General features: G+C 60.6%; 107 protein-coding genes (1 of these 107 cut by a window edge). 62 read left to right on the forward strand and 45 right to left on the reverse strand.

Translation table 11 applies throughout. The features are described 5' to 3' along the window. The first annotated feature begins 107 nt into the window (after positions 1-107). Positions 108-797, forward strand: a complete 690-nt coding sequence (locus ACJ8PI_RS18415; RefSeq protein ID WP_033653941.1) for a FadR/GntR family transcriptional regulator — start codon at positions 108-110, stop codon at positions 795-797. Positions 798-864: 67 nt separating this feature from the next. Continuing rightward, on the forward strand, positions 865-2,280 hold the full coding sequence (gene mdtD, locus ACJ8PI_RS18420; RefSeq protein WP_025160302.1) for a multidrug transporter subunit MdtD: 1,416 nt from the start codon (positions 865-867) through the stop codon (positions 2,278-2,280). Here mdtD and rbsR read toward each other — a convergent pair. The 7 genes from rbsR to kup all read right to left on the reverse strand — a co-directional run bounded on the left by rbsR (position 2,277) and on the right by kup (position 10,131). Continuing rightward, on the reverse strand, positions 2,277-3,278 hold the full coding sequence (gene rbsR / locus ACJ8PI_RS18425) for a ribose operon transcriptional repressor RbsR (protein ID WP_025160301.1): 1,002 nt from the start codon (positions 3,276-3,278) through the stop codon (positions 2,277-2,279). The two genes, mdtD and rbsR, sit on opposite strands and share 4 nt — an antisense overlap. Positions 3,279-3,282: 4 nt before the next feature. Next, entirely contained in the window at positions 3,283-4,209 is a 927-nt protein-coding gene (rbsK, locus tag ACJ8PI_RS18430; RefSeq protein ID WP_033653942.1) for a ribokinase, read from the reverse strand. Between the two features lie 61 nt (positions 4,210-4,270). Next, entirely contained in the window at positions 4,271-5,158 is an 888-nt protein-coding gene (gene rbsB, locus ACJ8PI_RS18435) for a ribose ABC transporter substrate-binding protein RbsB (protein ID WP_060453010.1), read from the reverse strand. Between the two features lie 24 nt (positions 5,159-5,182). After that, positions 5,183-6,151 carry a ribose ABC transporter permease gene (gene rbsC, locus ACJ8PI_RS18440; protein WP_019455467.1) on the reverse strand — a complete coding sequence of 323 codons (969 nt, stop codon included), beginning with the start codon at positions 6,149-6,151 and terminating at the stop codon, positions 5,183-5,185. A gap of 6 nt (positions 6,152-6,157) precedes the next feature. Continuing rightward, complete coding sequence (gene rbsA, locus ACJ8PI_RS18445) at positions 6,158-7,663, reverse strand: ribose ABC transporter ATP-binding protein RbsA (protein ID WP_164134543.1); 1,506 nt, start codon at positions 7,661-7,663, stop codon at positions 6,158-6,160. A gap of 7 nt (positions 7,664-7,670) precedes the next feature. Then, positions 7,671-8,090, reverse strand: coding sequence for a D-ribose pyranase (gene rbsD, locus ACJ8PI_RS18450; protein WP_033649571.1), 420 nt, complete (start codon positions 8,088-8,090; stop codon positions 7,671-7,673). Between the two features lie 172 nt (positions 8,091-8,262). Then, entirely contained in the window at positions 8,263-10,131 is a 1,869-nt protein-coding gene (gene kup / locus ACJ8PI_RS18455; RefSeq protein WP_033636508.1) for a low affinity potassium transporter Kup, read from the reverse strand. Positions 10,132-10,414: 283 nt separating this feature from the next. On the opposite strand from kup, the gene ravA reads away from it, so the two are divergent. Beyond that, positions 10,415-11,923 (forward strand): ATPase RavA, encoded by a 1,509-nt coding sequence (gene ravA / locus ACJ8PI_RS18460; protein WP_086556989.1) that lies wholly within the window; start codon positions 10,415-10,417, stop codon positions 11,921-11,923. A 2-nt stretch (positions 11,924-11,925) separates the two neighbouring features. After that, positions 11,926-13,389 carry an ATPase RavA stimulator ViaA gene (gene viaA, locus ACJ8PI_RS18465; RefSeq protein WP_049235240.1) on the forward strand — a complete coding sequence of 488 codons (1,464 nt, stop codon included), beginning with the start codon at positions 11,926-11,928 and terminating at the stop codon, positions 13,387-13,389. Between the two features lie 6 nt (positions 13,390-13,395). Here viaA and asnA read toward each other — a convergent pair whose 3' ends face one another. Then, positions 13,396-14,388, reverse strand: coding sequence for an aspartate--ammonia ligase (gene asnA, locus ACJ8PI_RS18470; protein WP_033636511.1), 993 nt, complete (start codon positions 14,386-14,388; stop codon positions 13,396-13,398). 155 nt (positions 14,389-14,543) lie between these two features. Between asnA and asnC the strand changes: the two genes are divergently transcribed. The 23 genes from asnC (at position 14,544) to ACJ8PI_RS18585 (ending at position 37,173) form a co-directional block, all read left to right on the forward strand. Continuing rightward, positions 14,544-15,005, forward strand: coding sequence for a transcriptional regulator AsnC (gene asnC / locus ACJ8PI_RS18475; protein WP_004933786.1), 462 nt, complete (start codon positions 14,544-14,546; stop codon positions 15,003-15,005). A 100-nt stretch (positions 15,006-15,105) separates the two neighbouring features. Continuing rightward, positions 15,106-15,546: an FMN-binding protein MioC gene (gene mioC / locus ACJ8PI_RS18480; RefSeq protein WP_033649568.1), complete on the forward strand. Its 441-nt coding sequence runs from the start codon at positions 15,106-15,108 to the stop codon at positions 15,544-15,546. Between the two features lie 381 nt (positions 15,547-15,927). Next, positions 15,928-17,817 (forward strand): tRNA uridine-5-carboxymethylaminomethyl(34) synthesis enzyme MnmG, encoded by a 1,890-nt coding sequence (mnmG, locus tag ACJ8PI_RS18485; RefSeq protein ID WP_033649567.1) that lies wholly within the window; start codon positions 15,928-15,930, stop codon positions 17,815-17,817. A 138-nt stretch (positions 17,818-17,955) separates the two neighbouring features. Beyond that, positions 17,956-18,576 (forward strand): 16S rRNA (guanine(527)-N(7))-methyltransferase RsmG, encoded by a 621-nt coding sequence (gene rsmG, locus ACJ8PI_RS18490; protein ID WP_033649566.1) that lies wholly within the window; start codon positions 17,956-17,958, stop codon positions 18,574-18,576. A gap of 639 nt (positions 18,577-19,215) precedes the next feature. After that, complete coding sequence (gene atpI, locus ACJ8PI_RS18495) at positions 19,216-19,599, forward strand: F0F1 ATP synthase subunit I (RefSeq protein WP_004933796.1); 384 nt, start codon at positions 19,216-19,218, stop codon at positions 19,597-19,599. A 22-nt stretch (positions 19,600-19,621) separates the two neighbouring features. Beyond that, on the forward strand, positions 19,622-20,401 hold the full coding sequence (gene atpB / locus ACJ8PI_RS18500; protein WP_025160299.1) for a F0F1 ATP synthase subunit A: 780 nt from the start codon (positions 19,622-19,624) through the stop codon (positions 20,399-20,401). A 49-nt stretch (positions 20,402-20,450) separates the two neighbouring features. Next, positions 20,451-20,690, forward strand: coding sequence for a F0F1 ATP synthase subunit C (gene atpE / locus ACJ8PI_RS18505; RefSeq protein WP_004093904.1), 240 nt, complete (start codon positions 20,451-20,453; stop codon positions 20,688-20,690). Between the two features lie 57 nt (positions 20,691-20,747). Beyond that, a complete protein-coding gene (atpF, locus tag ACJ8PI_RS18510; protein ID WP_004933804.1) occupies positions 20,748-21,218 on the forward strand; it encodes a F0F1 ATP synthase subunit B in 471 nt (156 codons plus the stop codon). Positions 21,219-21,232: 14 nt separating this feature from the next. Further along, positions 21,233-21,766, forward strand: a complete 534-nt coding sequence (gene atpH, locus ACJ8PI_RS18515) for a F0F1 ATP synthase subunit delta (protein WP_025160298.1) — start codon at positions 21,233-21,235, stop codon at positions 21,764-21,766. A 12-nt stretch (positions 21,767-21,778) separates the two neighbouring features. Continuing rightward, positions 21,779-23,320, forward strand: a complete 1,542-nt coding sequence (gene atpA / locus ACJ8PI_RS18520) for a F0F1 ATP synthase subunit alpha (protein ID WP_033636516.1) — start codon at positions 21,779-21,781, stop codon at positions 23,318-23,320. Between the two features lie 59 nt (positions 23,321-23,379). Further along, the gene (gene atpG, locus ACJ8PI_RS18525) at positions 23,380-24,243 is read left to right on the forward strand and encodes a F0F1 ATP synthase subunit gamma (RefSeq protein ID WP_004933811.1); all 864 of its coding nucleotides are present in this window, start codon (positions 23,380-23,382) and stop codon (positions 24,241-24,243) included. Positions 24,244-24,275: 32 nt separating this feature from the next. After that, the gene (atpD, locus tag ACJ8PI_RS18530; protein ID WP_004933813.1) at positions 24,276-25,658 is read left to right on the forward strand and encodes a F0F1 ATP synthase subunit beta; all 1,383 of its coding nucleotides are present in this window, start codon (positions 24,276-24,278) and stop codon (positions 25,656-25,658) included. Positions 25,659-25,678: 20 nt separating this feature from the next. After that, positions 25,679-26,098, forward strand: a complete 420-nt coding sequence (locus ACJ8PI_RS18535; protein ID WP_004933814.1) for a F0F1 ATP synthase subunit epsilon — start codon at positions 25,679-25,681, stop codon at positions 26,096-26,098. A 290-nt stretch (positions 26,099-26,388) separates the two neighbouring features. Beyond that, entirely contained in the window at positions 26,389-27,762 is a 1,374-nt protein-coding gene (glmU, locus tag ACJ8PI_RS18540) for a bifunctional UDP-N-acetylglucosamine diphosphorylase/glucosamine-1-phosphate N-acetyltransferase GlmU (protein WP_033649564.1), read from the forward strand. Positions 27,763-27,911: 149 nt separating this feature from the next. Further along, a complete protein-coding gene (gene glmS, locus ACJ8PI_RS18545; protein WP_033649563.1) occupies positions 27,912-29,741 on the forward strand; it encodes a glutamine--fructose-6-phosphate transaminase (isomerizing) in 1,830 nt (609 codons plus the stop codon). Between the two features lie 335 nt (positions 29,742-30,076). Next, positions 30,077-31,117, forward strand: a complete 1,041-nt coding sequence (gene pstS / locus ACJ8PI_RS18550) for a phosphate ABC transporter substrate-binding protein PstS (RefSeq protein WP_033636519.1) — start codon at positions 30,077-30,079, stop codon at positions 31,115-31,117. A 91-nt stretch (positions 31,118-31,208) separates the two neighbouring features. Then, positions 31,209-32,165, forward strand: coding sequence for a phosphate ABC transporter permease PstC (gene pstC, locus ACJ8PI_RS18555; protein ID WP_004933822.1), 957 nt, complete (start codon positions 31,209-31,211; stop codon positions 32,163-32,165). A 1-nt stretch (position 32,166) separates the two neighbouring features. Next, on the forward strand, positions 32,167-33,057 hold the full coding sequence (gene pstA / locus ACJ8PI_RS18560; RefSeq protein ID WP_033636520.1) for a phosphate ABC transporter permease PstA: 891 nt from the start codon (positions 32,167-32,169) through the stop codon (positions 33,055-33,057). A gap of 54 nt (positions 33,058-33,111) precedes the next feature. Further along, a complete protein-coding gene (gene pstB, locus ACJ8PI_RS18565) occupies positions 33,112-33,882 on the forward strand; it encodes a phosphate ABC transporter ATP-binding protein PstB (protein WP_016929614.1) in 771 nt (256 codons plus the stop codon). Positions 33,883-33,893: 11 nt separating this feature from the next. After that, on the forward strand, positions 33,894-34,628 hold the full coding sequence (gene phoU, locus ACJ8PI_RS18570; RefSeq protein WP_033636521.1) for a phosphate signaling complex protein PhoU: 735 nt from the start codon (positions 33,894-33,896) through the stop codon (positions 34,626-34,628). 168 nt (positions 34,629-34,796) lie between these two features. Beyond that, positions 34,797-35,636, forward strand: a complete 840-nt coding sequence (locus ACJ8PI_RS18575; protein WP_019455482.1) for an ABC transporter substrate-binding protein — start codon at positions 34,797-34,799, stop codon at positions 35,634-35,636. Positions 35,637-35,717: 81 nt separating this feature from the next. Further along, positions 35,718-36,431, forward strand: a complete 714-nt coding sequence (locus ACJ8PI_RS18580; protein ID WP_025304748.1) for an amino acid ABC transporter permease — start codon at positions 35,718-35,720, stop codon at positions 36,429-36,431. A gap of 1 nt (position 36,432) precedes the next feature. Further along, a complete protein-coding gene (locus tag ACJ8PI_RS18585) occupies positions 36,433-37,173 on the forward strand; it encodes an amino acid ABC transporter permease (RefSeq protein WP_004933841.1) in 741 nt (246 codons plus the stop codon). Here the strand turns inward: ACJ8PI_RS18585 and yieH are convergent. Together yieH and ACJ8PI_RS18595 are read right to left on the reverse strand one after the other, a co-directional pair. Next, on the reverse strand, positions 37,170-37,838 hold the full coding sequence (gene yieH, locus ACJ8PI_RS18590) for a 6-phosphogluconate phosphatase (RefSeq protein WP_041037333.1): 669 nt from the start codon (positions 37,836-37,838) through the stop codon (positions 37,170-37,172). The two genes, ACJ8PI_RS18585 and yieH, sit on opposite strands and share 4 nt — an antisense overlap. Positions 37,839-37,884: 46 nt before the next feature. Then, positions 37,885-38,289 carry an NUDIX hydrolase gene (locus ACJ8PI_RS18595; protein WP_033636523.1) on the reverse strand — a complete coding sequence of 135 codons (405 nt, stop codon included), beginning with the start codon at positions 38,287-38,289 and terminating at the stop codon, positions 37,885-37,887. Between the two features lie 234 nt (positions 38,290-38,523). Here ACJ8PI_RS18595 and ACJ8PI_RS18600 point away from each other — a divergent pair, with 234 nt between their 5' ends. Then, positions 38,524-39,861, forward strand: coding sequence for an NCS2 family permease (locus ACJ8PI_RS18600; protein ID WP_063989176.1), 1,338 nt, complete (start codon positions 38,524-38,526; stop codon positions 39,859-39,861). Positions 39,862-39,896: 35 nt separating this feature from the next. Here ACJ8PI_RS18600 and ACJ8PI_RS18605 read toward each other — a convergent pair whose 3' ends face one another. From ACJ8PI_RS18605 to rpmH, 9 genes are all read right to left on the reverse strand, one after another. Beyond that, positions 39,897-40,949, reverse strand: coding sequence for a hypothetical protein (locus ACJ8PI_RS18605; RefSeq protein WP_033649559.1), 1,053 nt, complete (start codon positions 40,947-40,949; stop codon positions 39,897-39,899). 77 nt (positions 40,950-41,026) lie between these two features. After that, complete coding sequence (locus tag ACJ8PI_RS18610; protein WP_025304752.1) at positions 41,027-41,593, reverse strand: NADPH-dependent FMN reductase; 567 nt, start codon at positions 41,591-41,593, stop codon at positions 41,027-41,029. A 167-nt stretch (positions 41,594-41,760) separates the two neighbouring features. Then, complete coding sequence (locus ACJ8PI_RS18615; RefSeq protein WP_039568288.1) at positions 41,761-42,486, reverse strand: 4'-phosphopantetheinyl transferase family protein; 726 nt, start codon at positions 42,484-42,486, stop codon at positions 41,761-41,763. A gap of 95 nt (positions 42,487-42,581) precedes the next feature. Continuing rightward, the gene (locus tag ACJ8PI_RS18620; protein WP_164134544.1) at positions 42,582-43,895 is read right to left on the reverse strand and encodes a lysine N(6)-hydroxylase/L-ornithine N(5)-oxygenase family protein; all 1,314 of its coding nucleotides are present in this window, start codon (positions 43,893-43,895) and stop codon (positions 42,582-42,584) included. Positions 43,896-44,002: 107 nt separating this feature from the next. Further along, positions 44,003-45,367 (reverse strand): tRNA uridine-5-carboxymethylaminomethyl(34) synthesis GTPase MnmE, encoded by a 1,365-nt coding sequence (gene mnmE, locus ACJ8PI_RS18625; protein WP_164134545.1) that lies wholly within the window; start codon positions 45,365-45,367, stop codon positions 44,003-44,005. A gap of 96 nt (positions 45,368-45,463) precedes the next feature. Further along, positions 45,464-47,101: a membrane protein insertase YidC gene (gene yidC / locus ACJ8PI_RS18630; protein ID WP_164134546.1), complete on the reverse strand. Its 1,638-nt coding sequence runs from the start codon at positions 47,099-47,101 to the stop codon at positions 45,464-45,466. Between the two features lie 2 nt (positions 47,102-47,103). Then, a complete protein-coding gene (gene yidD / locus ACJ8PI_RS18635) occupies positions 47,104-47,361 on the reverse strand; it encodes a membrane protein insertion efficiency factor YidD (RefSeq protein ID WP_004933881.1) in 258 nt (85 codons plus the stop codon). Beyond that, positions 47,325-47,684 carry a ribonuclease P protein component gene (rnpA, locus tag ACJ8PI_RS18640; RefSeq protein WP_004933883.1) on the reverse strand — a complete coding sequence of 120 codons (360 nt, stop codon included), beginning with the start codon at positions 47,682-47,684 and terminating at the stop codon, positions 47,325-47,327. Before rnpA ends, yidD begins: the two co-directional genes overlap by 37 nt. 17 nt (positions 47,685-47,701) lie before the next feature. Then, complete coding sequence (rpmH, locus tag ACJ8PI_RS18645; RefSeq protein ID WP_000831330.1) at positions 47,702-47,842, reverse strand: 50S ribosomal protein L34; 141 nt, start codon at positions 47,840-47,842, stop codon at positions 47,702-47,704. A gap of 682 nt (positions 47,843-48,524) precedes the next feature. Between rpmH and dnaA the strand changes: the two genes are divergently transcribed. The 5 genes from dnaA to yidA all read left to right on the forward strand — a co-directional run bounded on the left by dnaA (position 48,525) and on the right by yidA (position 55,529). After that, positions 48,525-49,919: a chromosomal replication initiator protein DnaA gene (dnaA, locus tag ACJ8PI_RS18650; protein WP_049235245.1), complete on the forward strand. Its 1,395-nt coding sequence runs from the start codon at positions 48,525-48,527 to the stop codon at positions 49,917-49,919. Positions 49,920-49,923: 4 nt separating this feature from the next. Then, positions 49,924-51,024 (forward strand): DNA polymerase III subunit beta, encoded by a 1,101-nt coding sequence (gene dnaN / locus ACJ8PI_RS18655; protein WP_004933892.1) that lies wholly within the window; start codon positions 49,924-49,926, stop codon positions 51,022-51,024. 45 nt (positions 51,025-51,069) lie between these two features. After that, positions 51,070-52,155: a DNA replication/repair protein RecF gene (gene recF / locus ACJ8PI_RS18660; protein WP_033653950.1), complete on the forward strand. Its 1,086-nt coding sequence runs from the start codon at positions 51,070-51,072 to the stop codon at positions 52,153-52,155. An 18-nt stretch (positions 52,156-52,173) separates the two neighbouring features. Continuing rightward, positions 52,174-54,588 (forward strand): DNA topoisomerase (ATP-hydrolyzing) subunit B, encoded by a 2,415-nt coding sequence (gyrB, locus tag ACJ8PI_RS18665; RefSeq protein WP_033636532.1) that lies wholly within the window; start codon positions 52,174-52,176, stop codon positions 54,586-54,588. Positions 54,589-54,713: 125 nt separating this feature from the next. Continuing rightward, positions 54,714-55,529, forward strand: a complete 816-nt coding sequence (yidA, locus tag ACJ8PI_RS18670) for a sugar-phosphatase (RefSeq protein ID WP_033649554.1) — start codon at positions 54,714-54,716, stop codon at positions 55,527-55,529. A gap of 25 nt (positions 55,530-55,554) precedes the next feature. On the opposite strand, the gene ACJ8PI_RS18675 is transcribed toward yidA, so the two are convergent. Next, positions 55,555-56,496, reverse strand: coding sequence for an ornithine cyclodeaminase family protein (locus tag ACJ8PI_RS18675; protein WP_060423507.1), 942 nt, complete (start codon positions 56,494-56,496; stop codon positions 55,555-55,557). After that, entirely contained in the window at positions 56,483-57,451 is a 969-nt protein-coding gene (locus ACJ8PI_RS18680; RefSeq protein ID WP_039568273.1) for a threonine/serine dehydratase, read from the reverse strand. Before ACJ8PI_RS18680 ends, ACJ8PI_RS18675 begins: the two co-directional genes overlap by 14 nt. Positions 57,452-57,668: 217 nt before the next feature. Here ACJ8PI_RS18680 and ACJ8PI_RS18685 point away from each other — a divergent pair, with 217 nt between their 5' ends. Both ACJ8PI_RS18685 and ACJ8PI_RS18690 read left to right on the forward strand, forming a co-directional pair. Continuing rightward, positions 57,669-58,403 (forward strand): acid phosphatase, encoded by a 735-nt coding sequence (locus ACJ8PI_RS18685; RefSeq protein WP_033636536.1) that lies wholly within the window; start codon positions 57,669-57,671, stop codon positions 58,401-58,403. Positions 58,404-58,493: 90 nt separating this feature from the next. Next, the gene (locus ACJ8PI_RS18690) at positions 58,494-59,774 is read left to right on the forward strand and encodes a DUF3748 domain-containing protein (RefSeq protein ID WP_041037321.1); all 1,281 of its coding nucleotides are present in this window, start codon (positions 58,494-58,496) and stop codon (positions 59,772-59,774) included. 30 nt (positions 59,775-59,804) lie between these two features. Here the strand turns inward: ACJ8PI_RS18690 and ACJ8PI_RS18695 are convergent, their stop codons facing one another. After that, complete coding sequence (locus tag ACJ8PI_RS18695) at positions 59,805-60,152, reverse strand: YceK/YidQ family lipoprotein (RefSeq protein ID WP_033636538.1); 348 nt, start codon at positions 60,150-60,152, stop codon at positions 59,805-59,807. Between the two features lie 310 nt (positions 60,153-60,462). On the opposite strand from ACJ8PI_RS18695, the gene ibpA reads away from it, so the two are divergent. The 3 genes from ibpA (at position 60,463) to ACJ8PI_RS18710 (ending at position 63,230) form a co-directional block, all read left to right on the forward strand. Beyond that, positions 60,463-60,876, forward strand: coding sequence for a small heat shock chaperone IbpA (gene ibpA / locus ACJ8PI_RS18700; protein WP_164134547.1), 414 nt, complete (start codon positions 60,463-60,465; stop codon positions 60,874-60,876). A gap of 100 nt (positions 60,877-60,976) precedes the next feature. Beyond that, a complete protein-coding gene (gene ibpB / locus ACJ8PI_RS18705; protein ID WP_004933922.1) occupies positions 60,977-61,405 on the forward strand; it encodes a small heat shock chaperone IbpB in 429 nt (142 codons plus the stop codon). 166 nt (positions 61,406-61,571) lie between these two features. Then, a complete protein-coding gene (locus ACJ8PI_RS18710; protein WP_033649549.1) occupies positions 61,572-63,230 on the forward strand; it encodes a putative transporter in 1,659 nt (552 codons plus the stop codon). A gap of 10 nt (positions 63,231-63,240) precedes the next feature. Here the strand turns inward: ACJ8PI_RS18710 and ACJ8PI_RS18715 are convergent, their stop codons facing one another. From ACJ8PI_RS18715 to ACJ8PI_RS18730, 4 genes are all read right to left on the reverse strand, one after another. Next, complete coding sequence (locus ACJ8PI_RS18715; RefSeq protein WP_033649548.1) at positions 63,241-63,621, reverse strand: type II toxin-antitoxin system VapC family toxin; 381 nt, start codon at positions 63,619-63,621, stop codon at positions 63,241-63,243. Next, positions 63,621-63,842, reverse strand: coding sequence for a ribbon-helix-helix domain-containing protein (locus ACJ8PI_RS18720; protein ID WP_004933932.1), 222 nt, complete (start codon positions 63,840-63,842; stop codon positions 63,621-63,623). The genes ACJ8PI_RS18715 and ACJ8PI_RS18720 overlap by 1 nt, the downstream gene beginning before the upstream one ends. 74 nt (positions 63,843-63,916) lie before the next feature. Beyond that, positions 63,917-65,167 (reverse strand): valine--pyruvate transaminase, encoded by a 1,251-nt coding sequence (locus ACJ8PI_RS18725; RefSeq protein WP_101427591.1) that lies wholly within the window; start codon positions 65,165-65,167, stop codon positions 63,917-63,919. Positions 65,168-65,302: 135 nt separating this feature from the next. After that, positions 65,303-67,366: an alpha-amylase gene (locus ACJ8PI_RS18730; protein ID WP_164134548.1), complete on the reverse strand. Its 2,064-nt coding sequence runs from the start codon at positions 67,364-67,366 to the stop codon at positions 65,303-65,305. 196 nt (positions 67,367-67,562) lie between these two features. Here ACJ8PI_RS18730 and ACJ8PI_RS18735 point away from each other — a divergent pair, with 196 nt between their 5' ends. After that, positions 67,563-67,715 (forward strand): hypothetical protein, encoded by a 153-nt coding sequence (locus tag ACJ8PI_RS18735; RefSeq protein WP_019455508.1) that lies wholly within the window; start codon positions 67,563-67,565, stop codon positions 67,713-67,715. Between the two features lies 1 nt (position 67,716). Here the strand turns inward: ACJ8PI_RS18735 and ghrB are convergent, their stop codons facing one another. From ghrB to ACJ8PI_RS18775, 8 genes are all read right to left on the reverse strand, one after another. Beyond that, the gene (gene ghrB, locus ACJ8PI_RS18740) at positions 67,717-68,694 is read right to left on the reverse strand and encodes a glyoxylate/hydroxypyruvate reductase GhrB (protein ID WP_085286590.1); all 978 of its coding nucleotides are present in this window, start codon (positions 68,692-68,694) and stop codon (positions 67,717-67,719) included. A 72-nt stretch (positions 68,695-68,766) separates the two neighbouring features. Continuing rightward, positions 68,767-70,035 (reverse strand): MFS transporter, encoded by a 1,269-nt coding sequence (locus ACJ8PI_RS18745; RefSeq protein WP_033636543.1) that lies wholly within the window; start codon positions 70,033-70,035, stop codon positions 68,767-68,769. 139 nt (positions 70,036-70,174) lie between these two features. Next, on the reverse strand, positions 70,175-71,140 hold the full coding sequence (locus ACJ8PI_RS18750; RefSeq protein ID WP_033649579.1) for a sugar kinase: 966 nt from the start codon (positions 71,138-71,140) through the stop codon (positions 70,175-70,177). A 7-nt stretch (positions 71,141-71,147) separates the two neighbouring features. Then, positions 71,148-71,900: a sugar phosphate isomerase/epimerase family protein gene (locus tag ACJ8PI_RS18755; protein WP_033636544.1), complete on the reverse strand. Its 753-nt coding sequence runs from the start codon at positions 71,898-71,900 to the stop codon at positions 71,148-71,150. 166 nt (positions 71,901-72,066) lie between these two features. After that, positions 72,067-73,101: a LacI family DNA-binding transcriptional regulator gene (locus ACJ8PI_RS18760; protein ID WP_103799268.1), complete on the reverse strand. Its 1,035-nt coding sequence runs from the start codon at positions 73,099-73,101 to the stop codon at positions 72,067-72,069. 126 nt (positions 73,102-73,227) lie between these two features. Continuing rightward, the gene (locus tag ACJ8PI_RS18765) at positions 73,228-73,890 is read right to left on the reverse strand and encodes an OmpA family lipoprotein (protein ID WP_033631402.1); all 663 of its coding nucleotides are present in this window, start codon (positions 73,888-73,890) and stop codon (positions 73,228-73,230) included. 249 nt (positions 73,891-74,139) lie between these two features. Further along, the gene (locus ACJ8PI_RS18770) at positions 74,140-74,592 is read right to left on the reverse strand and encodes an N-acetyltransferase (protein WP_060423498.1); all 453 of its coding nucleotides are present in this window, start codon (positions 74,590-74,592) and stop codon (positions 74,140-74,142) included. Further along, entirely contained in the window at positions 74,589-75,155 is a 567-nt protein-coding gene (locus ACJ8PI_RS18775) for a DNA-3-methyladenine glycosylase I (RefSeq protein ID WP_033636547.1), read from the reverse strand. Before ACJ8PI_RS18775 ends, ACJ8PI_RS18770 begins: the two co-directional genes overlap by 4 nt. 196 nt (positions 75,156-75,351) lie before the next feature. Here ACJ8PI_RS18775 and ACJ8PI_RS18780 point away from each other — a divergent pair, with 196 nt between their 5' ends. The 7 genes from ACJ8PI_RS18780 to ACJ8PI_RS18810 all read left to right on the forward strand — a co-directional run bounded on the left by ACJ8PI_RS18780 (position 75,352) and on the right by ACJ8PI_RS18810 (position 86,427). Continuing rightward, positions 75,352-77,340, forward strand: coding sequence for an autotransporter outer membrane beta-barrel domain-containing protein (locus ACJ8PI_RS18780; protein ID WP_164134549.1), 1,989 nt, complete (start codon positions 75,352-75,354; stop codon positions 77,338-77,340). A gap of 737 nt (positions 77,341-78,077) precedes the next feature. Further along, complete coding sequence (glyQ, locus tag ACJ8PI_RS18785) at positions 78,078-78,995, forward strand: glycine--tRNA ligase subunit alpha (RefSeq protein WP_004933966.1); 918 nt, start codon at positions 78,078-78,080, stop codon at positions 78,993-78,995. Between the two features lie 9 nt (positions 78,996-79,004). Beyond that, complete coding sequence (glyS, locus tag ACJ8PI_RS18790) at positions 79,005-81,074, forward strand: glycine--tRNA ligase subunit beta (RefSeq protein ID WP_164134550.1); 2,070 nt, start codon at positions 79,005-79,007, stop codon at positions 81,072-81,074. Between the two features lie 321 nt (positions 81,075-81,395). Beyond that, a complete protein-coding gene (locus ACJ8PI_RS18795; RefSeq protein WP_033636551.1) occupies positions 81,396-82,115 on the forward strand; it encodes a DUF3053 domain-containing protein in 720 nt (239 codons plus the stop codon). 542 nt (positions 82,116-82,657) lie between these two features. Continuing rightward, positions 82,658-84,577, forward strand: a complete 1,920-nt coding sequence (locus ACJ8PI_RS18800; protein WP_033636552.1) for a PTS mannitol transporter subunit IICBA — start codon at positions 82,658-82,660, stop codon at positions 84,575-84,577. Positions 84,578-84,635: 58 nt separating this feature from the next. Next, positions 84,636-85,781, forward strand: a complete 1,146-nt coding sequence (mtlD, locus tag ACJ8PI_RS18805) for a mannitol-1-phosphate 5-dehydrogenase (protein WP_033653964.1) — start codon at positions 84,636-84,638, stop codon at positions 85,779-85,781. 91 nt (positions 85,782-85,872) lie between these two features. Beyond that, complete coding sequence (locus ACJ8PI_RS18810; protein WP_033638634.1) at positions 85,873-86,427, forward strand: MltR family transcriptional regulator; 555 nt, start codon at positions 85,873-85,875, stop codon at positions 86,425-86,427. Here the strand turns inward: ACJ8PI_RS18810 and ACJ8PI_RS18815 are convergent. Then, complete coding sequence (locus ACJ8PI_RS18815) at positions 86,424-87,032, reverse strand: LysE family translocator (RefSeq protein ID WP_033649537.1); 609 nt, start codon at positions 87,030-87,032, stop codon at positions 86,424-86,426. The two genes, ACJ8PI_RS18810 and ACJ8PI_RS18815, sit on opposite strands and share 4 nt — an antisense overlap. Positions 87,033-87,174: 142 nt before the next feature. Between ACJ8PI_RS18815 and ACJ8PI_RS18820 the strand changes: the two genes are divergently transcribed. Next, positions 87,175-88,641: an aminotransferase-like domain-containing protein gene (locus ACJ8PI_RS18820; RefSeq protein WP_164134551.1), complete on the forward strand. Its 1,467-nt coding sequence runs from the start codon at positions 87,175-87,177 to the stop codon at positions 88,639-88,641. 73 nt (positions 88,642-88,714) lie between these two features. Beyond that, positions 88,715-89,077, forward strand: coding sequence for a YibL family ribosome-associated protein (locus ACJ8PI_RS18825; protein ID WP_004933989.1), 363 nt, complete (start codon positions 88,715-88,717; stop codon positions 89,075-89,077). A gap of 11 nt (positions 89,078-89,088) precedes the next feature. On the opposite strand, the gene ACJ8PI_RS18830 is transcribed toward ACJ8PI_RS18825, so the two are convergent. The 4 genes from ACJ8PI_RS18830 to sodA form a co-directional block, all read right to left on the reverse strand. Further along, complete coding sequence (locus tag ACJ8PI_RS18830) at positions 89,089-89,868, reverse strand: class I SAM-dependent methyltransferase (protein ID WP_103799271.1); 780 nt, start codon at positions 89,866-89,868, stop codon at positions 89,089-89,091. 101 nt (positions 89,869-89,969) lie between these two features. Continuing rightward, entirely contained in the window at positions 89,970-90,641 is a 672-nt protein-coding gene (gene yiiM / locus ACJ8PI_RS18835; protein WP_033649535.1) for a 6-hydroxyaminopurine reductase, read from the reverse strand. Between the two features lie 99 nt (positions 90,642-90,740). Next, entirely contained in the window at positions 90,741-92,669 is a 1,929-nt protein-coding gene (locus ACJ8PI_RS18840; RefSeq protein WP_164134552.1) for a methyl-accepting chemotaxis protein, read from the reverse strand. 126 nt (positions 92,670-92,795) lie between these two features. Continuing rightward, complete coding sequence (gene sodA, locus ACJ8PI_RS18845; protein ID WP_004934003.1) at positions 92,796-93,416, reverse strand: superoxide dismutase [Mn]; 621 nt, start codon at positions 93,414-93,416, stop codon at positions 92,796-92,798. Positions 93,417-93,831: 415 nt separating this feature from the next. Here sodA and fdnG point away from each other — a divergent pair, with 415 nt between their 5' ends. The 10 genes from fdnG (at position 93,832) to ACJ8PI_RS18895 (ending at position 104,686) form a co-directional block, all read left to right on the forward strand. Further along, a complete protein-coding gene (gene fdnG, locus ACJ8PI_RS18850; RefSeq protein WP_164134553.1) occupies positions 93,832-96,879 on the forward strand; it encodes a formate dehydrogenase-N subunit alpha in 3,048 nt (1,015 codons plus the stop codon). Between the two features lie 12 nt (positions 96,880-96,891). Beyond that, positions 96,892-97,794 (forward strand): formate dehydrogenase subunit beta, encoded by a 903-nt coding sequence (gene fdxH / locus ACJ8PI_RS18855; RefSeq protein WP_033649532.1) that lies wholly within the window; start codon positions 96,892-96,894, stop codon positions 97,792-97,794. Further along, positions 97,791-98,426 carry a formate dehydrogenase cytochrome b556 subunit gene (gene fdoI, locus ACJ8PI_RS18860; RefSeq protein ID WP_164134554.1) on the forward strand — a complete coding sequence of 212 codons (636 nt, stop codon included), beginning with the start codon at positions 97,791-97,793 and terminating at the stop codon, positions 98,424-98,426. The genes fdxH and fdoI overlap by 4 nt, the downstream gene beginning before the upstream one ends. Next, positions 98,426-99,355, forward strand: a complete 930-nt coding sequence (gene fdhE / locus ACJ8PI_RS18865; RefSeq protein WP_164134555.1) for a formate dehydrogenase accessory protein FdhE — start codon at positions 98,426-98,428, stop codon at positions 99,353-99,355. The genes fdoI and fdhE overlap by 1 nt, the downstream gene beginning before the upstream one ends. Before the next feature lie 114 nt (positions 99,356-99,469). Then, a complete protein-coding gene (locus tag ACJ8PI_RS18870) occupies positions 99,470-100,120 on the forward strand; it encodes a DcrB-related protein (protein ID WP_033636562.1) in 651 nt (216 codons plus the stop codon). A 40-nt stretch (positions 100,121-100,160) separates the two neighbouring features. After that, entirely contained in the window at positions 100,161-100,766 is a 606-nt protein-coding gene (locus tag ACJ8PI_RS18875) for a glutathione S-transferase (protein ID WP_164134556.1), read from the forward strand. 69 nt (positions 100,767-100,835) lie between these two features. Then, positions 100,836-102,230, forward strand: a complete 1,395-nt coding sequence (selA, locus tag ACJ8PI_RS18880) for an L-seryl-tRNA(Sec) selenium transferase (protein ID WP_164134557.1) — start codon at positions 100,836-100,838, stop codon at positions 102,228-102,230. Beyond that, positions 102,227-104,068, forward strand: coding sequence for a selenocysteine-specific translation elongation factor (gene selB / locus ACJ8PI_RS18885; protein WP_164134558.1), 1,842 nt, complete (start codon positions 102,227-102,229; stop codon positions 104,066-104,068). The genes selA and selB overlap by 4 nt, the downstream gene beginning before the upstream one ends. 82 nt (positions 104,069-104,150) lie before the next feature. After that, positions 104,151-104,411 carry a CopG family ribbon-helix-helix protein gene (locus ACJ8PI_RS18890; protein ID WP_033649526.1) on the forward strand — a complete coding sequence of 87 codons (261 nt, stop codon included), beginning with the start codon at positions 104,151-104,153 and terminating at the stop codon, positions 104,409-104,411. Beyond that, the gene (locus ACJ8PI_RS18895; protein WP_043148289.1) at positions 104,411-104,686 is read left to right on the forward strand and encodes a type II toxin-antitoxin system RelE/ParE family toxin; all 276 of its coding nucleotides are present in this window, start codon (positions 104,411-104,413) and stop codon (positions 104,684-104,686) included. The genes ACJ8PI_RS18890 and ACJ8PI_RS18895 overlap by 1 nt, the downstream gene beginning before the upstream one ends. Positions 104,687-104,697: 11 nt before the next feature. On the opposite strand, the gene ACJ8PI_RS18900 is transcribed toward ACJ8PI_RS18895, so the two are convergent. Then, positions 104,698-105,609, reverse strand: a complete 912-nt coding sequence (locus tag ACJ8PI_RS18900; protein WP_164134559.1) for a LysR family transcriptional regulator — start codon at positions 105,607-105,609, stop codon at positions 104,698-104,700. A 121-nt stretch (positions 105,610-105,730) separates the two neighbouring features. Between ACJ8PI_RS18900 and ACJ8PI_RS18905 the strand changes: the two genes are divergently transcribed. Beyond that, a complete protein-coding gene (locus ACJ8PI_RS18905; protein WP_041037277.1) occupies positions 105,731-106,357 on the forward strand; it encodes a LysE family translocator in 627 nt (208 codons plus the stop codon). A 53-nt stretch (positions 106,358-106,410) separates the two neighbouring features. Here the strand turns inward: ACJ8PI_RS18905 and ACJ8PI_RS18910 are convergent, their stop codons facing one another. Beyond that, positions 106,411-107,658 (reverse strand): MFS transporter, encoded by a 1,248-nt coding sequence (locus ACJ8PI_RS18910; protein WP_033638635.1) that lies wholly within the window; start codon positions 107,656-107,658, stop codon positions 106,411-106,413. A 217-nt stretch (positions 107,659-107,875) separates the two neighbouring features. Between ACJ8PI_RS18910 and ACJ8PI_RS18915 the strand changes: the two genes are divergently transcribed. Then, positions 107,876-108,868 (forward strand): acyltransferase, encoded by a 993-nt coding sequence (locus tag ACJ8PI_RS18915; RefSeq protein ID WP_060439315.1) that lies wholly within the window; start codon positions 107,876-107,878, stop codon positions 108,866-108,868. Here the strand turns inward: ACJ8PI_RS18915 and ACJ8PI_RS18920 are convergent. The 3 genes from ACJ8PI_RS18920 to ACJ8PI_RS18930 form a co-directional block, all read right to left on the reverse strand. Beyond that, positions 108,863-109,786: a GlxA family transcriptional regulator gene (locus tag ACJ8PI_RS18920; RefSeq protein ID WP_049202579.1), complete on the reverse strand. Its 924-nt coding sequence runs from the start codon at positions 109,784-109,786 to the stop codon at positions 108,863-108,865. The two genes, ACJ8PI_RS18915 and ACJ8PI_RS18920, sit on opposite strands and share 6 nt — an antisense overlap. A gap of 2 nt (positions 109,787-109,788) precedes the next feature. After that, a complete protein-coding gene (locus ACJ8PI_RS18925; RefSeq protein ID WP_033653973.1) occupies positions 109,789-110,340 on the reverse strand; it encodes an isochorismatase family protein in 552 nt (183 codons plus the stop codon). Positions 110,341-110,440: 100 nt separating this feature from the next. Next, positions 110,441-111,829 (reverse strand): amidohydrolase family protein, encoded by a 1,389-nt coding sequence (locus ACJ8PI_RS18930; protein WP_164134560.1) that lies wholly within the window; start codon positions 111,827-111,829, stop codon positions 110,441-110,443. 206 nt (positions 111,830-112,035) lie between these two features. Here ACJ8PI_RS18930 and ACJ8PI_RS18935 point away from each other — a divergent pair, with 206 nt between their 5' ends. Both ACJ8PI_RS18935 and ACJ8PI_RS18940 read left to right on the forward strand, forming a co-directional pair. Next, positions 112,036-112,656 (forward strand): nucleotidyltransferase domain-containing protein, encoded by a 621-nt coding sequence (locus tag ACJ8PI_RS18935; RefSeq protein WP_164134584.1) that lies wholly within the window; start codon positions 112,036-112,038, stop codon positions 112,654-112,656. After that, positions 112,607-113,047, forward strand: coding sequence for a DNA-binding protein (locus tag ACJ8PI_RS18940; RefSeq protein ID WP_164134561.1), 441 nt, complete (start codon positions 112,607-112,609; stop codon positions 113,045-113,047). Before ACJ8PI_RS18935 ends, ACJ8PI_RS18940 begins: the two co-directional genes overlap by 50 nt. A gap of 6 nt (positions 113,048-113,053) precedes the next feature. Here the strand turns inward: ACJ8PI_RS18940 and ACJ8PI_RS18945 are convergent, their stop codons facing one another. Then, a protein-coding gene (locus ACJ8PI_RS18945) for a LysR family transcriptional regulator (protein WP_033649519.1) crosses the window boundary here: on the reverse strand, positions 113,054-113,578 show its 3' portion. 330 nt of this gene lie beyond the right edge of the window; the window shows 525 of its 855 coding nt (coding positions 331-855); its start codon lies beyond the right edge, outside the window; it ends in the stop codon at positions 113,054-113,056.

Below are 113,578 nucleotides of genomic sequence, written 5' to 3' on the forward strand. Positions count from 1 at the left end.
GGGCGAAAAAACGACGAATTTATGTCACTTTTTCAGGCAAACAGCCATAAAAGCTGGCGATCACTGGAGTAAAATAGAAATAACGATGTCAGTAAGGACCCGCAGCCATGCCGTTAAATGCACAACAACAGGCCGCCCAACGCAATCTTTCTTATCTGCTTGCAGAGAAACTTGGCCAACAAATTCTGGCGGGCGATTATCAGGCCGGCAGCATCCTGCCCGGTGAAATGGAACTGGGCGAGCAATTCGGCGTCAGCCGCACCGCAGTACGCGAAGCGGTAAAGATGTTAGCCGCCAAAGGCATGTTGCTACCGCGCCCGCGCATCGGCACCCGCGTGATGCCGCAGAGCCAATGGAATTTCCTCGATCAGGATTTACTGACCTGGTGGATGACGCGGGAAAACTTCGATCAGGTGATGCAACACTTCCTTATCCTGCGTACCTCGCTGGAGCCGCAGGCCTGCGCGTTGGCGGCAAACCACGCCAGCCCGCAGCAAACCAAGCTGCTGGCGGAGCTGATGGCGGAAATGCGCGCGCTGCATACCCAGTTTGATCGCGAGCGTTGGATCCAGGTCGATACCCAATTCCACCAGCTCATCTATGAGGCCAGCGGCAACCCGTTCCTGACCTCGTTCGCCAACCTGTTCAGCTCGGTTTACCAAAGCTACTTCCGCGCCATCACCGGCAATGAAGTGATCAAGCTGCGCCATCATCAGGCTATCGTCGATGCGATACTCGCCGGAGACAGCGCCGGCGCGCTCGTCGCCTGCCAGATACTGCTGAAAGAGAAAGACTAGACACGCTCCCCGCTTATATATAGAAGAAAGAGACGAGGGACAGACGACCATTTAACCAGGACCGACCATGACCCAATCCGCGCGCAGTATGGCAGGACTTCCGTGGATCGCCGCAATGGCGTTCTTTATGCAGGCGCTGGACGCCACTATCCTCAATACCGCGCTGCCGGCGATCGCCCAAAGTCTGGGGCGTTCGCCGCTGGCGATGCAATCGGCCGTCATCAGCTACACGCTGACGGTGGCGATGCTGATCCCGGTCAGCGGCTGGCTGGCGGACCGCTTCGGCACACGGCGCGTGTTCATCTTCGCCGTCACGTTATTCACCCTCGGCTCGCTGCTGTGCGCTCTGTCCCCTACGCTGAGCGCGCTGGTCGCCTCTCGCGTGCTGCAGGGCATCGGCGGCGCGATGATGATGCCGGTCGCGCGATTGGCGCTGCTGCGAGCCTACCCGCGCAGCGAACTGCTGCCGGTGCTGAACTTCGTCACCATGCCCGGCCTGGTCGGGCCGATTCTGGGGCCGCTGCTGGGCGGCTGGCTGGTCACCTACGCCACCTGGCACTGGATTTTCCTGATCAATATCCCTATCGGCCTGCTCGGCATCTTCTATGCGCGTAAATACATGCCGGACTTCACCACGCCCAAGCGCCGCTTCGACTTCCTTGGCTTTATGCTGTTCGGCCTGAGCCTGGTGCTGATCTCTACCGGGCTGGAACTGTTTGGCGAGCGGGTGCTGGCGAGCTACGTTTCGCTGGGCATTCTGCTCAGCGGCTTCGTGATGCTGTTCGGCTACATCGCGCACGCCCGCCGTCATCCTCAGCCGCTGATCGGTCTCGACCTGTTCAAAACCCGCACTTTCTCGGTCGGCATCGCCGGCAACGTCGCCTCCAGGCTGGGCACCGGCTGCGTGCCGTTTTTAATGCCGCTCATGCTGCAGGTGGGATTCGGCTACACGGCGATCGTCGCCGGCTGCATGATGGCACCGACCGCCATCGGTTCGCTGATGGCGAAATCCACCGTCACTCAGGTGCTGCGCTGGTTCGGCTACCGTAAAACGCTGGTCGGCATCACCGTCATCATCGGGGTGCTGATCGCCCAGTTCGCCCTGCAAAGCCCGGGCATGCCGCTGTGGCTGATGATCCTGCCGCTGTTCGTGCTGGGCATGGCGATGTCCACCCAGTTCACCGCCATGAACACCATCAGCCTGGCGGATTTGAACGACGCCAACGCCAGCGCCGGCAACAGCGTCCTGGCGGTCACCCAGCAGCTGTCCATCAGCTTCGGCGTGGCGATCAGCGCGGCGGTGCTGCGTTTTTACGAATCCCTGTCGTTAGGCACCATGATCGACCACTTCCATTACACCTTTATCACCATGGGGATCGTCACCGTGGCATCGGCGCTGGTGTTTATGTTGCTGAGAAGGAAGGATGGCCGCAATTTGATCAGCGGCCAGGAAAGCAAGAAAGAAGCGAAGGCGGCGAGTTAACGGCGGCCCACCGAGGCGCGTTCCACCAGCTCGGGCGTCAGCACCAGCACCTGGGGGGCGCGCTCCGGGTTTTGCAGGCGGTTGATCAGCGCATCGATCGCCAGTTCGCCCAGCGAATCCTTCGGCTGATGAATGGTGCTCAGCGGCGGCGCCAGATAGCGCGCCAACTCAATGTCATCGTAGCCCATCACCGCCATATCCTGCGGCACGGAAAGCCCGGCCTGATACAGCGCCTGATAAACGCCTACCGCCACCGCATCGTTGCCGGCAAACACCGCATGCGGCGGCTCGTCCAGCGCCAGCAGTTGGCGCATGGCGTTCACGCCGCCCTCAAACTCAAAGTCGCAATGCACTTCATACCCTGGCGGAACCGGCAATCCGGCGCGCCGCATCGCATTGCGATAGCCTTCCAGCCGGTGACGGGCGGTGGTTTTATCCTGCGGGCCGGCGATGCAGGCGATCTTGCGGTAGCCGCGGGCGATCAGATGATCGGTCGCCATCTCGCCACCCAGCAGCGAGTTATCCTGAATAATGTCGTTGGCGCCCTCGAACGGCGCCCAGTCCATCATCACGATCGGCAGTGACGGGTAGCGGCTCAGGGCATCCTGCGACGGCCGGTGGTTTTCAGTGCACATCAACAGCAAACCGTCGACGCGCTTTTGCAGCAGCGTCTCCATGCTGCGGTTCATGCGCGCGGCGTCTTCTTCGGTATTGCACAGGATTAAACTGTAGCCGCGTTCATAGCAGCTGCGCTCCACGCCGCGCACCACTTCGGCATAAAACGGGTTGTTGCTGGCGGTCACCAGCATGCCGATGGTGCGCGTCTGATTGAGCTTCAGGCTGCGCGCCAGCGCGGAAGGCGCATAGTTCAGCTGTTCTACGGCCGCCATGACCTTGTCGCGCACGCTGTCGCTGACAAAGCGATTGTTGTTGACCACATGCGAAACTGTAGAGGTTGAAACGCCCGCCAGGCGGGCGACATCTTTCATGGTGGCCAAAGGATCACCCCTGCTGCTGCAAGAAGGCGTCGATATCTTCACGCCACGGCACCGAAGGCTGCGCGCCAGGGCGGGTCACGGCGATCGCCGCCGCCGCATGGGCGAAACGCACCGCGTCGGCCATGGCCTTGCCTTCCAACAGGGCAGTGACCAGCGCACCGTTAAAGGTATCGCCGGCGGCGATGGTATCCACCGCTTGCACCTTGAAGCCGGGCACCCGTTTGCCGTTGCCGTTTTCGCTCAGCCACACGCCGCGGCTGCCGAGGGTGATAATCACCGTCGCGATGCCTTTGTCGTGCAGCGCCTGCGCCGCGCGCGCCGCATCGGCGTCGTTGTCCACGGCGATGCCGGTCAGGCGCTGGGCTTCGGTTTCATTCGGGGTAATCATATCGATCATGCCCAGCAGCTCCTCCGGCAGCTCACGCGCCGGGGCCGGGTTGAGGATCACCTGCGTGTGATGCTGCTTCGCCAGGCGGGCGGCGGCGATCACCGTCTCCAGCGGCGACTCCAGCTGCATCAGCAGGGCATCGGCGTCGATCACTTTTTGTTGGTAGCGTGCCAGGTAATCCGGCGTCACCGCCGCGTTGGCGCCGGCATCGATGCCAATCACGTTCTCGCCTTCGGCGTTGACGAAGATCAGCGCCACGCCGGTGGTGCTGTCGGCGATGGCTTCAATCGGTTGAGTATCAATGCGATCGCTCGCCAGCTGCCGGCGGACACGTTCACCGATGTCGTCGGCGCCCACGCAGGCGATAAAGGCGATCTCCGCCCCGCTGCGCCCGGCCGCCACCGCCTGATTCGCGCCCTTGCCGCCAAACGCCACCTTATACTGTTTCCCGATCACCGTTTCGCCCGGGTGGGGGAAGTGTTCAATATTGAGGATATGGTCGGCATTGATGCTGCCAAGAACCACCAGCTTACCTGTTTCCATCGCATTGATTCCTGAATTGCGCGCCATCGTAAACGCCCCGTTCCGATGGCGCTGGTATGACTTATTTAGTGACCAGTTTCAAATCGACCGGGATGGTCGCCGGCACTTTTTCGCCTTTCAGCACTTTATCGGCGGTTTCCACACCGATCACGCCGATCTGATCGGGACGCTGCGCCACGGTCGCCGCCAGCTTGCCGCCTTCAACCGCTTTCACGCCGTCGGCGGTGCCGTCGAAGCCTACCACGATCACGTCGGTTTTACCGGCGGTTTGCAGCGCGCGCAGCGCACCCAGCGCCATTTCATCGTTCTGGGCGAACACCGCCTGCACGTCCGGGTGCGCGGTCAGCAGGTTCTGCATCACGTTCAGGCCCTTGGTGCGATCGAAATCGGCCGGCTGGCTGGCCAACAGTTTGAATTTATTCTGATCCAGCGACTGCTTGAAGCCTTCACCGCGTTCACGCGCGGCGGAAGTGCCGGCGATGCCTTCCAGCTGAATCACCTTGGCATCGGCGCCCACCTTCTTGGCGATGAAGTCGCCGGCCATTTTGCCGCCCACGCGGTTATCCGAAGCGATGTGGCTCACCACGTCACCCTTGCTCGCCACGCGGTCCAGCGTGATGACCGGGATCTTAGCCTGGTTGGCCATCTTGATCGCGTTGCCCACCGCATCGGAGTCGGTCGGGTTGATCAGCAGCAGCTTGGGCGCGCGCACCATCAGATCCTGCACGTTGGCCAGCTCTTTCGCCGGGTTGTTCTGGGAATCCAGCACCACCAGGTTGTAGCCCAACTTGTTGGCCTCTTGCTGCGCGCCATCCTTCATCGAGACGAAGAACGGGTTGTTGAGGGTGGATACAACCAGCGCGATGGTGTCTTTGGCCATGGCATTGGCGCTCAGGGTGGCGCTCAGCGCGATGGCGGAGGCTAAGGTTGCCAGTTTTTTCATTTTCATCATCGTGATTCCTGTAGGGGGAGGTTACTTGTTGCTTTTGTTATCTACCAGAACCGCCAGCAGTATCACCACTGCCTTCACGATCATTTGGTAGTAGGAAGAAACACCCAATAAATTCAGGCCGTTGTTCAGGAAGCCGAGGATCAGCGCCCCGATCAGCGTGCCGACGATGCGGCCCTTGCCGCCGGCCAGGCTGGTGCCGCCCAGCACCACGGCGGCGATGGCGTCCAGCTCATAGCCGGTGCCAGCGGTCGGCTGCGCCGACGACAGGCGCGCCACTTCGATCACCCCGGCCAGCGCCGCCAGCAGGCCGCACAGCGAGTAGACGATAATCTTCACTTTATCGACGCTGATGCCGGACAGGCGGGTTGCCGCTTCGTTGCCGCCCAGGGCATAAATATAGCGGCCCAGGCGCGTGTGGTGCAGCATATACCAGGCGGCGATGAACACGATCGCCATGATCCAGATCGGCGTAGGCACGCCCAGCGGGCGGCCGATGCCGAACCAGCCGAAGGTATCGGCCACGTCGGTGAAACCGGTGTTGACCGGGCTGCCGTTGGTGTACACCATGGTGACGCCGCGCAGCAGCAGCATCATCACCAGCGTGGCGATAAAGGCCTGCACTTTGCCTTTGGCGACGATCACCCCGGTGCAGGCGCCAACCGCGGCGCCCAGCGCCAATGCCGCCGCCACCGCCACCAGCGCGTTGACCTCAAAGCCGACGATCGACGCCGCCACCGCGCCGGTCAGCGCCAGCAGCGATCCCACCGACAGGTCGATGCCGGACGTAAGGATCACCAGCGTCATCCCCACCGCCATGATGGCGTTCACCGAGGTTTGCTGCAGAATATTGAACAGATTGTTCAGGGTGAAGAAGTTCGGGCTCATGGAAGAGACCACGGCGATCAGCACCAGCAGCGCAATCAACGACTTCTGCTCTAACAGCCACTCTTTACTGAACCAGCGCTTGGCTGCGATAGTCTGGGAACTCATATCTGATTACTCCTGCTTTACGCCGTATTGCTTGCCGACGGCTGCCGCCATCAACGCTTCCTGGGTGGCCTGTTCAATCGGGAACTCGCCGCTGAGATGCCCTTCGTGCATCACCAGAATGCGATCGCTCATGCCCATCACCTCCGGCATTTCCGAAGACACCAGAATGATGCTCAGCCCTTCCTGCTTGAACTGGTTGATTAACTGATAGATCTCTTTTTTGGCGCCGACGTCGACGCCGCGCGTCGGCTCATCGAGGATCAGCACCTTCGGCCGAGTCATCAGGCCGCGGGCGATCGCCACTTTTTGCTGATTGCCGCCGGAAAGCAGACCGATCGGCTGCTCCATCGACGGCGTTTTGATATTGAACAGCCGGATGAAATCCCCCACCGCCTGCCGCTCGTCGGCCTGTTTCAGGCTGCCGTCGGCGCGGCTGAAGTAGCGCAGCGCGGTCAGCGACATGTTTTCCTTCACCGACATGCCCAGCACCAGGCCGTCGCGCTTGCGGTCTTCCGAGATATAGACGATGCCGTTCGCCAACCCGTCCTGCGGCGAATGGGTGACCACCTCGCGGCCATTCAGGCTGACGGTGCCGGCCTTGCGCGGCGCGGCGCCGTACAGGATCTTCATCAGTTCGGTGCGCCCGGCGCCCATCAGCCCGGCCACGCCGAGGATCTCGCCGCGATACAGCGTAAAACTGACGTCCTCAACGCCGGGGCCGGAAAGGTGGCTGACGTCCAACCGTTTTTCCCCGCGCGGTAAATCAAGGCGCGGGTATTGCTCTTCCAGCTTGCGGCCGACCATCATCTCAATCAGCGAATCTTCCTGCAGCTCGCTCACCGGCCGCTCGGCGATAAACTGCCCGTCGCGGAACACGGTCACGTCGTCGCAGATTTCAAAGATCTCTTTCAGGCGGTGCGAGATATAGACGATGCCGCGCCCTTCGGCCTTCAGCTCGTTGATCACTTTGAACAGCGAGGCGGTTTCGGTGTCGGTCAGCGCGTCGGTCGGTTCGTCCATGATGATCACTTTCGATTCGAAGCTCAGCACCTTGGCAATCTCCACCATCTGCTGATCGCCGATCGACAGCTCGCCCACCAGCCGGTGGCTGCTGTAGCGCAGGTTGAGGCGCGCCAACAGGCGATCGGCCTCGGCGTACATACGCTTCCAGTCAATGCGGCCGAAACGGTTGACGAACTCGCGGCCGAGGAAGATGTTTTCCGCAATCGTCAGCTGCGGGATCAGATTCAGCTCCTGATGGATAATGCCGATGCCCGCTTCCTGCGAATCTTTAGGCCCGTTGAACGCCACCTCGTTACCGAGAAAATACTGGCTGCCAGCGTCTTTCTGATAGATGCCGGTCAGCACTCTCATCATGGTGGACTTCCCGGCGCCGTTTTCCCCCACCAGCGCCATCACCTTGCCGGGATAAACGCTGAGGGCGGCGCCGGAAAGCGCCTTCACGCCGGGAAAGGCTTTATCAATCCCTTTCAGTTGCAGTAAAGGTTGCATAAACGCCTCAGAAAGTTACGCCGGCGCACAGGATCAGGTTCGCGTAAGGCGAACACTCCCCGCTGCGGATCACCGCCCGGCTGTGCTCGGTTTGCGCTTTAAACGCCTGATGGCTGATATAACGCACGCTGATGGTATTGCCCTGGCGTTGGCCCAGTGCGGTCAGTTCAGCCAACAGTGCCTCGTGGAGCGACGGATTCTGTTTCACGATCTCTTCCGCCAGGATGGCGCTTTCTACCTGCATCTCTTGCGTGACCGCCGCGAACACCTGCATGAAGGTCGGCACGCCCTGCGTCAGCGCCAGATCGATGCGCTGCGTCGCCGCCGGTATCGGCAGGCCCGCGTCGCACAGGGTGAGCTGGTCGGTATGCCCCAGCCGGGCAATCACGGCAGACACGTCGGAATTCAGTAATACGCCTTTTTTCATCTTCTCACTCCGCTAGCGAAACGTTTCGCTCTCTGGGGGAGTTTAAAAAAACGGCAGGGGAAGGCAACCGGGACAATGCAGAACTGTGATCGCTATCGAAACGTTTCGTTCACGCACGGACAATGCGCAAACAAAAGGGGCTCAGTTCAATGCTGAGCCCCTGTCAGGCGGGTTAGATCTCGACCTGCGTGCCGAGCTCGATGACCCGGTTCGGCGGGATCTCAAACTGATCCGGCGCGCGCAGCGCGTTGCGGCTCAGGGCGACGAACAGCTTGCCGCGCAGGTAGAGGTACCACGGCCGCTTGGTGAGGATCAGCGATTCATGGGACATGAAGAACGAGGTCTCCGACATGCGGCACGGCAACCCTTCCAGCCCGCAGCGGTGGAATACCTCCTCGACGTTCGGCGTTTCCCGCCAGCCGTAGCTGGCCACTACCCGCCAGAAGGTCGGCGACAGCTGTTCGATGGTCACCCGACGCACGTTGTGCACGTAAGGCGCATCCTCGGTGCGCAGCGTCAGCAGCACCACGCGCTCATGCAGCACCTTGTTGTGCTTCAGGTTGTGCAGCAGCGCAAAAGGAATGACGTTGGTGGCGCGCGACAGGAACACCGCGGTACCCGGCACCCGCACCGGCGGCGATTTCTCCAGCGAGGCGATCATCGCCTCCAGCGAGTTGCCGTGTTCATGCAGGCGGCGCAGCAGGCGGAAGCGCTCGCTCTTCCAGGTGGTCATAATGATAAACATCACCAGCGCCAAGGTCAGCGGCAACCAGCCGCCGGAGAACAGCTTCAGGGCGTTGGCGGAGAACATCGGCACGTCGATGATCAGCAAGATGGCAGCGATGCCGAGCGCCAGGAAGCGATTCCAGTGCCAGTTGTTGATCGCCACCGAGGTGACCAGAATGCTGGTCAGCACCATGGTGCCGGTGACGGCGATGCCGTACGCCGCCGCCAGGTTGCTGGAGTGTTCGAAACCGACAATCACCAGCACCACCGAGATGTACAGCGTCCAGTTGATCACTGGAATGTAGATCTGGCCGGATTCCATTTCCGAGGTGTGAATAATGCGCATCGGCGACAGATAGCCCAGGCGCACCGCCTGGCGGGTCAGCGAGAAGACGCCGGAAATCACCGCCTGCGAAGCGATAACCGTCGCCAGGGTCGCCAGAATCAGCAGCGGGATCAGCGCCCAGTCGGGTGCCAGCAGGAAGAACGGGTTTTTGATCGCCTCAGGGTTTTTCAGCAGCAGCGCGCCCTGGCCGAAGTAGTTGAGCACCAGCGAAGGCAGCACCACGGTGAACCAGGCCAGGCGGATCGGGAACTTGCCGAAGTGCCCCATATCGGCATACAGCGCCTCGACGCCGGTGATCGACAGCACCACCGCCCCCAGCGCAAAGAACGACACCTTCTTATATTCCATGAAGAAGTTGAGCGCCCATTTGGGGTTCAGCGCCTGCAGCACTTCCGGGTTCGAAATGATGCTGCGCGCGCCCAGCACCGCCAACACGATGAACCACAGCAGCATCACCGGGGCGAATAGCTTGCCGACGCTGCCGGTACCGTGCTTTTGGATAACGAACAGCAGCGTCAGCACCAGAATGGAGAGCGGCACGATATAGGCATCGAGCGCAGGCGCGGCGATTTCCAGCCCCTCTATCGCCGACATCACCGAGATAGCCGGGGTGATCACCACCTCGCCATAGAAGAAGCTGCCGCCGATCAGGCCCAGTATCACCAGCACCGCGGTGGTGCGCGCCGAAGTGTTGCGCCCGGCCAGCGACATCAGCGTCAGAATACCGCCTTCTCCGGCGTTGTCCGCGCGCATCACGTAGGTGAGATATTTGAGGGAAACGATCACGATCAGCATCCAGAAAATCAGCGACAGGAAGCCGAAAACCACGTCTGGACGAACATCGAAGCCGTAATGGCCGGAGAAACACTCTCTCAACGTATAGAGAGGGCTGGTGCCGATATCACCGTAGACCACGCCGATGGCCGCCAGGGTTACCGCCGATAAGGACTGCTTATGCTCTGCGCTCATAATTCGTTTCTTTATCAGAACATCCGTTAGCGATGCATCCGCATCAGGCAAAATACGGGCTCAAAGATCCGTCACGCCCACCAGAAAGCCGCACAGTATGCACCATTTATACGGCTTGCCTACCCTTATATCAGAGCCGAAAAATAAACAAAATGTGAACCGGATATCCGGCTCAACTTAGAAAAATATTACTAATCAACAAGCTATACCACTAAAAATAATGGTGGTTTATCATCGGATTATCGACCAAGATTGGCTAACTCTCGGACAATGCGACAATTATATGACGCCATCATCCCTTCTGGCAGAACGAATTTCCCGCCTCAGCAGCGCGCTGGAGAGCGGTCTTTATGAGCGGCAAGAAGCGATTCGCCTGTGCCTGCTGGCGGCGCTGAGCGGCGAAAGCGTATTCCTGCTCGGCCCGCCCGGCATCGCCAAGAGCCTGATCGCGCGCCGACTGAAGTTTGCCTTCCGTAACGCCCGCTCCTTTGAATACCTGATGACGCGCTTTTCCACGCCGGAAGAGGTCTTCGGCCCGCTCTCCATTCAGGCGCTGAAAGATGAGGGGCGCTATCAGCGCCTGACCGCCGGCTACCTGCCGGAAGCGGAGATCGTGTTTCTGGACGAGATCTGGAAGGCCGGCCCGGCGATTCTCAACACCCTGCTGACGGCGATCAACGAACGGCGCTTTCGCAACGGCAACAGCGAAGAACCGATCCCGCTGCGCCTGCTGGTCACCGCCTCCAACGAACTGCCCGAAGCGGACAACAGCCTCGAAGCCTTATATGACCGCATGCTGATCCGCCTGTGGCTGGATAAGGTGCAGGATAAGCAGAATTTCCGCTCGCTGCTGGTCAACCGCCAGAGCGAAAGCCAAAACCCGGTGCCGGCGGCGCTGAGCGTCAGCGACGAAGAGTTTCTGCAGTGGCAGCCGCAGATCGATAAGGTGGCGCTGCCGGAAGCCTGCTTTGAGCTGATTTTCCAGCTGCGCCAGCGGCTGGACGCGCTGGAACAGGCGCCGTACGTCTCTGACCGACGCTGGAAAAAAGCCCTGCGCCTGTTGCAGGCCTGCGCCTTCTTCAGCGGGCGCGACGCCATCGCCCCGCTCGACCTGATGCTGCTGAAAGACTGCCTGTGGCACGATCTCACCTCGCTGAAGCTGCTGCAACAGCAGATCGATCAGCTGCTGACCGAATCGGCCTACCAGCAACAGTCGATGCTGATCCAACTGCAACAAATCCACACCCGCTGGCTGCAGGATCAGCAGCAACAAAGCGACCGGCAGGCCATCAGCCTGGTGAAAAAGGGCGGCATGTTCAGCCGTAAACCGCAATACGCGCCGGCCACGCCGTTCGCCGGCGGCACCCTCACCCTGTTGCTGCAAAAGCCGCTGCAGCTGCATGACATTCAGGTCAACCATCTGAGCATCGAAAGCAGCGTGCTGGACAACTGGCTGCAAAAAGGCGGCGACGTGCGCGCCAAGCTGAACGGCATCGGCTTCGCGCAGCCGATCGATTTGGAGGTCGACGACCAACTGCACCTGACGGTGCTGGACGTCAGCCGCCAGCCGTCGCTGCTGGCGCTGCCGGGCAAACAGGCCACCGCCACGCCGCAGGCGCTGCTGGACGAAATGGACGCGTTGGCCCAACGCCTGGCGGAGCAGCGCCGCGCCTTCAGCCAACATCAGCCCTGTCTGTTCACACCCGCCGCCGGCCTGGCCAAGATCGAAGCCAGTCTGCTGCAGGTGGCGGAGCAGGTTAAACAGCAACTGCAGCAAATGCGCGGCCAGTAACCATGCTCAGTCTGGAGACGCTCGATCTGCTGCTGGCGATCGCCGAAGGCGAAATGATCGAGGAGATGATCGTCGGCATGCTGGCGGCGCCGCAGCTGTCGGTGTTCTTTAAAAAGTTTCCGGCCCTTCGCCGGGCGCTGGATCGCGATCTGCCACGCTGGAAACTGCAGCTCAAGGAGCGTCTGCAGGAAGCCATGGTGCCGCCGGCGCTGGCGCAGGAATTTTACCGCTACCAACAGTGCCAGCTGGAGAACAACACTCAGTTCTATCACAACCTCAACGACACGATGGAGCTGCTGCGCCAGCTGGTCTCGCCGTTTTATGAACAGGCGCGCGCGCTGGTGGACGCCGCCGATCTGCCCAATCATCCGCTGGACGACAGCTTCCAAACCCTGTTCCTGCAGCGCTGGCGCATCAGCCTGACGCTGCAGGCCACCATGCTGCACCACCAGCTGCTGGAACAGGAGCGCGAGCAACTGATGGCGGAACTGCAGGAGCGATTGGCGCTGAGCGGCGCGCTGGAGCCGCTGCTGTCGGAAAACGACACCGCCGCCGGCAGGCTGTGGGACATGAGCAAAGGCCAGCTACAGCGCGGCGATTACCAGCGGCTGGTGGAGTACGGCAACTTTTTGCAGCAGCAGCCGGAGCTGAAAAAGCTGGCGCAGCAGTTGGGCCGCAGCTATCAGGCCAAGGCGGTGCAGCAACAGGACGCGCAGCCGGAGCCGTTCAGGGTGATGGTGCAGGTGCCGGCCACGCTACCGGAAGAAGTGAGCGGCATTCATCAGAGCGACGACATCCTGCGCTTGCTGCCGCCGGAGCTGGCGACGTTGGGCATTGAAGAGCTGGAGTTCGAATTTTATCGCCGCCTGCTGGAAAAGCGGCTGCTGAGCTACCGCCTGCAGGGCGACGTCTGGCAGGAGCAGATCCTGATCCGCCAAGTCACCCACCAACAGCAGGATCAACAGCCGCGCGGGCCGTTTATCGTCTGCGTGGACACCTCAGGATCGATGGGCGGCTTCAACGAACAGTGCGCCAAGGCGTTCTGCCTGGCGCTGCTGCGCATTGCGCTGGCGGACAACCGCCGTTGCTACATCATGCTGTTCGCCAACCAGCTCGTGCATTACGAGCTCACCGCCGCCAGCGGCATCGAACAGGCGGTGCGCTTTCTCGGCCAGCAGTTTCGCGGCGGCACCGATCTGGCGGCCTGCCTGAACGCCACCGTCACCAAAATGGCGGAGAGCGGCTGGTTCGACGCCGATGCGGTGATCATTTCCGATTTTATCGCTCAGCGGTTGCCGGAGGAGGTAATAAAGAAGGTGAAACAGCAGCAGCAAAGCCACCAGCAGCGTTTCCATGCGGTGGCGATGTCCGCCTACGGCAAACCCGGCATCATGCGCATCTTCGATCATATCTGGCGCTTCGATACCGGGCTGAAAAGCCGTTTGATGCGCCGCTGGCGGCGCTAGGTGGGATCAGAGCAGCCCTTCGACCGCCCCGCGCACTTCCGGCGACCACACGCCGCACTGCACCTGGCCGATATGCGACAGTTGCAGCAGCAGCATCACCAAGCGCGACTGACCGATGCCGCCGCCGATGGTCTGCGGCATATCGCCGCGCAGCAGCGACTGGTGCCACTCCAGCTTCATGCGCTCTTCATCGCCGGTCAGCGCCAGCTGACGTTTCAGCGCGGCGGCGTCGACGCGGATGCCCATAGAGGACAGCTCGAAAGCGTCCTGCAGCACCGGGTTCCACACCACGATATCACCGTTCAGGCCCGCCAGGCCATCCGCCGCCGGGGTGGTCCAGTCATCATAATCCGGCGCCCGCACATCGTGCGATTTGCCGTGCGACAGCTTGCCGCCGATGCCGATCAGGAACACTGCGCCCAGCTCTTTGGCGATCGCCCGCTCGCGCCCTTTGGCGTCCAGATCCGGGTAACGCTGCAGCAGGGTTTCGCTGTGCACAAAGTGGATCTGTTCCGGCAGGAACGGGGTCAGACCATGCTCGCGGCTGACTTCCGCTTCCGTCGCCTTGATGGCGGCGTAAATGCTGCGCACGGTGCTTTTCAGGTAGTCCAGGCTGCGCTCACCGTCGCCCATCACCCGCTCCCAGTCCCACTGATCGACGTACACCGAGTGGATAGGCGTCAGGCGATCTTCATCCGGGCGCAGCGCCTTCATATGGGTGTACAGGCCTTCGCCGGCGCCGAAATCGTAGCTGCCCAGGGTTTTACGTTTCCATTTCGCCAATGAATGCACCACTTCGAAGGTGGCGTCCGGCAGGGTTTTCACCTTAACCTGCACCGCTTTCTCGCTGCCGGAGAGGTTATCCTGCGTGCCGTCGCCCAGACGGCTGAGGATCGGCGCCTGCACTTCGATCAGGCCAAGCTGTTGCTCCAGCTGGCGGGAGAAGAAGGATTTGACCTGGCTGATTTGTTGTTGTTTTTGGATAAACTGTTTTTTCATTGCCGTATCTCTTGTAAACCTGTCTCTGTTGCCATCGATTAAGCAACAAAATGACATGTCAATTCAATATCCATTAATCAATATTGCCTTTTCACTTTTAATCGTTCATTTTTATCCGGACAGAATTCAACAATCGTTAATTAATGGGGGATTAAATGGCGGAAATTTATCAGATCGATAATCTCGATCGCGGCATCCTCAACGCTCTGATGGACAACGCGCGCACGCCGTACGCCGAACTGGCGAAAAACTTCGCCGTCAGCCCCGGCACCATTCATGTGCGGGTAGAGAAGATGAAACAGGCCGGGATCATCACCGGCGCGCGCATCGACGTCAGCCCCAAACAGCTGGGCTACGATGTGTGCTGCTTTATCGGCATCATATTAAAGAGCGCCAAGGACTACCCTTCGGCGCTGAAAAAGCTGGAAAGCCTGGAGGAAGTGGTGGAAGCCTATTACACCACCGGCCACTACAGCGTCTTTATCAAGGTGATGTGCCGATCGATCGACGCACTGCAGCAGGTACTTATCAACAAGATCCAGACCATCGACGAGATCCAGTCTACCGAAACGCTGATCTCGCTGCAGAACCCCATTATGCGCACCATCGTGCCGTAACCCGCCAAATTGCATACCCACATTATCCACAGGTAGATCCCAGCCGATTCACAGCGTACAATGCAGCCACTTTGAGTGAGAAGGTTGGGATCGTTGGTTCATGGCAGACATTACTCTGATCAGTGGCAGTACGCTTGGCAGCGCCGAATACGTGGCTGAACATTTGGCTGAAAAGCTGGAAGACGCGGGTTTCTCTACCGAGATGCTGCACGGCCCTGAACTGGATGAACTGCCGTTGACCGGCCGCTGGCTGGTGGTCTCTTCCACGCACGGCGCCGGCGAACTGCCGGATAACCTTCAGCCGCTGCTGGAGCAGATCGCCGAACAACAGCCGGATCTTTCCGAGGTGCAGTTCGGCGCCGTCGGTTTAGGCAGTTCGGAATACGACATCTTCTGCGGCGCGATCAAACAGATCGACGATCTGCTGATCGCCAGAGGCGCGAAAAGGATCGGCGATCGTCTCGAGATCGACGTGACCGAGCATGAAATTCCCGAGGATCCGGCCGAGGAATGGGTAAAAAACTGGATTAATTTACTCTAGTTTGTCTAAAGATCGCGCGAACGATTGTGGATAACTAAGCTTAAAAGCAGGGTAAAAGCCGTAGTTATCCAAATAACAACCGTAGGTCGCTTTTTGTCCTGTGCATAACAAGCCTTTTAGATCCCAGCTTATCTGCGTCGGGATCACCGATCATTCACAGCAAACGATCCTCCTTAATCTGCTGATCTTCTTCGTGAATAGTTACTTATCCACAGAGGATCGCGATCCTAATAAGAGATCTAATAAAGAGATCTTTAAATAAAAAAGATCTTCTTTTAATTACCGACGATCCTGACCGCTTGGTCGATCGTCTAAACTTGAGTAGAATCCCCCACCCCAGGGCAAATAACGATCGTTCGCAATACGGCGAGGTGCAGTTCCATGTTTTATCCAGATCAATTTGACGTCATCATCATCGGTGGTGGCCATGCAGGTACCGAGGCCGCCATGGCCGCGGCGCGCATGGGGCGTCAGACTTTATTATTGACACACAATATCGATACGCTGGGACAGATGTCCTGTAACCCGGCGATTGGCGGTATTGGTAAAGGGCATCTGGTTAAGGAAATTGATGCACTCGGCGGCCTGATGGCCACGGCGATCGATCATGCCGGCATCCAGTTTAGGATACTAAACGCCAGCAAAGGCCCTGCCGTTCGCGCTACTCGCGCGCAGGCGGATCGCGTGCTGTATCGCCAGGCGATCCGCACCGCGTTGGAGAACCAGCCCAACCTGATGATCTTCCAACAGCCGGTTGAGGATCTGATCGTCGAAAACGATCGCGTAGTCGGCGCCGTAACCCAAATGGGCCTGAAATTCCGCGCCAAGGCGGTGGTATTGACCGTCGGCACCTTCCTGGACGGCAAGATCCATATCGGCCTGGAGAATTACAGCGGCGGCCGCGCGGGGGATCCTCCTTCGATCTCGCTGTCGCAGCGTTTGCGTGAGCTGCCGCTGCGCGTCAACCGCTTGAAAACCGGTACGCCGCCGCGCATCGACGCCCGCACTATCGATTTCAGCGTACTGGCGCCACAACACGGCGATACGCCGGTGCCGGTATTCTCGTTCCTGGGCGATGCCAGCCAGCACCCAGAACAAATGGCGTGCTACATCACCCACACCAATGAAAAAACCCATGACGTGATCCGCAATAACCTCGATCGCAGCCCGATGTATGCCGGGATCATCGAAGGGATCGGCCCACGTTACTGCCCGTCGATCGAAGACAAGGTCATGCGCTTTGCCGATCGCAACGCGCACCAGATCTTCCTCGAACCGGAAGGCCTGACCAGCAACGAAATTTACCCTAACGGCATTTCCACCAGCCTGCCGTTCGACGTGCAGATGCAGATCGTCCGTTCGATGGAAGGCATGCAGAACGCGCGTATTATTCGCCCTGGTTATGCCATCGAGTACGATTTCTTCGATCCGCGCGATCTGAAGCCGACGCTGGAAAGCAAATTCATTCAGGGGCTGTTCTTCGCCGGCCAGATCAACGGCACCACCGGGTATGAAGAAGCCGCTGCGCAGGGCCTGTTGGCCGGCCTGAACGCCGGGCGCTTCGCTGACGAACAGGAAGGCTGGGCGCCACGTCGCGATCAGGCCTACCTGGGCGTACTGGTGGACGATCTCAGCACCCTCGGCACCAAAGAACCGTACCGCATGTTTACCTCGCGCGCCGAGTATCGTCTGATGCTGCGTGAAGACAACGCCGATCTCCGCCTGACGGAAAAAGGCCGTGAACTCGGCCTGGTGGACGACGTGCGTTGGGCGCGTTACAGCGAGAAGCTGGAGCGAATCGAACGCGAACGTCAGCGCCTGCGCGACATCTGGATGCACCCGCACGCCGAGAACGTCGAACAGGTCAATGCGCTGCTGAAAGCGCCGCTGTCGCGCGAAGCGAACGGCGAAGAGCTGCTGCGCCGCCCGGAGATGGATTACGCGCAGTTGACCGGCACCGAGGCCTTCGCGCCGCCGCTGGACGACGTACAAGCCGCCGAACAGGTCGAGATCCAGGTCAAATACGAAGGCTACATCGCTCGTCAGCAGGAAGAGATCGAAAAACAACAGCGCAACGAGAACACCGTGCTGCCGTTGGATCTCGATTACCGTCAGGTTTCTGGGCTGTCGAACGAGGTGATCGCCAAGCTGAACGATCACAAACCGAACTCCATCGGCCAGGCTTCGCGCATCTCCGGCATTACGCCGGCGGCGATCTCGATTTTGCTGATCTGGCTGAAAAAGCAGGGACTGCTGCGCCGCAGCGCATAAATCCCGCATCCAGGCGGCCGTTTGCTCATCCCGTAGCCAAACGGCCGCTGACATCACTTGCGCCCTGAATTATCATAGGCGCCTCATTGCGCCAGCTAACCATCCGCTGGTCGTTCAGCGCCTGCCAAAGGATCCGTTGTGCAAAAAAAATTAGACTCGCTGCTCGCGGCAGCAGGCATTGAGCTGCCCGATCAGCAGAAACAGCAGCTGCTGGGCTATGTCGGCATGCTGGATAAGTGGAACAAGGCTTATAACCTCACGTCGGTGCGCGATCCGCAGCAAATGCTGGTGCGCCACATCCTCGATAGCATCGTGGTCAACCCGCATCTGCAGGGCTCGCGTTTTATCGATGTCGGCACCGGCCCCGGCTTGCCGGGCATTCCGCTGGCGATCGTGCGCCCGGACGCGCATTTCACGCTGCTCGACAGCCTGGGCAAGCGCGTGCGTTTCCTGCGTCAGGTGCAGCATGAGCTGGGCCTGAACAATATCGAGCCGGTGCAGAGCCGCGTTGAGGAGTTTCCGGCCGAGCCACCGTTCGACGGCGTGATCAGCCGCGCGTTCGCTTCGCTGCAGGATATGCTGTCCTGGTGCCATCACCTGCCGGCGAAAGGGCAGGGGCGTTTTTACGCGTTGAAAGGCGTGCGCCCGGATGAAGAGCTGGCGCAGCTGCCGGCGGGCGTTAGCCTGGAATCCATCGTGCGGTTGCAGGTGCCTGAATTGGAAGGCGAACGCCATCTGGTGATTCTTAAGGCAAACTGAGTTTGCTTTTGATCAAACAAGCGTGAATTAAAGGCAGTACCAGGCAGAAAGATAAGCAGGCTAATTAGTTGGTCGCTTTTTTTAGTTAATTTACTTTCTATTAACACAAAAAACGCGGCTAATTAGCGACAATAGAGTAATTGCATTTGGAAATAGTCACGTTGGCAATCATGTGCGAAAGATTGGCGTTTGCTGCTAATGTTAATTGGCTGTTGGAATATTGCCCTGCGGCTTGTCAATAAAAGGTTTTCGTCGGGTATACGGATTGTTTTTGAACAGTTAACTGATAATGTTTTGATTTATATAATCTTTTGATCGCTCAAATTGCTAAAGACGGTTTGGTTGACCATCGGCTATAAATCAGGAAGGGACATTACTGTGATCGGCTTCGCGTTTCTAAACGCAACGCTGGAATAATCAGACAATTAAATGCGCCCTATTATTCCGACCGTTTTCTTGTGAAAATAGGCTGGAATAGGGAAATTTAAATAATTGTTCACCTTTTCGCTACTTATCGATTGAATTCGTTGGTATGCCCCGTATAATTTGCTCGTTTTTTGCTGCTTGACTCTGGACAGCAAAAACAGTTGTATACGTCACTCAGCATACCCCCTCTGGGGTACGGAGAGAACAAACGTCATGTCTGTGTCCCTTTACAGCGGGAAAGTCGCACGCAAACTGCTGTTTTTGCAGTTAATGACTTTTGTTCTGATCAGCGTTGCTTTCTGGCTGAAAAGCCCGGAATGGAGCGCTTCGGCGCTGGCAGGCGGTCTCGCCGCCTGGTTGCCGAGTGCAATGTTTATGCTGTTTGCCTTGCGCCATCAGGCGCAAACGCCGGCGCCCGGTAGGGTTGCCTGGTCGTTCGCCATCGGCGAGGGGCTAAAGGTCGTGATCACCATCGTTTTGCTGATCGTGGCGCTGGGGGTGTTCAAGGCGGAGTTTATACCGCTTGGCCTGACCTATTTAGCGGTGTTAGTGGTGCAGATAGTGGCACCGGCCGTGATTAACAGTTACCGAACTTAACTAAATAAGGGTAAGAGGCATCATGTCTGCAGGAGAAGTCTTGACTCCACAGGAGTATATCGGTCACCACCTGACGCAGCTTCAGGTCGGGACTGGGTTTTGGTCGATTAACCTCGACTCGATGTTTTTCTCCGTCGTCCTCGGGGCGCTCTTCCTGGTGATCTTCCGCAAAGTGGCCAAAAACGCCACCAGCGGCGTGCCGGGTAAACTGCAAACCGCCGTGGAGCTGGTGGTCGGTTTCGTCGACAGCAGCGTGCGCGACATGTACCACGGCAAGAGCAAGGTCATTGCGCCGTTGGCGCTGACCGTGTTCGTCTGGGTGTTCCTGATGAATCTGATGGACCTCATCCCGGTTGACTTCCTGCCTTATCTCGGCACCCACGTTCTCGGTCTGCCTGCGCTGCGCGTCGTGCCTACCGCCGACGTGAACGTCACGCTGTCTATGGCGCTGGGCGTGTTTATCCTGATTCTGTTCTATAGCATCAAAATGAAAGGCGTTGGCGGGTTCGTTAAAGAGTTGACCATGCAGCCGTTCAACCACCCTGTATTCATTCCTATCAACCTGATTCTTGAAGGTGTCAGCCTGCTGTCCAAACCTGTTTCACTGGGTCTGCGACTGTTCGGCAACATGTATGCGGGTGAGTTGATCTTCATCCTGATTGCCGGCCTGTTGCCGTGGTGGTCACAGTGGGTCCTGAGCTTGCCTTGGGCTATCTTCCACATCCTGATCATTACGCTTCAAGCCTTTATTTTCATGGTTCTGACGATCGTCTATCTGTCGATGGCGTCTGAAGAGCACTGATTTTCTTAAAACACTTGCACTTTTAAACTGAAACAAACTGGAGACTGTCATGGAAAACCTGAGTATGGATCTGCTGTACATGGCTGCCGCTGTGATGATGGGTTTAGCGGCAATCGGTGCTGCGATCGGTATCGGCATCCTGGGTGGTAAATTCTTGGAAGGCGCTGCTCGTCAGCCTGACCTGATTCCTCTGCTGCGTACACAGTTCTTTATCGTTATGGGTCTGGTCGACGCCATCCCGATGATCGCTGTAGGTCTGGGTCTGTACGTGATGTTCGCCGTCGCGTAAGTAGAGCAACCCTCTACGACGTAACCAAACTATTAACTTTTAAAGAGGCATTGTGCTGTGAATCTTAACGCAACAATCCTCGGCCAGGCCATCGCGTTCGTTCTGTTTGTCTGGTTCTGCATGAAGTACGTATGGCCGCCGATCATGGCTGCCATCGAGAAACGTCAGAAAGAAATCGCTGACGGCCTCGCTTCTGCAGAGCGTGCCAAAAAAGATCTGGACTTAGCGCAAGCCAATGCGACCGACCAGCTGAAAACTGCTAAAGCAGAAGCTCAGGTGATCATCGAGCAAGCGAACAAACGCAAAGCTCAGATCATGGATGAAGCGAAAGCCGAAGCCGAGCAGGAACGTAACAAAATCGTGGCGCAGGCTCAGGCTGAGATCGAAGCCGAACGTAAGCGCGCTCGTGAAGAGTTGCGTAAGCAAGTCGCGATGCTGGCAATTGCCGGCGCCGAGAAGATCATCGAACGTTCCGTGGATGAAGCTGCTAACAGCGACATCGTTGATAAACTGGTCGCTGAACTGTAAGGAGGGAGGGGCTGATGTCTGAATTTGTCACTGTAGCTCGCCCCTACGCCAAAGCAGCTTTTGACTTTGCCGTTGAGCACCAAAGCGTAGAGCGCTGGCAGGACATGCTGGCGTTTGCGGCTGAAGTCACTCGCAATGAACAGATTTCTGAACTGCTGTCTGGCGCGGTCGCGCCAGAAACGCTGTCCAAGACGTTCATCGCGGTTTGTGGCGATCGGCTCGACGAACATGGCCAGAACTTTATCCGCGTAATGGCCGAAAATGGACGTTTACTGGTTCTTCCTGCCGTGCTGCAGCAGTTCATCGAACTGCGCGCCTCGCTGGAATCCACCGTCGAAGTCGAAGTGCTCTCTGCGAGCGCGCTGAGCGACGAACAGCAGGCGAAAATCGCCGCTGCGATGGAAAAACGTCTGTCACGCAAAGTTAAGCTGAATTGCAAAATTGACAAGTCTGTACTGGCCGGCATCGTTGTTCGCGCCGGCGATATGGTGATTGATGGCAGCGTTCGCGGTCGTCTTGAACGCCTGACAGACGTCTTGCAGTCTTAAGGGGACTGGAGCATGCAACTGAATTCCACCGAAATCAGCGAACTGATCAAGCAGCGCATTGCTCAGTTCAATGTAGTGAGCGAAGCTCACAATGAAGGTACTATCGTTTCCGTCAGCGACGGGATCATCCGCGTACACGGCCTGGCCGACGTTATGCAGGGCGAAATGATCGCGCTGCCTGGCAACCGTTACGCAATCGCATTGAACCTGGAGCGCGACTCCGTCGGTGCCGTGGTCATGGGTCCGTACGCGGATCTGGCCGAAGGCATGAAGGTTAAATGCACCGGCCGTATCCTGGAAGTTCCAGTCGGTCGTGGTCTGCTGGGCCGCGTAGTTAACACCCTGGGCGCGCCAATCGACGGCAAAGGCCCGATTGAGAACGACGGTTTCTCTCCGGTAGAAGCTATCGCGCCAGGCGTTATCGAGCGTCAATCCGTTGATCAGCCGGTTCAGACTGGCTACAAATCCGTTGACGCCATGATTCCAATCGGCCGTGGCCAGCGTGAGCTGGTGATCGGTGACCGTCAGACCGGTAAAACCGCGCTGGCGATCGATGCGATCATCAACCAACGCGACTCCGGCATCAAATGCGTTTACGTGGCTATCGGCCAGAAAGCGTCCACCATCGCTAACGTGGTGCGCAAACTGGAAGAGCACGGCGCACTGGCCAACACCATCGTGGTTGTGGCGACCGCTTCCGAATCCGCTGCACTGCAATACCTGGCGCCATACGCCGGTTGCGCAATGGGCGAATATTTCCGTGACCGCGGTGAAGATGCGCTGATCGTGTACGATGACCTGTCCAAACAGGCCGTTGCTTACCGCCAGATTTCCCTGCTGCTTCGTCGTCCGCCAGGTCGTGAAGCTTACCCAGGCGACGTATTCTACCTGCACTCCCGCTTGCTGGAGCGTGCAGCGCGCGTTAACGCCGAATACGTTGAAGCCTTCACCAAAGGTGAAGTTAAAGGCCAAACCGGTTCACTGACCGCTCTGCCGATCATTGAAACCCAGGCGGGTGACGTTTCCGCGTTCGTTCCGACCAACGTAATCTCGATTACCGATGGTCAGATCTTCCTGGAATCCAACCTGTTCAACTCCGGTATTCGTCCGGCAGTTAACCCGGGTATCTCCGTATCCCGTGTTGGTGGCGCCGCGCAGACCAAGATCATGAAGAAACTGTCCGGCGGTATCCGTACCGCGCTGGCGCAGTATCGTGAACTGGCTGCGTTCTCCCAGTTCGCATCCGATCTGGACGACGCGACCCGCAAACAGCTGAGCCACGGTCAGAAAGTGACCGAGCTGCTGAAACAGAAACAGTATGCGCCGATGTCGGTCGCACAACAGTCTCTGGTGCTGTTTGCCGCAGAACGCGGTTACCTGAACGACGTCGAAGTCGCCAAAGTGGTGAGCTTCGAAGCCGCGCTGGTCGCCTATGCGGACCGCGAGCACGCCGAGCTGCTGAACCACATCAACCAAACTGGCAACTTCAATGATGAGATCGAGGGCAAGTTGAAAGACATCCTCGAGACCTTCAAGAAAACCCAGTCCTGGTAACGCCGAACGGTCCTGCTGTTGAAAGACAGCAGGCCGTCTGGCACTGAGGAGAAGCAGAGATGGCCGGCGCAAAAGAGATACGTAGTAAGATCGCTAGCGTGCAAAACACGCAAAAGATCACTAAAGCGATGGAAATGGTCGCCGCCTCCAAAATGCGTAAATCGCAGGATCGCATGGCGGCCAGCCGTCCTTATGCAGAGACCATGCGCAAAGTGATTGGTCACCTTGCGTTAGGGAATCTGGAGTACAAGCACCCGTACCTGGATGAGCGTGACGTTAAGCGCGTCGGGTATCTGGTGGTGTCTACTGACCGTGGTCTCTGCGGCGGCTTGAACATCAACCTGTTCAAAAAGCTGCTGGCGGAGATGAAAGCCTGGTCCGAAAAAGGCGTCGAAACCGATTTGGCGCTGATTGGCTCTAAAGCGGCCTCTTTCTTTGGTTCCGTGGGCGGCAACGTGGTTGCCCAGGTGACCGGCATGGGGGACAAACCTTCCCTGTCGGATCTGATCGGGCCGGTGAAAGTGATGCTGCAGGCCTACGACGAAGGTCGTTTGGACAAGCTGTACATTGTCAGCAACAAATTTGTTAATACGATGTCCCAAGAGCCGCAGGTGCTTCAGCTGCTGCCGTTACCGCCAGCCGATGACGAAGAGCTGAAGAAAACGCCTTGGGATTACCTGTATGAACCCGATCCAAAAGTGCTGCTTGATACCTTGCTGCGCCGCTATGTGGAGTCGCAGGTTTATCAGGGCGTCGTGGAAAACCTGGCCAGCGAGCAGGCCGCACGAATGGTCGCGATGAAAGCCGCAACCGATAACGGCGGTAGCCTGATCAAAGAGCTGCAGTTGGTATACAACAAGGCGCGTCAGGCCAGCATCACTCAGGAACTCACCGAGATCGTTTCGGGAGCCTCCGCGGTTTAAGCTAGGTTTACGAATTACGTAGAGGATTCAAGATGGCTACTGGAAAGATTATCCAGGTAATCGGCGCCGTGGTGGACGTCGAGTTCCCTCAGGATGCCGTACCGAAAGTGTACGACGCCCTTGAGGTAGAAAACGGCACCGAAAAACTGGTGTTGGAAGTTCAGCAACAGCTGGGCGGTGGCGTGGTTCGCTGTATCGCAATGGGGACCTCCGATGGTCTGCGTCGCGGTCTGAAAGTGAACAACCTGGACCACCCGATTGAAGTGCCGGTGGGTAAAGCTACCCTGGGCCGTATCATGAACGTATTGGGTCAACCGATCGACATGAAAGGCGACATCGGCGAAGAAGAGCGTTGGGCGATTCACCGCGCGGCGCCAAGCTACGAAGAGCTGTCCAGCTCCCAGGAACTGCTGGAAACCGGTATCAAGGTAATGGACCTGATTTGTCCGTTCGCCAAGGGCGGTAAAGTCGGTCTGTTCGGCGGTGCGGGCGTGGGTAAAACCGTAAACATGATGGAGCTGATCCGTAACATCGCGATCGAGCACTCCGGTTATTCCGTGTTTGCGGGCGTGGGCGAGCGTACTCGTGAGGGTAACGACTTCTACCACGAAATGACCGACTCCAACGTTCTGGACAAAGTATCCCTGGTTTACGGCCAGATGAACGAGCCACCAGGTAACCGTCTGCGCGTTGCGCTGACCGGCCTGACCATGGCGGAGAAATTCCGTGACGAAGGCCGTGACGTTCTGCTGTTCGTTGACAACATCTACCGTTACACCCTGGCCGGTACCGAAGTGTCCGCACTTCTGGGCCGTATGCCATCCGCAGTAGGTTATCAGCCAACGCTGGCGGAAGAGATGGGCGTTCTGCAAGAACGTATCACCTCGACCAAGACCGGTTCCATCACTTCCGTACAGGCCGTTTACGTTCCTGCGGATGACTTGACTGACCCGTCACCAGCCACCACCTTTGCGCACTTGGACGCAACCGTGGTACTGAGCCGTAACATCGCTTCTCTGGGTATCTACCCGGCCGTTGACCCGCTGGATTCCACTAGCCGTCAGCTGGATCCGCTGGTTGTTGGCCAGGAGCACTACGACGTAGCGCGTGGCGTGCAGTCCATTCTGCAACGCTACCAGGAACTGAAAGATATCATCGCGATCCTGGGTATGGACGAGCTGTCTGAAGAAGACAAACTGGTCGTATCCCGTGCGCGTAAGATCCAACGCTTCCTGTCTCAGCCGTTCTTCGTGGCAGAAGTCTTCACCGGTTCTCCGGGCAAGTTCGTATCGCTGAAAGACACCATCCGTGGTTTCAAAGGCATTATGGACGGCGACTATGACCACCTGCCGGAGCAGGCGTTCTACATGGTTGGCACCATTGAAGAAGCAGTGGAAAAAGCCAAGAAACTGTAACGCCTTGAGAGGAGGGTGATATGGCTATGACTTACCATCTGGATGTAGTCAGCGCGGAAAAACAGATGTTTTCCGGCCTGGTGCAGAAGATCCAGGTGACAGGCAGCGAAGGTGAACTGGGGATCTTCCCTGGCCATGCGCCGCTGCTGACTGCCATCAAGCCTGGCATGGTGCGTATTGTTAAGCAGCACGGTGAAGAAGAGTTCATCTACCTGTCCGGCGGCATCCTCGAGGTGCAGCCGAGCGTGGTTACCGTGCTGGCGGACACTGCTATCCGTGGTACTGACCTCGACGAAGCGAGAGCGTTGGAAGCTAAGCGTAAAGCTGAAGAACACATTCGCAGCTCTCATGGCGATGTCGACTATGCTCAGGCATCCGCTGAACTGGCGAAAGCGATCGCGAAACTGCGCGTTATCGAGCTCACCAGAAAAGCGATGTAATGTTTGGGTGCAAAGCACCCAACTTTAAGAAAGCGGCCTATAGGGTCGCTTTTTTTTTACTTTAAAATAAGCATTTCAGCCCGGCGGGCGGTGTGGTGTATAACCCCTGATATCGGGAAATAAACGTCGCCGATCGCCGACAGTTTTTTCGCCCCGGCGCCGAATTGGCCACGATAGCGGCAGGCCAAGGCCCACGCGGCCTGAGCCGGGTTCGTGCAGAGAAATATGTAGTAATATTGTCGCTAAACGGTTTTACTTTCGTCTATCAAAATGGAGTTATCAGGTTGCTTATGTCGAACAGCGCAATGAGCGTGGTTATCCTCGCCGCGGGCAAGGGAACACGCATGTATTCCGATCTTCCCAAGGTTTTACATCCGTTGGCCGGTAAGCCGATGGTGCAACACGTCATTGATGCCGCGATGAAACTGGGCGCGCAACATGTTCACCTGGTATACGGCCACGGCGGCGATCTGCTGAAAAGCACGTTGACTGACGGCGCGCTGAACTGGGTGCTGCAGGCCGAGCAATTGGGTACCGGCCATGCAATGCAGCAGGCCGCGCCGCATTTTGCCGACGATGAAGACGTGCTGATGCTGTACGGCGACGTGCCGTTGATCTCCGTGGATACGTTGCAACGCCTGCTGGCGGCCAAACCGCAGGGCGGTATCGGTCTGCTGACGGTCAAGCTGGACGATCCGAGCGGCTACGGCCGCATCGTGCGCGAGCAGGGCAACGTGGTGGGCATCGTCGAACACAAGGATGCCAGCGAGGCGCAGCGCCAGATCAACGAGATCAATACCGGCATCCTGGTGGCGAACGGGCGCGATCTGAAGCGCTGGCTGGGGATGTTGAATAACGACAACGCACAGGGCGAGTTTTACATCACCGATATTATTGCGTTGGCCCATGCCGACGGCAAGAAAATCGAAACAGTGCACCCGTCGCGCCTGAGTGAAGTGGAAGGCGTGAACAACCGCCTGCAGCTGGCGACCCTGGAGCGCGTCTTCCAGTCGGAACAGTCTGAAAAGCTGCTGTTGGCCGGCGTGATGCTGCTGGATCCGGCGCGTTTTGACCTGCGCGGGGAACTTGTTCACGGCCGCGACATCACTATTGATGCGAATGTGATTATCGAAGGTCACGTCAAGCTGGGCGACCGGGTGAAAATCGGCGCCGGCTGCGTGCTGAAAAACTGTGTGATCGGCGATGACTGCGAGATCAGCCCTTACAGCGTGCTGGAAGACAGCGTGCTGGAAGCCGACTGCACCGTGGGGCCGTTCGCCCGCCTGCGCCCTGGCGCGGAGCTGGCGGCAGGGGCCCACGTCGGCAACTTCGTGGAAATGAAAAAGGCGCGTTTGGGCAAAGGCTCCAAGGCCGGTCACCTCAGCTACCTGGGCGATGCCGAAATCGGCGATGACGTGAATATCGGCGCCGGCACCATCACCTGCAACTACGATGGCGCCAACAAGCACAAGACGCTGATCGGCGACGGCGTGTTCGTCGGTTCCGATACTCAGCTGGTGGCGCCGGTGTCGGTCGGCAAAGGTTCCACCATCGCCGCCGGCACCACGGTGACGCGCGATATCGCCGAGAACGAACTGGTGCTGAGCCGCGTCAAGCAGGTGCACATTCAGGGCTGGCAACGTCCGGTGAAGAAGAAGTCATAGTGTGTTTTGCGTTGGGCTCCGTTCAGAGCCCAATACAAAACATAATAACCCCCACCATCTACAGGCTCGGGGACGCACGGTAAAACCGGCAAAAATCAGGTCAAGACATCGAAAGCGCCCATGAAGGGCGTTCATTAGGAATACAACTGATGTGTGGAATTGTAGGCGCAGTAGCGCAACGTGATATCGCAGAAATCCTGTTGGAAGGTTTACGCCGTCTCGAGTACCGCGGTTACGACTCCGCCGGTCTGGCGGTGGTCGACGAAAAAGGCAACGTCAGTCGCCTGCGTCGCGTAGGCAAGGTGCAAAAACTGGCCGAAGCGGCGGAGCAGACCGATCTGCACGGCGGTACCGGCATCGCTCACACCCGCTGGGCAACACACGGTGAACCGACCGAAGCGAACGCGCACCCGCATGTTTCCGACTACATTACCGTGGTGCATAACGGCATCATCGAAAACCACGAACCGCTGCGCGAACTGCTGATCGAACGCGGTTACCGCTTCAGCTCCGAAACCGACACCGAAGTGATCGCGCACCTGGTGCACTGGGAACAACAACAGGGCGGCACGTTGCTGGAAGTGGTTCAGCGCGTGATCCCACAGCTGCGCGGCGCTTACGGCACCGTGGTGATGGACAGCCGCGATCCGAGCGTATTGGTCGCGGCGCGCTCCGGCAGCCCGCTGGTTATCGGCCGCGGCGTCGGGGAAAACTTTATTGCTTCCGATCAGCTGGCGCTGCTGCCGGTCACCCGCCGCTTCATCTTCCTGGAAGAAGGCGACGTGGTGGAAGTGACTCGCCGCACCGTCAACATCTTCGACAAGCAGGGCAACGCCATCGAGCGCCCTGAGATCGAATCCCAGGTGCAGTATGACGCCGGCGACAAGGGCGCTTACCGCCACTACATGCAAAAAGAGATCTACGAACAGCCGCTGGCGCTGAAAAACACCCTGGAAGGGCGTTTCAGCCATGGCCAAATCAATCTGAGCGAGCTGGGCCCGCGCGCCGACGAGCTGCTGGCCAAGGTGCAGCACGTGCAGATCATCGCCTGCGGGACTTCTTACCACTCCGGTATGGTGGCGCGCTACTGGTTCGAAGCGCTGGCCGGCGTGCCGTGCGACGTCGAGATCGCGTCCGAATTCCGTTACCGCAAATCGGCGGTGCGTCCGGGCAGCCTGATCATCACCCTGTCGCAGTCTGGCGAAACCGCCGATACGTTAGCGGCGCTGCGTCTGTCCAAAGAGCTGGGTTATCTCGGTTCGCTGGCCGTTTGTAACGTGGCCGGCTCTTCGCTGGTGCGCGAATCGGATCTGGCGTTGATGACCAAAGCGGGCACGGAAATCGGCGTGGCCTCGACCAAGGCCTTCACCACGCAGCTCACCGTGCTGTTGATGCTGGTGGCGCGCCTGGGCCGCCTGAAAGGCATGGCGGAAAGCGTGGAGCAGGAGATCGTGCACGGCCTGCAGGCGCTGCCGGCGCGTATCGAGCAGATGCTGTCGATGGATAAAGAGATCGAAGCGCTGGCGGAAGGGTTCTCCGACAAGCATCATGCGCTGTTCCTCGGCCGCGGCGATCAGTATCCAATCGCCATGGAAGGGGCGCTGAAGCTGAAAGAGATCTCCTATATTCACGCCGAAGCCTATGCGGCGGGTGAGCTGAAACACGGCCCGCTGGCGCTGATCGACGCCGATATGCCGGTGATCGTGGTGGCGCCGAACAACGAACTGCTGGAAAAGCTGAAATCCAACATTGAAGAAGTGCGCGCGCGCGGCGGCCAGCTGTACGTGTTCGCCGATCAGGACGCCGGCTTCGTCAGCAGCGAAGGCATGACCATCATTCCTCTGCCGCACGTCGAGGAAATCGTGGCACCGATCTTCTACACCGTGCCGTTGCAGCTGCTGTCTTACCACGTGGCGCTGATCAAAGGCACCGACGTTGACCAGCCGCGCAACCTGGCGAAGTCTGTCACCGTAGAGTAATCTGCCGCAGGTAAACTGCAAAAGCCGGCCTTTGCGCCGGCTTTTTTCATGAGCGGCCTTAAAGATGACAGCGCGACCGATTCGGCGATAAACATTGTCATATTCAAGCGGATAGGCCGCGCCAAACCGTTTTTTTATTGCACGTCAATTGCGCTGTTTTTTGTCTAATTAATTGATTTTTAAAGAAACAAACGCCTCTCTGGCGCGCTGTAATATAACTGTCATATTGCGTACATTTTTCTGTCACCAAACTGTCCTATTTTCCCTCCTGCAGCAATACTTACTCTGATTAAAACGACTCGAAGTCGATTTTAAATATCCCATTAGGAGGGATTATGAAACTGATGCGTACCACCGTCGCCAGTATTGTGGCAGCGACCTTCTCCCTGACCACCGTGTCCGCGTTCGCTGCTGCCAGCCTGACCGGTGCAGGTGCGACATTCCCCGCTCCGGTTTACGCCAAGTGGGCAGATTCTTATCAGAAAGAAACCGGCAACAAAGTTAACTATCAGGGCATCGGCTCCTCTGGCGGCGTGAAGCAAATCGTGGCCAACACCGTTGACTTTGGCGCTTCCGACGCCCCGCTGTCTGACGACAAACTGGCGGCCGACGGCCTGTTCCAGTTCCCGACCGTGATCGGCGGCGTGGTGCTGGCCGTGAATATCCCGGGCATCAAATCCGGCGAACTGACGCTGGACGGCAAAACCCTGGGCGATATCTACTTGGGCAACGTCAAAAAGTGGAACGACCCGGCAATCACCAAGCTGAACCCAGGCGTGAAACTGCCTGACCAGAACATCGCCGTGGTGCGCCGCGCCGACGGTTCCGGCACCTCGTTCGTGTTCACCAGCTACCTGTCCAAGGCCAATGCGCAGTGGAAAGAGAAGATCGGCGCCGGTTCTACCGTTAACTGGCCGACCGGTCTGGGCGGTAAAGGCAACGACGGCATCGCCGCCTTCGTTCAGCGTCTGCCTGGCTCTATCGGCTACGTAGAATACGCTTACGCCAAGCAGAACAACCTGGCTTACACCAAGCTGGTATCCGCCGACGGTAAACCGGTCAGCCCGACCGAAGAGAGCTTCAGCAACGCGGCCAAAGGCGTGGATTGGAGCAAGACCTTCGCTCAGGATCTGACTGACCAGAAAGGCGACAACGTGTGGCCGATTACATCCACCACCTTCATCCTGGTGCACAAAGAGCAGAAAAACCCTGCTCAGGGCGCCGAAGTGCTGAAGTTCTTTGACTGGGCTTACAAAACCGGTGCCAAGCAGGCGAACGAGCTGGATTACGCCACCCTGCCGGCAGAAGTGGTTGAGCAGGTGCGCGCGGCCTGGAAAACCAACGTAAAAGACAGTTCAGGCAAAGCGCTGTACTAACAACGCAGGGGCGCGGGTTCGCCGCGCCCCACACAGTTCTTCAGGCTCCGATCCCGGTTGGGGCTGCCAGGGTTCAAACAGAGAGTAATCTATGGCTGAGTACAAGCCGACCATCAAAGCACCGGGCAAAAACGGTGACATCATTTTCAGCGCGCTGGTGAGACTGGCTGCGCTGATTACCCTATTGTTGCTGGGCGGCATCATTGTTTCGCTGATCTTCGCCTCCTGGCCAAGCATGCAGAAATTCGGCTTCGCCTTCCTGTGGACCAAAGAGTGGGACGCGCCGGCGGAGCAGTTCGGCGCGCTGGTGCCGATCTACGGCACCGTGGTCACCTCGCTTATCGCGCTGATCATCGCCGTGCCGGTGAGCTTCGGCATCGCGCTGTTTCTGACCGAGCTGGCGCCGAACTGGCTGAAGCGGCCGCTGGGCATCGCCATTGAGCTGTTGGCGGCCATCCCCAGCATCGTTTACGGCATGTGGGGCCTGTTCGTGTTCGCGCCGCTGTTCGCCGAATACTTCCAGACGCCGGTCGGCGAAGTGCTGTCGGGCATTCCGATCGTCGGCGAGCTGTTCTCCGGCCCGGCCTTCGGCATCGGCATTCTGGCCGCCGGGGTGATCCTGGCGATCATGATCATTCCTTACATCGCGGCAGTCATGCGCGACGTGTTCGAACAGACCCCGGTGATGATGAAAGAGTCGGCCTACGGCATCGGCTGCACCACCTGGGAAGTCATCTGGCGCATCGTGCTGCCGTTCACCAAAAACGGCGTCATCGGCGGCGTGATGTTGGGCCTGGGCCGTGCGCTGGGGGAAACCATGGCGGTGACCTTTATCATCGGCAACACCTACCAGCTCGACAGCGCTTCGCTGTACATGCCGGGCAACAGCATCACCTCGGCGCTGGCCAACGAATTCGCCGAAGCCGAGTCCGGCGTGCACACCGCCGCGTTGATGGAGCTGGGCCTGATTCTGTTTGTTATCACCTTTATCGTGCTGGCGCTGTCGAAGTTGATGATCATGCGTCTGGCCAAGAATGAGGGGCGTTAACATGGCGACGATGGATATGCAAAACGCAGTCGTTCTGGCGGAAAGCCGCCGCAAAATGCAGGCCTGGCGCCGGCAGAAAAACCGTCTCGCGCTGTTCCTGTCGATGGCGACCATGGTGTTCGGGCTGTTCTGGCTGATCTGGATCCTGATCGCCACCGTGACCAAAGGCTTCGACGGCATGTCGCTGGCGCTGTTCACTGAAATGACCCCGCCGCCGAACACCGCAGGCGGCGGTCTGGCCAACGCCATCGCCGGCAGCGGCCTGTTGATCCTGTGGGCGACCATCTTCGGCACGCCGCTGGGCATCATGGCCGGCATCTACCTGGCAGAATACGGCCGTAAATCCTGGCTGGCGGAAGTGATCCGCTTTATCAACGACATCCTGCTGTCCGCACCGTCGATCGTGGTGGGCCTGTTCGTTTACACCATCGTGGTGGCGAAGATGGAACACTTTTCCGGCTGGGCCGGCATCGTCGCGCTGGCGCTGCTGCAGGTGCCGATCGTCATTCGCACCACTGAGAACATGCTGAAGCTGGTGCCGGATACGCTGCGCGAGGCCGCTTATGCGCTGGGCACGCCGAAATGGCGCATGATTTCCGCCATCACGCTGAAGGCGTCGGTGTCCGGCATCATCACCGGCGTGCTGCTGGCGATTGCGCGCATCGCGGGGGAAACGGCGCCGCTGCTGTTCACCTCGCTGTCGAACCAGTTCTGGAGCACCGACCTGATGCAGCCGATCGCCAACCTGCCGGTGACCATCTTCAAATTCGCCATGAGCCCGTTCGCCGAATGGCAACAGCTGGCCTGGGCCGGGGTGCTGTTGATCACCCTGTGTGTACTGTTACTGAATATCCTGGCGCGCGTGATTTTCGCCAAGAAAAAGCATTCATAAAATTTTGAGCGCCGCTTTGGCGGCGCTGATGAAAAGAGAGAAGTCTTGATGAGTATGGTTACTGACGCTTCCAGCAGCAAAATTCAGGTACGCGATCTGAACTTCTACTACGGCAAATTCCATGCGCTGAAGAACATCACGCTGGATATCGCCAAGAACAAGGTCACCGCGTTTATCGGCCCGTCCGGCTGCGGCAAATCCACCCTGCTGCGCACCTTCAACAAGATGTACCAGCTGTACCCGGAACAGCGCGCGGAAGGCGGCATCCTGCTGGACGGCCAGAATATCCTTACCGACAACTCGGATATCGCGCTGCTGCGCGCCAAGGTCGGTATGGTGTTCCAGAAGCCGACGCCGTTCCCGATGTCGATTTACGACAATATCGCCTTCGGCGTTCGCCTGTTTGAAAAGCTGTCGCGCGCCGATATGGACGAGCGCGTGCAGTGGGCGCTGACCAAGGCGGCGCTGTGGAACGAAACCAAGGACAAGCTGCACCAGAGCGGCTACAGCCTTTCCGGCGGCCAGCAGCAGCGCCTGTGCATCGCCCGCGGCATCGCCATTCGCCCGGAAGTGCTGTTGCTGGATGAGCCTTGCTCGGCGCTGGATCCGATCTCCACCGGCAAGATTGAAGAGCTGATCAGCGAGCTGAAGGCCGATTACACCGTGGTGATCGTAACCCACAATATGCAGCAGGCGGCGCGCTGCTCCGACTCCACCGCATTTATGTATCTGGGCGAGCTGATCGAGTTCAGTGATACTGATAACCTGTTCACTGCGCCGCAGAAAAAGCAGACTGAAGACTACATCACTGGCCGTTATGGTTGATAGGAAGCATCATGGATAACCTGAATTTAAACAAACACATTTCCGGCCAGTTCAACGCAGAGCTTGAGCATATCCGCACCCAGGTGCTGACCATGGGCGGGCTGGTGGAGCAGCAGCTGACCGATGCCATCACCGCGATGCACAATCAGGATGGCGAGCTGGCCAAGCGCGTGATCGAAGGCGACGCCAAGGTCAACATGATGGAAGTGGCGATCGACGAAGCCTGCGTGCGCATCATCGCCAAGCGCCAGCCGACCGCCAGCGATCTGCGCCTGGTGATGGCGATCATCAAAACCATTTCCGAGCTGGAACGCATCGGCGACGTGGCGGACAAAATCTGCCGCACCGCGCTGGAGAAGTTCTCGCACCAGCACCAGCCGCTGCTGGTCAGCCTGGAATCGCTGGGGCGCCACACCGTGCAAATGCTGCATGACGTGCTGGACGCCTTCGCGCGCATGGATCTGGACGAGGCGATCCGTATTTACCGCGAAGATAAAAAGGTCGACCAGGAATACGAAGGCATCGTGCGTCAGCTGATGACCTATATGATGGAAGACTCACGCACCATTCCGAGCGTGCTGACCGCGCTGTTCTGCGCCCGTTCTATCGAGCGTATTGGCGACCGCTGCCAGAACATCTGCGAATTTATCTTCTATTTCGTCAAAGGACAGGATTTCCGTCATTTGGGCGGCGACGCCCTGGAAAAGCTGCTCTCTCCGGGCGGTAAAGACGACAAAGCCGACTGACCCTTTCCGGGTAATATCCTTCAAAGGCGCGGTTTCCCGCGCCTTTATTCCATCTTAAGTTCTTAAAGATAAAAAGGTTATAAATATAGCTTTTTATATTATTTCCTGACCTATGTGGCGCTTGCTAGCTTATCCGCCAGCAGGACATCAACCACTTAGGAGCTCTTTATGAAACATCGCGCTTTGGCCTTAACGTTGTTAGCCAGTCTGACCGGCCTCGCCGCCGGCGCCGCGCACGCGGACAAACTTGACGATATCAAGCAAGCCGGCGTGGTGCGTATCGCGGTGTTCGACAGCAACCCGCCGTTCGGCTACATCGATCCGCAGAGCAAGAAGCTGGTGGGCTACGATGTGGACGTCGCCGATGCGATCGGCAAAGCGCTGGGGGTAAAAGTGGAGCTGCGCGCCACCAACCCGGCCAACCGCATTCCGCTGCTGGTGTCGAAGAAGGTTGACCTGATTGCCGCCAACTTCACCATTACCGACGAGCGCGCCAAGGAAGTGAACTTCAGCGTGCCGTATTTCGCCACCGGCCAGAAATTCATCGCCCGCAAAGGCGTGCTGAAAACCCCGGAAGACATCAAAAAGCTGCGCATCGGCGCGGACAAGGGCACGGTGCAGGAAATCACCCTGCGCGAGCGTTTCCCGACGGCGAAAGTGATCTCCTACGATGACACCCCGCTGGCGTTCGTGGCGCTGCGCAACGGCAACGTGCAGGCGATCACCCAGGACGACGCCAAGCTGGTCGGCCTGCTTGGCAACCTGCCGGCGGCGCAGAAGGCGGAGTTTGAAATTTCACCGTTCAGCCTGACCAAAGAGTACCAGGGCGTCGGCATTCCCAAGGGCGAAGATCGCCTGACCGCCGCGGTGAACGAGACGCTGATCAAGCTGGAAAAAGACGGCGAAGCGGTTAAGATTTACGATCGCTGGTTCGGGCCGGAAACCCAATCCGCCCAACCGCGCGGCGATTTCAAAATCGCGCCTTTGGATCAGCAACCGAAAGCCTGATTTAACCGCTCGCGGTGAGATCGGCACGGAGGGGCGCAGCTTGCTGCGCCCCTGATGCATTCTGCAAGACAAGGATTGAACATGAACCTGGACTGGCTGCTGGCGCCGCAATACCTGAGCTGGCTGTGGCACGGTTTTCTGCTGACGCTGTGGCTTTCCGCCTGCGCGGGCCTGGCGGCCACGCTGCTGGGCTTCGTGCTGGCGGCGATGCGCGACAGCAGCCTGCGGCCGTTGCGTTGGCTGGCGATGGGCTACAGCTCGCTGTTTCGCAATACGCCGCTGCTGGTGCAGCTGTTCTTCTGGTACTTCGCCGCCGGGCAGATCCTGCCGTCCGCCGCGATGCAGTGGCTGAACAGCTCACATCAGGTCGGCCCGCTGGAATGGCCGTCGTTCGAGTTTCTCGCCGGTTTCTTCGGCCTGACGCTCTACTCCACCGCCTTTATCGCCGAAGAGATCCGTTCCGGCATTCGCGGCGTCGCCGGCGGGCAGAAATATGCCGCTCAGGCGCTGGGGCTGACCGGCTGGCAGGCGATGCGCTACGTGGTGCTGCCGCAGGCGTTGAAAATCGCGCTGCCGCCGCTGCTGGGGCAATACATGAACGTGATCAAAAACTCGTCGCTGACCATGGCGATCGGCGTGGCCGAACTCTCTTACGCCTCGCGTCAGGTCGAAACCGAAACCCTGCGCACCTTCCAGGCGTTCGGCGTGGCGACGGTGCTGTATATCGCCATCATCGCGCTGCTGGAAGGCTGGGGCATGTGGCGCCAACAGCGTAAACCGCTGGGAGGGCATTGAGATGGATTTCAGCGTAATTCACGATAACCTGGGCTACCTGCTGTGGGGCACCTGGCCGGATGGTCCATTAGGCGGCGCGGCGCTGACGTTGGCGATCAGCCTGATGGCCGGCGTCGCCTCGGCGGTGCTCGGCACCTTGCTCGGCGTGGCGCTGGCGATGTCGCGCGGCGTCGCTGCCGGACTGCTGGCGGCGGTGCTGGGCTTTTTCCGCGCCATACCGGTCATCATGCTGATCTTCTGGACCTATTTCCTGCTGCCGATGGTGTTTGGCGTAGAGATCCCGGAAATCACCACCGTGGTGTGCGCGCTGGCGCTGATCGCTTCGGCCTATCTGGCCCATGCGGTGAAGGCCGGCATCGCCGCGATCGGCCCCGGCCAGTGGCAGGCCGGACTTTCCCTGGGGCTGACCCGCTGGCAGACGCTGCGCATGATCGTGCTGCCGCAGGCGCTGCGCATGATGGTGCCGTCGTTCATCAACCAGTGGATATCCCTGATCAAAGACACCTCGCTGGCTTATATCGTCGGCGTTGGCGAACTGACCTTCCTGGCGACCCAGGTCAACAACCGCAGCATGGTCTATCCGATGGAAGTGTTCCTGTTCGTGGCGCTGGTCTATTTCGTGTTCTGCCTGGCGCTCGATCTGCTGGCCAACGCGGTCAACCGCCGCTTCGGCGCGCAAACCCGCGCGCTGAAGCGGTCGTGGCGCTGGTGGCGCAACAAGCCGCCGTTGCCGGCCAGTTAATCGGCCGTCAGCCGCCAGCCGCGTTCGCGCCACAGCGCGGGCAGCTGGGCCAGGTCGTTAAACGTCGTCACCAGCGGGTGGTCGATCGGCGGGTTATGCGGATCGGCGCAGAAGTAAAAGACCGGAATGCCGGCATTGATGCCGGCCTGGGCGCCGGCGGGCGAGTCGTCCACCAGGATGCAGCGCGTTACCGGCACCTGCATCTGTTCGGCGGCGTGGAACACGATCGCCGGATCCGGCTTCCAGCGCTGAATGTCATAGCCGCTGAACAACCGGTCATCAAAATAAGGCAGCATGCCGGTCAGGCCGAGCGAGTGCTGCATCTTGCTGACCGGTCCGTTGGAGACGGTGCAGACAGGCACCGTCACCTGCGCCAGCAGCTCGCGGGCGCCGGCAATCTGTTGCAGTTCGCTGTCGAACAGGCGCGCCACTTCCTGCCGATACAGCGGCTCCAGCGCCTCTTTTGCCAGGTCAGTGCCCTGCTCGGCGTTGACCCGATCGATGATCTCGTACAGCTTCACCCCTTTGTATTTCTTGAACACCTCTTCCAGCGACAGATGAATGCCGTAGCGGGCGAACATGTGCACATAGGCTTTGCTGCACAGCACTTCGCTGTCCACCAGCGTGCCGTCGCAGTCGAACAAAATGCAGTCAATCTGATTCATGCGGGACAGGTTCCTTCGGGTTAACGGCGCTGAGGCCGCTCAGCGATCACTTGATCAGGTTACGCGCCTTGAGATCGTGCAAAATCAGCGCGGCGACGTGTGAGCAGTGCGGTAAATCGCGGCTGTCGCACCACCTCAGCTCGGCGATTTCGGCGGCCGGCTGCAGCTGCCCGGTAACGTCGGCCTGATAGCAGCGAATGCGCACCTGGGTGCCGTCCTGCTTGCCGTCCGCCGGGCCGGCGAACTCGCCGTAAAACGCGATGGAGTTGGGCTGCAGCGCGACGGTCAGCTCTTCGTCGATTTCGCGGCACAGCGCCTGTTCGTCGGTTTCGCCCGCTTCGCGCTTTCCGCCCGGCATATAAAACAGCGTCTTATTGTGTGAACGCACCAGCGCCACTTTGTCATCTTTCAGCGCGATCAACGCGAGCTTATCGATAAAGGTTGAAGACATGCGGATTCCTGTTTTTTCGCGGGTAGGGTAAGAGATGCGATAGGTCATTTTATCGGCCGTGTCGGCAAACGGCAACGCAGCGGACGGAAACGCGGGATGAAAGCCTGTAAATACAAGCCGTTGACGCGTTTAGCCGTAAAGATGGCGAAAAAAACCTGTGACCGGCGTCAAAAGCCCCACTTTTTGTTATAGGATAGCCGGCGACTGTCCATTCCCATTTTCGGAATTCTGATAATGACCAAACCAGTATCTGGCCTTGACGCTGAGCAAGGCTTGCTTGGGCGCGTGTTTAAACTCAAGCAACATGGCACGACGGCGCGTACGGAAACGATTGCCGGTATCACCACCTTCCTTACCATGGTGTATATCGTGTTCGTTAACCCGCAAATTTTGGGCGCGGCGGGCATGGATACCCAGGCGGTATTTGTCACCACCTGTTTGATCGCCGCTTTCGGCAGCATCTTTATGGGCCTGCTGGCGAACCTGCCGGTGGCGTTGGCGCCGGCGATGGGCCTGAACGCCTTCTTCGCCTTCGTGGTGGTCGGGGCGATGGGCATCTCCTGGCAGGTGGGCATGGGCGCCATCTTCTGGGGAGCGGTCGGCCTGCTGCTGCTGACCATTTTCCGCATCCGCTACTGGATGATCGCCAACATTCCGGTCAGCCTGCGGGTCGGCATCACCAGCGGCATCGGCCTGTTCATCGGCATGATGGGGCTGAAAAACGCCGGCATCGTGGTGGCCAACCCGGACACGCTGGTGACCATCGGCAGCCTGACCTCGCACAACGTGCTGCTGGGCGCGCTCGGCTTTTTCATCATCGCCGTGCTCTCTTCACGTAACTTCCACGCGGCGGTGCTGGTGTCGATCGTGGTCACCACCCTGATCGGCTGGATGCTGGGCGACGTGAAATACGGCGGCCTGTTCTCCCTGCCGCCGAGCATCACCTCGGTGGTGGGCCAGGTCGACGTGGCCGGCGCGCTGAACATCGGGCTGGCCGGGATCATCTTCTCGTTTATGCTGGTGAACCTGTTTGACTCTTCGGGTACCTTGATCGGCGTCACCGATAAAGCCGGCCTGACCGACAGCCAGGGCAAGTTCCCGCGCATGAAGCAGGCGCTGTACGTCGACAGCATCAGCTCGGTGGCCGGTTCGCTGGCGGGCACCTCTTCCGTGACCGCTTACATCGAAAGTTCGTCCGGCGTCGCCGTCGGCGGCCGCACCGGTTTGACGGCGGTGGTCACCGGCCTGCTGTTCCTGCTGGTGATCTTCCTGTCGCCGCTGGCGGGCATGGTGCCGGCTTACGCCGCCGCCGGCGCGCTGATCTACGTCGGCGTGCTGATGACCTCCAGCCTGGCGCGGGTGAAGTGGGACGATCTGACCGAAGCGGTACCGGCGTTTGTCACCGCGGTGATGATGCCGTTCAGCTTCTCGATCACCGAAGGCATCGCGCTCGGCTTTATCTCCTACTGCGTGATGAAGCTCGGCACCGGCCGCTGGCGTGAAATCAGCCCGTGCGTGGTGGTGGTGGCGCTGCTGTTCGTGCTGAAGATCGTCTTCGTCGACGGCCATTGACCGCCAAAGGGCCGACGCCTGTCGGCCCTGAACCCCTAGGCGCCCGGCGTCGCATCCGGCGCCTTACCCAACACCCACTGCAACGGCCGCTTGAAGCGCGCCTGCCAACTGCCGGCGGCATCCTCTCCCTGGGCGAAGTGCAGCGTCTCTACCTGGTTATCCTCTCCGAACAGATTGGCGAAGTGCAACGCCAACGCCTGCTCGCTGAAATTCTGCCGATCGTAATACGCCATCACGATTTTCTTTTGCGCCGCCAGCGACTGCTGGGCCGGCTTGATCTCGCCGTTGGGGGCGATCAGGAGCGCGCCGGCGTAAAACTGCGGGTACTTCGCGATCAGGTTGGCGGCGTGCAGCGCGCCCTGGCCGCGGGCGCTGAGGTAAATCCGCCGGGGATTCAGCTTTAGCTGCGGAGCCAGCTGTTGCAGCGTACGCTGAATGGCGGTTTGGGTGCTCTCGTCGCTGTAATTCGACCAGCGGAAACTGTTTTCCGACAGCATCTGCGTGCCGTTGAGCTCGATGTAGGCCACGCCCATTTCGCCGAACAGCAGCCGTTCTTCGGGGCTGATGGCGGCGGCTTTGCCGTAGGTATGCAGGAAGATCACCGTTGGCCAGCCTTCGGGCGGCGCTTCGCCGTCCGGCATCGCGTAGCTGGCCTTGCCTTCATAGTGGCGGGCGTGCTGCAGATAGCGCGCTTTGGTGGCGGCCAGGATCGATTGGTAGGTGGCGGAGTGCTGGATGCTGTTGAAGGCGTCGTCCTCCAGCAGGTTGTAGTAGTACCACAGGCCGCGGTCGGCGCTCAGCTGCAGGTAGCGCTCCGCCAGCTCGGTTTGCCCTTTCTCCGCCGATGACACCGCCAGCTGGTAGGGCGCCCAGACGTTGCGGCCGTCTTCGCGCATCAGCGTCAGGTACAGCGACATGGCGCCCAGCTTTTTATCTTCCTGGTTTTGCGCGGATCGCGACAGCTGGGCGTTGAGCGCGCTGTGTGCCGGCAGCTCCAGCGGCTCTTCACCGGCGGGATAACGCATCTCTGCCGCGAAAGCGGGACTGGTGATGGAAACAAAAAATAACGCTAAAATGAAAAAATACATGATGCTATGGCTTTAATTTTCAATGAATTGATGGACTTCATGTCCTGTTGCGGCGCCTAAGGGGCGCCGCGAGACCTTCACTCCACGCGGCGAATAAAATCGCTGAACGCGGACAGCTGGCCGGTCAGAAAATCCAGCGTTCCCTGATCGCTCAGTTCACCGGCCTGTTCGTCGACCTTGCTCTGGATCACGCCGCCCATAAACTCAGGCTTGTTCATTACCATCGCATCGAGGAACACCAGGATCTGGCGCAGGTGGTATTGGCAGCGCGCGCCGCCGATCGGCCCCATCGAGCTGGTCTGAATGGCGACCGGCTTGCCGGCCAGCGGCTGATTCGGCAAGCGAGACAGCCAGTCGATGGCGTTCTTCAACCCGCCGGGCACGGAATAGTTATATTCAGGGGTGACGATGATCACGCCGTCGGCCTGGCGGATCTGTTCGGCGATCGCCTCGACCGCGGCAGGGAAGCCTTCACCCTGTTGCATGTCGGCGTCGTACAGCGGGATATCGCGGATGGAGGGCAGCGCTTCAATGGTGACGCCCTGTGGAGCCAGGCCTGGCAGGGCGCGAGCCACCATGGCGTTGTAGGAGCCTTTGCGCAGGCTGCCGAGCAGAGTGACGATTTTTAAGGCTTGGTCTGACATGGTGATTCTCCCTTTCGAATGAGCAGATTCAGCGTACAACATGGGCGAATAGTAGGCTAAAGCGCTGGTCGAGAATAGGCGATTGCTCAACATTTAGCTGTCTTTACAATTTAATCCAGCAACTCGTGCGGTTGCGGTAAAGACAGCGTTATCCGCTTTGCGCTGCGTTAACCGGGCGTCTTCAGGCCCGTCAGTTTAACGAAGCGTGAGGATGCCGCCGGGCTGCGCGGCGAGATTTCCCCGTCTTTCTGCAGGCCGCCGCGCTCTTCGTAGCGCCAGCACAGCAGGCGATCCAGGCCGGGGCTGCCGGCGCAGGCCCAGCTCAGGTATTCGTCGGCGTCGCTCATCACCTGAACGTCCGGCGTGGCGCTGGAGCGCAGGTGGCCGGAGAAGGGATGCAGACGCAGCGTAGACTGGCCGCTGTTGCCGAGGCCGGAAATTTTCAGCACGCTTTGCCGAATGCTCCACAGCTGAGTCTCCGCCTCCAGCCGATCGTCCTGCGCGCCGATCCAGGCACTTTCCGCCGGCGTCTGATGCGCGTGTTGCAGCGCGCTTTGCCGGGTGCCGCGCGCCCGCATCACTTCGATATCCAACCCGACTTTTCCCTCGTCGCTGAGCAGCACGCCCACGGTGTTGCTGGCGTAAGCGAGGCTGAAATCGGGCAGCTGATGATCGGCGAAACAGGGGCGGCCGGTCGGTGTGGTGGCGATGGGGGGCAGCGTCGGCAGGCCGTACAGGTAGAACATCATTTCGGCGAGCAGAATGCGCCCTTGCAGGAAGCGCGTGCGGCGTTTAACGGAAAAGGTGCGGGTGGCGGCTATCACTTCGTCGGCGAGTCTCTGGGTATCCAGGACAGCGGAGGCCGGGGTCCATCGGGCAAAATGACACGCCATTGTTCGCTCCATTACAGAGGGTCGCTAAGAACGCAGGGGTGTTAGATTAAGACTAAGTTGAGGATTTATCATCAAAAAACGCTATGCGGATTATCCTATTTATCAGCGGTGGTAGAGATATCGCCCGGCGCGGCATCGCTCCACCATTGGATCATTGATGCGTTCGGTGCCAAATCAAAGCACGGCTTACCCAGCAAGTGATTGAGGATGCGGGCTGAACGCCAGGCCATCAGGCTCAGTCCGCCTTCTGCGCTGCCGTGGCTGTGTATTCCGGCATTAACCGCATAAATTCGATTTTGCTCCGGCCCGAGCCAGTCCAGATTAAAATTCGGCAGTAGCGGCAGATGCTGTTCCGCATCGAGAGGAATGCGCGGCAGCAAGGGTTTCAGGTAAGCGGGCAGCGAAGCGCGATAGCCGGTGGCCAGAATGACGATATCGGCCTTGAAACTTTCCTGGCGATTTTCCAGGCCGTGAAGCGTGCGCAGATGAAAAGCTTCACCCATTGATTCGATGGCCAGTAGGGTGCGATGAGGCAGTAAACGCACATTGCGCGTCTGGCGCATCACGTCAAAACGCATATATAGCTCACGGTACAGGGTTCGCAGCGTATGATTGCTGATGCCGTCTGCCGGCAATTTCTGTGTTTTGATTTCACGCTCGCGGATTTCTGACGGCAGTGTATAGAAATAGTCGACGTATTCGGGAGTGAAATATTCGTTGGTGAAGGGGGACTCATCCAGCGGCTGAAAATTGGGACGGCGCGAGAGCCAGTCCAGCTGCGCCGGTTCGCCCCAGTGCCCCTGCAATGCGTTCAAAAACACATCGGCGCCGCTTTGGCCGCCGCCCACCACCATAACTCGCTTGCCGCTGAAGTCCGGATTGCGCAGGGCTATTTCGGCGGCATGCATGCAGTTTTCGCCCAGCGCCGGGTAAAACGCTTTCGGTAACCAAGGGTTATGGCCGGTGCCCAGACAGATATTTCTCGCCCACAGCGTCTGATTATGGGTGGTTACCTTGAACAAACTCTTTTCATCGTCAAAATCAATGCGCTCTACGGACTGTGAAAACTGTAGCCCGTCTAATCTTTCGCAGGCCCAGCGTAGATAGTCGGAAAATTCTTCTCGGCTGATAATTTGCTGCTCGGTGATTAAAAACCGATAAATTTTTTTCTGTTCTACCAAGTAATTAATAAATGAAAATTGGCTGCGTGGGCTGACGGCGGTAACCAAATCCTGCAGCACATATGTCTGCATATAAGCGGAAGGCAGCAGCATGCCGGGGTGCCAGCGGAAGCTCGCGTTACGATCGAGAAAGGTATAGTTGACGGCGCCGCTTTCGGCGGCCAGAGCGGCCAGACTGAGATTGAAAGGCCCCAATCCCACCCCAATCAAGTCTAAAGGTTCGTTCATTTAAGCTTATCTCTCACGCGGAAAAATTGATGAGATAAGCTTAGGTGAGTTTTGGCGCCGGAGACGTAAAATGCGGGCGCCGAAGAGGATATGGCGCCCGCAGGCGATTATTTGCCGATGCAGAAGCTGGAGAAGATGCGGCCCAGCAGATCGTCTGAGGTGAATTCGCCGGTGATTTCGCTCAAGGCCAGCTGCGCCTGGCGCAGTTCCTCGGCCAGCAGCTCGCCCGCGTAAGCGCTCACTAACTGTTCTTTGCCTTGCACCAGGTGCTGTGCCGCCAGCTCCAGTGCCTGCAGGTGGCGACGGCGCGCCAGGAAGCCGCCTTCCATGTTGCTGGTGAAGCCCATGCTCTGTTTCAGATGATCGCGCAGCACATCGACGCCTTCGCCGGTGCGGGCCGACAGGCGAATAAGTGAGTGGTTGTTCACTTCCGTCAGACCCAGCGTTTCACCGGTGATGTCGGCCTTGTTGCGCACCACGGTGATCGGCAGCGTGCCCGGCAGGCGCGCCATAAACTCCGGCCAGAGCTCCGCCGGCTCGGTGGCGGCGGTGGTGGTGCCGTCGACCATAAACAGCACTCTGTCGGCCTGTTCGATCTCGTTCCATGCACGTTCGATGCCGATGCGCTCCACTTCGTCGCTGGCGTCGCGCAGGCCGGCGGTGTCGATGATGTGCAGCGGCATGCCGTCGATATGGATATGTTCGCGCAGGACGTCGCGGGTGGTACCGGCGATATCGGTGACGATCGCCGCCTCGCGCCCGGCCAACGCATTGAGCAGGCTGGATTTACCGGCGTTGGGGCGCCCGGCGATCACTACCTTCATCCCTTCGCGCAGCAGGCTGCCCTGGCGCGCTTCGCCGCGCACGCTATCCAGATCCGCCATCACGTCGTTGAGTTGTGCTTCGATTTTACCGTCGGACAGGAAGTCGATTTCCTCGTCCGGGAAGTCGATCGCCGCTTCCACGTAGATTCGCAGGTGAGTGAGCGCTTCCACGAGCTGGTGGATGCGGGTGGAAAATGCCCCCTGCAGCGAGTTCATCGCCGAGCGCGCCGCCTGCTCGGAGCTGGCGTCGATCAGATCGGCGATCGCTTCGGCCTGCGCCAAATCGAGCTTGTCGTTGAGAAACGCGCGTTCGGAGAACTCGCCGGGCCGGGCGATACGCACGTCGGGCAGCGCCAGCACGCGCTTGAGCAACAGATCGAGGATCACCGGCCCGCCGTGGCCCTGCAGTTCCAGCACGTCTTCGCCGGTAAAGGAGTTCGGCCCCGGGAACCACAGCGCGATGCCCTGATCGAGGGTGGCGCCGGCGGCGTCGCGGAACGGCAGATAGTCAGCGTAGCGCGGCTTCGGCAGCTTGCCGAGCAACGCCTGGGCGACGTCTTTGGCCTTGCTTCCGGAAATGCGCAGAATGCCGACGCCGCCGCGTCCCGGCGGGGTGGCTTGGGCTACGATGGTATCGGTGGTGCTCATAACGGTTCTCTCTGACGATTAAGATGCAAAAAGGCGGTCTAATGACCGCCTTTGGGGTGACTGCAAGGGTCGGCGCGCCGAACCCCTACAATACGCTTAGCTTTTTTTCTTGTCGCGGCTGTGCAGACCGCGTTTTTCCAGACCGCGGTAAATCAGCTGCTGCTGCAGGATGGTCACCAGGTTACTGACGATGTAGTACAGCACCAGACCGGACGGGAACCACAGGAAGAACACTGTGAAGATCACCGGCATGAAGGTCATGATTTTCTGCTGCATCGGGTCAGTCACGGTGGTCGGCGACATCTTCTGAATGAAGAACATCGTCACGCCCATCAGGATTGGCAGGATGTAGTACGGGTCTTGCGCCGACAGGTCATGGATCCACAGGGCGAACGGCGCGTGGCGCAGCTCGACCGAACCCATCAGCATATAGTACAGCGCCAGGAAGATCGGCATCTGAATGATCAGCGGCAGGCAGCCGCCGAGCGGGTTCACTTTCTCCGCCTTGTACAGCGCCATCATCTCTTGGCTCATGCGCTGCTTGTCATCGCCGATGCGCTCGCGCATCGCCTGCAGCTTCGGCTGCAGCATGCGCATTTTCGCCATCGAGGTGTACTGCGCCTTGGTCAGCGGGTACATGATGCCGCGCACGATGAAGGTGATGATGATGATGGAGAAGCCCCAGTTACCGATAAAGCCGTGGATGAACTTCAGCAGTTTGAACAGCGGCTGGGAGATGAACCACAGCCAGCCGTAATCCACGGTCAGATCCAGGTGCGGCGCCAGCTGGGCCATCTGGTCCTGCAGCTCCGGGCCGACCCACAGGGTCGCGTTCAGCTGCTGCTGAGCGCCCGGCTGCACCACGACCGGCGTAGATTTGAAGCCGATGGTGGACAGGTTGTCGCCCGGTTTGGCGGTATAGAAGGTGTTGTCACCTTTGGTCGCCGGTACCCACGCGGTGGCGAAGTACTGTTGCAGCATGGCGACCCAACCGTCTTTGGTGGTGACGTTCAGGTTTTCATCTTTGTCGAACGCGTATTTTTGGTACTTGTCCTCGCTGGACGAGTACGCCGCGCCGCGGAAGGTGTGCAGCGCGAAGTTGCTGCTGCCGGTGTCGCGGTGTTTAGGCAATTCGGTGGTCTGCTTCAGCTGGCCGAACAGGGTCAGCTCCAGCGGCGTCGCGCCTTTGTTGTCGATGCTGTAATCCACGCCGACCGCATAGTGGTTGCGTTTGAGCACGAACGTCTTGGTGTAGACTGCACCGTCTTTATCGGTGTAGGTCAGCGGGATGCGCAGCTCGTCCTGGCCTTCCGGCAGGGTGTAGCTGTCTTGCGCCGCCTGATACAGCGGGCGTTCGCCGTTGGCCGGGTTGTCCGGGCCGTTTTTACCGGTCAGGCCGCTTTGCGCCTGATAGACGAACGACGGAGTGGTTTCCAGCAGTTGGAACGGAGTCGATGAACCCAGAGTATCCGGGTAGGCCAACAGTTTAGCCTGCTCGATATCGCCACCACGGGTGTTGATGGTCAGTGACAGCACGTCGGTGTTCACGGTAATCAGCTTACCCTGACCACTGGCTGGCACGGCCTGGCTGGCGGCATCACCGGCTACTGCGTTCGAAGTCTGTTGCGTGGTCTGTGCGGCCGGCTGCGGAGCGTTGTCCGTTTGCCATGCCTGCCAGATCATGAAAGACACGAACAGCAGAGCGATGAGGAGAAGATTGCGTTGCGAATCCATCGTTAGTGTTCTCTGTTATCGTCGGTTTTTGGCGGCACCGGATCATCGCCACCTGGGTTCAAAGGGTGGCATTTTAATACGCGTTTCAATGCTAACCAACTGCCTTTTATCATGCCAAACCTGCTTAATGCCTCAATTGCGTAATGAGAGCATGTCGGCTGGAAGCGACAACGAGGCCCTAGCAGCGGACTGATGACGAGCTGATAGGCCCGCACCAGCCCGATCAGGATGCGGGAGCCTGGCGACAGTGGCGACGCCATAATTTATCCAAAGCTTCCGTCAGCGCGCGGTTATCCAAATCCGCTATCCCCTTTTTGGCTACCACGACAAAATCCATCGCCGGTAATTCGTGCTGGCGCAGGCGGAAGCTTTCGCGGGTTAGGCGTTTGATCCGATTACGCTCGTGCGCGCGTTTGACGTGTTTTTTGGCGACGGTAAGACCGATGCGGGGATGCCCCAGCTGGTTCAGGCGGCCGAGGATGGTAATTTGCGGCGTGCCAGCCCGTTGTGGCTGCTGGAAGACGAAAGTGAAATGAGTGGGAGTTAACAAACGTAACTCCCTGGGAAAAGCGAGCTTAACCACTCAGCGGGTTAGCTTTATTACTTAGAAACAGTCAGACGAGCACGGCCTTTCGCACGACGGCGGGCCAGAACTTGACGACCATTTTTGGTGGCCATACGAGCACGGAAACCGTGGCTACGGTTGCGCTTCAATACGGACGGTTGGAAAGTGCGTTTCATAGCGATTTCTACCTAAACTTAAAATAATTACTGATCAGTAAACGCGTTTGGCTACTCGGCGTGAAGATGACCGACGCCTCAATCGCAATACATAAAGAAGCGGGATTGTAATAATTGTACAGTCCTGAGTCAATTCGCATCGCGCCAGCCTACCTGGTTGTCTGCCAATAACGGAACAAAATCCGGTCTTGGCCCGTGGTCACCGCAGAATCCTGTCTGGCTAATGACGCACCATAAGGAACCAGGTATCACACGTAGGGCGAAGATTATACGGACTCGGGGTGAAATCGCAAGGATCCCCGAGAGATCCTTTGCGCGCGATCGCAGGATCCGGCGTGGATAACAGGGTATAACCGGTTGACAATGTAAAAAATGCGGCGCAGCGGCCGGGATCTGCGCGGTCATCCGGCGCCGACGGTGAAAAGATCGCCGCCGGCCGCGGCCTGTGGATAAAATGGATCTAATCTGTGAGGAAGGGGAGGATCTCTTGCGCGGATTGCGCTATGATCCGTCATTCCGATCGCGATCCCTCATGCCGGGATCGTGAGGGACACAAACCGTGAAAGGCGGTTCGCATCCCCCACAGGCAAATCGCCGATGCCGGGTATGTGTCAAAAATCATGAGTTATAAAAAAGTTGCCCGTTTCTTTTCTTTATTGATCTTGTTCGAGTGGAGTCCGCCGTGTCACTTTCGCTTTGGCAGCAGTGTCTTGCCCGATTGCAGGATGAGTTACCTGCCACAGAATTTAGTATGTGGATACGCCCATTGCAGGCGGAACTGAGTGACAACACCCTGGCGCTGTATGCGCCTAACCGCTTTGTGCTGGATTGGGTTCGCGATAAGTACTTAAACAACATCAATGGTCTGCTGAATGATTTCTGCGGCACGGACGCGCCTTTGCTGCGTTTTGAAGTCGGCAGCAAGCCGATCGCGCAGGTGATCAGCCAGACCGTGACCGCCAGCGTCAGCAGCGCCCCTGCGGCCCCCGCGGCGCGCACGGCCGCGCCTTTGCGCCCGAGCTGGGACAACGCGGCGGCGCAACCCGAGCTCTCTTACCGCTCCAACGTCAACCCCAAGCACACCTTTGACAACTTCGTCGAGGGTAAGTCCAACCAATTGGCGCGCGCGGCGGCTCGCCAGGTGGCGGACAACCCGGGCGGCGCCTATAACCCGCTGTTCCTGTATGGCGGCACCGGCCTGGGTAAAACCCACCTGCTGCACGCGGTCGGCAACGGCATCATGGCGCGCAAGGCCAACGCCAAAGTGGTCTACATGCACTCGGAACGCTTCGTGCAGGACATGGTCAAAGCGTTGCAGAACAACGCCATCGAAGAGTTTAAGCGTTACTACCGTTCGGTCGACGCCTTGCTGATCGATGACATCCAATTCTTCGCCAACAAGGAGCGTTCGCAGGAAGAGTTCTTCCATACCTTTAACGCTCTGTTGGAAGGCAATCAGCAGATCATCCTGACCTCGGATCGCTACCCTAAAGAGATCAACGGGGTGGAAGATCGTCTGAAGTCGCGCTTCGGCTGGGGGCTGACGGTGGCGATCGAGCCGCCGGAGCTGGAAACCCGCGTGGCGATCCTGATGAAAAAGGCCGACGAAAACGACATCCGCCTGCCGGGCGAAGTGGCGTTCTTCATCGCCAAGCGCCTGCGTTCCAACGTGCGTGAGCTCGAAGGGGCGCTGAACCGCGTGATCGCCAACGCCAACTTTACCGGCCGGGCCATCACCATCGATTTCGTGCGCGAAGCGCTGCGCGATCTGCTGGCGCTGCAGGAAAAGCTGGTCACCATCGACAATATCCAAAAGACGGTGGCGGAGTATTACAAGATTAAAGTCGCGGATTTGCTGTCCAAGCGGCGTTCGCGATCCGTTGCCCGCCCGCGCCAGATGGCGATGGCGTTGGCGAAGGAACTCACCAACCACAGCCTGCCGGAAATCGGCGATGCGTTTGGTGGCCGCGACCATACCACGGTGTTGCACGCCTGCCGGAAGATCGAGCAGCTGCGTGAGGAAAGTCACGACATCAAAGAAGATTTCTCCAATTTAATCAGAACATTATCTTCATAGCGCTATGAAATTTATCGTTGAACGTGAGCATCTGCTAAAACCGCTGCAACAGGTGAGCAGCCCGCTGGGCGGCCGCCCGACCTTGCCGATCCTGGGCAACCTGCTGCTGCAGGTGACGGAAGGCTCCCTGCTGCTGACCGGCACCGATCTGGAGATGGAGATGGTGGCGCGCGTCGCCCTGTCCCAGCCGCACGAGCCGGGCGCGACCACCGTGCCCGCGCGCAAATTCTTTGATATCTGCCGCGGCCTGCCGGAAGGGGCGGAGATCGCCGTCACGCTGGAAAGCGAGCGCATGCTGGTGCGGTCCGGCCGCAGCCGCTTCTCGCTGTCCACGCTGCCGGCGGCGGACTTCCCGAACCTGGACGACTGGCAGAGCGAGGTGGAGTTCACCTTGCCGCAGGCGACGCTGAAGCGCCTGATCGAAGCCACCCAGTTCTCGATGGCCCACCAGGACGTGCGTTACTACCTGAACGGCATGCTGTTTGAAACCGAAGGCGAAGAGCTGCGCACCGTCGCGACCGACGGCCACCGCCTGGCGGTGTGCTCGATGCCGATCGGCCAACAGCTGCCGTCGCATTCGGTGATCGTGCCGCGTAAAGGGGTGATGGAGCTGGTGCGCCTGCTGGACGGCGGCGATTCGCTGCTGCAGCTGCAGATCGGCAGCAACAACATTCGCGCCCACGTCGGCGATTTCATCTTCACCTCCAAGCTGGTTGACGGCCGTTTCCCGGACTATCGCCGCGTCTTGCCGAAGAACCCGGATAAAACGCTGGAAGCCGGCTGCGATCTGCTCAAGCAGGCGTTTGCCCGCGCGGCGATTCTCTCGAACGAGAAATTCCGCGGCGTGCGGCTGTACGTCAGCCAGAACCAGCTGAAGATCACCGCCAACAACCCGGAGCAGGAAGAGGCGGAAGAGATCCTCGACGTCAGCTACGACGGCGCGGAGATGGAGATCGGCTTCAACGTCAGCTACGTGCTGGACGTGTTGAACGCGCTCAAGTGTGAAGACGTGCGCCTGCTGTTGACCGATTCGGTCTCCAGCGTGCAGATCGAAGACGGCGCCAGCCAGGCGGCGGCCTACGTTGTCATGCCAATGCGGTTGTAGTCTCGTTACCTTGAATTACAGCACCGTCATCGGTAAAGAGATTGCATGGCTCTGACGCGTTTATTGATTAAAGACTTCCGCAATATCGAGGCGGCGGATTTGGCGCTGGCGCCGGGATTCAACTTCCTGGTCGGCGCCAACGGCAGCGGCAAGACCAGCGTGCTGGAAGCGGTGTATACGCTCGGCCACGGCCGCGCCTTTCGCAGCCTGCAGGCCGGTCGGGTCATTCGCCACGACCAGCCGGAGTTCGTGCTGCACGGCCGCATCGAAGGCGCGGAGCGCGAGCTGTCGGTAGGATTGAGCAAGAGCCGTCAGGGTGACAGCAAAGTACGCATCGATGGCAGCGATGGCCACAAGGTGGCCGAGCTGGCGCAGCTGCTGCCCATGCAGCTGATCACCCCCGAAGGTTTTACCCTGCTGAACGGCGGGCCGAAATTCCGGCGCGCCTTCCTGGACTGGGGCTGTTTTCATAACGAACCCGGTTTTTTCACCGCCTGGAGCAACCTGAAACGGTTACTGAAGCAGCGCAATGCCGCGCTGCGCCAGGTGAGTCGCTATGCGCAGATCCGCGCCTGGGATCAGGAACTGATCCCGCTCGCGGAGCGCATCAGCGAATGGCGGGCGGAATACAGCGACGCGATCGCCGCGGATATCACCGCGACCTGCGCGCAGTTTCTGCCTGAATTCGCCCTGACCTTCTCCTTCCAGCGCGGCTGGGACAAAGAGAGCGACTACGGCGAGCTGCTGGAGCGCCAGTTCGAGCGCGACAGGGCGTTGACCTATACCGCGGTGGGGCCGCATAAAGCGGACTTCCGCATTCGTGCCGACGGCACGCCGGTAGAGGATTTGTTATCGCGCGGTCAGCTTAAACTGCTGATGTGCGCGTTGCGCTTGGCGCAGGGTGAGTTTCTCACCCGGCAGAGCGGGCGGCGTTGCCTGTATCTGATTGATGATTTTGCCTCCGAGCTGGACACCGGCCGTCGCCGGTTGCTGGCCGATCGCCTGAAAGCCACCCAGGCCCAGGTTTTTGTCAGCGCGGTGAGCGCTGAACAAGTGACCGACATGGCCGGTGAAAAGGGCAAGATGTTCCGCGTGGAACAGGGTAAAATAGAGGTTCAACCACAGGACTAAAATGAGCGAGAAACGTTGATGTCGAATTCTTATGACTCCTCAAGTATCAAGGTATTAAAAGGGCTGGATGCGGTGCGCAAGCGCCCGGGCATGTATATCGGCGATACCGATGACGGCACCGGTCTGCACCACATGGTATTCGAGGTTGTGGACAACGCTATCGACGAAGCGCTCGCGGGCCACTGTAGTGACATTCAGGTCACCATCCATGCCGACAACTCGGTATCGGTACAGGATGACGGCCGCGGCATTCCGACCGGCATTCACCCGGAAGAAGGGGTTTCAGCCGCAGAGGTCATCATGACCGTGCTGCACGCCGGCGGTAAATTCGACGACAACTCCTATAAGGTTTCCGGCGGCCTGCACGGCGTGGGCGTCTCGGTGGTTAACGCCCTGTCGGAGAAACTGGAGCTGGTGATCCGCCGCGAAGGCAAAGTGCACGAACAGACTTACAGCCACGGCGAGCCGCAGGCGCCGCTGACCGTGGTGGGCGAAACCGAACAGACGGGCACCATGGTGCGCTTCTGGCCGAGCCACCAGACCTTCACCAATGTGACCGATTTCGAGTACGACATTCTGGCCAAGCGTCTGCGCGAGCTGTCCTTCCTCAACTCCGGCGTGTCTATCCGCCTGAAGGACAAGCGCACCGACCGTGAAGACCACTTCCATTACGAAGGCGGCATCAAGGCGTTTGTCGAGTATCTGAACAAGAACAAAACCCCGATCCACCCGAACGTGTTCTACTTCTCGACCGTGAAAGACGATATCGGCGTGGAAGTGGCGCTGCAGTGGAACGACGGTTTCCAGGAAAACATCTACTGCTTCACCAACAACATTCCGCAGCGCGACGGCGGCACGCACTTGGTCGGTTTCCGTACCGCGATGACCCGTACGCTGAACAGCTACATGGAAAAGGAAGGCTACAGCAAGAAGGCTAAGGTCAGCGCCACCGGCGATGATGCGCGTGAAGGTCTGATCGCCGTGGTGTCGGTGAAGGTGCCGGATCCCAAGTTCTCTTCTCAGACCAAGGACAAGCTGGTCTCCTCCGAGGTGAAAACCGCGGTTGAAACGCTGATGAACGAGAAGCTGGTGGATTACCTGATGGAAAATCCAGGCGACGCGAAAATCGTGGTCGGCAAAATCATCGACGCGGCGCGCGCGCGCGAAGCGGCGCGTAAAGCGCGTGAGATGACCCGCCGCAAAGGCGCGCTGGATCTGGCCGGCCTGCCGGGCAAGCTGGCGGACTGCCAGGAACGCGATCCGGCGCTGTCCGAACTGTACCTGGTGGAAGGGGACTCCGCGGGCGGCTCTGCCAAGCAGGGGCGCAACCGCAAGAACCAGGCTATCTTGCCGCTGAAGGGGAAAATCCTCAACGTCGAGAAAGCGCGTTTCGACAAAATGCTCTCCTCGCAGGAAGTCGCGACGCTGATCACCGCGCTGGGTTGCGGCATCGGCCGCGACGAGTACAGCCCGGACAAGCTGCGTTACCACAGCATCATCATCATGACCGATGCCGACGTCGACGGTTCGCACATCCGTACGCTGCTGTTGACCTTCTTCTACCGCCAGATGCCGGAAATCATCGAGCGTGGCCACGTGTTTATCGCACAGCCGCCGCTGTACAAGGTGAAGAAAGGCAAGCAGGAGCAGTACATCAAAGATGACGAGGCGATGGATCAGTACCAGATCGCCATCGCGATGGACGGCGCTACGCTGCATACCAATGCCAGCGCACCGGCGCTCGGCGGCGAGCAGCTGGAAAAACTGGTGGCAGAACACTATGCCGTGCAGAAGCTGATCGGCCGCATGGAGCGCCGCTATCCGCGCGCGCTGCTGAACAACCTGATCTATCAGCCGACGCTGAACGAAGGCGATCTCAGCGATGAAGCCAAGGTGAAAACCTGGATCGCTTCGCTGGTGCAGGCGCTGAACGACAAAGAGCAGCACGGCAGCAGCTATGACTTCGTGATCTTCGAGAACCGCGAACGCCAGATGTTCGAACCGGCGCTGCGCATCCGCACCCACGGCGTGGATACCGACTATAAGCTGGACTTCGACTTCATCCACGGCGGCGAATACCGCAAGATCTGCCAGCTGGGCGAACAGCTGCGCGGGCTGATCGAAGACGGCGCGTTCATCGAACGCGGCGAACGTCGTCAGCCGGTAGACAGCTTCGAGCAGGCGCTGGAGTGGCTGGTGAAAGAGTCGCGCCGCGGCCTGTCGGTGCAGCGCTATAAAGGCCTGGGCGAGATGAACCCGGAGCAGCTGTGGGAAACCACCATGGATCCGGAAAGCCGCCGCATGCTGCGCGTGACCGTCAAGGACGCCATCGCTGCCGATCAGCTGTTCACCACGCTGATGGGCGATGCGGTTGAGCCGCGCCGCGCCTTTATCGAAGAAAACGCCCTGAAAGCGGCGAACATCGATATCTGATGCGTTAATGGCTGTGAAAATCCGCGCCGGGCGACCCGCGCGGATTTTTTTTGCGCCTTTTTTGGCGCTGACAGCCAAGGCTGAAACGCGTTAGCATGGGAAAAAACCACTGGGAGAAGCGTTGAATGGCTATTGAACTGATTGCGATCGACATGGACGGCACGTTGCTGGATCCGCAGCACCAAATCACGCCGGCGGTAAAGCAGGCTATCGCGGCGGCGCGGCGCAAAGGGGTGCACGTGGTGCTGGCCACCGGGCGGCCTTATGTCGGCGTGCAGGACTATCTGCGCCAGTTGGACATTCAGGGCCCCGGCGATTTTTGCATAACCTACAACGGCGCGCTGGTGCTGCGCGCGGCCGACGGCGCCTGTATTCTGCAGGAAACCCTGGGTTTTGAGGACTATCTGCACTTCGAGCAGATGGCGCGCGAGCTCGGCGTTCACTACCAGGCGTTTGACTTCGACACCCTGTATACCCCGAACAAAGACATCGGCAAATACACCATACACGAGGCGGAAATGACCGGTATTCCGTTGAAATACCGCAGCGTGGAGGAGATGGATCGCCAGATGCGTTTCCCGAAAGTGATGATGATCGACGAGCCGGCGCTGCTGGACAACGCGATTGCGCGCATCCCGGCGGAAACGCGCGAGCGTTACACCATTCTGAAAAGCGCGCCTTACTACCTCGAAATCCTGCATAAGAACGTCGATAAGGGCGCCGGGGTGAGAATGCTGGCCGAGCACCTCGGCGTGGCGCGGGAAAACATCATGACGCTGGGGGATCAGGCCAACGATACGGCGATGATCGAGTATGCCGGCGTCGGCGTGGCGATGGGCAACGCCATTCCCGAGCTGAAAGCGGTGGCGCAGTTTGTCACCGGCGCCAATACCGAAGACGGCGTGGCGCGCGCCATCGAGAAGTTCGTGCTCAACGCCTGATCAAGTGGGGCGCTACGGCGCCCCTTTATATTGCCGCCAACACCCCTTTGGCGATCTGCAGATCCTGAATCGCCAGCCCGGTAAGATCGGCGATGGTGATGTGCTGCGGCTCGCTTCGCAACCGCCCTCCCAGCGCCAAGACGGCGCCCATTTCGACGATTGGCGTTGAAATCAGCCTATTTTGCCGATAAGCCGTCGCGATCTCGCCATAGTCAGCGCACTGCGCCAGCGCATCGACCAGCAGTGCGTCCGCGCGAGCCACCAGATCGGTCGCCAGCTCCTGCTTGCCGGGCGCGTCGGCACCCACGGCGGTGATGTGCGTGCCGGGCCGAATATCCGCCGCCTGTAAAATCGGTTCGCGGCTGGGCGTGGTAGTGACGATCAGCTGACAGTGCGCCGCCAGTTCCGCCGCATCCTGCGTAACCCGCACCTGAAAACCTTCGGCCTCGGCTTCGCGCCGATACGCCGCCAGCGCCTGATCGTTGCGGCCCCACACCCACACTTCGCGGCAATCGGTCACCGGTTTCAGACATTGCAGCTGCAGCCGGGCCTGCAGGCCGGTGCCGACCATGCCGATCGCCTGAATATGCGGCGGCGCGCACAGTTCGGCGGCGATGCGGCCGGCCAGTGCGGTGCGCAGCGCGGTCAGCCAGCCCTCATCCTGCAGCAGCGCCCGAGGTTCGCCGGTCTGGGCGGAGAACGCCACCACCAGCCCCTGATTGCTGGCCAAACCGCGTTCGGCGTTGCGATAGAAACCGGCGGAGACCTTGACCACGAACAGCTCTTCGCCTTCCAGCCAGGCGGATTTGATGCAGCAATCGCCGGCGGCTTGTTCGAACAGGAAGTGCTGCACCGGCGGCTGTTGCACCCGCCGTTGCGAATAGGCGATAAAACCCTGCTTAAGCAGCGGGGTTATAGCCTCGGCGTCGAACGCGGCGAGGATTTGCTGCCGATTAAGGATGTGCATCGGCGATGGCCTTGAGGTACTTCTCCAGCACGATGTTTTTACCGCACAGCACCACCGCCACTTTTTTTCCCTGGTATTCCGGCGCCAGCTTGATCGCCGCCGCCAGCGCCACGCCGGCCGCGCCTTCGATAATCCACCGATCGCTGGCGGCGATCCGGCGCATCGCGTGCTTGATCTCCGTCTCGCTGACCAGCACTTTGCGGTCGATCAGCTGTTGGCACAGCGGGAAGGTCACGGCGCCCGGCTCGACGCCGCCGGCGGTGCCGTCGGACAGGGTGTCTTGCTCTTCCACCGGGAAGATATGGCCCGCTTCCAGCGCGCTGTACATGCTGGTGGCGTTTTCCGGCCAGCAGGCGATAAGCTGCGTGTTCGGCGACAATTGCCGCAGAACGGTGCCGATACCGGCGATATAGCCACCGCCGCCGACTGCCACGAACACGGCGTCCAGACCGGTGAGCTGTTCAACCAGCTCCATGCCGCAGGTGCCCTGGCCGGCGATCACCTGCTCGTCGTTATACGGCGAGATATAGGTTTTTCCCTGTTCGCGGGCGGCCTGTTCCCCGGCCAGTTCGGCGTTCAGCGCATCGCCCGGCACCCGTTCCACGGTGCCGCCCAGCGCGCGGATGGTGTCTAGCTTGATGCTCGCCGCCGTCTCTGGCGCATAAACCGTGACGCCAACGCCCATCAGCTGCCCCGCCAAAGCGACCGCCTGGCCGTGGTTGCCGGTAGAGGCGGCGATCACGCCGCGCCGGCGTTGCTCGCTGTCCAGTAACCGCAACTTGTTGCTGGCGCCGCGAAATTTAAAGGAGCCGGTGTGCTGCAGATGGTCGCATTTCAGATACAGCTCGCAGCCCAGCTGCTGTGAAAGCAGCACGCTGCGCTCCAATGGCGTGACCCGTACCTGAGGGCGCAGCTGTTGATGGGCAGAAACAATGGCATCGAAGAGGGGGTTCATACCGGCTCCAGAATGTTTAGACTTAAAAATCCAGTTTGTACTTTTTTGTATTGATTGTAAACCCCGTCGCCCGGCCGCCGGGCAAAAGCGGGCACGGCGTAATGTGATCGCACTGGCGGCGAAAAATAATCATTAACGTATAGTTTAGCGGCACGATTTTTTATTTATTTGCGTTAAGGAAGTCGCAACCGCTCATTATTTTAATAAGGGAACGACAATGAAAAAAATATTACTCGCCTCATTAACCTACGCCGCGCTGACACCGTTTGGTTTCGCCGCCAAAGATGTGACCACCCAACCGGAGGTTTATTTTCTGCAAGAGTCGCAATCGATAGACAGCCTGGCGTTATTGCCGCCGCCGCCCGCCGTTGACAGCATCGATTTTATGAATGACAAGGCGCAATATGATGCCGGGAAATTATTGCGTAATACCGAACGGGGCAAACAGGCTTATCACGACGCACACGTAACGGGGGATGGCGTCGCCGCCGCATTATCCGGCGCTTTCGGTACGGAAATCACCCAGGATAATACGCCGGAGCTGTTCAAACTGGTGATGAAAATGCGTGAAGACGCCGGCGATCTGGCTACCCGCAGCGCCAAAAATCACTATATGCGCATTCGGCCGTTCGCTTTTTACCATGAGCCCACTTGCCGACCGGATGAAGAGAGCACGCTATCGACGAACGGCTCTTATCCTTCCGGGCACACCGCCATCGGTTGGGCGACCGCGCTGGTGCTGGCGGAGATTAACCCTCCCAGGCAGGGGACGATACTGCAGCGCGGCTATGAGATGGGCCAGAGCCGGGTGATTTGCGGTTATCACTGGCAAAGCGACGTGACCGCCGCGCGCTTGGTCGCCTCGGCCATCGTCGCCCGACTGCACGCGGAGCCCACCTTCGCCGCGCAGTTGCAAAGGGCCAAAACGGAATTCAACGCCCTGAAAAAATAACCTTGCTTCACGCGGCAGCGCGCCATATGAAACGCTGCCGCCGATCCGGTAAGATGGCGACTCAGTGCCGGCATGCGCAGGAGAACCGCCATGAGCCATCGGGAAAAACAGCTGACTTTCGACCCTCGCGGGCATCAGTTAACCAATATCAACGTCTGGACGCCGGACAGCCAATGGCTGGCTTATGACGTGCGCCCGCGCGGCGCCTCTTTCACCGGTCTGAGCATCGAGCGGGTCAACGTCGCCAGCGGCGCGGTGGAGGTGGTTTATCGCGCTCAGCACGGCGCCCACGTCGGCGTGGTCACGGTCAGCCCCGATGCGCCGGCGCGCTATGCCTTTATCCATGGCCCGGAGCACCCGGACAGCGCCTGGCAATATGATTTTCACCACCGCCGCGGGGTGATCGTCAGCGAACCGGATCGCGAGTTGGCCATCACCCTCGACGCGCTGGATATCACCGCCCCCTACACCCCCGGCGCGCTGCGCGGCGGCAGCCATGTGCACGTATTCAGCCCGGACGGCAGCCGCCTCAGCTTTACCTATAACGATCACGTCATGCACGAGTGCGATCCGGCGCGCGATCTGCGCAACGTCGGGGTGGCCGTGCCGCTGCACGGGGTCAATCCGCCGAAACAGCATCCGCGCGAGTATGACGGCAGCCACTATTGCGTGCTGGTCAGCGAGACCGTGCCGCAGCCGCAGCCGGGCAGCGATCAGATCAATCGTGCTTACGAAGAAGGCTGGATTGGCCGCGAAGGTTACCGTAAGGCCGACGGCAGCCGGCAGCGCTGGGCGCTGGCGTTCATCGGCGATACGCTGTCCGCCGCCGGTGAAAAGCTGCCGGAGGTGTTTATCGTTGATCTGCCGGAGAACGATGCCGATTACGCCAGGGCGGGCGCTCTGCCGCTGCAGGGAACGGAAAGCGAGCTGCCGGCGCCGCCGCAGGGCGTCAGGCAGCGGCGGGTGACCTTTACCGGCGATCGTCGTTTTCCGGGCGTGGCCGGCGCACCGCGCCACTGGCTGCGCAGCTCGCCGGACGGCAGCCAGATCGCGTTTTTGATGAAGGATGACGGCGGCGTGGTGCAGCTGTGGACGGTGTCGCCGAACGGCGGGGAGCCGCGCCAGGTGAGCCACAGCGAGCATGATATCCAGTCTGCCTTCAGCTGGCACCCGCAGGGCGGGGCGATTGCCTTGGTGTGTGACAACAGCGTGATGCTGTGCGAGGTCGCCGGCGGCCGTCTGCAGCGTTTGACGCAGCGCAGCGCGCAGCCGCCGTCAGGGGACGCCGTGGTGTTTTCACCGGACGGCAAGAAAGTGGCGTTTATGCGCGAGATAGCGGGGTTCAACCAGATCTTTGTGGTTGAGGTGTAAGGCGGGCCTGATGGCCCGCTGCGTGTGTGATTAGTGTGTGGCGGCGCTGTCGTTGCCTTCGCCGGGATTGCCGGTTGCCGCCAGATTCTGCTGCTCGCTGCGCAGGATGCGCGCTTTTGGCGAGTCTGCGGTGGCGTCGTTGCCGGAACGCAGATAGTCGTAAGGCAGCAGTACGGTGTCCATCACCGCAGAGAACGGCAGATCCAGCGCCACCAGCGGCATCATCGCCCAACTGGTGTTGTCGTCCTTCAGCATGTCCACGCTGGCGCGGGTGCCGGGATAGTAACCCTGATTCGGGCCGGTATGGCTCATCACGCTGGAGCAACCGCTGGTCGCCAACAACATGCAGCCCGTCGCTATCGCTTTCATCGTCGTCATTAATCCATCCTGCAGGGTTGCTGTGCCCCTAAAATTAAGCTGAGTTATAACATCCTGTCGCTGCTTTAAAAGAAGCAAAATCCCGCTCTGTGGCGGCTCTCTCACTTTAGTGTAAGTGGTAAAAAAACTTTCGCCTAATCGGTACGAAGTTTTTTTGATCCTCGCCTGTTGAATTGATGAAATCAACCCCCATTTTATCATCAGAGCCGAATTGAGAATTCGCCGTAAGGGAATTCTGGCTTAATTAGCCTGTCCAGAGTGGAAGGCGTATTTATTTCAACCTCGCTGAAGTGCCTTAGGAGGCTGTTTTATGCGTAATTTTGATCTTTCCCCGCTATACCGTTCCGCCATTGGTTTCGATCGCCTGTTCAACGCGCTGGAAGCCAGCCAGAGTCAGGGCAACGGCGGTTATCCGCCTTATAATGTCGAGCTGGTGGACGAAAATCATTATCGCATCGCCATCGCGGTAGCCGGGTTTGCCGAGCAGGAGCTGGAGATCACCACGCAAGATAATCTGCTGATCGTGCGCGGGGCGCACAATAACGAACCGGCAGAAAAAACCTATTTATACCAAGGTATCGCCGAGCGTAATTTCGAGCGTAAATTCCAGCTGGCCGAACATATTCAAATTAAAGGCGCCAAACTGGAGAATGGCCTGTTGTATATCGACATGCAACGCATCGTGCCGGAAACATTAAAACCGCGCCGCATCGAAATTAAATAAATTTCCGTTTCGCCGGCAGGTACGCTGCCGGAAAATAATACCCAGCCTGCCGTCAGGGGGCTGAATAAACACATCTCGCTTAATGAAAGGAGTTGTTCCTATGCGTAATTACGATTTATCCCCGCTTCTGCGTCAGTGGATTGGTTTTGATAAATTGGCCAGCTCAATGGGCGGCCAGGAACCCCAGGGGTTCCCGCCGTATAACATCGAGAAAAGCGATGACAATCACTACCGCATTTCTCTGGCGCTGGCCGGTTTCCGGCAGAGCGAACTGAATATCGAAGTGGAAGGGCCGCGGCTGACCGTCAGCGGTAAACCCACACCGCCGGAAAAACAGGTCGAATACCTGCATCAGGGCCTGGTGTGCAAAGAGTTCCAGTTGACCTTCACCCTGGCGGAGCATCTGCAGGTGTCGGAGGCCAAATTTGAAAACGGCCTGCTGCACATCGATCTGGTGCGTCAGGTGCCGGAAGCCTTGCAGCCGCAGCGCATCGCCATCGGGGCGACGCCGGAGCTGGAAGCCAAATAACCGACTGAAAAACGGTCATCATCATGCGGGGGAGATCCAGACGGGTCTCCCCCGCTGCGTTATGTGGCGCATGCCACAGTCCCCCCGTTTGTCCGATGTCATAATCCTTGTTAATTGTGTGTCTTTGGCCGCAAATTCCTTTTCAACTTTGGCAAGGATGTGACCTATGAGCGATATCGCCCTGACCGTCAGCATGTTGGCGCTGGCGGCCGTCATTGGGCTGTGGATGGGGAACTGGAAGCTGTACGGCGTTGGGCTGGGCATCGGCGGCGTGCTGTTCGGCGGCATCCTGGTCGGCCACTTCGCCCAGAGCGGGCAAATCAACCTGAACGGGGACATGCTGCACTTTATTCAGGAGTTTGGCCTGATCCTGTTCGTGTACACCATCGGCATTCAGGTCGGCCCCGGTTTCTTCTCTTCGCTGCGCGTCTCCGGGCTGCGCCTCAACGCCTTCGCGGTGCTGCTGGTGCTGACCGGCGGCGTCGTGGCGGCGGCGGTACACAAGCTGTTCGACGTGCCGCTGCCGATCATCCTCGGCGTGTTCTCCGGCGCGGTCACCAACACCCCGGCGCTGGGCGCCGGTCAGCAAATCCTGACCGATCTCGGTTCCGATCCGGCGTTGGTGGACGGCATGGGGATGGGTTACGCCATGGCCTATCCGTTCGGCATATGCGGCATCCTGCTGGTGATGTGGCTGATTCGGCTGTTTTTCCGCATCAACATCGAGCGCGAGGCGCAGGCGTTTGAAAGCAGCCTGGGCAATCAGCGTGAGCTGCTGCACGCCATCAACGTGGCGGTGCGCAACCCCAATCTGCAGGGCATGGCGATCAAGCAGGTGCCGCTGCTCAACGGTGAAGCGATCGTCTGTTCGCGCCTCAAACGCGGGGAGCTGCTGATGGTGCCGGCGCCGCACGAGCGGCTGGAGCTGGGCGACTACCTGCATCTGGTGGGCAAACGCGAAGATCTGGAGAACGCCCGGCTGGTGATCGGCGAAGAGGTGGACGCCTCGCTGTCCACGCGCGGCACCGCGCTGCAGGTGGTGAGGGCGGTGGTGACCAACGAGCAGGTGCTGGGCAAGAAAATCCGCGATCTGAACCTGAAGCAAAAGTATGACGTGGTAATTTCACGCCTCAACCGCGCCGGCGTGGAGCTGGTGGCCGGCAGCAACGTGACGCTGCAGTTCGGCGACATTCTGAACCTGGTCGGCCGGCCGGAGGCCATCGACGCGGTGACGGCAATCGTCGGCAACGCCCAACAAAAACTGCAGCAGGTGCAGATGCTGCCGGTGTTTATCGGCATCGGCCTTGGGGTGCTGCTCGGCTCCATTCCGCTGTTCGTGCCCGGCTTCCCGGCGGCATTGCGGCTGGGGCTGGCCGGCGGGCCGCTGGTGGCGGCGCTGATCCTGGGGCGCATCGGCAGTATTGGCAAGCTGTACTGGTTTATGCCGCCGAGCGCCAACCTGGCGCTGCGCGAACTGGGCATCGTGCTGTTTCTGGCGGTGGTCGGGTTGAAGTCGGGTGGCAACTTCATCGATACCTTGCTGCACGGCGAGGGGCTGACGTGGGTCGGGTACGGCGCGCTGATCACCGCCATTCCGCTGCTGAGCGTCGGTATTCTGGCGCGCACGGTGGGCAAGATGAACTACCTGACGCTGTCCGGCATGCTGGCGGGATCGATGACCGATCCGCCGGCGCTGGCCTTCGCCAACGGTCTGCATCCTACCAGCGGCGCCGCCGCGCTGTCTTACGCCACCGTGTATCCGCTGGCGATGTTCCTGCGCATCATGTCGCCGCAGCTGCTGGCGGTGCTGTTCTGGACGCTGTAACGCTGCCCGACTACAGCCGGTAAGGCATTAACACGCCGTTGTCAGTGCCAAAATCTTTGGGGTTGCGGGAGATGAGCGTTCGGAACCCCACCTGCGCGGTGGCCCAGACAATGGCGTCCGGCAGCTTCACATGCTGTGAGTGGCGCAATTCTACGGCGCGTTCGGCAACTTCATCGGTAATAGGCAGCAGCAGGAATTGCCCTAAAAACTGGCGCGTTTTCAGCTCCAGCGCCGGCCCCTGTTTTTTGGCACCCACCATCACTTCCATCCAGGTGATGGCGCTAATAGCCGGGTTGATGTGGTATTCGGTCAGAACGTCTTTGGCTTGAGGAATGCCGTTGAGATAATCGATCAGGATATTGGTGTCGAATAACGCCCGTTGAGCCACCATTATTCCCACTCCTCGCGCTGACGATTTTCGTAGTCTACGCCATCGCCCATCGCCCCGGACCAGAGCCCGAAAGCATTGCTGGGATCTTCAACGTGGTTCTCCGTCAGATAACGGGAGACGGCCTGACGGATGATTTCGGCCCGGGGAACGTGGCGGATATTTTTCAGATTGTCGAGCTGCCGCAGGTCTTCTTCAGGTAAATCGATCACGATGCGAGTCATCGCTAGCCCTCCAAAAAAAGATATACGATATATGCATCGTATATCTTTATCGGTCGATTTTCAATCAGCTGGCGTTAGCCTTCCTGATGCGCGCGTTCGATCTCTTCCGCCAGGATCGCCACGCCGCGCTCGATTTTCTCCGGATCGGGCACGTAGTTCATGCGCATGCACTGGTGGGTGTGCGGCCATTCGTGCTCCAGCCCCGGGAAGAAGTAATGGCCCGGCACCATCAGCACGCCGCGCTTTTTCAGGCGCTGATACAGTACTTCGGTGGTGATCGGCAGATCTTTGAACCACAGCCAGAGGAAGATAGCCCCTTCCGGTTTGTGGATCAGGCAGCGCTCCGGCGACAGGTAGCGGCGGATAATCTCGATGGTGTGCTCGACGCGCTGTTTGTAGAACGGGCGAATCACCTCGTTCGACAGGCGCAGCAGATCGCCGCGCGCGATCATTTCCGTCGCCATCGCCGGCCCCATGCTGCCCGGCGACAGGCTGATGATGCCGTTCATGTTGGTCAGCGCGGTGATCACCTTCTCGTCGGCGATCACGATGCCGCAGCGCGAGCCCGGTAGGCCGAGCTTGGACAGGCTCATGCACAGGATGGTGTTCGGGTTCCACAGCGGCGTGGCGTCGCTGAAGATGATGCCGGGGAACGGCACGCCGTAGGCGTTGTCGATCACCAGCGGAATGTCGCGCTGCTGCGCCAGCAGGTCGAGCTTCATCAGCTCTTCGTCGGTGATCACGTTGCCGGTCGGGTTGGTCGGCCGCGAAACGCAGATCATGCCGATGTCGTCGCCGATGGTGAGGTGTTCGAAATCAACGTGATACTTGAACTGGCCGTCCGGCAGCAACTCGATGTTCGGTTTGGCGGAGACGAACAGCCCTTCGTCCAGCCCGGCGTCGGCATAGCCGATGTATTCCGGTGCCAGCGGGAACAGCACGCGGCGGAGCGAACCGTCGGCGTAGCGGCCGGCGAACAGGTTGAACAAGTAGAAAAACGCGCTTTGGCTGCCGTTCGTCAGTGCAATATTCTGTGGCGAAATCTCCCAGCCGAGCTCGTCGCGCAGCAGATTGGCCAGCGCTTTCAGCAGCGCGTCCTTGCCTTGCGGGCCGTCGTAGTTGCACAGCGCTTCGGTCAGTTTGCCCTGATCGAGCATCTCCTGACACAGCTGTTTGAAGTAGGCTTCCATCTCTGGGATCTGCGCCGGGTTGCCGCCGCCGAGCATGATGGCACCGGGGGTGCGCAGGCCTTCGTTCAGGTCGTCCATCAAACGGGTAATGCCCGCATAACGGGTAAATTTTTCGCCGAAAAGTGAGAAAGTCATAGGTGCAGCAGTACTGTTTCTTAGCAGGTAATCCCTCACCATACCGCCAGACAAATCCCGCTGCAACGCGGCCGATAAATCGACCAATGGGCACAAACTTCGCCCATTGGTCGATTGGTAGCATATTACGCTGGATTATTGTGACCGTTCGCCGGCCCACACCACCATCACCTTATCGTCGCCGAGCCGGCGGCTGAAGGCGTAGTAGGCGGCGTGTGGCTGCGGGGTTTGCACGCCGGCGCCGATCGCCGGATGGCGAGCGCGGAACTGCCCCAACCGTTGCCAGTGGGCCAGCATCGGGGCTTTTTCCCCCAGCAGCTCACGCCAGTTCATGTCGGAGCGGGTGCCCTGCAGCGGATCGGAACCGGTGGGGCCGAGCGGGCGGCCGCTTTCATCGCCGTAGTAAATCTGCACCGCGCCCGGCGCCAGCAACAGCAGGTTCGCCGCCCGCTGTTGCAGCGGCAGCGAGCCTTTGGCGTCGCTGGCGAAGAACAGCCGGGTGTCGTGTGAAGAGAGGTAGCTCAGCACGTTGAAATCCTGCAGCCGCTCGGCCATCTGCCGGTAGGTGGCGTCGATGTCGGCAAAGCAGCCCAATGCCTGCGCTGCCTGGTCCTGGAAGTCGAAGTTGATCATCGCGTCGAAGCCGTTTTGGTAATAGTCGCTTTTCATCACCCCGTGGCCCCAGGCCTCGCCGGTCATCCAAAACGGCGCGTCATCCAGCGCCTGCTGCGGATGCTCTGCTTTCCACGCCGCCAATGCCGCCGTGGCGCGCTGCTTCAACAGCGCCAGCGTCGGTTTTTCCACGTGCTTGGCGGTATCGACGCGGAAACCGTCGATGCCGTAATCGCGCACCCACTGGCTGAGCCAGACGGTCAGGTAATCGCGGGTGGCGGCGCCGGGCATGTCGCGTGCGGCGGTGTCAGGCTTGTGGCGGTAGAACAGCGGCAGGCCGCTGACGCCGGGCGCTTCGGTTTTGATGTCCGGCAGGAAGGCCAGCGACATCGTCAGATCGTCATAGCCCGGTGAGTCATAGTCGCCGATGTCGGTGCGGATCCAGTTTTTCCCCCACCATTGGCGCCAGCCCGCCTTGTCGCTGAAGTTGATGTAGTCGTTGAAACTGTGCCAGTTTTGCCCTGGCCCGGGGCGCCAGTCGCCCCAGTTTTTCCCCAGGGTTTTCTCCACCTCCGCGCCTTGCAGATACAGCGAGCCGAAGTGAAACGTCTGCATATCCGCCAGCGTGGCGTAACCGACATGGTTCACCACCACGTCGAACAGAATGCGAATGCCGCGCCGATGCGCTTGCTCGACCAGCGTGCGCAGCTCCTGTTCGGTGCCCATGTTGGCGTCGAGGCGAGTCCAGTCGAGCGCGTAATAGCCGTGATAGGCGTAATGCGGGAAATCGCCTTTGGTGCCGCCGCCGACCCAGCCGTGGATCTGCTCCAGCGGCGAGCTGATCCACAAGGCGTTGACGCCGAGCTGCTGCAGATAATCCAGTTTTTGCGTCAGGCCGGCCAGATCGCCGCCGTGAAAGGTGCCTATTTCCTGCAGGCCGTCGCTGCGGCGCCCGTAGCTGTGGTCATTGGCCGGATTGCCGTTCTCAAAGCGATCGGTCAGCACGAAGTAGACCGTGGCGTTATGCCAGCTGAACGCCGCCGGTTTCGCCGTGGTGGCGGACTCCAGCAGCAACAGGCCGCCGCTGGCGGCGGCGGGCTGCAGCGTGATTTTTCCCTGGTTCACCTGCGCCGTTTGGCCGGAATAGAAATCGCGCAGCGTTTCGCCTTCGGCGAAGGTGGAGGCGACGTCGACCGTGACCGGCTTGCCGTCCCCGCGCGGGCAGCTGCGGGCAACAACGGCGGCGCTTTCCGGCGCGCTGCGCAGGCTGAGCTGCAGCGTCGGCGTGCCGCTGCGGGTGTCGATGCGCACCTGATAGTCGCCGGCGCGGAACTGTCGCCAGCTGGCCGGCGGATGAGTGCCGCAGGGCTGCAGCGACAGCGTCTGGTTAAGCCTCACCGCCTCGGCCGGCTGCCAACAGTGGTTATCCTGATACAGGCGCAGCGGCAGCTGGCCTTTGGGCAGCGCGGCCTGGCTGGTAAACAGCCCGGCGGCAGTTTCGTCGAAGGCCGGGAAACCCGGCAGCGTCCAGCCGGCCAGCGCCGAAGGCGACAGCAGCATCAACAAGGGCAGGGGTAACAGTTTCATGGCTCTCCTTACGCGCGGCAGGAAGCGTTTTTCTCGCAGGGTAGCGCCCAGTGTGGCAAACGGCGGAAAAATAGCCTCCTCCCTGCGAGGGTTTTTCGGGGAGGAGAGAAAGGGCGGAGCGTTTTCGGATTGATTCGGCTTGGCTTTGCGCGCGCGCTGCGGCAGATTAAACGATGAACATCAAAGGAGGTTAGCGATGACGGACAAAAACTGGCGAGAAGAGATCGTTCAGGCAATTCAGGATGCCGAATTGCAGCACTTCGCCGAAGAACATCAGCTGCAGGCGCTGTTCGCGCCGCAGCAGGAAGAGCAACACGGCCGGTTATCCGCAGACCACCGGCCGCGCTGAGTTATTTCCGCAACAGCTGCGGGTTGACGCAGTTTTCTTTCACCGTGCCGGTCAACGCGGCGATCAAATTATCCACCGCGCAGGCGGCCATGCCGTAGCGCGTTTCATGGGTGGCGGAGCCGATGTGCGGCAACGCCACCACGTTCGGCATGCTGAGCAGCGGCGAGTTGGCCGGCAGCGGCTCTTTCTCGAACACGTCCAACCCGGCGGCGTGGATCACGCCGTTTTGCAGCGCTTCGATCAGCGCCTGCTCATCCACCACCGGCCCGCGGCCGGCGTTGATCAGAATGCCGCTTTTCTTCATCTTCGCCAGCTGATCGCGGCCGATCATGTGGAAGGTTTGTTCGGTCAGCGGCAGCGTGATGCACACGAAATCCGACTCGGCCAGCAGGGTATCCAGATCGCAGCGGCGCGCGTTAAAGCGCTGCTCCGCCTCTTCGTGCGTGCGGCGGGCGTTGTACAGCACCGGCATGCCGAAGCCGAAGTGCGCGCGCTGCGCCAGCGCCAGGCCGATGCGCCCCATGCCGAGGATGCCGATGGTTTTATGGTGCACGTCGACGCCGAACCAGTCCGGCCCGATGCTGCCGCGCCATTCGCCGGCCTTCACCCGTTCCGCCACTTCCACCACCCGGCGCGCGGTCGCCAGCACCAGGCTCATGATGGTGTCGGCGACGGTTTCGGTCAGCACCGTCGGGGTGTGCATCAGCAGCACGTTATGGGCGTTGAGCGCCTCGACGTCGAAGTTGTCGTAGCCGACGGAAACGGTCGAGGCCGCGCGCAGTTTGGGCGCTTGCTGCAGGAAGGTTTCGTCAATTTTACCGCCGGAACCGATGATCCCTTCGGCCTGCTGCAGCGCCTGGCGCAGTTCGTCGCGGTTCTCCGGCTGCAGGCCGTTGAAGGCGTGCACGGTGAAGTGCTGTTCCAGCCGTTCACGCAGATCGGCGGGCAGGCTTTTGTACAATACGATAGAAGGCTTCATCACGAACTCCAGCTGGGCCAAAGGGGGCATGGCGCCCCCCGGTTGGGTTAACAGATAAAAAGTATAACCGGATCAAGCCAATTGCGGCTGGATCTCGTTGCGGGCGGGTTTGACGATCAGCGTCAACACCACCGCCACCACCAGTGCGATGGCCATAAACATGTAAGAGGCCGCCGGGCTGCCGGTGGCGCCATTCAGATAGCCGACGAACCACGAACCGAAGAACGACCCCAGCGCGCCCATGCTGTTGATCAGCGCCATGGCGCCCCCGGCGACGTTTTTCGGCAGCATTTCCGGAATGATGGCGAAGAACGGCCCGTAGGGGGCGTACATCGCGGCGCCGGCGACCACCAGCAGGCCGTAGGAGATCCAGAAGTGGTTGGCGCCGACGGCGTAAGAGCCGAAGAACGCCAGCGCGCCGATCAGCAGCAGCGGCCAGACGAACAGCTTGCGGTTTTGCATTTTGTCCGACGCCCAGGAGACCACGATCATGGCGATGGTCGCCGCCAGGTAAGGCACCGCCGACAGCCAGCCGGCTTCCACCATGCCCATCTGCATGCCGCTGCGCAGGATGGAAGGCAGCCACAGCACGAAGCCGTACACGCCGATGCTCCAGGCGAAGTACTGCACGCACAGCAGGATCACGTTGCGCGAACGGAAGGCTTCGCCGTAGTTGCGCACGGCCTTGATGCCTTTCTGCTCTTCGTCCAGCTGCTGCTGCAGCGCCTGTTTCTCATCGGCACTCAACCAGCCGGCCTGCGCCGGTTTGTCTTTCGCCAGCACCCACCAGCAGAACGCCCAGATAACCGCCGGAATGCCCTCGATGATGAACATTTCACGCCAGCCGAAGGCGTGGATCAGGTAGCCGGACACCACCGACATCCACAGCACCGTCACCGGGTTGCCGAGGATCAGGAAGGTGTTGGCGCGTGAGCGCTCCGATTTGGTGAACCAGTTGCTGATGTAGATCAGCATCGCCGGCATTACCGCCGCTTCCACCACGCCGAGGATAAAGCGGATGGCGGCCAGCATCGGAATATTGCTCACCACGCCGGTCAGCGAGGCGCAGCCGCCCCACAGGATCAGGCACCAGAAGATCAGTTTTTTGACGCTGCGGCGTTCGGCGTAGATGGCGCCGGGAATTTGGAAGAAGAAATAACCGAGGAAAAACAGCGCGCCCAGCAGCGAGGACATGCCTTTGGTGATGCCGAGATCTTCATTGATGCCGGCGGCAGAGGCGAAGCTGAAGTTGGCGCGATCGAGATAGGCCAGGCTGTAGGTGATAAACACGATGGGCATGATGTACCACCAGCGTTTGGCCGCGACAGTCGCTTTGTTCATGTTCAGTATCCTTCAGTGGTGTTGCGTCCCCTTCGCCCGGCACGCTGGGCATGCAAGAGGAAGGGGCAGATGCTCTCCCGACGCGTCCCGGTTGTAGGGCCAGAGGCTGACGTCATGCGGAGAAGTCGTTTTTTTATTGTTATTCGGCCAGCGCCGCGCGGGTCGGCAGGCCCTCGCTGTCGCCGATGGCCTGGATCGCCAGCGAACCGATTTTGTTGCCGCGCTGCACCGCCTGTATCAGCGTTTTGCCTTCCAGCAGGGCGCTGAGGGTGCCGACGGCAAAGCCGTCACCGGCGCCGACGGTATCCACCACGTTGTCGACCTTGACCGCGGCCACCGCCGCCTTGTCGCCGGCGGCGGTTTTAAACCAGGCGCCGTCCGGGCCGGTTTTGATGATCACCGCCTGCACGCCGCGTTCCAGATAGAAATCGGCGATGCCTTCCGGCGTCGATTGGCCGGTGAGGATCTGCCCTTCTTTCAGCCCCGGCAGCACCCAGTCGGCGGCGAACGCCAGCTGGTTCAGCTGCTCGATCATCACCTCGCGGCTGGGCCACAGCACCGGGCGCAGATTGGGATCGAACGAAATGGTTTTGCCCATGGCGCGCATCTCGCGCGCCGCATGGTGGCACAGCGCCAGCGATTCGCTGGACAGCGCCGCCGCCACGCCGCTCAGGTGCAGGTGGCGCGCAGAACCGAAATACTCAGGGTTGAAATCGGCGACCGACAGGTGGCTGGCCGCCGAGCCTTTGCGGAAGTATTCCACGCTGGGATCGGTACCATCGGCGGTTTTGGATTTCACCTGAAAGCCGGTGGGATAGTGGCCGTCGACCGTCACCTGCCGGTAGTTGATGCCTTCTTTTTTCAGCTGCTGCAGGGTGAAGCGGCCGAACGAATCGTTGCCGACGCGGCTGACCCAGCCGACATTCATGCCCAGGCGCGCCAGGCCGATCGCCACGTTCAGCTCGGCGCCGGCGATGCGTTTGGTGAAGGTTTCCACCTCCGCCAAATCGCCGGTTTGCGCCGCCACGAACATAGCCATGGCTTCGCCCAGCGTGACCACATCCAGGGGCGCCTGCTGCGCCGTGGTTGCCGTTAACGTTGTCATCATCGGGTTACTCCGCACGCAAAATATTGACGTAATGGCGGGTGACGGCTTCCAGATCATCGCCCTGCAACGGGAATTCGATGCCGCGCGGTGCATCGTGCGGCAGGCGGGCCAGCAGATCGCGCCAGCTGCCGTCGGTATCGTCCAGCGCGACGGCGCGCCAGCCGCGCGGGCCTTGGGTGGCGGCTTTGACGTGCACGTAACCGACGTGGCGGGCCAGGCGTTCGGCGGCGGCGAAAGCGTCTTGCCCCACCCATAGCCAGTTGGCCATATCGAAGGTCATGCTGACCGGCAGGTGGCTATCTTCCGCGGCGTGGAAAAAGGCGTTCAGCATCGACAAAATGCCGCAGTCCGGCGTCTGATCGTTTTCGACCACCAGTTTGACCGGGTGCTGCTCCAGCGCCACTTTCAGCTCGGTAAAATCAAAACCGGGGCGGAAATGGCCGAGGGACAACTTCAGCTGGCGCGCGTTCAGCGCCTGCGCTTCCGCCAGCAGCGCCGCCAGGTTGGGGTTCAGCGTATGTTGCGGGGTGAACAGCGCCTCAGGGGCGGAGTAGACGGCGAACAGCTGTTGGCGTTCGATTTCTTGCGCCAGGGCCGGCAGGCTGTCCAATTCGCCGGCGGCGAACAGTTCGCGGCGGATCTCCACCCCGTCGGCGCCCGCGCCGGCGATGATGGGCAACAGCGCGCGCTGGCCGCCGTATTGTTTGACGGTATCGGTGCCGTAGGCGCCGGTGACCACGATGATTTCTGTTTTCATTTTGACTCCTGAGGCGGCATTGTCGCCGCCGCTGCTGTTACCGGTACGTTAAATGGAACCGGTTCCAGCGAAAAGCGACAGAGTGTAAAAATATGATCGCAATCACGAAGCTGAGCAAAAAACAGCCGATGAGGGCGGGGCGGGCAACGGCCCCGAAGAAGGCGGGTTAGCGGGTGGTGGAGCCGCGGACGATCAGCTCGCCGGAGAACATCTGCTCGCCGCTGGGGGCGGCCAGGCCCTGAATGCGCTGCACCAGCCGCTCCAGTGCCGCGTGCCCCATTTGGTAGGTGGGCTGTTTCAGCGTGGTGATGCCGACGCCCGCCAGCTCCGCCCACTCCAGCTCGTCGAAGCCCAGCAGGCCGATGTCGTTGCCCCACTGAATGCCGAGCCGGCGCATGGCGCGCGCCACCTGCAGCGTCAGGGCGCCGTTGGCGGAGATCACCGCCTTGCGCATGCCGCGATGGCGGCCGCTGAAATCGCTCAGCACCTGCTCCAGCTTCTGCCGATCGTTGAGCGGCGTTTCGGCCTGCTCCGCCGACAGCGTGGGGTGCTGCGCCATGGTATGTCTGAAAGCGTGCAGGCGCTCGAGACGGGTATTGACCGTACCGAGCGGCTCGCTGAGGAACAAAATCGCTTCGAAACCTTGTTGCAGCAGGTGTTCGGTGGCGACGGTGGCGGCTTCGCGGTTGTTCAGGCCCACCACGTCGCAGGCGAAATCGGGGATTTTGCGGTCGATCAGTACCATCGGCAGCATCGACTGCTGCAGCGTGGATAACGCTTCCTCGCGCATGCCGACCGCGTTGACCACGATGCCCTCCACCCGGTAACTGCTGAGCAGCTGCAGGTAGTGCTGTTCCTGATTGACTTCGTTGTTGGTGTTACACACCAGCAGGGTAAAGCCGTGCTGGCGGCAGGCGGCCTCGATGCCGCGCATCACGTCCACCGAATAGGGGTTGGTGATATCGGCGAGGATCAGGCCGATCAGGCGGGTCTGGCCGCCCTTCAGGCTGCGCGCCATTTGGCTTGGCCGGTAGTCGAGCTGCTGGATCGCCTGTTCGATGCGCTGTTTGAGATCGTCGGAAAGCAGGTGCTGTTCACCATTCAGATAGCGCGACACGCTGGTCTTGCCGGTTTTGGCGATGTTGGCCACATCGCTGATGGTGGCGCGTCCTGAGGCGCGCGTTGCCTTGCCTGTGCTCACAGCCGATCCCTCCTGCGGTTAATTGCCAAGGAGACTACCATACCCGATGTGCGGGCGGGAGTGTTGAAGGGTAAGGCGAAAATCGCAGGGAGGCGGCGGGGCGCCGGTTGCGCGCCCCGCACGGGATTACTGCAGCGGGCTGAGGGTGATCTCGACGCGGCGGTTTTGCGCCTTGCCTTCCGCGGTGCTGTTGGAGGCGATCGGGTTGTCCGGACCGGCACCGGTGGTGCGGATACGGTTCGCCGCCACGCCCTGGGTGATCAGCGCGCTGGCTACGCCGTCGGCGCGCTGCTGCGACAGGTTCATGTTGAGCGAGCGGGAGCCGGTGCTGTCGGTGTAGCCGACAACGTTGACCGCGGTTTTCGGATACTCTTTCAGCACCATGGCGACGCCGGTCAGGGTGTTGGCGCCCGCCGGTTTCAGCGTGGCGCTGCTGCTGTCGAAGGTCACGTTGTTCGGCATGTTCAGCACGATGTTGTCGCCCTGGCGGGTGACGCTGACGCCGGTGCCTTTCATCTTGTCGCGCAGTTTGGCTTCCTGCACGTCCATGTAATAGCCAGCGCCGCCGCCGAGGGCTGCACCGGCCGCTGCGCCGATCAGCGCGCCCTTGCCGCGATCTTTCTTGGAAGAGGACAGCACGCCGACGCCGGCGCCCAGTGCGGCCCCGAGGCCCGCGCCGATGCCGGATTTACCGGCTTCGGATTCGCCGGTGTAAGGGTTGGTGGTACAGGCCGACAGCGCGAGCGTGAGGCTCACGGCGCCGGCAATAATTGCAATGCGTTTTTTCATGTTCTTGTCCTTAATGGCATCAGAATCTGTACGCGCCGGCCCAAAGCGGGGACGCAAAAAAAAGTGGGTGACGCAGGGAGCCCGCGTCGCCGCGCTACCTATGACGCGCGGTTTCGCCGGCAGTTCCGGAGAAAAACGTGACAAATGATGAGCGCGGGTAAGTGCTGGGGGAGTTATGCGGTAAAACGCCGGGCGGCGCTATGCAGCGGATTCTTAATTGTGCGCATCCGGAGTGCAGATGCGCCTTTTTTAAGCATAACGGGTTGAATTTTCGACTGCCGGCCAGTTCATGATCAGCGTATAGGCCTGGGTTTCATCGTTGAACAGGCGCTGCGTAACCTGAAAACCGTGCCTGTGGTAGAACGCGCAGGCGCGCAGGTTCTGCTGGTACACCTCCAGGCTGAGCCGGCGGTAGCGCTGTTGCACGTGCGTCATCAGCGCCTGGGCGACGCCGCGGCCGTGAAACGCCCGATCGACAAACAGCGCGCCGATGAACTGCTCGTCCAGCACGCTGATAAAGCCGACGATCTCGTCGTCATGCCAGCAGGCCCAGCTTTGCGCGCGCGGCAGGTAGTTTTCACGCACCAGCGCGGCGCTCTCACGCCAGTATTTTTCCGCCACGAACGGATGAGCGGCGATGGTGCTGGGCAGCCACAGCGCCATCAGCCGGTCGATATCCTCCGGGCCACAGGGGCGGATCACCGTGGCTTTGGGTAGCACATGCATCCCGTGAGATGATCGTTCACCAGCCCGCTGGCCTGCATGAAGGCGTAACAAACGGTGGAGCCGATAAACTTGAAGCCGCGTTTTTTTAGCGCCTTGGACATGGCGTCGGACTGCTCGGTTTTGGCCGGCACCTGGTTCAGCGCCTGCCAGCGGTTGAGCTGCGGCCTGCCGCCGACGAAGTCCCAAATGAAGGTAACGAAATTCTCGCCGGCCGCCTCCATCGCCAGATAGGCTTTGGCGTTGGTGATGATGGCTTCTATCTTGCCGCGGTGGCGGATGATGCCGCTGTCCTGCAGCAGGTTTTCCACGTCTTGTTCGGTCATGGCGGCGACCCGCTGCGGATCGAAACCGTGGAAAGCGCGGCGGTAGTTCTCGCGCTTTTTCAGCACGGTGATCCAGGAAAGGCCGGCCTGCTGCCCCTCGAGGCACAGCATTTCAAACAGCTCGCGCGCGTCGGTGGTGGGCGCACCCCATTCCTGGTCGTGATACTCGAGATACAACGGATCGGCCGTCACCCAACCGCAACGTTCGTCTGCCATCCTGACTGTCCTTATGCTGTATTTATGAACAGTAATCATCGCTCGAAGCGCCGAACTTGGCAAGCCTCTGATTGTTTTGTCATCAGCCCGCTTGACGTGACGAAAAAGCCGACAATAGTTACTACATGGCCGGTGGGAAACCGGCCAACGATAAAAACGACATTGCCTTCATTTGCAGGCTCTCAGGAGTCGATTCATGCCTCTAAAAATAACGTGCATGCCCCGCCCGGCGGCGCTTGCAGTGGCGTTGCTTTGCAGTGTGACCCTTCCGGCTCAGGCGTACGATCAACTCTACGTCTTTGGCGATAGCCTGAGCGATACCGGCAACAACGGCCGGTTCACCTATGACGGTAACCAGCACCTGCTGTACGACGAAGCGTTGGCGCAACGCATCGGGGCGGCGCTGGTGGCTTCGGACAACGGCGGTGAGAACTACGCCGCCGGCGGCGCCGTGGCGGTGCCGGGCCTGAACCCGGCCGACAACACCCAGGATCAGGTGCAGCGCTATCTGAACCGGGTCAACGGCCAGGCCGACGGCGACGGTTTGTACGTTCATTGGATCGGCGGCAACGATCTGGCGGCGGCGGCATTAAATGCCGCTACCGCGCCCGGCGTGGCCTATAACAGCGCCGCCGCGGCAGCCGCGCAGGTGCATTCGCTGCTGAACGCCGGCGCCGGCACGGTGATCGTGCCGACGGTGCCGAACATCGGCTCCACGCCGCAGCTGATGGAATTGATCATTCAACAGGCGCTGTCGCCGGTGCAGGGGGCGGCGATCCAGGCGGCCTATGCCACGCTTAATTCGGTGGCGACGCCAGACAACGCTTCACGCACGCAGGCGATCCACGCGGCGTTGGCCGCCGCGGCGAAGCAGGGCAGCGCCATTCCTCAGGTGCAGCAGGCGATCGCCACGCAGCTTATCGCGGCGTATGACAGCCTGAGCGCGCAGGCCGCCCAACTGACCGATTTCTATAATCAAAGTGAAGACCGTTTGCTGGCGCAGGGCGGCGGCAATATCGTGCGGGTGGACGTCAACAAGCTGTTCGCCGAAGCGATCGCCAATCCGGCGCAGTTCGGCTTCGCCAACACCGCCGGCATGGCTTGCCCGCCGGGCGTTTCCTCGGCGGTCTGCAGCTCCGATATGCCCGGCTTCGACGCCGGCCAGTCCTATCTGTTCTCCGACCATTTCCACCCGAGCCCGCAGGCGCACCTGCTGATTGCGGATTATATCCAGGCGGTGTTGGATGGCCCGGCGCAGGTGGTGGCGCTGAATCAGGCGACGGCGGCGATGGCGCGCGACAGCCGCGCCACGCTCGACAGCCGCTTCCAGCAGCTGCGCCACGGCGAAAACCCGCAGGGTTCGCTGGGCGTGTTCGGCGGTTACGCCGGCCAGCACTATGACTATGCCGATAACCGGGCGGCGGGGGACGGCAACGCCACCACCCACAACCTGACCGTCGGGGTGGACTATCAGCTGACCGACGGCTGGCTGATCGGCGCGTTGATCGCCGGTTCCAACGACGATCAACATCCTTCCAGCCGCTTTGATTACAAGGCGCGCGGGCTGCTGCTGTCGGCTTTCAGTTCACTGGCGATATTCGAGCAGGGCTGGGTCAACGCCGATTTGCACTATGCGACGATGGATTATGACGACATCCGCCGCAGCCTGCGGCTGGGGCCGCTGACGCGCACCGAAACCGGTTCGACCACCGGCAGGCAGTGGGGCGCGCGCGTGACCGCCGGCTATGACTTCCCGATCGCTTCTTACCTGACCACCGGGCCGGTGGCGCAGTTCGCCTGGGATTACAGCCGCGTTTCCGGCTACAGCGAAGATGGCGATGACAGCACCGCCATGCGCTTCAACGATCAAACCTACCACTCGCAGATCGGCGCGTTGGGCTGGCGGCTGGATACGCAATTCGGCGTGTTTAACCCTTATGCGGAAGTGAGTTATCAGCACCAGTTCGGCGACGACGTCTACCGCGCCGGCGGCGGCCTGAAATCGATGCAAACCTCGTTCACCCGCGACAGTGCGGGCCAGGACAAAAACTGGGTGGATGTCACGTTGGGGGCCAACATGCCGTTGACGGACAGGGTATCGGCCTTCGCCACCGTCTCGCAAACCGGCGGGCTGAGCAGCGGCGAGCAGTTTATGTATAACGTAGGCGTCAGCGCGCGCTTTTGAATTGGCCATCGGCGCGTTCAAGGGCGCAGGATCAGGATAAGCCATAAGGTCTGATAAGGGATTTATGCGAAAGGCGGCCTGGGGGGAATTATGCGGGCCGCAGTGACGTTGGCGGAAATACAAAAAAAAACTGATCCTATGAAAGGATCAGGTAGCCACTTGGCCAACACCAGGGAAAATTTTATTTATTATTGTATAACCAAAGATTAACTGTCAATTTGTTTCTGTGGCCCGTTAGCGCCGTATTTCATCCATGGCCATTCCTTCCATACCCAACGCGTCGGCACGCCGCGCGATATCACCTTATTTTTCACGATATAAGAAATAATCTGGCACTTGATCACATTATCTCTCGATGAAGGGAGTTTTTTAGTTGATAAAATTAACAAAAATAACATTGATGCAACTTTATCTCGTGGGAAATATAAGGATATACGCACGTAAATCAGCTTAAATTTGGTCGATGAAGAGGGAAGTAGCGTTCAGCCAATTGACTATTTAAACGGCGGTGAGTGATATTTTTGTTAAGTGGCTCTAATGTGTATGCCGGGTATGTCTTTCTGAACGGCAAGGTAACCGGCCGGCGTGTTGTCCTTCCCGCTGTGCCCGCCGCGGGAAAATCCAGCGCTTCTCGTCCCGATTCGCACTTGTTGCCGGATTCTGGCTGTATATCTTACGGTCAAAGGGTATACTGGCGCATTCCATCTAAATCCACTTGTATCGCGTGCGAATTCAACATGCAAAAGTTTGATACCAAGACCTTCCAGGGCCTGATCCTGACACTGCAGGATTATTGGGCGCGCCAGGGCTGCACCATCGTTCAACCATTGGACATGGAAGTCGGCGCGGGAACCTCACACCCGATGACGTGCCTGCGCGCACTGGGGCCGGAGCCGATGGCCGCCGCCTATGTGCAGCCATCCCGCCGCCCGACCGACGGCCGCTACGGTGAAAACCCGAACCGTCTGCAGCACTACTACCAGTTCCAGGTGGTGATTAAGCCATCGCCGGACAACATTCAGGAACTCTACCTGGGCTCTCTGAAAGAGCTGGGTCTGGATCCGACCATCCACGACATTCGCTTCGTGGAAGACAACTGGGAAAACCCGACGCTCGGCGCCTGGGGCCTGGGTTGGGAAGTGTGGCTGAACGGCATGGAAGTGACGCAGTTCACCTACTTCCAGCAGGTCGGCGGCCTGGAGTGCAAGCCGGTGACCGGTGAGATCACTTACGGCCTGGAGCGCCTGGCGATGTACATCCAGGGCGTGGACAGCGTATATGATCTGGTGTGGAGCAACGGCCCGCTGGGCGTCACCACCTACGGCGACGTGTTCCACCAGAACGAAGTGGAGCAGTCCACCTACAACTTCGAATACGCCGATGTCGACTTCCTGTTCTCCTGCTTCGAGCAGTACGAGAAAGAAGCCCAATCGCTGCTGGCGCTGGAAAAACCGCTGCCGCTGCCGGCCTACGAACGCATCCTGAAGGCGGGTCATACCTTCAACCTGCTGGACGCGCGCAAGGCGATTTCGGTGACCGAGCGTCAACGCTACATTCTGCGCATCCGCACGCTGACCAAAGCCGTTGCCGAAGCCTACTACGCTTCCCGCGAAGCGCTGGGCTTCCCGATGTGCAACAAGAAGAACGAGAACTAAGAGGCAGCCATGACTCAACAGACTTTCCTGGTGGAAATCGGCACGGAAGAGCTGCCGCCGAAGGCTCTTCGTTCCCTGGCGGAATCTTTCGCCGCCAACTTCACCGCCGAGCTGGACAACGCCGGCCTGGAACACGGTGACGTGAGCTGGTTCGCCGCACCGCGCCGTCTGGCGCTGAAAGTGGCCAGCCTGAGCGCGGCGCAGGCCGATCGCGAAATTGAAAAACGCGGCCCGGCGATCGCCCAGGCGTTCGACGCCGAAGGCAAACCGAGCAAAGCGGCCGAAGGCTGGGCGCGCGGCTGCGGCATCACCGTCGATCAGGCTGAACGCCTGGTGACCGACAAGGGCGAGTGGTTGATGTACCGCGCCCACGTCAAAGGCCAGTCGGCGCAGGCGCTGCTGGCCGGCATGGTCAGCACCGCGCTGGCTAAACTGCCGATTCCGAAACTGATGCGTTGGGGCGACTCCGACGTGCAGTTCGTGCGTCCGGTGCACACCGTCACGATGCTGCTGGGCGCCGATCTGATCCCGGGCACCGTGCTGGGCATCGACTCTGCGCGCACCGTGCGCGGCCACCGCTTCATGGGCGAAGCCGAGTTCACCCTCGACAACGCCGACCAATACCCGCAGATCCTGCTGGAGCGCGGCAAAGTGGTCGCCGATTATGAAGCGCGTAAAGCCCTCATCAAGCGCGACGCCGAGCTGGCGGCGCAGAAGATTGGCGGCAAGGCCGATCTGAGCGACAGCCTGCTGGAAGAAGTGGCCTCGCTGGTGGAATGGCCGGTGGTGCTGACCGCCAAATTCGAAGAGAAATTCCTGGCGGTGCCGGCGGAAGCGCTGGTGTACACCATGAAGGGCGACCAGAAGTATTTCCCGGTGTACGACGCCGCGGGCAAACTGCTGCCGAACTTTATCTTCGTGGCCAACATCGAGTCGAAAGACCCGCAGCAGATCATCTCCGGTAACGAGAAAGTGGTGCGTCCGCGCCTGGCCGACGCCGAGTTCTTCTTCAATACCGACCGCAAGAAACGCCTGGAAGACAACCTGCCGCGCCTGGAAACCGTGCTGTTCCAACAGCAGCTGGGCACCCTGCGCGACAAGACCGACCGCATTCAGGCGCTGGCGGGCTGGGTTGCCGGCCAGATCGGCGCCGACGTCAACCACGCCACCCGCGCGGGCCTGCTGTCGAAGTGCGACCTGATGACCAACATGGTGTTCGAATTCACCGACACCCAGGGCGTGATGGGCATGCACTACGCGCGCCACGACGGTGAGGCGGAAGACGTCGCCGTTGCGCTGAACGAGCAGTATCAGCCGCGCTACGCCGGCGATGCGCTGCCGCAGTCGCTGGTGGCCTGTTCCCTGGCGATCGCCGACAAGATGGACACCCTGGCCGGCATCTTCGGCATCGGGCAGCATCCGAAAGGCGATAAAGACCCGTTCGCGCTGCGCCGCGCCGCGCTGGGCGTATTGCGCATCATCGTCGAGAAAAACCTGCCGCTGGATCTGCAGACCCTGACCGAAGAGGCCGTGCGCCTGTACGGCAGCAAGCTGACCAACGCCAAGGTGGTCGACGAGGTGGTGGAATTCATGCTGGGCCGCTTCCGCGCCTGGTATCAGGAGGAAGGCCACGCTGTCGATACCATTCAGGCGGTGCTGGCGCGCCGTCCGACCAAGCCGGCCGACTTCGACGCGCGCGTCAAGGCGGTCTCCCACTTCCGTACGCTGGAAGCGGCGGCGGCGCTGGCTGCGGCCAACAAACGCGTCTCCAACATTCTGGCCAAGTCTACCGAAACGCTGAACGACAGCGTGCGCGCCTCGGTGCTGAAGGACGCAGCGGAGATCCAGCTGGCGACTCACCTGGTGGTGCTGCGCGACAAGCTGCAGCCGTACTTCGCGGCGGGCAACTACCAGGAAGCGCTGGTGGAGCTGGCTGCGCTGCGCGAGCCGGTGGATGCGTTCTTCGACAACGTGATGGTAATGGCGGACGATGCGGAAGTGCGCGTGAACCGTCTGACGCTGTTGAGCAAGCTGCGCGAACTGTTCCTGCAGGTGGCGGATATCTCCGTGCTGCAGTAAGTGGCCTCTCTGCTGTGAAAAGGCGCCTGCGGGCGCCTTTTTTTATTTCCGTTTCCTGGGGGCGAAGGCAAGGTCGCCTGGCGACTTGGGGGGCGACTTGGGGGGCGACTTGGGGAAATTGAAGCGTCCGGTCGCCGACGGCAATGAACCTCAGTGCGTTTTGCGCACGATTTTCAACCGCATCCGGCCGGGGCAATGCTCATCGCAAGCGGAATCGCGTATCGGAATGCCGCCAGTTGATCTATTCTTATAGGCGCACGGAGTGCGGAAAAAGGGGCGGAGTCCAATGAAAAAGCAGGTTTATAACAGGAGTTATGTCACATGGCGGTAGGGATCCAGAGCAGAGGTTTCGCGCGTTGGTTGGCACCGGTATTGGCATTGTTGGTGGTCATGCAATTGACCGCCTGCGGCGATAAAGAGCCGGAACAGCGCAAAGCATTTATCGATTACTTACAGAATACCGTGATGCGCAGCGGGGCGAACATCCCCACGCTGAGCGAAGACCAGAAGCAGAAGTTCGGCAACTATGCCGGCGATTACGCGATTTTGGTCGGCTTTTCGCAGCAGCTGTCCAAGTCGGTCGGCGCCAGCCTGACGCCGGCGCTGGATCAGATTAACCAGATCCGCACCGCGCAGGACTACCTGAACAAACGCGACGCGCTGCAGCAATCGGTCGGCGCGTTGAACCTGCTGGGCCAACAGATCCAGTCCGCTAAATCGCAGGCGGATACCGCCCGCGCGGCGCTGAAGCAGCCCGACGATCTGAAGGCGGTGTACAACCAGGCCTATGACAAGATCGTTACCGCACCGGCCAACGCCTTGATGCCGGCGATCCCGACCACCGCCGGCTTCGTGCAGGATCTGGTGCAGGTTGGCGATTTCCTGCAGAGCCAGGGCAACCAGGTCAGTTTCAACAACAACGGCGTGCAGTTCCGCACCGCGCAGCAGGTGGCGCAGTACAACACCATGATGTCGAATCTGGTGGCCAAGCAGCAGAACCTGCTGAATGCGCAGAAAGCCGTTCAAAGCGTGACGCAATAACGCACCGCATGCACGACATACGGGCCGGCATTGCCGGCCCGTTTTATTTCCCCTCAGCGTTTCCAATAGCTTGCTGGTTTATTGCGCAGGCTTCTGTACTACACTTCAATTAATCCATTCATTCGGCAATGTAGTTTTCTTTCATTCATCACTTCGCTAGTTCCCGGCGGGATGAATGCTCACAGGGATGATCAAACAGAGCGTCGCGATCGGCGCCGCAGTTGAAAATAAATTGTGATGTTTATCACAATTTAAAAACAAACCATCAGCTTAAAAATGTGATCAACATCACTTTATTGTGGGTTTTCAGGCGACTTTTTTCTCACTGTGCTTTTTTTACACGCCATAAGTGTGATCTTTATCACTATAAAGGGTGGTTTGTTGGGGTGTTGTATGTGATTTGTGTCACAAAAAATCCGTGAAGTTCGCGTGACAAAAACAGCGTGATAGAGTCCGTTTCGCATACAGCGGCAACACGGCTGGATCGTCACAACAATAATCACGCGCTCTATTGTCAGCGCGTAACAATAGGGGTGTGTTTTATGTTTTCACCAGACATCAAGGTTAAAGTACAAAACTTTGGCCGCTTCCTGAGCAACATGGTGATGCCCAACATCGGCGCCTTTATCGCCTGGGGGATTATCACCGCGCTATTCATTCCAACCGGCTGGCTGCCGAATGAAACCTTAGCCAAGCTGGTCGGCCCGATGATCACCTACCTGCTGCCATTGCTGATCGGTTATACCGGCGGGCGGCTGGTGGGCGGCGAGCGCGGCGGTGTGGTCGGCGCTATCACCACCATGGGCGTCATCGTCGGCGCCGACATGCCGATGTTCCTCGGCTCGATGATCGCCGGTCCGCTGGGCGGCTGGGCTATCAAGCACTTTGACCGCTGGGTGGACGGCAAGATCAAAAGCGGTTTTGAAATGCTGGTGAACAACTTCTCCGCCGGCATCATCGGCATGCTGCTGGCGATCCTGGCTTTCCTGGGCATCGGGCCGCTGGTGGAGGTGCTCTCCAAGCTGCTGGCGGCGGGCGTGCACGTGATGGTGAAGAACAACCTGCTGCCACTGGCGTCCATCTTCGTTGAACCGGCGAAAATCCTGTTCCTGAACAACGCCATCAACCACGGCATCTTCTCGCCGCTGGGTATCCAGCAGGCCACGGAAGTCGGCAAGTCGGTATTCTTCCTGATCGAAGCCAACCCAGGCCCGGGCATGGGCGTACTGATGGCCTACATGTTCTTCGGTCGCGGCAGCGCCAAGCAATCCGCCGGCGGTGCGGCAATCATTCACTTCCTGGGTGGCATCCACGAAATCTACTTCCCTTACGTGCTGATGAACCCACGCCTGCTGCTGGCGGTGATCCTGGGGGGCATGACCGGCGTCTTCACCCTGACGATGCTGAACGGCGGCCTAGTTTCTCCGGCTTCTCCGGGTTCGATCCTGGCAGTGCTGGCGATGACCCCGAAAGGCGCCTACTTCGCCAACATTGCGGCGGTGTGCGCAGCCTTTGCCGTCTCCTTCGTGGTGTCCGCTTTCCTGCTGAAAACCTCCAAGGTGAAAGAGGATGACGATCTGGAAGCCGCGACCCGTCGCATGCAAGAGATGAAATCGCAGTCCAAAGGCGGCGCGGCGGCGCCGGCATCGGTCGACGGCGATCTGAGCACCGTGCGCAAAATCATCGTCGCCTGCGATGCGGGCATGGGTTCCAGCGCCATGGGCGCCGGGGTGCTGCGTAAGAAAGTGGCCGACGCCGGGCTGAAGAACATCTCGGTGACCAACAGCGCCATCAACAGCCTGCCGGACGATGTGGATCTGGTGATTACCCACCGCGATCTGACCGAGCGTGCGATGCGCCACGCGCCGCAGGCACAGCACATCTCGCTGACCAACTTCCTCGACAGCAAGCTGTACAGCGATTTGGTCGACCGTTTGCTGGCGGCCAACAAAACCAGCGACAACCAACAAAAGGTACTGGGCGCGCTGGACGACAGCTTCGAAGCCGGTGAATCGAACCTGTTCAAGCTGAGCGAGAGCAACGTGTTCCTCAACCTGCAGGCCAGCGACAAAGAGCAGGCGATCCGCTTCGCCGGCGAGCAGCTGGTGAAAGGCGGCTATGTCGAGGCGGAGTACGTGCCGGCGATGCTGGAGCGCGAGAAACTCACCTCCACCTACCTGGGCGAGTCGATCGCCGTACCGCACGGCACCATCGAGGCCAAAGACCGGGTGCTGCGCACCGGCGTGGTGTTCTGCCAGTACCCGCAGGGCGTGCGCTTCGGCGAGGAAGAGGATGAAGTGGCCCGTCTGGTGATCGGCATCGCCGCGCGCAACAACGAGCATATTCAGGTGATCACCAGCCTGACCAACGCGCTGGATGACGAGAGCGTGATCGAGCGGCTGGCGAATACCACCAGCGTGCAGGAAGTGCTGGACCTGCTCGGCGGCAAAAAAGCCGGATAACGGAATCATTTTAAAGGGTGCAGCTTGCTGCACCCTTCGACATTAAGAAGGTAGAGTTATGAAAGCATTACATTTTGGCGCAGGGAACATCGGCCGCGGTTTTATCGGCAAGCTGCTGGCGGACGCCGGGGTTGAGCTGACCTTCGCCGACGTCAATCAAACGGTGCTGGATCTGTTGAACAGCCGTAAAAGTTATCAGGTGCACGTGGTGGGCGAGCAAGAACGCGTGGAGAGCGTCAACAACGTCAGCGCCGTCAACAGCGGCAGCGAGGCGGCGGTGGCGCTGATCGCCGAGGCGGATCTGGTGACCACCGCCGTTGGCCCGCAAATTCTCGGCAAAATCGCCGGCACGATCGCCAAAGGGCTGGTGTTGCGTCATCAGCAGGGCAATGAGCAGCCGCTGAACATCATCGCCTGCGAGAATATGGTGCGCGGCACCAGCCAGCTGAAGCAGCATGTGCTCGCCGCGCTGCCGCAGGACGAGCAGGCATGGGTTGAGCAGCACGTTGGCTTCGTCGATTCGGCGGTCGACCGCATCGTGCCGCCGGCGGACAGCAGCGATCCGCTGGAAGTGACGGTGGAAACCTTCAGCGAATGGATCGTCGATCAGACCCAGTTCAAGGGCCAGCCTCCGGCGATCGCCGGCATGGAGCTGACCGATAACCTGATGGCGTTCGTCGAGCGCAAGTTGTTCACCCTCAATACCGGCCACGCCATCACCGCCTACCTTGGCCAACGGGCCGGGCTGCAAACCATTCGCGACGCCATTCTCGACCCGGCGATCCGCCGCGTGGTGAAAGGAGCGATGGAAGAGAGCGGTGCGGTGCTGATCAAGCGCTACGGCTTCGACGCCGACAAGCACGCCGCCTACATCAACAAAATCCTCGGCCGCTTCGAAAACCCGTATCTGCACGACGACGTCGAGCGCGTGGGGCGCCAGCCGCTGCGCAAACTGAGCGCCGGCGATCGCCTGATCAAACCGCTGCTGGGCACGCTGGAATACGGCCTGCCGCACGCCAACCTGATCCAGGGCATCGCCGCCGCCATGAGCTACCGCAGCGAACAGGATCCGCAGGCGCAGGAGTTGGCGGAATTGCTGAACACGCTCGGGCCGAAAGCCGCGCTGGCGCAAATTTCCGGCCTGCCGGCGGAAAGCGAGGTTGTAGAAGAGGCCGTTGCTGTGTATAACGCCATGCACAAGTAGAATCGTGATGATGAACACCCGAGCGCAGCTTGCTGCGCTCCTGCAATCCGAGTTCGACATCGACGGCCCTCCCCACGCCTTTCGAAAAGCGATGATGGAAGAAGCACAGGCATTTGAAAATCAGGTTCTGGAAAAGCTGAACGCGGGCAAAACGGTGCGCAGTTTCCTGATCGCGGCGGTAGAGCTGCTGGCGGAAGCGCTCAACGTGCTGGTGGTGCAGGTATTCCGCAAGGACGACTATGCGGTGAAATATGCCGTCGAACCGCTATTGTCCGGCAGCGGCCCGCTGGGGGAGCTGTCGGTGCGCCTGAAGCTGATGTATGGGCTGGGGGTGATCTCCCGCCACGAATATGAAGACGCCGAGCTGCTGATGGCGATGCGCGAAGAGCTGAATCACGACGGTGCGGAATACCGCTTCGTCGACGACGAAATCCTCGGGCCGTTTGGCGAGCTGCACTGCGTGGCCGCGCTGCCGCCGGCGCCGACCTTCCTGCAGCCGGGCGAAGCGGATGAAGCGCTGATCGCCATGCAGCGTCAGCGCTATCAGCAGATGGTGCGCTCCACCATGGTGCTGTCCATTACCGATCTGATCGCCGGCATCGGCGCCAAACAACCTTCCCGACTCTCTCCTCTCGGCCGCGGCTAAGCAAAGGCCGCGCGCCACTCGTCGAACAGCAACCACAGCGCGGTGGCGGCCATCAGGCCGGACATGACGCCGTTAAACGCGCGCAGCTTCCAGGCGACCTGGAGCGCGTTGCGCAACCGGTCGCCCAGCACCGCCCACAGCAGCACACAGGGTAAATTCAGCACGACGAAACCTGCGATGACGCTCAGCGTATGGAAGAAGGTGGCGCCTTCGCGCGGGGTGAACAGGATCGCCACGTTGATCACCATCAGCCAGGCCTTGGGGTTGACCGCCTGAAACAGCGCGCCGTTGAGGAAACTCATTGGCCTCACCTGCTCTTTGGCGTCCGGCGAGGCCGCCTTGAACAGTTTCCATGACAGCCACAGCAGGTAGGCGCAGCCGATCACCGCCAGCGGGAAGCGGATGACGCCGGCCCAGCTCAGCGCCAGCGCCAGCAGCGGGATAATGATAGCCAACTGCACCGCGCAGCCGGCGCCGATGCCGAACAGCATCGGCAGGGTGCGGCGCAGGCCGAAGTTGACGCCCGACGAGGCCAGCAGCAGGTTGTTGGGGCCGGGGGTAATCGACATGACGGTGACGTAGCTGACAAAGGCGGAGTCCAGCATGGCAGGTTCCTTGAAAATGACGGTAATAACGAGAGGATCAGCATAATCGCTGCGATGGGGTGGTGACAGAACCACACATTGGATATTGTTATGGTTACAGTTGTGGAAAATGTAAACTGTACCCATTGCCTGGAGAGAAACTGTGACCCTGCTCGATGAAACCCCGGATACCCGTTACCTGCAGCTGGCGGATACGCTGGCCGAGGCCATTCACCGCGGCACGCTGCTGCCCGGCGACCGCTTGCCTTCGGTGCGGCGCTGTGCGCAAACCCATCGCGTCAGCATTAATACCGTGGTGTCGGCTTACCGCACGCTGGAGGATCGCGGGCTGATCGAAGCGCGGCCGCAATCGGGGTTTTATGTCCGCAGCACGCTGCCGGCGCTGAAGATGGCCTCGGCGCCCAGCGGCCGCATCGAGCCGCCGGCGGACGACGTGCTGGCGCTGATCGATACCGTGTTCGCCGCCCAGCAGAATCCGGCCTTCACCAACATTGCGCTGGCCTGCCCGCAGACCAGCGATTTTTATCCCGGCGGCAAGCTGGGGCGCATGCTGTCCTCTCAGCTGCGTCGTCAACCGGATCTGATCGGACAGTATTCGTTGCCGCCCGGCAGCCTGCGGCTGCGTCAGCAGATCGCCCGCCGTTCGATGACGCTGGGCATGCTGCTGGAGCCGGGCGACGTGGTGCTGACCCACGGCTGCATGGAGGCGTTGCAGCTGGCGCTGCGCGTCACCACCAAACCGGGCGACTGCGTCGGGCTGGAGTCACCGACCTACTTCTACCTGCTGCCGCTGCTGGCCAGCCTGGGGCTGAAAGCGCTGGAAATCCCCACCGATCCGCAGCTGGGGCTGTCGCTGGACGCGCTGGAGCTGCTATTGAACGAGAAACGGCTGAACGCGGTGATTGCCATGCCGACGGTGCAAAACCCGCTGGGCTGCACCATGCCGCTGGCGGCGAAAAAGCGGCTGGCGCGGCTGATGAACGATCATCAGGTGCCGTTGATTGAAGACGGGCTGTATGCCGAGATCCAGTTCGGCGGCGCGCTGTCGCCGGCGGTGAAGGCGTTCGATCGCGACGGCTGGGTGCTGTTTTGCTCCAGCTTCACCAAAACGCTGGCGCCGGATTTTCGCGTCGGCTGGATCTGCGGCGGCCGTTTCCACGAGGCGTTGCGCAAGCTGAAGGCGGTGTCGTCGATGTCCGAGTCGCAGCTGCTGTCGGAAACGCTGGCGACCTTCCTGGAGAGCGGCGGTTACGATCACCATTTGCGCAACCTGCGCAAGCGCTATGCGGCGCAGGTCGACGAGGCGCGGGCGCTGATCGCCCGGCATTTCCCGCGCGGCACGCTGGCCACGCAGCCGGCGGGCGGCTTCGTGTTTTGGGTCGAGTTCCCCCCCAACGTGGACAGCGTAGCGCTGTTCCACCAACTGCTGGAAGAGCAGATCTGTTTGACGCCGGGCACCCTGTATTCCCCCAGCGGGCGCTACCGCAACGCGCTGCGGCTCTCCTGTTGCTACCCGTTCAACGCGCGCTACACCCAGGCGTTGGCCCGGCTCGGCGCCAGGGCCTGCGAGATGAGCGGCCTGCCGCCCGGCATTGCGCAGGACGGGTAACGGCGCGCGCCTTTTGCTACAATGCCGGTATCATTGATTAGCGTGCCATTTTGGGCACAACGGGCCAGAGACCATGAAAGAGAAAGAAAAGGCAGAGATCAAGCGCCTGAGCGACCTGCTGGACGCCTTGAACCACAAAGACGCCACCGTGATCCAACAGGGCAACCCTGAGTTGATTGCGCAGCACACCAAAGAGAAAGAGAAGCTGGCGACGGAGATCGAGCGCCTGAAAAACGTGCGTGGCGAGAAGCTGAGCGCCGAAGCGCAGAAGCTGAGCAAGCTGCCGTTCAGCCGCGAAATCACCAAGAAAGAGCAGGCCGACATGGGCGCGCTGAAGAAAAGCGCGCGCGGGCTGATCGTGGTGCATCCGATGACCGCGCTGGGCCGCGAGATGGGCCTGAAAGCGGTCACCGGTTACGCCAAGAAAGCGTTCTGAACCCCCGGGCGTCAGACCTTGGTGGTGAAATACGCCTTGGTCTGATAGGGCACGGTGACCGTGTCCTGGCCCCGTAGCTCCTCTTCTTCCGCCACCAGCTGGCGCAATTGATCGATAACCTGTTCCTGTTGCGGCTGCGGCAGCGCGGCGATAAAGCTGGTTGAACGCACCCGGTTGTAGATCACGTCCTCCACCGCGCCGCGGTGGCTCAACATAAAGACCTGCTCCTGCAGCGGTTCAAAGCCTTTGAACGGGAAGAGCTTGCGCCATTCGCCGGTATAGAAACGCGGCGCATCGCCTTCGTGGCGATCGACGATCTGATTCAGTTTACGCACCCAGCCGACGCGCGCATCGCGCATGTTCCACACCAGACCGAGTTTGCCGCCGGGTTTGAGAATGCGCCGGATCTCCGCCAGCGCCTGCGGCGTGGCGAACCAGTGGAAGGATTGGGCGCACACTACCGCGTCGACCGACTCGTCCGGCAACGGGATCGCCTCGGCGGTGCCCGCCAGCGTTTTCACCTGCGGCAGCGCCGCCGACAGTTTTTCCAGCATTTGCGGCACCGGTTCGACGGCGATCGCCTGAGCGCCGGTTTCCAGCAGGCGCGGGGTGAACTTGCCGGTGCCGGCGCCGAGATCGATGACCGTCATGCCGGCGTGCAGGCCGATAGTCTCGCGCAGCCAGGCGGCGATTTCCGGCGGATAATCCGGCCGGCCTTTCATATAGCGATCGGCATTGGCCTGATAGCCCTCGGCGGCGGCGTGATGAATCGAATGGGTCGGGGTGGTCATTACCTGGCTCCTGGCTGAAAAACACGCGGCTACAGTATAGGCGGAAGAACAGGGTTAACGCGGCATTCGGCGCACGTTTTTCATCTTTTCCGCCCGCGCTTTCAACGGCCGAGCAGGCGGCGGTTGAAGTCCTCAAGGTGCCCTTCGGCAAGCCGCGTGAGCATGGTCTTGCTCCAGCTGGCGGAGAGGCCGGCGACCGCCAACAGGCGGCGATACTGTTCCGCGTCGAACGGCATATGCCAGGCGATGGCGATGGCTTCGGCGACCGACACGTCGCTGTTGCGCGCCGCCAGCGCCAGCGGACGATCGCCGCTGACCGCGCCCGGCGACACCACCCGATACAGCCAGCCGCAGCGGCCGCTTTGCTGCATCAGCACCGAAATATCCTCGATGGCGAAGTGATAATTGAGCTTGAAGCACGGCGAGCGCGGCTGAGTGACCTGGATCAGCGCCTCGCCCCAGCGGAAAATGTCGCCCATAAACACATTGTGTTCGGTCAGCCCTTCGGTGGAGATATTCTCGCCGAAGGCCGGGGCGCAAAATTGCTCGGCCTGCGCCGGAAACTGCGCGCGCCAGTGGGCGTAATGCTCGCGCGGGTAGTGGCACAGCGCGCGGTCCGGCCCGCCGTGATAGCTTTTTTCCGCCTGCTCGTCGCCTTCCAGGCCGAGCGGCGTGAGCCGGATGGCGCCATCCACCTGGCGTTTGGCGATGGCGCTGGGGCGCCCGCCTTCATAGGGTTGGATGCTGCCGATGTAAACGTCTGGGTGATGCATGTGCGCCTCCGTGTCTCGCGTCGAAGGCTCAGCATAGCCTGAGTTGCGCCGGGGGGACATAACAACCCGCCCGAAAATCCTCGGGCGGGCGGCGGGGCGTCAGAAGGTGGTCCAGTTCTCTTCCGCTGCGGCGTTGGCGGCCGCGGGTTTTACCGCCGGCGCTTTCGGCGCGGCGGCTTTCACGGCGGCGGGTTCGGTCTGCTCCGCCAAACGGAACACCGAGACGCTCTGCAGCAGCATGTCGGCCTGTTCTTCCAGCGAATCGGCGGCGGCGGCGGACTCTTCCACCAGCGCGGCGTTCTGCTGGGTGGTGTGGTCCATCTCGACGATCGCCTGGCCAATCTGGGCGATGCCGCGCGTCTGCTCATCGGAAGCGGCGGCGATTTCAGCCATGATGTCGCGCACGTGGGTGACCGAGCGGACGATCTGTTCCATGGTGTTGCCGGTGCTTTCCACCAGTTCGGTGCCGGTTTTCACCCGGCTGACCGATTCGGCGATCAGCCCTTCGATCTCCTTGGCCGCCTGGGCGCTGCGGCTCGCCAGGCTGCGCACTTCGCTGGCGACCACCGAGAAGCCGCGGCCCTGTTCGCCGGCGCGCGCCGCTTCCACCGCGGCGTTGAGCGCCAGGATATTGGTTTGGAAGGCAATGCCGTTGATCAGGGTGGTAATTTCGGCGATACGCTGCGAACTGCTGGAAATATCGCGCATGGTGCTGACCACGTTTTCCACCAGCTTGCCGCCCTGCTGCGCGGTCTGCGAGGCGTCGGTGGCCAGCTGATTGGCGTGATGGGCGTTGTCGGCGTTCTGTTTTACCGTGGCGGTAAGCTGTTCCATGCTGGCGGCGGTTTCCTCGACCGCCGCCGCCTGCTGTTCGGTGCGTGAGGAGAGGTCGGTGTTGCCGGCGGCGATTTCCGCCGAGGCGGTGGAGACCTGGCTGACCCCCATCTGGATCTTCTCAATCATGGTGCGCAGGTTTTGGCTCATCGCCGCCACCGCGTTCAGCAACTGCCCCAGCTCGTCGCGGCGGGTGCTGGTCTGCGCCTGGCGCAGGTCGCCGCCGGCGATGCGTTCCGCCATGGCCAGCGTGCTGTGCAGCGGACGGGTGATCTGCAGGGTGATGCGCCAGGCAATAAGCACCCCGGCGATGATGGCGATCAGCGTGGTGATGCCCATCTGCAGTTGCGCCAGATTGATATCATTGTGGGTCTGCGTCAGCTCGTCCTGCATAAAGGCGTTCACCAGCATGCCGATCGCCTGCGCGCGTTCGCCGAGCCGCCGGCTGATCTGCTGCTCGTGCTCATAGGCAGGCAGGTAGGCCGCGATGCGGTTTTTGTAATCGTCCAGCGCGGCCAGCAGCGGTTGCAGCTGCGGGCGCTGCGCGTCGCTGACCCGGCGGCTCAAGGCACTGGCCGCGTCGCGCGCATCGTCGATGGCCGCCATCAGCGGGGCTTCGGTTTCCTTGTTCAGGCTCAGCAGCAGGCCGCGCGCGCCGTAGCGCACCTGGGTCAGCTTCTGGTTCAGCTGGATGAAGGCCAACTGCAGATCGCCGTTGGTCAGCTGGCGCTCCACCTGGCTCAGGCTGGCCTGCACTTCCGACATGTTCCAGCTCTGGCGCACCGCGTCTTTCGCCGTGACCGCCTGTTCAAACTCTTTTTGCTGCTGCTGATATTCCCCGATCAGCGTCACCAGACGCTGCAGATCCTTGCGGCTTTGGGCGTCCCAGTCCAGCGCCTGCCCGTGGTCTATCAGTTTGACGGCGTTTTCAATATTGGCGCGGTTGTTCTGAATATACTCCGGCCGGTAGGTTTGGCCGTACATGGCGCGGTTGTATTTGGCCTGGTTGATCTCTTCGTTCAGCCGGTTGCTGAAGTCGATGCGATCGGCGCGTGATTCGATGATATGCAGATATTGCGCCCCGGTGCCGGCGATGATGACCGCCAACAGCAGCAACAGTGCGAAGCCGAGACCGAGCTTTTTACCTACGGTGAGATGAGTGAACTTTCCTGCCAATGCTTGCAATGCCGCCATAGCGTTTTTTCCTTCTCCGGGCGAACGTCAATTGAACAAACCATCGGCAAGACGTGGTCAAACTTTAGCGGATTTCAGGCAAAAAAATACCCGCCGGTGGCGGGCATCTTCATCAACGGGGGCGAATTACTTCTTCGCGGCGAAGCGTGCGGCGGCTTCATCCCAGTTGACCACGTTCCAGAACGCCTTGATGTAGTCAGGACGTTTGTTCTGATATTTCAGGTAGTAAGCGTGTTCCCACACGTCCAGGCCGATGATTGGGAAACCGGAAGCGCCGGCGACCGCTTCGCCCATCAGCGGGCTGTCCTGGTTAGCGGTAGACACCACGGCCAGTTTGCCGTCTTTCAGCACCAGCCAGGCCCAACCGGAACCGAAGCGGGTGGCAGCGGCTTTCTCGAACTCTTCCTGGAATTTCTCAACGCTGCCGAAATCGCGCTCGATGGCCGCTTTCAGATCGCCGCCCAGCGTGGTGCCGGTTTTCAGGTTTTTCCAGAAGAAGCTGTGGTTGGCGTGGCCGCCGGCGTTGTTGCGCATGAAGGTGCGTTTGTCGGCAGGCACTTTATCCAGATCCTGGATCAGCTCTTCAACGCTGTATTTGGCCAGCTCAGGGTAGGCTTCCAGCACGGTGTTGGCGTTGTTGACGTAGGTCTGATGGTGTTTGGTGTGATGGATTTCCATCGTCTGCTTGTCGAAATGCGGTTCCAGTGCGTCGTAAGCGTACGGCAGGGATGGCAGTGAATAACTCATAATCATCATCTCCAGTGGTGTATGGGCGGCGCAAAGCGTGAGCACCGCGTAAGCAGTCGGATCATTATAGTTAATTAAATGATATTGAAAATGATTATCAATGCCCTGTGAACTGTGTGGTTAACGATCAAATCGCTGCGCTAACCTACTGATAGAAGAAGGGGCGGATGGCTGCGTGAAGCCGTCGCCCCGGCGCGCGGGTTACTCTCTATACTGTAGGGAGCGCCAACGCCGAAATGTATCGAAATGTGCCAAAGCGTTCACTGAATGAGCACGAGTGTGTAACAACCACAAGCACGCTGTGGTAATATGGCCGGCGTTCGTAGCAAGCATAACAACAGTGACATTCGCGTTTGCCGCGCTAGCGGGCAGGCGCCTTTGAACAATGTGACAATCGAGAGTAAAGGAGACCCCCATGCAGGTCAGCAGAAGGCAGTTCTTTAAGATCTGCGCTGGCGGTATGGCAGGAACGACGGTGGCCGCGCTGGGCTTTGCCCCCGAAGTGGCGTTGGCGGAAACCCGGCAGTACAAACTGCTGCGCGCCCGCGAGACCCGTAATACCTGTACGTATTGTTCCGTCGGCTGTGGGCTGTTGATGTACAGCCTTGGTGATGGCGCCAAAAACGCCAAAGAAAGCATTTTCCATATCGAAGGGGATCCGGATCATCCGGTAAACCGCGGCGCGCTTTGCCCGAAAGGCGCCGGCCTGGTTGACTTCATCCACAGCGAAAGCCGCCTCAAGTACCCGGAATACCGGGCGCCAGGATCGGACAAATGGCAACGCATCAGCTGGGACGACGCCTTTACCCGCATCGCCAAGCTGGTGAAAGAAGACCGCGACGCCAACTTCATCAAAACCAACGATCAGGGCGTTACCGTCAACCGTTGGCTGACCACCGGCATGCTGTGCGCCTCGGCCGCCAGCAACGAAACCGGTTTTCTGTCGCAAAAATTTAGTCGCGCTCTCGGCATGCTTGCCGTAGACAACCAGGCGCGTGTCTGACACGGACCAACGGTAGCAAGTCTTGCTCCAACATTTGGTCGCGGTGCGATGACCAACCACTGGGTTGATATCAAGAACGCGAATTTGATTATCGTCATGGGCGGTAATGCGGCGGAAGCGCATCCGGTGGGGTTCCGCTGGGCGATGGAAGCCAAAATACACAACAATGCCAAGCTGATCGTGATCGATCCGCGCTTTACCCGAACCGCATCGGTGGCGGACTTCTACACGCCGATCCGCTCCGGGACCGACATCGCTTTCCTGTCGGGCGTGTTGCTGTATCTGATGACCAACAACAAGTTTAACCGCGAGTACGTCGAGGCCTACACCAACGCCAGCCTGCTGGTGCGGGAAGACTTTGCCTTCGAAGACGGCTTGTTCAGCGGCTACGATGCGGAAAACCGCAAGTACGACAAAACCACCTGGAACTACCAGTTCGACGAGAACGGCTTCGCCAAGCGCGACGTCACGCTGCAGGATCCGCGCTGCGTGTGGAACATGCTGAAACAGCACGTGAGCCGCTACACGCCTGACGTGGTGACCAACATCTGCGGCACGCCGAAGGACGATTTCCTCAAGGTGTGCGAATACATCGCCGAAACCTGCGTCGCGGATAAAACCGCTTCGTTCCTGTACGCCCTGGGCTGGACTCAGCACTCGGTCGGCGCGCAGAACATCCGCACCATGGCGATGATCCAACTGCTGCTCGGCAATATGGGCATGGCGGGCGGCGGCGTCAACGCGCTGCGCGGCCACTCCAACATTCAGGGTCTGACCGATCTCGGCCTGCTGTCGCAGAGCCTGCCGGGCTACCTGACGCTGCCGTCGGAGAAACAGACCGATCTCGACACCTACCTGAAGGCCAACACGCCGAAGGCGCTGCTGCCGGGCCAGGTTAACTACTGGGGCAACTACCCGAAATTCTTCGTCAGCATGATGAAGACCTTCTACGGCGACAAGGCGCAGAAGGACAACAGCTGGGGCTTTGACTGGTTGCCGAAGTGGGACAAAGGCTACGACGTGCTGCAGTACTTCGAGATGATGGCGCAGGGCAAGGTCAACGGCTACTTCTGCCAGGGCTTTAACCCGGTGGCGTCGTTCCCGAACAAAAACAAGGTGGTGGCTTCGCTGTCCAAGCTGAAGTTCCTGGTGACCATCGATCCGTTGAACACCGAGACCTCCAACTTCTGGCAGAACCACGGCGAGTTCAACGAGGTGGATCCTGCGCAGATCCAGACCGAAGTGTTCCGCCTGCCGTCCACCTGCTTCGCCGAAGAGAACGGCTCGATCGTCAACTCCGGCCGCTGGCTGCAGTGGCACTGGAAAGGCGCGGACGCCCCGGGCGAAGCGCTGAACGACGGCGAGATCCTGGCGGGCATCTTCAGCCGCCTGCGCGAGATGTATGCGCGCGACGGCGGTGCGGTGCCGGAACAGGTGCTGAACATGACCTGGGACTACCTGACGCCGGACAACCCGGCGCCGGAAGAGGTGGCGCAGGAAAACAACGGCAAGGCGCTGGAGGATCTGCTGGATGCCGACGGCAAGGTGCTGGTGAAAAAAGGCGAGCTGCTCAGCTCGTTCGCGCAGCTGCGCGACGACGGCACCACCGCCAGCGGCTGCTGGATCTTCGCCGGCAGCTGGACGCCGGCCGGCAACCAGATGGCGCGGCGCGACAACGCCGATCCGTCCGGCCTCGGCAATACGCTGGGCTGGGCCTGGGCATGGCCGCTCAACCGCCGCATCCTGTATAACCGCGCCTCGGCGGATCCGCAGGGTAAACCGTGGGATCCGAAACGCCAGCTGCTGGAGTGGGACGGCGCCAAGTGGGTCGGGGCCGATATCCCGGACTACAGCACCGCCGCGCCGGGCAGCGACGTCGGGCCGTTCATCATGCAGCCGGAAGGCATGGGCCGCCTGTTCGCCACCGACAAGATGGCGGAAGGGCCGTTCCCTGAACACTACGAGCCGTTCGAAACGCCGCTCGGCACCAACCCGCTGCACCCGAACGTGGTGTCCAACCCGGCGGCGCGCGTGTTCAAGGACGATCTGGCGGCGATGGGCAAATCCGACAAGTTCCCGTACGTCGGCACCACCTATCGTCTGACCGAGCACTTCCACTACTGGACCAAGCACGCGTTGCTGAACGCCATCGCGCAGCCTGAGCAGTTTGTGGAGATCGGCGAGAAGCTGGCGGAGAAAAAAGGCATCAAGCACGGCGATACCGTGAAGGTCAGCTCCAACCGCGGCTACATCAAGGCCAAGGCGGTGGTGACCAAGCGTATTCGCACGCTGCAGGTGCACGGCCAGGAAGTCGACACCATCGGCATCCCGATCCACTGGGGTTACGAAGGGGTGGCGAAGAAAGGCTTTATCGCCAACACGCTGACGCCGTTCGTCGGCGACGCCAATACGCAAACGCCGGAGTTCAAGGCGTTCCTGGTCAACGTGGAAAAGGTGTAACGGAGACGAATTATGGCCATGCAATCTCAAGACATCATTCGTAAATCCGCCACCAATGGTTTCACGCCGGCGCCGCGCGCCCGTGACCACCAGGAAGAAGTGGCCAAACTGATCGATGTCACCACCTGTATCGGCTGCAAGGCCTGTCAGGTGGCCTGTTCCGAATGGAACGACATCCGCGACGAAGTGGGGCACAACGTCGGGGTGTACGATAACCCCGCCGATCTGACCGCCAAGTCGTGGACGGTGATGCGCTTCTCCGAGGTGGAGGAAAACGGCAAGCTGGAATGGCTGATCCGCAAGGATGGCTGCATGCACTGCGCCGATCCGGGCTGCCTGAAGGCCTGCCCGTCGGAAGGCGCGATCATTCAGTACGCCAACGGCATCGTCGACTTCCAGTCCGAGCACTGCATCGGCTGCGGCTACTGCATCGCCGGCTGCCCGTTCGACGTGCCGCGCATGAACAAGGACGACAACCGGGTGTACAAGTGCACCCTGTGCGTCGACCGCGTGGACGTCGGCCAGGAACCGGCCTGCGTGAAAACCTGCCCGACCGGCGCCATTCACTTCGGCACCAAGGAAGCGATGAAGCAGGTGGCGGCGGATCGCGTCAGCGAGCTGAACACCCGCGGCTACCAGAACGCCGGTCTGTACGATCCGGCGGGGGTGGGCGGCACGCACGTGATGTACGTGCTGCACCACGCCGACAAACCGCAGCTGTACCACGGTTTGCCGGACAACCCGAGCATCAGCCCGGCGGTGACCTTCTGGAAGGGCGTGTGGAAACCCCTGGCGGCCATCGGCTTTGCCGCCACCTTCGCGGCCAGCGTGTTCCACTATGTCGGCGTCGGGCCTAACCGCGTCGACGATGAGGACGAGCACGACGAGTCGCACGACGAGGAGACGCGCAAATGAGAAAGGAAAAGCCCATTCAGCGTTACAGCGCACCGGAGCGCATCAACCACTGGATCGTGGCGTTCTGCTTTGTGTTCGCCGCCATGAGCGGGCTGGGGTTCTTCTTCCCCTCCTTCAACTGGCTGATGAACATCTTCGGGACGCCGCAGCTGGCGCGCATTCTGCACCCGTTTGTCGGGGTGATCATGTTTGCCGCGTTCCTGCTGATGTTCCTGCGCTATTGGAAGCATAACCTGATCAACCGGGAAGATATCGTCTGGGCCAAGAACATCCACAAAATCGCCATGAACGAGGAAGTGGGTGACACCGGGCGCTATAATTTCGGCCAGAAGTGCGTGTTCTGGGCGGCGATTATCAGCCTGGTGCTGCTGCTGGCCAGCGGCGTGGTGATCTGGCGGCCGTATTTTGCGCCGTCGTTCTCCATCCCGCTGATCCGCATCGCGCTGCTGGTGCATTCGTTGGCCGCGGTCGGCCTGATTATCGTGATTATGGTGCACATTTACGCCGCATTGTGGGTAAAAGGCACCATTACCGCGATGGTGGAAGGCTGGGTGCCGGCGGCCTGGGCCAAGAAACATCATCCGCGCTGGTACCGTGAGGTCCGCGAGAAACGACAGGAAGATAAACCCTGATGAGTATCCGCATCGTTCCTAAAGAGCAGTTAGGGGCACAGCGTGAGAAGTCCTCAACGGCGGAGAACATCCCGCCGTTACTTTTCGCCAACCTGAAAAGCCTGTACAGTCGCCGCGCCGATCGCCTGCGTCAGCTGGCTGTCGACAATCCGCTGGGCGACTATCTGAACTTCGCCGCCGAGCTGGCGCAGGCGCAGCAGCATGCGCTGCACGATAATCCGCTGCAGCTCAATCTTAGCGAAGCGCTGGCGCAGGGCGCCGCCAGCGGCAAACCGCCGCTCGATCTGAGCGTGTTCCCGCGCAGCGAGCACTGGCGCAAGCTGCTGGCGTCGCTGATCGCCGAGCTGCGCCCGCAGGCGCCGGAGCATATCCTGGCGGTGCTGGACAACCTGGAGAAAGCCTCGGCGCACGAGCTGGAGCTGATGGCCGACGCCTTGCTCAACCGCGAGTTCGGCAAGGTGGGCAGCGAGAAGGCGCCGTTCCTCTGGGCCGCGCTGTCGCTCTATTGGGCGCAGATGGCCAGCCTGATCCCCGGCAAGGCGCGCGCCGAATACGGCGAGCAGCGCCAATTCTGCCCGGTGTGCGGCAGCATCCCGGTCTCCAGCATGGTGCACATCGGCACCGTCAACGGCCTGCGCTACCTGCACTGCAACCTGTGCGAAAGCGAATGGCACGTGGTGCGGGTGAAGTGCAGCAACTGCGAGCAGACCCGCGATCTCAACTACTGGTCGCTGGACAGCGAGCAGGCGGCGGTGAAGGCGGAAAGCTGCGGCGACTGCGGTACTTACCTGAAGATCCTGTATCAGGAAAAAGACCCGCAGGTCGAAGCGGTGGCCGACGATCTGGCTTCGCTGGTGCTGGACGCCCGCATGGAAGAAGAAGGCTTCGGCCGCAGCAGCATCAATCCGTTCCTGTTCCCGGCGGAGTAACCGCCCGGCCCCGTTCGCGCGGGGCCGGACCAGCAATTTCAGCACGGGCTTCTGGCATTCGCCCGGACGAGTTGCTACGTTTAGGCCATAACGCGCCAAGCGAAAGGAACCACGATGTTAAACACCCTGGCAAAACTGACCGCGGTCGCCGTGCTGGCGGTCGGACTGGCGGCCTGCGACAACAAAGACGACACCAAACCGGCGGTGCCGCCACCGGACACCAAGCCGACCGTGACGCAGCCCGCGCCACCGCCGCCGCCTGCGCCGGTAGAAACCCCGCCCGCGCCGCCGGGGCTGAACGTGTCGCTGCAGAAGGGCAAAATCACCTTCGAGCTGCCGCCGGGCTTTAGCGATCAAACGCTGAACAGCGGCATCATCAACGACAGCACCTCCACCATTCAGCGCTTTCTCGACGGCAAGTCGCGCCAGAGCGCGGTCTCTTCCGAAGTGATCCCGCCGGACGGCATGAAGCTCAACACCAGCGACAAAATGCTGAAAGAGCTGGCGCAGAGCGCCATCACGGTGCTGGCCGAGCGCTATCAGAATATCCAGACCACCAAAGAAGAGAACTTCAGCGTCGGCAAACAGAAGTTTCGCCGGGTGGATACCGAGCAGACCGTCAACGGGCAAAAGGTGGTCTCCACGCTGGTGTTGACGGTGTTCAACAAACGGGTGGTGACGCTGCAAATGCTGTCGCCGGCCAAAACGCCGGAAGTGCATCAGGCGCTGGTGCAGCGGATTATTGATACCCTGGCGGTGAAGTAAGGGCGCCGCGCCGCGGCCAGGACGAAGCGGAGGAGACCGGATGAAGCTTATCGGCAGTTACACCAGCCCCTTTGTGCGCAAGATTTCCGTAATGCTGCTGGAAAAAGGGATCGCGTTCGAATTCGTCAACGATCCGCCGTATGAGCCAGGCAGCCGGGTGAAGGCGTTGAACCCGCTTGGCAAGGTGCCGGTGCTGATCGCCGATGACGGCGAGGTGTTTTACGACTCGCCGGTGGTGGCCGAATACCTCGAACTGCTGACGGTGGAGCCGGCGTTTTTGCCGGCCGAACGCGCCGCCGCGCTGCGCGTCCGCCAGGTGGCGGCGCTGGCGGACGGCATGACCGAAGCGGCGGCGACCCTGTTTCGCGAAAGCCGGCGCGCGCCGGAAAAACAGGACGAAAACTGGATGCTGCGCCAGCGTGACAAACTGACGCACGGGTTGGATGCGCTGGAGGCGCTGGCGCGGGACAAAACGTGGCTCAATGCCGAGCGGCTGACGCTGGCGGATATCGCCACCGGCTGCGCGCTGGGCTACCTCAATTTCCGCCGCATCCTGCCCAACTGGTGCGTCGGGCGCCCGGCGCTGGTCAAGCTGGCCGAACGCCTGTTCGCCCGTGAAAGCTTCGCCCGCACCGCGCCGCCCTGAACGTTCTTTTCTCCCCGCCGCGGCGGGGTTTTGCTATGCCGATACGTCTAAATTGAAAACCGAGCGACCATGAGCACTGAATCCCACCTTCTTTACAGCCAACTGCCCGCCATCGACCGCCTGCTGCGAGAACCCGCGATTGAACCGCTGGTGGCGCAGCATGGCCAGACGCTGATCGGCGAACTGCTGCGCCGGCTGCAGGCCCAGGCGCGTGACGCTATCAAGCAACAGCAACGTTTACCCGCCTGGTGCGGCGACTGGCCGCAGGCGCTGCGGGCCGAGCTGGCCCGGCAGCAACGCCCGGCTTTGCTGCCGGTGTTCAACCTCAGCGGCACCGTGCTGCACACCAACCTCGGGCGCGCCCTGCTGGCGCAGCCGGTGAAGGAGGCGGTGAGCGCGGTGATGGGGGAGGCGGTGACGCTGGAGTACGATCTCGACGGCGCCGGGCGCGGCCATCGCGATCGGGCGGTGGCGGATCTGCTGTGCCGGCTGACCGGCGCGGAGGACGCCTGCATCGTCAATAACAACGCGGCGGCGGTGCTGCTGATGCTGGCGGCGATCGCCCCCGGCAAAGAGGTGGTGGTGTCGCGCGGCGAGCTGGTGGAGATCGGCGGCGCATTCCGCATACCCGACGTGATGCGCCAGGCCAGCTGCCAACTGGTGGAGGTCGGCACCACCAACCGCACCCATCTGAAAGATTACCGCCAGGCCATCAACGAGCAGACCGGCCTGTTGATGAAAGTGCACACCAGCAACTACAGCATTCAGGGCTTTACCGCGGCGGTCGACGAGGCCGAACTGGCGCAGCTCGGAGCCGAACAGGGCGTGCCGACCGCCACCGATCTGGGCAGCGGCTCGCTGATCGACATGGCGCAGTACGGCCTGCCCGCCGAACCGATGCCGCAGCGGCTGCTGGCCGCCGGCGTCGACTTGGTGACGTTCTCCGGCGATAAGCTGCTGGGCGGCCCGCAGGCCGGGATCATCGTCGGCAAAAAGGCGCTGATCGCCCGCCTGCAGCAGCATCCGCTCAAGCGCGCGCTGCGCGTCGGCAAGCTGACGCTGGCGGCTCTGGAGGCCACGCTGCGGCTCTATCTGCAGCCGGAAAAACTGGCTGAGCAGCTGCCGACGCTGCGGCTGCTGACCCGCCCGCAGCAGGAGATGCAACAGGCGGCCGAACGGCTGCTGGCGGCGCTGGCACCGCGGTTCACCGCCGATTTCGAGCTGCGCGCCGAACCGTGCTGGTCGCAAATTGGCAGCGGTTCGCTGCCGGTGGATCGCCTGCCAAGCTATGCGCTGACCTTCACGCCGCGCGACGGCCGCGGCGCCACGCTGGAAGCGTTGGCCGAACGCTGGCGCCGCCTGCCGCAGCCGGTGATCGGCCGCCTCGGTGATGGCCGGCTGTGGCTGGATCTGCGCTGTCTGGAACAGGAAGGGGCGCTGATCGACGCGCTGAGCGCCTCATGATCATCGCCACCGCCGGCCATGTCGATCATGGCAAAACCACCCTGCTGCAGGCGATCTCCGGGATCAACGCGGATCGCCTGCCGGAAGAGAAGCGCCGCGGCATGACCATCGATCTGGGTTACGCCTACTGGCCGCAGCCGGACGGCCGGGTGCTGGGCTTTATCGACGTGCCCGGCCACGAGAAATTCCTCGCCAACATGCTGGCGGGCGTCGGCGGCATCGACCATGCGTTGCTGGTGGTGGCCTGCGACGACGGCGTGATGGCGCAAACCCGCGAACATCTGGCGATCCTGCGCCTGAGCGGGCGCCCGGCGCTGACGGTGGCGCTGACCAAGGCCGACCGGGTGGACGCGGCGCGTGTCGGCGAGGTACGCCGCCAGGTGCGCGACGAACTGGCGCGCCAGGGCTGGCCCGATGCACCGCTGTTTGTTACCGCGGCGGCGGCGGGAGAGGGTATTGAGGCGCTGCGCGCGCATTTGCTGGCGCTGCCCTCCGGCGAGCACGCGCTGACGCGCCGTTTTCGCCTGGCGGTAGACCGTGCGTTCAGCGTCAAAGGGGCGGGGCTGGTGGTGACCGGCACCGCGCTCGGCGGCCGGGTGCAGGTGGGAGATACGCTGTGGCTGGCCGGCGCCGACGCGCCGGTGCGGGTGCGCGGCCTGCACGCCCAAAATCAGGCCGTGGAACAGGCCCAGGCCGGGCAACGCATCGCGCTGAACATCAGCGGCGATGTCGATAAAGACCGTGTCGCGCGCGGCGACTGGCTGCTGGCGCAGCGTCCGCCTGAGGCGGCGGAACGCATTCTGGTGGCGCTGGAAGCGGATCGGCCGATCCGTCATTGGCAGCCGCTGCACCTGCACCATGCCGCCAGCCACATCACCGGGCGCATTTCGCTGCTGAACGACGGGCTGGCGGAACTGATCCTCGATCGCCCGCTGTGGCTGGCGGAGAACGATCGGCTGGTGCTGCGCGATATCGGCGCACGGCAAACGCTGGGCGCGGCCCGGGTGCTTAGACTGAGCGCGCCCAAGCGCGGCAAGCGCCAGCCGGACTACCTGGCATGGCTGCAGGCCCTGGCGAACGCGCAGGACGATGCGCAGGCGCTGACGCTTGAGCTGCCGCACGGCGCGCTGTCTCTGACGGCGTTCGCCTGGGCGCGTCAGTTGACCGACGACGGCCTGGCGGCACTGCTGGCGAACCACGATCTGCTGATCGTCGGTGATCGGGCGCTGGCGCAGGAGCAGGTGCAACAGGCGGAAAGTCGGCTGCTGCAGGTGCTGGCGGAGTACCACCAACAGCACGCCGATCAGTTGGGGTTAGGGCGCGCCCGTCTGCGGCGCATGGCCCTGCCCCAGCAGCCGGAAACGCTGGTGTTTATGATGATCGATCGGCTGCAGAAGGCCGGCGCACTGCGCAATACGCGCGGCTGGCTGCACCTGCCGGAACACGGTCTGGCGTTCAGCGCCGAAGAGGCGCCGCTGTGGGCGCGCATCGAACCGCTGTTCGGCGACGAGCCGTGGTGGGTGCGCGATCTGGCGAGCGAGTTGGGCGAAGAGGAGAGCCAGGTGCGGGCGCTGCTGCGCAAGGCGGCCCAGCTGGGCCATGTGACGGCGGTGGTGGTGGATCGCTATTACCTCAGCCGACGCATCGATCAGTTCGCGGCGCTGATCCGCGAGCTGGATGCGGAGCGGGGCGGCGCCAACGCCGCTGATTTCCGCGATCGGCTCGGCGTCGGGCGCAAGCTGGCGATCCAGGTGCTGGAGTTCTTCGATCGCAGCGGCTTTACCCGCCGCAAGGGTAACGAGCATCTGCTGCGCGACGGCGGGTTGTTCGGCAACTGATTGCGTGTTTTTTGTTCTCTGATGGCGGTATAATCAGCTTTAATCACTTTGATTGATGTCGATTGTATTGAGGATCAAGACGATGAATACGAAAGTCATCACCGCTCATGTGCCGCTGCCTTTGGCTGAAAAGGTGGATGAAATGGCCGCCAAACTTGAACGCTCACGGGGATGGATAGTGAAGCAAGCCCTCACCGCCTGGCTCGAGCAAGAGGAAGAGCGCCGTCGGTTAACGCTGGCGGCGCTGGCCGATGTCGAACAGCAAAACGTTATCGATCATGAATCGGTAGAAGCCTGGGCTGCCAGCCTGGACAGTGACGATCCGCTGCCGGTACCGCGCTGATGGAGTTAAAATGGACGAGTAAGGCGCTATCGGATTTGGCGCGTTTGTTTGAGTTTCTTGCCTTGGCTAACCGTACTGCGGCAGCGAATTCGGTGAAGGCCTTGGTCGCCGCGCCTAAAGCGTTGCTTGATAATTCTCGCCTGGGTGAAAGACTGGACGAGTTTTTACCGCAGGAAGTGAGGCGTATTCTGGTCGGCCGTTATGAGATACGTTACCAGGTGCAGCCGGCAACGATTTATGTTCTGCGTATTTGGCATACCCGCGAAGAGCGATAGGCCGAATTCCCCTACCCGATAAATCTGACGGCGGCCTGGCTGACGTCGGGCGTCTGGGCGGTCAGAAACGCCTGTAAGCGTTCGATCAGCGGCCGCTTCGCCGATTCTTCCGGCCAAACCAGATAGTAACCGTCGCCGGTACGCACGGCGGCGTCACAGGGCAGCGCCAATAACCCCTCTTCAATCGTCCGCAGGCTCAGCGCCAGATCGCCGATCGAGACGCCGTGCCCGGCGATGGCCGCCGTGTTGCCCTGTTCCAGCGAATCAAATACCTGGCCGCGCGTGAGATCGATCGGGGCCGCGATGCCGCTTTTTTGCAGCCAGCGCCGCCAGTCGCGCCGATCGGGCGAAGGGTGGATCAGCGGGCAGGCGGCGAGATCGCGCTGCCCGTCGGCGAGCAGTGCAGGGGCGCAAATCGGGATCAGCCATTCGTCGAACAGCTTGGCGGCGGCGGTGTTGGCGCCGAAGTGGCCGTTGCCGAGCAGGATGGCGCAGTCGTAGGGTTCGCTGAAAAAATCCACGCTGTCGATGTCCATCCAGACGCTGGCTGCCTGCACCTCGAACGCCTGCGCCGTTTGCCGGAACCGGCTCAGGCAGTCCAGCAGCCAGCGCAGGGTCAGCGTGGAGGGCGCCTTCAGCCGCAGCAGATCGCGGTGGCTTCTGAACAACTCGCACGCTTGCTCGATGCGGCCAAACCCTTGCTGCAGCTCGGCGGCGAAGATTTTCCCCTGCGGCGTGACCTCGATGCGCGGGCCGTTGCGCTGGAACAGTCGACAGCCGAAGTGCTGCTCCAGCGTTTTGATGTGCTTACTGACGGCGCTCGGGGTGAGATGCAGCTCCTCGGCGGCCAGCGTGAACGAGCCGGTGCGGGCGGCGCTTTCGAAGGCGCGCAGGGCGTAAAGCGGCGGAAGGGAACTGGCCATCGCGGCGTCTCTAATAATGAGTCTGATTCACAGTAAACGACAGGATTACTCCTTTTTCAAGGCGGGGGCGGCGGCAGGATAATGGCGCGACGCCAACTGACTGAATGTGAGTGAAATAAAGATGAACCTGTCGTTGCTGGCGGCGTATTTCGCCGCCATTTTCTTGCTGATCGCCACGCCGGGGCCGGTGGTGGCGATGGTGGCCAACACCGCGGCGCGCTTTGGTGCCCGGCGCGCGCTGTTGACTGCGCTGGGCAGCAACGGGGCCTCCTTGTTGCTGATCGGCGTCGCCGCGCTGATTATCACCGGGCTGTTCGCGGTTGATATGCGCTTGCTGCAGTGGATAGGCCTGCTGGGTTGCCTGTTTCTCGGCCGTATGGCGATCGTCTCGCTGTATGAGGATTTATCCGCGCGAACCCCGGATGCGCAGCCCGTTGCGCCGCCGCAAAAACGCTCGGCGATCCTGACCGGTTTTTTGGTGGGCATCGCCAACCCCAAAGACATTATCTTCTTCGTCGCTTTTTTCCCGCAGTTTATCGCCGTCACCCCCTCGATCGGCGCCAGCCTGACGCTGTTGACTGCACTGTGGGTGCTGGCGGACTTCGCCATCTTGCTGGCCTATATCACCCTGCTGTCGGGAACGGCGCTGCAGCGCGCGCGGCGGGCGATCTCTGTCCTGTCGGCGTTGCTGCTGTTGGGGGTGGCGGTGGTGGGAGCGGGGTATGCGCTGTGGGGTCTGCTCGGCTGAAGCCGCATAAAAAAACGCCGGTCGGGAAACCGGACCGGCGTTTATCGTGGCGTTTAAGCCGCGCCGGTCGGCTGCGGCGTGGGGTCGCCGTTGCGGCGTTTGCCGATAAACAGCGCCACCAGCGTCAACCAGCACAGGCCGCTGATGAGGTTGAACAGGTTGAACAGCCCGCTACCGCCCCAGACGTAGGCGACCTTGGCCAGCTCGATGCCGACGGTGAACACCATCATGCTCAGCATGCCCATGGTGGCCGACACGGTGCCTTTGCTGACAGTGCTGGAGAACAGCGTCAGGCGGTACAGCCCGGCGTTGGCCAGGCCAATGCCGAAGGCGTACAGGCTCAGGCCGGCGGTCATCCACAGGTAGGCATGGCTGGAGAACTGGGTCGCCAGCGCGGCGATCAGCAGCCCCAGCAGCATCGGGCCCGCGCCCAGCTTGATCAGGCGCTCCACGCTGTTTTTGCCGGTCAGGCGTGCCAGCGTCAGGTTGCCGAGGATCAGCGCGCCGAACACCGGGATTTGCAGCAGGCCGTAATCCAGCGTCGACAGCGACTCACCGCTGATCAGGATCACCGGCGACTGGGCGATCCAGGCCAGCAGCGGCAGGCTGGCGAAACCGATCGCCAAAGCGCCGCACAGGAAGCGGCGGTTGCCAAGCACCTGACGGTAGTCGCGCCACAGGTTGGCGGCGGAAAACGCCTCGCCCTGCAGCGTGGCGGTTTCCGGCATGGCTTTCCACAGGCCGTAGAAGGCGATGGCCGCCAGCGCGGCGAACAGCACGAACATGCTCTGCCATGGCGCGACGTGGATCAGCGCCGCGCCGGCCAGCGGCCCGAGCAGCGGGGCGATCAGCGCCACGTTGGCCATCAGCGCGGTGATCTTGATGCACACCGATTCTTCAAACGACTCCTGGATGGTGGCGTAGCCGACCGCGCCGATAAAGCACAGGCCGATGCCCTGCAGGAAACGCATGGCGATGAACTGCTCGATGGTGGTGACCAACAGGATCGCCAGGCAGGAGACGATAAAGAACGCCACTCCGGCCAGCATCACCGGGCGGCGGCCGCGGCGATCCGACAGCGGCCCGAGCAGCCACTGCAGGAAGATGCCGCCGGCCAGATAGGCGGTCATCGAGGTGGGCACCCACTCTTCGCCGGCGTTGAAATCCGCCACGACGGCCAGCATGCCCGGCTGAATCATATCGTTGCCGATATAAGTGGCGAACTCGAACAGCACCAGACAAAGAGGGAATAAAAGCGCCTGTCGGCCCAAACGTGCCGCAGGTGGTAATGTCGTTTTCATATTATTGTACTGATAGTAAAAGAGAAAAAGGAACTGCCAGGGCGGGAAGCGCAAACTGAGCGAGTTGTGGCGGCTATTTTGCCGCCAATTGTTCACCTTCGCAATCATAAGGTGTTGTTTAAGTGCATTCTGATATTTCGCTTTTGGGTTGTCGCCGAACGCCGTGCCCGATAACCTCTTCTTAACATATCAATATGACACAAGATCGGGCGAGCGTTTGAGCGAGAAAATCGGCTGGATAGACAATTTGCGGGCGATAGCGTGCATGATGGTGGTGATGATCCACGCCACCACCTATTACGTCACCAACGGCGCGGCGATAGGGCTGCACAACTGGGATATTGCCAACGCACTGAACTCGCTGTCGCGCGTGTCGGTGCCGCTGTTCTTCATGATTTCCGGCTACCTGTTCTTCGGCGAAAAGAGCGCTGGCCGGCGGCATTTCACCCGTATCGCCTGCTGCATTCTGTTCTACAGCGCCATCGCGCTGATCTATATCGCGGCCTTCACCAAGATCGGCTTCTGGCCGTCGCTGCGCGCCATCCTGCAAAAGCCGGTGTTCTACCACCTGTGGTTTTTCTACGCCATTACGGTGATTTACCTGCTGTCGCCGCTGATCAGCGTCAAGCCGGTGTCGCGCCGTTACCTGGCCGCCGCGCTGGTGGTGTTGGCGGCGATCGCCAACCCGAATACCGACAAGCTGACCTTCGGCAATGCGCACCTGCTGCCGGTTAACCTGTATATCTACGGCGATACCTTCTACTACCTGCTGTATGCACTGGCTGGGCGGGCGATTGGCATGATGGAGGCGCGCGGGCGCGCCGTGGGCTGGCTGGCGGCGCTGGGATTTGCGCTGTGCGTGGCGCTGATCGCGCGCGGCACCAAGCACCAGCTGTTCATCAACGGCAACTTCGCCGATACCTACTACATCTACAGCGGCCCGCTGGTGTTTATGGCGGCGGTGGCGCTGCTGGTGTGGGTGAAACACTGTTTGCCGCAGCCGATCGGCTGGCTGAGCGCGTTCTCCCGCCATTCGCTGGCGATCTACGGTTTTCACGCCCTTATCGTCAACGTGATGCGCAGCCGGCATCTGGATTTCACCGGCCACCCGCTGCTGGATATCTTCTGGGTGTTCGGCGTGGCGCTGGGGCTCAGCCTGCTGCTGTCTGTCGGCCTGCAGCGGCTGGATACCCGCCGGCTGGTGTCATAGCGGCGAGCGCTGGCGCTGCTGGGCGCGGCGCAGCTGCCGCCCGGAAGAAAAGCCGGCCGCCAGCGCGGCCTTCTCCAACCCATATCCTTGCTGCAGGCGCTGTTGCGCCACCGCCAACCGCAGCTGCTCATGATATTCCCGCACGCTGATGCCGACGTGGCTGCGAAACAGCCGCGCCAGGTGGCGGCTGCTGACGTGCGCTTTTTCCGCCACCTGCGGAACCGACCAGTCGGCCTCCGGCTCGGCGGCCATCACGTCCTGCGCGCGGTGTACCGCCGGGTGCAGGTGGTTGCGGTAGCGCAGCCAGGGCGACAGCTGCGGATCGTCCCCGGCGCGGCGGAAATAGACCACCATGTCGCGTGCGACGTCGCGCGCCCGGCCGGAGCCGCAGTGGCGGTGGACCAGGTGCAGCGCCAAATCGATGCCGGTGGTGATGCCCGCGCTGGTGTAGACGCCGCGATCTTCGACGAAGATACGGTTCTCTTTCACCTGCGCAGCCGGCGCCTGCCGGCGGATACGTTCGATGACGTCGTGGTGGGTGGTGCACTGATAGCCGTCGAGCAGCCCGGCCTGCGCCGCCAGCAGCGCGCCGGAACAGATGCACACAAGGGTGATGCGCTGCCGCTGCAGATCGGGCCGCAGCGTCGCCAGCCAGCGTCGCGCCTGCTCGGCCTCTTCCCCGGCGAAATAGCGCTGCGAATCGCCGACGCCCGGCAGCACCAGAATGGCGCCGTCTTCCAAGCGTTCGGGCAACGGCTGCAGGCCGCTCAGCGTCATGCCGATGGAGCAGACGATCTGCGGCGCCGGGCTGAGATAACGCAGGCTGAACTGCCCGGCGAGGCGCAGGGTTTCCGCCGGGCCGCTGACGTCCAGCGACAGCACGTTGGGCAACAGCAGAAAATAGACGGCCTGCGACATGGTTACTCCTGTGCGAGTTGCGCCAGCGCCTCATCCACGCTGGCGATGCGGGCGAAACGATCGACCAGTACGGTTTCAGTATGCCGCTTCAGCTGTGCAGGGGTAAAGGTTTCACCGTCGGGATGACGCATCGGGAAGGTCAGCGTCGCCTCGGTGACGAAGGTCACCCGATAACCGAGATCGGACGCTACCCGGGTGGTGGTTTCGCAGCACTGCTCGGTGCGGATGCCGGAGACGATCAGGTGGTTGATATCCCGCTCGCGCAACCAGGCGTCGAGGCCGGATTCGGTCAGCGCATTGTGTACGTGCTTATGCACGGTGATATCCGCCTGGTGGGTGAGGAACGGCAGGCGCTGCACATGGCCCGAAGCCAGCGAGAACGGCCCCTGCGGCGAAACGTGCAGCACATCGACCAGCGCTGCGCCGCGTTGTTGGCAGCCCACGATCAGGCGCGTCAGCGCCTGCTGAAACGCCGGCAGATCGTCCTCCTGCCAGAATGGACGGTGCTGGAATGATTGCTGGACATCGATGATCAATAACGCGCTCTGTGACATTTTCGGCCCTCCGCCAGTATGTGTAGCGACCATCTTGCGCCGCGCCTTACTCTGGCAGAAGGCCAAAAACGGCCATCATGATGACAACAGCGGACCGACCTTAGGCTTTGCTCACCTGGCCGGCCACCAGACGCCCCTGATGGAAGGTGGCGCTGCGCGCCGGCAGGCGGGCGACCGCCTCGGCGGAACAGCTGGCGTTGACCAGCACGAACTCGGCGGCGTCGCCGGCTTTTGGCCAGGCGCGCTGGCCCTTACCGTCCAGCGGCAACACGCCGCCGGTGGAGATGGCCATGGCGCGCGACAGGTGATACTCGTCGGAGCCACGGTACAGCTGGGCGTACAGGTTGGCCTTCTCCAGGATGTCGCCGGTGCCGAACGGCGACCAGTGGTCGATCACGCTGTCGGTGCCGGTCATCACGAACACCCCTTTCTCGCTGAGCTGCGGCAGCGGCATCATCAGGCCGCCGATCGGCACCGTGGAGGCGATGGTGATCTGCTGCGCCGCCAGCCGGGTGGCGGTTTCCGCCAGTTCGCCCGGCGTCAGCGTGGTCAGGGCGAAAGCGTGGCTGATGGTGACCTTGCCGCGCAGCGCCGGGTTTTGCTCCACGGTGGCGATCATGTAGTTGATGGCGGCGACCCCGGCCGGGCTGGTCTCATGCAGGTGGATATCCACGCCTTTGCCGGTATCGAGGGCGATCTGGAACATGGCGTCCAGCGATTTCTCCTTCGCGCCGTCGACGTTGGTCGGATCCAGCCCGCCGACGTACTGCACGCCCATCTGCATCGCTTCGCGCATCAGCGCATCGACTTTGGAGTGCAACAGCCCGTGCTGCGGGAAGGCGACGATTTCACAGCTGAAGTCCGCCCGGTGGTTTTCCAGCGCGCGCTGCAGGTGTTCCAGGCTTTTCAGGCCGCTGACCGGATCGATATTGCAGTGGCTGCGCGCCACGGTGCTGCCCTTGGACTGCAGCAGGGCGATCAGGTTTTCCGCCCGCTGCTGCGAGGTGGGCAGCAGTTTCGGGATCAGCGTCTGCTCCAGTGCGATCATGTCCATGATGGTCTTGCCCTGGCGCGGGCGCGGCGCCTGCCACGGGCCGCTGTAGAAGGTTTTGTCCAGGTGGATGTGCATGTCGCGAAACGCCGGCAGCAGCAGCTGGCCCTGCGCCTTATAGCGGGGCACGTCGGCGGGCAACGCGGCGTTGGCGGCGTGAATGGCGGCGATCTTGCCGTCTTTGATCTCCAGCGTGTACAGCGCAGTGCGGGTGCCGATCACCGTTTCGCCGTCGTATTCAAAGCCGTCTTCCAGCCGCACCTCGCTCAGGCAGTAGTGGCGATCGGTCAGGGTCATCGGTGCCGGTGCGCACTGCCCGTCGCCCGGTGACGCGGCCTGCGCCATGCCGCCCGTCAGGCCGATCACCGCGCAGGCGGTGGTAAGTTTGCCGGTTTGGCTGAGGAAGGCTCTGCGGCCCGGTTGTTGAGGGTTTTCCACGTTCGGTTCCTTAATCCAGAGGTGAGGGGTGAAAACATCCCCCAATTTAGGAGAGGAACCGGCCGGTTGGCAGTGACATTTGCCACTGGTGACTATTCGATTTGGTAATGATCGGCGTCTGCTGGTGGGATGGTTCTCCTGGCTTGCTCTTTCGCAGCTTTAATGGCTACATTTGTAGTCATTAAAGCTACATTGAGGCCAGCGTGATGCACGATCCGATGCTCGAATTACTGTTCAGCGAATACCGTAGAAAAGTGCTAAGCCTGCTGTTTATTGAAGCCGGGCAGGCGTTTCATGTGCGAGAAATTGCGCGGCGCACCGCAACTCAGGCCGGGACTTTACATAAAGAGTTGAGCAGGCTGGCTGAAGGCGGCATCTTGCTCAGGCAGCGGCAGGGCAGCCAAATTTGCTATCAGGCTAACGCCGATTGCCTGATTTTTCCCGAGTTGGCGGCGATTTTCCGCAAGGCTTGCGGGCCGGCTGCGCGCTTACGGCAGGCACTGACTGGATTTGGGGAAGACATCGAACGGGCTTTCATCTTTGGTTCCGTCGCCAGTGGCAAAGCGACGGCGGCCAGTGATATTGATGTTCTGATCGTCGGTAAACTGTCTTTTGCGGAGGTGATTCAGGCGGTTTATCCGCTGCAGGAAACGCTGGGTCGGGAAATTAACCCCAAACTGTACTCGCCGGAAGAGTGGCGAGCGGCTTTGGCCGAGAACTCCGCGTTTATTCAGGACATTATGGATAAACCCCAGCTCTGGATTGCGGGAGACAAGGATGACGCTGGACAATCTGGTCGGGCTGGGACTGGAGGGGATAACGCCTGACGCGGGGGCGATTAAAAAATTGCTGGCCGCCGCCGCTCGCAACCGACGCGATGCGGGTATCACTCAGCTCAGCAACGAGAGCCGTTTCGACACGGCATATAAGGCGGTCATGCAAATGGCTAATGCCGCTTTACAAGCCAAAGGATACCGCACGCTGACCAGCAAGCCCGGCCATCACCAGATCATGATCCAATCGTTGTCGCTCACCGTAGGGCTGCCGCGTGGGGAAATGATCTGCCTGGACGCATTGCGAAAGCAGCGCAACGTGGCGGATTACTCCGGCGACTTGGTGACGGACGCGGCGGTACAGGCTTGCCTTGAGCAGACAGAGGCGCTGTGGGGGCGGCTTATCGACTGGCTGCAACGTGAATATCCGCAGATAGTGGCGTAAGCGGCCTCACTTCAACCCGCAAAACACCGCCAGCCGCTGGGCCAGCGACAGCGTGGCGGCGGGGGCGCCGTCGCGGTAGTAGAGCGCCAGTTCGAAGTTGTCTATCGGCGGCAATCCTTCGGCTTCGCCCAGCACCCGATGCGTCGGCAGACGGCAGCCGGCCGGCAACAGGGTGACGCCCAGCCCGGCGGCGGAAGCGGCGGTCAGCGCCGCCAGGCTGGCGCTGCTGTAGCCGATGCGCCAGCGTTTGCCGAGGTTGTCCAGCGCCTGGCACAGCTCGTCGCGGTACAGGCCGCTGAGCGGAAATACCGCCAGCGGCACCGGCGATTGCTCGATGGCCGGGAAGGCCAGGCTGTCCAACCACAGCAGCGGTTCCGGCCGTGCGGCGCGCGGCGGTTGCCGGCGGCGCTGCTTCACCAGGATCAGATCCAGCTCTTCACGCGCGTAGGCGCTGTGCAGATCGGCGCTCAGGCCGCTGGCGACGTCCAATCGCAGGTGTGGGTGCTCGCGGCTGAAGTCGGCCAGCAGCTC

It is taken from the genome of Serratia sp. CY82433, from assembly GCF_052166535.1.
Lineage (GTDB): Bacteria > Pseudomonadota > Gammaproteobacteria > Enterobacterales > Enterobacteriaceae > Serratia > Serratia sarumanii.

Excerpts from the sequence above, each read along its gene's own strand:
- ACJ8PI_RS18415 (WP_033653941.1), top strand. The coding sequence starts at position 108 with ATGCCGTTAAATGCACAACAACAGGCCGCCCAACGCAATCTTTCTTAT.
- mdtD (WP_025160302.1), top strand. The coding sequence starts at position 865 with ATGACCCAATCCGCGCGCAGTATGGCAGGACTTCCGTGGATCGCCGCA.
- rbsK (WP_033653942.1), bottom strand. The coding sequence starts at position 4,209 with ATGGAAACAGGTAAGCTGGTGGTTCTTGGCAGCATCAATGCCGACCAT.
- rbsB (WP_060453010.1), bottom strand. The coding sequence starts at position 5,158 with ATGAAAATGAAAAAACTGGCAACCTTAGCCTCCGCCATCGCGCTGAGC.
- rbsC (WP_019455467.1), bottom strand. The coding sequence starts at position 6,151 with ATGAGTTCCCAGACTATCGCAGCCAAGCGCTGGTTCAGTAAAGAGTGG.
- rbsA (WP_164134543.1), bottom strand. The coding sequence starts at position 7,663 with ATGCAACCTTTACTGCAACTGAAAGGGATTGATAAAGCCTTTCCCGGC.
- rbsD (WP_033649571.1), bottom strand. The coding sequence starts at position 8,090 with ATGAAAAAAGGCGTATTACTGAATTCCGACGTGTCTGCCGTGATTGCC.
- kup (WP_033636508.1), bottom strand. The coding sequence starts at position 10,131 with ATGAGCGCAGAGCATAAGCAGTCCTTATCGGCGGTAACCCTGGCGGCC.
- ravA (WP_086556989.1), top strand. The coding sequence starts at position 10,415 with ATGACGCCATCATCCCTTCTGGCAGAACGAATTTCCCGCCTCAGCAGC.
- viaA (WP_049235240.1), top strand. The coding sequence starts at position 11,926 with ATGCTCAGTCTGGAGACGCTCGATCTGCTGCTGGCGATCGCCGAAGGC.
- asnA (WP_033636511.1), bottom strand. The coding sequence starts at position 14,388 with ATGAAAAAACAGTTTATCCAAAAACAACAACAAATCAGCCAGGTCAAA.
- asnC (WP_004933786.1), top strand. The coding sequence starts at position 14,544 with ATGGCGGAAATTTATCAGATCGATAATCTCGATCGCGGCATCCTCAAC.
- mioC (WP_033649568.1), top strand. The coding sequence starts at position 15,106 with ATGGCAGACATTACTCTGATCAGTGGCAGTACGCTTGGCAGCGCCGAA.
- mnmG (WP_033649567.1), top strand. The coding sequence starts at position 15,928 with ATGTTTTATCCAGATCAATTTGACGTCATCATCATCGGTGGTGGCCAT.
- atpI (WP_004933796.1), top strand. The coding sequence starts at position 19,216 with ATGTCTGTGTCCCTTTACAGCGGGAAAGTCGCACGCAAACTGCTGTTT.
- atpB (WP_025160299.1), top strand. The coding sequence starts at position 19,622 with ATGTCTGCAGGAGAAGTCTTGACTCCACAGGAGTATATCGGTCACCAC.
- atpE (WP_004093904.1), top strand. The coding sequence starts at position 20,451 with ATGGAAAACCTGAGTATGGATCTGCTGTACATGGCTGCCGCTGTGATG.
- atpH (WP_025160298.1), top strand. The coding sequence starts at position 21,233 with ATGTCTGAATTTGTCACTGTAGCTCGCCCCTACGCCAAAGCAGCTTTT.
- atpA (WP_033636516.1), top strand. The coding sequence starts at position 21,779 with ATGCAACTGAATTCCACCGAAATCAGCGAACTGATCAAGCAGCGCATT.
- atpG (WP_004933811.1), top strand. The coding sequence starts at position 23,380 with ATGGCCGGCGCAAAAGAGATACGTAGTAAGATCGCTAGCGTGCAAAAC.
- atpD (WP_004933813.1), top strand. The coding sequence starts at position 24,276 with ATGGCTACTGGAAAGATTATCCAGGTAATCGGCGCCGTGGTGGACGTC.
- ACJ8PI_RS18535 (WP_004933814.1), top strand. The coding sequence starts at position 25,679 with ATGGCTATGACTTACCATCTGGATGTAGTCAGCGCGGAAAAACAGATG.
- glmU (WP_033649564.1), top strand. The coding sequence starts at position 26,389 with ATGTCGAACAGCGCAATGAGCGTGGTTATCCTCGCCGCGGGCAAGGGA.
- glmS (WP_033649563.1), top strand. The coding sequence starts at position 27,912 with ATGTGTGGAATTGTAGGCGCAGTAGCGCAACGTGATATCGCAGAAATC.
- pstS (WP_033636519.1), top strand. The coding sequence starts at position 30,077 with ATGAAACTGATGCGTACCACCGTCGCCAGTATTGTGGCAGCGACCTTC.
- pstC (WP_004933822.1), top strand. The coding sequence starts at position 31,209 with ATGGCTGAGTACAAGCCGACCATCAAAGCACCGGGCAAAAACGGTGAC.
- pstA (WP_033636520.1), top strand. The coding sequence starts at position 32,167 with ATGGCGACGATGGATATGCAAAACGCAGTCGTTCTGGCGGAAAGCCGC.
- pstB (WP_016929614.1), top strand. The coding sequence starts at position 33,112 with ATGGTTACTGACGCTTCCAGCAGCAAAATTCAGGTACGCGATCTGAAC.
- phoU (WP_033636521.1), top strand. The coding sequence starts at position 33,894 with ATGGATAACCTGAATTTAAACAAACACATTTCCGGCCAGTTCAACGCA.
- ACJ8PI_RS18575 (WP_019455482.1), top strand. The coding sequence starts at position 34,797 with ATGAAACATCGCGCTTTGGCCTTAACGTTGTTAGCCAGTCTGACCGGC.
- ACJ8PI_RS18580 (WP_025304748.1), top strand. The coding sequence starts at position 35,718 with ATGAACCTGGACTGGCTGCTGGCGCCGCAATACCTGAGCTGGCTGTGG.
- ACJ8PI_RS18585 (WP_004933841.1), top strand. The coding sequence starts at position 36,433 with ATGGATTTCAGCGTAATTCACGATAACCTGGGCTACCTGCTGTGGGGC.
- yieH (WP_041037333.1), bottom strand. The coding sequence starts at position 37,838 with ATGAATCAGATTGACTGCATTTTGTTCGACTGCGACGGCACGCTGGTG.
- ACJ8PI_RS18595 (WP_033636523.1), bottom strand. The coding sequence starts at position 38,289 with ATGTCTTCAACCTTTATCGATAAGCTCGCGTTGATCGCGCTGAAAGAT.
- ACJ8PI_RS18600 (WP_063989176.1), top strand. The coding sequence starts at position 38,524 with ATGACCAAACCAGTATCTGGCCTTGACGCTGAGCAAGGCTTGCTTGGG.
- ACJ8PI_RS18605 (WP_033649559.1), bottom strand. The coding sequence starts at position 40,949 with ATGTATTTTTTCATTTTAGCGTTATTTTTTGTTTCCATCACCAGTCCC.
- ACJ8PI_RS18610 (WP_025304752.1), bottom strand. The coding sequence starts at position 41,593 with ATGTCAGACCAAGCCTTAAAAATCGTCACTCTGCTCGGCAGCCTGCGC.
- ACJ8PI_RS18615 (WP_039568288.1), bottom strand. The coding sequence starts at position 42,486 with ATGGCGTGTCATTTTGCCCGATGGACCCCGGCCTCCGCTGTCCTGGAT.
- ACJ8PI_RS18620 (WP_164134544.1), bottom strand. The coding sequence starts at position 43,895 with ATGAACGAACCTTTAGACTTGATTGGGGTGGGATTGGGGCCTTTCAAT.
- mnmE (WP_164134545.1), bottom strand. The coding sequence starts at position 45,367 with ATGAGCACCACCGATACCATCGTAGCCCAAGCCACCCCGCCGGGACGC.
- yidC (WP_164134546.1), bottom strand. The coding sequence starts at position 47,101 with ATGGATTCGCAACGCAATCTTCTCCTCATCGCTCTGCTGTTCGTGTCT.
- yidD (WP_004933881.1), bottom strand. The coding sequence starts at position 47,361 with ATGGCGTCGCCACTGTCGCCAGGCTCCCGCATCCTGATCGGGCTGGTG.
- rpmH (WP_000831330.1), bottom strand. The coding sequence starts at position 47,842 with ATGAAACGCACTTTCCAACCGTCCGTATTGAAGCGCAACCGTAGCCAC.
- dnaN (WP_004933892.1), top strand. The coding sequence starts at position 49,924 with ATGAAATTTATCGTTGAACGTGAGCATCTGCTAAAACCGCTGCAACAG.
- recF (WP_033653950.1), top strand. The coding sequence starts at position 51,070 with ATGGCTCTGACGCGTTTATTGATTAAAGACTTCCGCAATATCGAGGCG.
- gyrB (WP_033636532.1), top strand. The coding sequence starts at position 52,174 with ATGTCGAATTCTTATGACTCCTCAAGTATCAAGGTATTAAAAGGGCTG.
- yidA (WP_033649554.1), top strand. The coding sequence starts at position 54,714 with ATGGCTATTGAACTGATTGCGATCGACATGGACGGCACGTTGCTGGAT.
- ACJ8PI_RS18675 (WP_060423507.1), bottom strand. The coding sequence starts at position 56,496 with ATGCACATCCTTAATCGGCAGCAAATCCTCGCCGCGTTCGACGCCGAG.
- ACJ8PI_RS18680 (WP_039568273.1), bottom strand. The coding sequence starts at position 57,451 with ATGAACCCCCTCTTCGATGCCATTGTTTCTGCCCATCAACAGCTGCGC.
- ACJ8PI_RS18685 (WP_033636536.1), top strand. The coding sequence starts at position 57,669 with ATGAAAAAAATATTACTCGCCTCATTAACCTACGCCGCGCTGACACCG.
- ACJ8PI_RS18690 (WP_041037321.1), top strand. The coding sequence starts at position 58,494 with ATGAGCCATCGGGAAAAACAGCTGACTTTCGACCCTCGCGGGCATCAG.
- ACJ8PI_RS18695 (WP_033636538.1), bottom strand. The coding sequence starts at position 60,152 with ATGACGACGATGAAAGCGATAGCGACGGGCTGCATGTTGTTGGCGACC.
- ibpA (WP_164134547.1), top strand. The coding sequence starts at position 60,463 with ATGCGTAATTTTGATCTTTCCCCGCTATACCGTTCCGCCATTGGTTTC.
- ibpB (WP_004933922.1), top strand. The coding sequence starts at position 60,977 with ATGCGTAATTACGATTTATCCCCGCTTCTGCGTCAGTGGATTGGTTTT.
- ACJ8PI_RS18710 (WP_033649549.1), top strand. The coding sequence starts at position 61,572 with ATGAGCGATATCGCCCTGACCGTCAGCATGTTGGCGCTGGCGGCCGTC.
- ACJ8PI_RS18715 (WP_033649548.1), bottom strand. The coding sequence starts at position 63,621 with ATGGTGGCTCAACGGGCGTTATTCGACACCAATATCCTGATCGATTAT.
- ACJ8PI_RS18720 (WP_004933932.1), bottom strand. The coding sequence starts at position 63,842 with ATGACTCGCATCGTGATCGATTTACCTGAAGAAGACCTGCGGCAGCTC.
- ACJ8PI_RS18725 (WP_101427591.1), bottom strand. The coding sequence starts at position 65,167 with ATGACTTTCTCACTTTTCGGCGAAAAATTTACCCGTTATGCGGGCATT.
- ACJ8PI_RS18730 (WP_164134548.1), bottom strand. The coding sequence starts at position 67,366 with ATGAAACTGTTACCCCTGCCCTTGTTGATGCTGCTGTCGCCTTCGGCG.
- ACJ8PI_RS18735 (WP_019455508.1), top strand. The coding sequence starts at position 67,563 with ATGACGGACAAAAACTGGCGAGAAGAGATCGTTCAGGCAATTCAGGAT.
- ghrB (WP_085286590.1), bottom strand. The coding sequence starts at position 68,694 with ATGAAGCCTTCTATCGTATTGTACAAAAGCCTGCCCGCCGATCTGCGT.
- ACJ8PI_RS18745 (WP_033636543.1), bottom strand. The coding sequence starts at position 70,035 with ATGAACAAAGCGACTGTCGCGGCCAAACGCTGGTGGTACATCATGCCC.
- ACJ8PI_RS18750 (WP_033649579.1), bottom strand. The coding sequence starts at position 71,140 with ATGACAACGTTAACGGCAACCACGGCGCAGCAGGCGCCCCTGGATGTG.
- ACJ8PI_RS18755 (WP_033636544.1), bottom strand. The coding sequence starts at position 71,900 with ATGAAAACAGAAATCATCGTGGTCACCGGCGCCTACGGCACCGATACC.
- ACJ8PI_RS18765 (WP_033631402.1), bottom strand. The coding sequence starts at position 73,890 with ATGAAAAAACGCATTGCAATTATTGCCGGCGCCGTGAGCCTCACGCTC.
- ACJ8PI_RS18775 (WP_033636547.1), bottom strand. The coding sequence starts at position 75,155 with ATGGCAGACGAACGTTGCGGTTGGGTGACGGCCGATCCGTTGTATCTC.
- ACJ8PI_RS18780 (WP_164134549.1), top strand. The coding sequence starts at position 75,352 with ATGCCTCTAAAAATAACGTGCATGCCCCGCCCGGCGGCGCTTGCAGTG.
- glyQ (WP_004933966.1), top strand. The coding sequence starts at position 78,078 with ATGCAAAAGTTTGATACCAAGACCTTCCAGGGCCTGATCCTGACACTG.
- glyS (WP_164134550.1), top strand. The coding sequence starts at position 79,005 with ATGACTCAACAGACTTTCCTGGTGGAAATCGGCACGGAAGAGCTGCCG.
- ACJ8PI_RS18795 (WP_033636551.1), top strand. The coding sequence starts at position 81,396 with ATGGCGGTAGGGATCCAGAGCAGAGGTTTCGCGCGTTGGTTGGCACCG.
- ACJ8PI_RS18800 (WP_033636552.1), top strand. The coding sequence starts at position 82,658 with ATGTTTTCACCAGACATCAAGGTTAAAGTACAAAACTTTGGCCGCTTC.
- mtlD (WP_033653964.1), top strand. The coding sequence starts at position 84,636 with ATGAAAGCATTACATTTTGGCGCAGGGAACATCGGCCGCGGTTTTATC.
- ACJ8PI_RS18810 (WP_033638634.1), top strand. The coding sequence starts at position 85,873 with ATGATGGAAGAAGCACAGGCATTTGAAAATCAGGTTCTGGAAAAGCTG.
- ACJ8PI_RS18815 (WP_033649537.1), bottom strand. The coding sequence starts at position 87,032 with ATGCTGGACTCCGCCTTTGTCAGCTACGTCACCGTCATGTCGATTACC.
- ACJ8PI_RS18825 (WP_004933989.1), top strand. The coding sequence starts at position 88,715 with ATGAAAGAGAAAGAAAAGGCAGAGATCAAGCGCCTGAGCGACCTGCTG.
- ACJ8PI_RS18830 (WP_103799271.1), bottom strand. The coding sequence starts at position 89,868 with ATGACCACCCCGACCCATTCGATTCATCACGCCGCCGCCGAGGGCTAT.
- yiiM (WP_033649535.1), bottom strand. The coding sequence starts at position 90,641 with ATGCATCACCCAGACGTTTACATCGGCAGCATCCAACCCTATGAAGGC.
- ACJ8PI_RS18840 (WP_164134552.1), bottom strand. The coding sequence starts at position 92,669 with ATGGCGGCATTGCAAGCATTGGCAGGAAAGTTCACTCATCTCACCGTA.
- sodA (WP_004934003.1), bottom strand. The coding sequence starts at position 93,416 with ATGAGTTATTCACTGCCATCCCTGCCGTACGCTTACGACGCACTGGAA.
- fdxH (WP_033649532.1), top strand. The coding sequence starts at position 96,892 with ATGGCCATGCAATCTCAAGACATCATTCGTAAATCCGCCACCAATGGT.
- fdoI (WP_164134554.1), top strand. The coding sequence starts at position 97,791 with ATGAGAAAGGAAAAGCCCATTCAGCGTTACAGCGCACCGGAGCGCATC.
- fdhE (WP_164134555.1), top strand. The coding sequence starts at position 98,426 with ATGAGTATCCGCATCGTTCCTAAAGAGCAGTTAGGGGCACAGCGTGAG.
- ACJ8PI_RS18870 (WP_033636562.1), top strand. The coding sequence starts at position 99,470 with ATGTTAAACACCCTGGCAAAACTGACCGCGGTCGCCGTGCTGGCGGTC.
- ACJ8PI_RS18875 (WP_164134556.1), top strand. The coding sequence starts at position 100,161 with ATGAAGCTTATCGGCAGTTACACCAGCCCCTTTGTGCGCAAGATTTCC.
- selA (WP_164134557.1), top strand. The coding sequence starts at position 100,836 with ATGAGCACTGAATCCCACCTTCTTTACAGCCAACTGCCCGCCATCGAC.
- selB (WP_164134558.1), top strand. The coding sequence starts at position 102,227 with ATGATCATCGCCACCGCCGGCCATGTCGATCATGGCAAAACCACCCTG.
- ACJ8PI_RS18890 (WP_033649526.1), top strand. The coding sequence starts at position 104,151 with ATGAATACGAAAGTCATCACCGCTCATGTGCCGCTGCCTTTGGCTGAA.
- ACJ8PI_RS18895 (WP_043148289.1), top strand. The coding sequence starts at position 104,411 with ATGGAGTTAAAATGGACGAGTAAGGCGCTATCGGATTTGGCGCGTTTG.
- ACJ8PI_RS18900 (WP_164134559.1), bottom strand. The coding sequence starts at position 105,609 with ATGGCCAGTTCCCTTCCGCCGCTTTACGCCCTGCGCGCCTTCGAAAGC.
- ACJ8PI_RS18905 (WP_041037277.1), top strand. The coding sequence starts at position 105,731 with ATGAACCTGTCGTTGCTGGCGGCGTATTTCGCCGCCATTTTCTTGCTG.
- ACJ8PI_RS18910 (WP_033638635.1), bottom strand. The coding sequence starts at position 107,658 with ATGAAAACGACATTACCACCTGCGGCACGTTTGGGCCGACAGGCGCTT.
- ACJ8PI_RS18920 (WP_049202579.1), bottom strand. The coding sequence starts at position 109,786 with ATGTCGCAGGCCGTCTATTTTCTGCTGTTGCCCAACGTGCTGTCGCTG.
- ACJ8PI_RS18925 (WP_033653973.1), bottom strand. The coding sequence starts at position 110,340 with ATGTCACAGAGCGCGTTATTGATCATCGATGTCCAGCAATCATTCCAG.
- ACJ8PI_RS18935 (WP_164134584.1), top strand. The coding sequence starts at position 112,036 with ATGCACGATCCGATGCTCGAATTACTGTTCAGCGAATACCGTAGAAAA.
- ACJ8PI_RS18940 (WP_164134561.1), top strand. The coding sequence starts at position 112,607 with ATGACGCTGGACAATCTGGTCGGGCTGGGACTGGAGGGGATAACGCCT.